The sequence below is a fragment of the Paenibacillus tianjinensis genome (assembly GCF_017086365.1).
In the GTDB taxonomy this organism is placed as follows: domain Bacteria; phylum Bacillota; class Bacilli; order Paenibacillales; family Paenibacillaceae; genus Paenibacillus_AQ; species Paenibacillus_AQ tianjinensis.
The window spans coordinates 4,545,802-4,660,189 of the sequence record NZ_CP070969.1 but is presented as its reverse complement, the minus strand read 5'-3'; the positions used below and the strand labels follow the sequence as shown (position 1 = coordinate 4,660,189).

113 protein-coding genes, 3 tRNA genes, 4 pseudogenes and 1 other annotated feature (2 of these 121 running past the window's edge) are annotated in these 114,388 nt (G+C 50.2%); of the genes and pseudogenes, 95 read left to right on the top strand and 25 right to left on the bottom strand.

Annotated elements, in window-relative coordinates:
* From murD to JRJ22_RS21725, 20 genes are all read left to right on the top strand, one after another.
* Positions 1-162 carry the end of a UDP-N-acetylmuramoyl-L-alanine--D-glutamate ligase gene (gene murD, locus JRJ22_RS21820; protein WP_206101474.1) on the top strand. 1,257 nt of this gene lie to the left of the window's left edge, so 162 of the gene's 1,419 nt are visible here — the last part of the coding sequence; the start codon falls outside the window, past its left edge; it ends in the stop codon at positions 160-162.
* Positions 163-211: 49 nt separating this feature from the next.
* Positions 212-1,309 carry a stage V sporulation protein E gene (gene spoVE, locus JRJ22_RS21815; protein WP_206101473.1) on the top strand — a complete coding sequence of 366 codons (1,098 nt, stop codon included), beginning with the start codon at positions 212-214 and terminating at the stop codon, positions 1,307-1,309.
* Positions 1,310-1,314: 5 nt separating this feature from the next.
* Complete coding sequence (murG, locus tag JRJ22_RS21810; RefSeq protein WP_206101472.1) at positions 1,315-2,430, top strand: undecaprenyldiphospho-muramoylpentapeptide beta-N-acetylglucosaminyltransferase; 1,116 nt, start codon at positions 1,315-1,317, stop codon at positions 2,428-2,430.
* A gap of 239 nt (positions 2,431-2,669) precedes the next feature.
* Positions 2,670-3,953, top strand: coding sequence for a UDP-N-acetylglucosamine 1-carboxyvinyltransferase (gene murA, locus JRJ22_RS21805; protein WP_232380921.1), 1,284 nt, complete (start codon positions 2,670-2,672; stop codon positions 3,951-3,953).
* 70 nt (positions 3,954-4,023) lie between these two features.
* Entirely contained in the window at positions 4,024-4,779 is a 756-nt protein-coding gene (locus tag JRJ22_RS21800; protein ID WP_206101470.1) for a cell division protein FtsQ/DivIB, read from the top strand.
* Between the two features lie 346 nt (positions 4,780-5,125).
* Complete coding sequence (ftsA, locus tag JRJ22_RS21795) at positions 5,126-6,391, top strand: cell division protein FtsA (RefSeq protein ID WP_206101469.1); 1,266 nt, start codon at positions 5,126-5,128, stop codon at positions 6,389-6,391.
* Between the two features lie 64 nt (positions 6,392-6,455).
* On the top strand, positions 6,456-7,565 hold the full coding sequence (ftsZ, locus tag JRJ22_RS21790) for a cell division protein FtsZ (RefSeq protein WP_206101468.1): 1,110 nt from the start codon (positions 6,456-6,458) through the stop codon (positions 7,563-7,565).
* Positions 7,566-7,691: 126 nt separating this feature from the next.
* Positions 7,692-8,552: an Rpn family recombination-promoting nuclease/putative transposase gene (locus JRJ22_RS21785; RefSeq protein WP_206101467.1), complete on the top strand. Its 861-nt coding sequence runs from the start codon at positions 7,692-7,694 to the stop codon at positions 8,550-8,552.
* A 187-nt stretch (positions 8,553-8,739) separates the two neighbouring features.
* The gene (spoIIGA, locus tag JRJ22_RS21780; RefSeq protein ID WP_206105252.1) at positions 8,740-9,687 is read left to right on the top strand and encodes a sigma-E processing peptidase SpoIIGA; all 948 of its coding nucleotides are present in this window, start codon (positions 8,740-8,742) and stop codon (positions 9,685-9,687) included.
* Between the two features lie 65 nt (positions 9,688-9,752).
* Complete coding sequence (gene sigE, locus JRJ22_RS21775) at positions 9,753-10,475, top strand: RNA polymerase sporulation sigma factor SigE (protein ID WP_054942164.1); 723 nt, start codon at positions 9,753-9,755, stop codon at positions 10,473-10,475.
* Between the two features lie 77 nt (positions 10,476-10,552).
* Positions 10,553-11,335 carry an RNA polymerase sporulation sigma factor SigG gene (gene sigG / locus JRJ22_RS21770; protein ID WP_039875939.1) on the top strand — a complete coding sequence of 261 codons (783 nt, stop codon included), beginning with the start codon at positions 10,553-10,555 and terminating at the stop codon, positions 11,333-11,335.
* Positions 11,336-11,529: 194 nt separating this feature from the next.
* The gene (locus tag JRJ22_RS21765; protein ID WP_206105251.1) at positions 11,530-11,841 is read left to right on the top strand and encodes a YlmC/YmxH family sporulation protein; all 312 of its coding nucleotides are present in this window, start codon (positions 11,530-11,532) and stop codon (positions 11,839-11,841) included.
* 277 nt (positions 11,842-12,118) lie between these two features.
* The gene (pgeF, locus tag JRJ22_RS21760; RefSeq protein WP_206101466.1) at positions 12,119-12,973 is read left to right on the top strand and encodes a peptidoglycan editing factor PgeF; all 855 of its coding nucleotides are present in this window, start codon (positions 12,119-12,121) and stop codon (positions 12,971-12,973) included.
* Between the two features lie 9 nt (positions 12,974-12,982).
* Positions 12,983-13,675: a YggS family pyridoxal phosphate-dependent enzyme gene (locus JRJ22_RS21755; RefSeq protein ID WP_206105250.1), complete on the top strand. Its 693-nt coding sequence runs from the start codon at positions 12,983-12,985 to the stop codon at positions 13,673-13,675.
* Entirely contained in the window at positions 13,675-14,118 is a 444-nt protein-coding gene (locus tag JRJ22_RS21750; RefSeq protein WP_206101465.1) for a cell division protein SepF, read from the top strand. The genes JRJ22_RS21755 and JRJ22_RS21750 overlap by 1 nt, the downstream gene beginning before the upstream one ends.
* 7 nt (positions 14,119-14,125) lie before the next feature.
* Positions 14,126-14,395 (top strand): YggT family protein, encoded by a 270-nt coding sequence (locus JRJ22_RS21745; protein ID WP_082451904.1) that lies wholly within the window; start codon positions 14,126-14,128, stop codon positions 14,393-14,395.
* Between the two features lie 4 nt (positions 14,396-14,399).
* Entirely contained in the window at positions 14,400-15,182 is a 783-nt protein-coding gene (locus tag JRJ22_RS21740) for a YlmH family RNA-binding protein (RefSeq protein ID WP_206101464.1), read from the top strand.
* 291 nt (positions 15,183-15,473) lie between these two features.
* Positions 15,474-15,959, top strand: a complete 486-nt coding sequence (locus JRJ22_RS21735) for a DivIVA domain-containing protein (RefSeq protein ID WP_054941738.1) — start codon at positions 15,474-15,476, stop codon at positions 15,957-15,959.
* A gap of 171 nt (positions 15,960-16,130) precedes the next feature.
* Positions 16,131-16,409, top strand: a binding site (T-box leader).
* Positions 16,410-17,206: 797 nt separating this feature from the next.
* Entirely contained in the window at positions 17,207-20,299 is a 3,093-nt protein-coding gene (ileS, locus tag JRJ22_RS21730) for an isoleucine--tRNA ligase (RefSeq protein ID WP_206101463.1), read from the top strand.
* A gap of 434 nt (positions 20,300-20,733) precedes the next feature.
* Positions 20,734-21,036: a DUF5665 domain-containing protein gene (locus JRJ22_RS21725; RefSeq protein WP_206105249.1), complete on the top strand. Its 303-nt coding sequence runs from the start codon at positions 20,734-20,736 to the stop codon at positions 21,034-21,036.
* Positions 21,037-21,082: 46 nt separating this feature from the next.
* Here JRJ22_RS21725 and JRJ22_RS21720 read toward each other — a convergent pair whose 3' ends face one another.
* Positions 21,083-21,814 carry a TraR/DksA C4-type zinc finger protein gene (locus JRJ22_RS21720; protein ID WP_206101462.1) on the bottom strand — a complete coding sequence of 244 codons (732 nt, stop codon included), beginning with the start codon at positions 21,812-21,814 and terminating at the stop codon, positions 21,083-21,085.
* Positions 21,815-22,049: 235 nt separating this feature from the next.
* Here JRJ22_RS21720 and lspA point away from each other — a divergent pair, with 235 nt between their 5' ends.
* The 3 genes from lspA to JRJ22_RS21705 all read left to right on the top strand — a co-directional run bounded on the left by lspA (position 22,050) and on the right by JRJ22_RS21705 (position 24,896).
* Positions 22,050-22,553 carry a signal peptidase II gene (gene lspA, locus JRJ22_RS21715; RefSeq protein ID WP_206105248.1) on the top strand — a complete coding sequence of 168 codons (504 nt, stop codon included), beginning with the start codon at positions 22,050-22,052 and terminating at the stop codon, positions 22,551-22,553.
* Positions 22,546-23,520, top strand: a complete 975-nt coding sequence (locus tag JRJ22_RS21710) for an RluA family pseudouridine synthase (RefSeq protein ID WP_206101461.1) — start codon at positions 22,546-22,548, stop codon at positions 23,518-23,520. The genes lspA and JRJ22_RS21710 overlap by 8 nt, the downstream gene beginning before the upstream one ends.
* Before the next feature lie 122 nt (positions 23,521-23,642).
* The gene (locus JRJ22_RS21705) at positions 23,643-24,896 is read left to right on the top strand and encodes an LL-diaminopimelate aminotransferase (protein WP_206101460.1); all 1,254 of its coding nucleotides are present in this window, start codon (positions 23,643-23,645) and stop codon (positions 24,894-24,896) included.
* 98 nt (positions 24,897-24,994) lie between these two features.
* Here the strand turns inward: JRJ22_RS21705 and JRJ22_RS21700 are convergent, their stop codons facing one another.
* Both JRJ22_RS21700 and JRJ22_RS21695 read right to left on the bottom strand, forming a co-directional pair.
* A complete protein-coding gene (locus tag JRJ22_RS21700) occupies positions 24,995-26,554 on the bottom strand; it encodes an IS1182 family transposase (RefSeq protein ID WP_206101459.1) in 1,560 nt (519 codons plus the stop codon).
* Between the two features lie 629 nt (positions 26,555-27,183).
* Positions 27,184-27,753: a GNAT family N-acetyltransferase gene (locus JRJ22_RS21695; protein WP_206101458.1), complete on the bottom strand. Its 570-nt coding sequence runs from the start codon at positions 27,751-27,753 to the stop codon at positions 27,184-27,186.
* 154 nt (positions 27,754-27,907) lie between these two features.
* Here JRJ22_RS21695 and JRJ22_RS21690 point away from each other — a divergent pair, with 154 nt between their 5' ends.
* The 21 genes and pseudogenes from JRJ22_RS21690 (at position 27,908) to JRJ22_RS21595 (ending at position 46,016) form a co-directional block, all read left to right on the top strand.
* Complete coding sequence (locus tag JRJ22_RS21690) at positions 27,908-28,546, top strand: GyrI-like domain-containing protein (RefSeq protein WP_206101457.1); 639 nt, start codon at positions 27,908-27,910, stop codon at positions 28,544-28,546.
* 623 nt (positions 28,547-29,169) lie between these two features.
* The gene (gene pyrR, locus JRJ22_RS21685) at positions 29,170-29,748 is read left to right on the top strand and encodes a bifunctional pyr operon transcriptional regulator/uracil phosphoribosyltransferase PyrR (protein ID WP_206101456.1); all 579 of its coding nucleotides are present in this window, start codon (positions 29,170-29,172) and stop codon (positions 29,746-29,748) included.
* A gap of 2 nt (positions 29,749-29,750) precedes the next feature.
* Positions 29,751-30,659 (top strand): aspartate carbamoyltransferase catalytic subunit, encoded by a 909-nt coding sequence (locus JRJ22_RS21680; protein ID WP_206101455.1) that lies wholly within the window; start codon positions 29,751-29,753, stop codon positions 30,657-30,659.
* Positions 30,660-30,776: 117 nt separating this feature from the next.
* A complete protein-coding gene (locus tag JRJ22_RS21675) occupies positions 30,777-32,057 on the top strand; it encodes a dihydroorotase (RefSeq protein ID WP_206101454.1) in 1,281 nt (426 codons plus the stop codon).
* Between the two features lie 131 nt (positions 32,058-32,188).
* Complete coding sequence (carA, locus tag JRJ22_RS21670) at positions 32,189-33,367, top strand: glutamine-hydrolyzing carbamoyl-phosphate synthase small subunit (RefSeq protein WP_206101453.1); 1,179 nt, start codon at positions 32,189-32,191, stop codon at positions 33,365-33,367.
* Between the two features lies 1 nt (position 33,368).
* Positions 33,369-36,590 carry a carbamoyl-phosphate synthase large subunit gene (carB, locus tag JRJ22_RS21665; protein WP_206101452.1) on the top strand — a complete coding sequence of 1,074 codons (3,222 nt, stop codon included), beginning with the start codon at positions 33,369-33,371 and terminating at the stop codon, positions 36,588-36,590.
* A 149-nt stretch (positions 36,591-36,739) separates the two neighbouring features.
* Positions 36,740-37,519, top strand: a complete 780-nt coding sequence (gene pyrF, locus JRJ22_RS21660) for an orotidine-5'-phosphate decarboxylase (protein WP_206101451.1) — start codon at positions 36,740-36,742, stop codon at positions 37,517-37,519.
* Complete coding sequence (gene pyrE, locus JRJ22_RS21655; protein ID WP_206101450.1) at positions 37,516-38,157, top strand: orotate phosphoribosyltransferase; 642 nt, start codon at positions 37,516-37,518, stop codon at positions 38,155-38,157. Before pyrF ends, pyrE begins: the two co-directional genes overlap by 4 nt.
* A gap of 125 nt (positions 38,158-38,282) precedes the next feature.
* On the top strand, positions 38,283-38,447 hold the full coding sequence (locus JRJ22_RS21650) for a hypothetical protein (RefSeq protein WP_019909365.1): 165 nt from the start codon (positions 38,283-38,285) through the stop codon (positions 38,445-38,447).
* Between the two features lie 81 nt (positions 38,448-38,528).
* Positions 38,529-38,605 (top strand) — tRNA-Met (locus JRJ22_RS21645).
* A 44-nt stretch (positions 38,606-38,649) separates the two neighbouring features.
* A tRNA-Ile gene (locus tag JRJ22_RS21640) sits at positions 38,650-38,723 on the top strand.
* A gap of 533 nt (positions 38,724-39,256) precedes the next feature.
* Positions 39,257-39,685, top strand: a complete 429-nt coding sequence (locus tag JRJ22_RS21635) for a hypothetical protein (RefSeq protein WP_206101449.1) — start codon at positions 39,257-39,259, stop codon at positions 39,683-39,685.
* A gap of 285 nt (positions 39,686-39,970) precedes the next feature.
* The gene (locus JRJ22_RS29490; protein ID WP_269751858.1) at positions 39,971-40,102 is read left to right on the top strand and encodes a hypothetical protein; all 132 of its coding nucleotides are present in this window, start codon (positions 39,971-39,973) and stop codon (positions 40,100-40,102) included.
* A 150-nt stretch (positions 40,103-40,252) separates the two neighbouring features.
* Positions 40,253-40,732, top strand: a complete 480-nt coding sequence (locus JRJ22_RS21630) for a hypothetical protein (RefSeq protein WP_206101448.1) — start codon at positions 40,253-40,255, stop codon at positions 40,730-40,732.
* A gap of 110 nt (positions 40,733-40,842) precedes the next feature.
* Positions 40,843-42,063: an IS256 family transposase gene (locus JRJ22_RS21625; protein ID WP_206100169.1), complete on the top strand. Its 1,221-nt coding sequence runs from the start codon at positions 40,843-40,845 to the stop codon at positions 42,061-42,063.
* Positions 42,064-42,191: 128 nt separating this feature from the next.
* Positions 42,192-42,468 (top strand): annotated as a pseudogene (locus tag JRJ22_RS29340) (transposase); the annotation flags it as partial.
* Between the two features lie 629 nt (positions 42,469-43,097).
* Complete coding sequence (locus JRJ22_RS21615; RefSeq protein ID WP_206101446.1) at positions 43,098-43,340, top strand: hypothetical protein; 243 nt, start codon at positions 43,098-43,100, stop codon at positions 43,338-43,340.
* 99 nt (positions 43,341-43,439) lie between these two features.
* On the top strand, positions 43,440-44,171 hold the full coding sequence (locus JRJ22_RS21610) for a restriction endonuclease (RefSeq protein WP_232380920.1): 732 nt from the start codon (positions 43,440-43,442) through the stop codon (positions 44,169-44,171).
* 13 nt (positions 44,172-44,184) lie between these two features.
* Entirely contained in the window at positions 44,185-44,658 is a 474-nt protein-coding gene (locus JRJ22_RS21605) for a GNAT family N-acetyltransferase (protein ID WP_206101445.1), read from the top strand.
* Positions 44,659-44,704: 46 nt separating this feature from the next.
* On the top strand, positions 44,705-45,769 hold the full coding sequence (locus JRJ22_RS21600) for a leucine-rich repeat domain-containing protein (RefSeq protein WP_206101444.1): 1,065 nt from the start codon (positions 44,705-44,707) through the stop codon (positions 45,767-45,769).
* A 40-nt stretch (positions 45,770-45,809) separates the two neighbouring features.
* Positions 45,810-46,016: a hypothetical protein gene (locus tag JRJ22_RS21595; protein WP_206105363.1), complete on the top strand. Its 207-nt coding sequence runs from the start codon at positions 45,810-45,812 to the stop codon at positions 46,014-46,016.
* Positions 46,017-46,101: 85 nt separating this feature from the next.
* On the opposite strand, the gene JRJ22_RS21590 is transcribed toward JRJ22_RS21595, so the two are convergent.
* Both JRJ22_RS21590 and JRJ22_RS21585 read right to left on the bottom strand, forming a co-directional pair.
* Positions 46,102-47,085, bottom strand: coding sequence for a hypothetical protein (locus JRJ22_RS21590; RefSeq protein ID WP_206101443.1), 984 nt, complete (start codon positions 47,083-47,085; stop codon positions 46,102-46,104).
* Positions 47,082-47,576 carry an RNA polymerase sigma factor gene (locus JRJ22_RS21585; protein ID WP_206101442.1) on the bottom strand — a complete coding sequence of 165 codons (495 nt, stop codon included), beginning with the start codon at positions 47,574-47,576 and terminating at the stop codon, positions 47,082-47,084. Before JRJ22_RS21585 ends, JRJ22_RS21590 begins: the two co-directional genes overlap by 4 nt.
* A 177-nt stretch (positions 47,577-47,753) precedes the next feature.
* On the opposite strand from JRJ22_RS21585, the gene JRJ22_RS21580 reads away from it, so the two are divergent.
* The 3 genes from JRJ22_RS21580 to JRJ22_RS21570 all read left to right on the top strand — a co-directional run bounded on the left by JRJ22_RS21580 (position 47,754) and on the right by JRJ22_RS21570 (position 50,857).
* On the top strand, positions 47,754-48,596 hold the full coding sequence (locus tag JRJ22_RS21580; RefSeq protein WP_206101441.1) for a pirin family protein: 843 nt from the start codon (positions 47,754-47,756) through the stop codon (positions 48,594-48,596).
* A gap of 181 nt (positions 48,597-48,777) precedes the next feature.
* Positions 48,778-49,581, top strand: a complete 804-nt coding sequence (locus tag JRJ22_RS21575) for a class I SAM-dependent methyltransferase (protein ID WP_206101440.1) — start codon at positions 48,778-48,780, stop codon at positions 49,579-49,581.
* A 508-nt stretch (positions 49,582-50,089) separates the two neighbouring features.
* Positions 50,090-50,857, top strand: coding sequence for a 2-phosphosulfolactate phosphatase (locus JRJ22_RS21570; protein ID WP_206101439.1), 768 nt, complete (start codon positions 50,090-50,092; stop codon positions 50,855-50,857).
* 158 nt (positions 50,858-51,015) lie between these two features.
* On the opposite strand, the gene JRJ22_RS21565 is transcribed toward JRJ22_RS21570, so the two are convergent.
* Together JRJ22_RS21565 and JRJ22_RS21560 are read right to left on the bottom strand one after the other, a co-directional pair.
* Positions 51,016-51,561 carry an ImmA/IrrE family metallo-endopeptidase gene (locus JRJ22_RS21565; protein ID WP_206101438.1) on the bottom strand — a complete coding sequence of 182 codons (546 nt, stop codon included), beginning with the start codon at positions 51,559-51,561 and terminating at the stop codon, positions 51,016-51,018.
* Positions 51,562-51,682: 121 nt separating this feature from the next.
* Positions 51,683-51,859, bottom strand: a complete 177-nt coding sequence (locus JRJ22_RS21560) for a YjfB family protein (protein WP_206101437.1) — start codon at positions 51,857-51,859, stop codon at positions 51,683-51,685.
* 242 nt (positions 51,860-52,101) lie between these two features.
* Here JRJ22_RS21560 and JRJ22_RS21555 point away from each other — a divergent pair, with 242 nt between their 5' ends.
* The 3 genes from JRJ22_RS21555 to JRJ22_RS21545 all read left to right on the top strand — a co-directional run bounded on the left by JRJ22_RS21555 (position 52,102) and on the right by JRJ22_RS21545 (position 52,887).
* The gene (locus JRJ22_RS21555; RefSeq protein ID WP_206105362.1) at positions 52,102-52,260 is read left to right on the top strand and encodes a YjcZ family sporulation protein; all 159 of its coding nucleotides are present in this window, start codon (positions 52,102-52,104) and stop codon (positions 52,258-52,260) included.
* A gap of 155 nt (positions 52,261-52,415) precedes the next feature.
* Positions 52,416-52,628, top strand: a complete 213-nt coding sequence (locus tag JRJ22_RS21550) for a hypothetical protein (protein ID WP_206101436.1) — start codon at positions 52,416-52,418, stop codon at positions 52,626-52,628.
* Positions 52,618-52,887, top strand: coding sequence for a LexA family transcriptional regulator (locus JRJ22_RS21545; RefSeq protein WP_206101435.1), 270 nt, complete (start codon positions 52,618-52,620; stop codon positions 52,885-52,887). Before JRJ22_RS21550 ends, JRJ22_RS21545 begins: the two co-directional genes overlap by 11 nt.
* A gap of 92 nt (positions 52,888-52,979) precedes the next feature.
* Here JRJ22_RS21545 and JRJ22_RS21540 read toward each other — a convergent pair whose 3' ends face one another.
* Positions 52,980-53,417, bottom strand: coding sequence for a NucA/NucB deoxyribonuclease domain-containing protein (locus JRJ22_RS21540; protein ID WP_206101434.1), 438 nt, complete (start codon positions 53,415-53,417; stop codon positions 52,980-52,982).
* Between the two features lie 173 nt (positions 53,418-53,590).
* Between JRJ22_RS21540 and JRJ22_RS21535 the strand changes: the two genes are divergently transcribed.
* Together JRJ22_RS21535 and JRJ22_RS21530 are read left to right on the top strand one after the other, a co-directional pair.
* On the top strand, positions 53,591-54,055 hold the full coding sequence (locus JRJ22_RS21535; RefSeq protein WP_206101433.1) for a cytidine deaminase: 465 nt from the start codon (positions 53,591-53,593) through the stop codon (positions 54,053-54,055).
* An 89-nt stretch (positions 54,056-54,144) separates the two neighbouring features.
* Complete coding sequence (locus JRJ22_RS21530; protein WP_206101432.1) at positions 54,145-55,611, top strand: glycosyl hydrolase; 1,467 nt, start codon at positions 54,145-54,147, stop codon at positions 55,609-55,611.
* Positions 55,612-55,624: 13 nt separating this feature from the next.
* Here JRJ22_RS21530 and JRJ22_RS21525 read toward each other — a convergent pair whose 3' ends face one another.
* Positions 55,625-56,119 (bottom strand): PH domain-containing protein, encoded by a 495-nt coding sequence (locus JRJ22_RS21525; protein ID WP_206101431.1) that lies wholly within the window; start codon positions 56,117-56,119, stop codon positions 55,625-55,627.
* A gap of 190 nt (positions 56,120-56,309) precedes the next feature.
* On the opposite strand from JRJ22_RS21525, the gene JRJ22_RS21520 reads away from it, so the two are divergent.
* On the top strand, positions 56,310-56,963 hold the full coding sequence (locus JRJ22_RS21520; protein ID WP_206101430.1) for a hypothetical protein: 654 nt from the start codon (positions 56,310-56,312) through the stop codon (positions 56,961-56,963).
* Between the two features lie 217 nt (positions 56,964-57,180).
* A complete protein-coding gene (locus tag JRJ22_RS21515) occupies positions 57,181-57,492 on the top strand; it encodes a YolD-like family protein (RefSeq protein ID WP_206101429.1) in 312 nt (103 codons plus the stop codon).
* A 4-nt stretch (positions 57,493-57,496) separates the two neighbouring features.
* Here the strand turns inward: JRJ22_RS21515 and JRJ22_RS21510 are convergent, their stop codons facing one another.
* Positions 57,497-57,658: a hypothetical protein gene (locus tag JRJ22_RS21510; RefSeq protein WP_206101428.1), complete on the bottom strand. Its 162-nt coding sequence runs from the start codon at positions 57,656-57,658 to the stop codon at positions 57,497-57,499.
* Positions 57,659-57,796: 138 nt separating this feature from the next.
* On the opposite strand from JRJ22_RS21510, the gene JRJ22_RS21505 reads away from it, so the two are divergent.
* The 4 genes from JRJ22_RS21505 to JRJ22_RS21490 all read left to right on the top strand — a co-directional run bounded on the left by JRJ22_RS21505 (position 57,797) and on the right by JRJ22_RS21490 (position 60,448).
* Positions 57,797-58,477, top strand: coding sequence for a M15 family metallopeptidase (locus JRJ22_RS21505; RefSeq protein WP_206101427.1), 681 nt, complete (start codon positions 57,797-57,799; stop codon positions 58,475-58,477).
* Between the two features lie 79 nt (positions 58,478-58,556).
* Positions 58,557-59,009, top strand: coding sequence for a WGxxGxxG family protein (locus JRJ22_RS29335; protein WP_232380919.1), 453 nt, complete (start codon positions 58,557-58,559; stop codon positions 59,007-59,009).
* 145 nt (positions 59,010-59,154) lie between these two features.
* Positions 59,155-59,240: transfer RNA gene (locus JRJ22_RS21495), tRNA-Leu, on the top strand.
* 311 nt (positions 59,241-59,551) lie between these two features.
* A complete protein-coding gene (locus JRJ22_RS21490) occupies positions 59,552-60,448 on the top strand; it encodes a glycerol kinase (RefSeq protein ID WP_206101426.1) in 897 nt (298 codons plus the stop codon).
* Positions 60,449-60,812: 364 nt separating this feature from the next.
* Here JRJ22_RS21490 and JRJ22_RS21485 read toward each other — a convergent pair whose 3' ends face one another.
* The gene (locus tag JRJ22_RS21485) at positions 60,813-61,250 is read right to left on the bottom strand and encodes a hypothetical protein (protein ID WP_206101425.1); all 438 of its coding nucleotides are present in this window, start codon (positions 61,248-61,250) and stop codon (positions 60,813-60,815) included.
* A 106-nt stretch (positions 61,251-61,356) separates the two neighbouring features.
* On the opposite strand from JRJ22_RS21485, the gene JRJ22_RS21480 reads away from it, so the two are divergent.
* From JRJ22_RS21480 to JRJ22_RS21430, 11 genes are all read left to right on the top strand, one after another.
* Positions 61,357-62,337: a CgeB family protein gene (locus tag JRJ22_RS21480; protein ID WP_206101424.1), complete on the top strand. Its 981-nt coding sequence runs from the start codon at positions 61,357-61,359 to the stop codon at positions 62,335-62,337.
* A 155-nt stretch (positions 62,338-62,492) separates the two neighbouring features.
* A complete protein-coding gene (locus JRJ22_RS21475) occupies positions 62,493-63,290 on the top strand; it encodes a glycosyltransferase family 2 protein (RefSeq protein WP_206101423.1) in 798 nt (265 codons plus the stop codon).
* A 16-nt stretch (positions 63,291-63,306) separates the two neighbouring features.
* A complete protein-coding gene (locus JRJ22_RS21470; protein WP_206101422.1) occupies positions 63,307-64,728 on the top strand; it encodes a CDP-glycerol glycerophosphotransferase family protein in 1,422 nt (473 codons plus the stop codon).
* Between the two features lie 21 nt (positions 64,729-64,749).
* Complete coding sequence (locus JRJ22_RS21465) at positions 64,750-65,754, top strand: SDR family NAD(P)-dependent oxidoreductase (RefSeq protein ID WP_206101421.1); 1,005 nt, start codon at positions 64,750-64,752, stop codon at positions 65,752-65,754.
* Positions 65,755-65,766: 12 nt separating this feature from the next.
* The gene (locus tag JRJ22_RS21460) at positions 65,767-66,732 is read left to right on the top strand and encodes an NAD-dependent epimerase/dehydratase family protein (protein ID WP_206101420.1); all 966 of its coding nucleotides are present in this window, start codon (positions 65,767-65,769) and stop codon (positions 66,730-66,732) included.
* Positions 66,729-67,925, top strand: a complete 1,197-nt coding sequence (gene pseC / locus JRJ22_RS21455; RefSeq protein ID WP_206101419.1) for a UDP-4-amino-4,6-dideoxy-N-acetyl-beta-L-altrosamine transaminase — start codon at positions 66,729-66,731, stop codon at positions 67,923-67,925. Before JRJ22_RS21460 ends, pseC begins: the two co-directional genes overlap by 4 nt.
* 15 nt (positions 67,926-67,940) lie before the next feature.
* Complete coding sequence (locus JRJ22_RS21450) at positions 67,941-68,693, top strand: cytidylyltransferase domain-containing protein (protein ID WP_206101418.1); 753 nt, start codon at positions 67,941-67,943, stop codon at positions 68,691-68,693.
* Between the two features lie 2 nt (positions 68,694-68,695).
* Positions 68,696-69,772, top strand: coding sequence for a UDP-2,4-diacetamido-2,4,6-trideoxy-beta-L-altropyranose hydrolase (pseG, locus tag JRJ22_RS21445; protein ID WP_206101417.1), 1,077 nt, complete (start codon positions 68,696-68,698; stop codon positions 69,770-69,772).
* A complete protein-coding gene (gene pseH, locus JRJ22_RS21440; RefSeq protein WP_206101416.1) occupies positions 69,759-70,310 on the top strand; it encodes a UDP-4-amino-4,6-dideoxy-N-acetyl-beta-L-altrosamine N-acetyltransferase in 552 nt (183 codons plus the stop codon). The genes pseG and pseH overlap by 14 nt, the downstream gene beginning before the upstream one ends.
* Before the next feature lie 66 nt (positions 70,311-70,376).
* Complete coding sequence (gene pseI / locus JRJ22_RS21435; protein ID WP_206101415.1) at positions 70,377-71,426, top strand: pseudaminic acid synthase; 1,050 nt, start codon at positions 70,377-70,379, stop codon at positions 71,424-71,426.
* Positions 71,427-71,513: 87 nt separating this feature from the next.
* Positions 71,514-71,792: a hypothetical protein gene (locus JRJ22_RS21430; RefSeq protein WP_206101414.1), complete on the top strand. Its 279-nt coding sequence runs from the start codon at positions 71,514-71,516 to the stop codon at positions 71,790-71,792.
* 76 nt (positions 71,793-71,868) lie between these two features.
* Here the strand turns inward: JRJ22_RS21430 and JRJ22_RS21425 are convergent, their stop codons facing one another.
* Both JRJ22_RS21425 and JRJ22_RS21420 read right to left on the bottom strand, forming a co-directional pair.
* Positions 71,869-74,277, bottom strand: coding sequence for an MMPL family transporter (locus JRJ22_RS21425; protein ID WP_206101413.1), 2,409 nt, complete (start codon positions 74,275-74,277; stop codon positions 71,869-71,871).
* Positions 74,278-74,305: 28 nt separating this feature from the next.
* Positions 74,306-74,923: a TetR/AcrR family transcriptional regulator gene (locus JRJ22_RS21420; protein WP_206101412.1), complete on the bottom strand. Its 618-nt coding sequence runs from the start codon at positions 74,921-74,923 to the stop codon at positions 74,306-74,308.
* Between the two features lie 336 nt (positions 74,924-75,259).
* On the opposite strand from JRJ22_RS21420, the gene JRJ22_RS21415 reads away from it, so the two are divergent.
* Genes JRJ22_RS21415 through JRJ22_RS21390 form a run of 6 tightly spaced genes read left to right on the top strand, consistent with a single transcriptional unit; the run spans position 75,260 to position 79,234 of the window.
* The gene (locus tag JRJ22_RS21415; protein ID WP_206101411.1) at positions 75,260-76,498 is read left to right on the top strand and encodes an FprA family A-type flavoprotein; all 1,239 of its coding nucleotides are present in this window, start codon (positions 75,260-75,262) and stop codon (positions 76,496-76,498) included.
* Between the two features lie 13 nt (positions 76,499-76,511).
* Complete coding sequence (locus tag JRJ22_RS21410) at positions 76,512-77,732, top strand: NAD(P)/FAD-dependent oxidoreductase (RefSeq protein WP_206101410.1); 1,221 nt, start codon at positions 76,512-76,514, stop codon at positions 77,730-77,732.
* Between the two features lie 27 nt (positions 77,733-77,759).
* Positions 77,760-77,939, top strand: coding sequence for a rubredoxin (gene rd, locus JRJ22_RS21405; RefSeq protein WP_206101409.1), 180 nt, complete (start codon positions 77,760-77,762; stop codon positions 77,937-77,939).
* A 48-nt stretch (positions 77,940-77,987) separates the two neighbouring features.
* Entirely contained in the window at positions 77,988-78,695 is a 708-nt protein-coding gene (locus JRJ22_RS21400; protein WP_206101408.1) for a Crp/Fnr family transcriptional regulator, read from the top strand.
* Between the two features lie 42 nt (positions 78,696-78,737).
* Positions 78,738-79,025 carry a hypothetical protein gene (locus tag JRJ22_RS21395; RefSeq protein WP_206101407.1) on the top strand — a complete coding sequence of 96 codons (288 nt, stop codon included), beginning with the start codon at positions 78,738-78,740 and terminating at the stop codon, positions 79,023-79,025.
* The gene (locus tag JRJ22_RS21390; protein ID WP_206101406.1) at positions 78,998-79,234 is read left to right on the top strand and encodes a DUF488 family protein, N3 subclade; all 237 of its coding nucleotides are present in this window, start codon (positions 78,998-79,000) and stop codon (positions 79,232-79,234) included. The genes JRJ22_RS21395 and JRJ22_RS21390 overlap by 28 nt, the downstream gene beginning before the upstream one ends.
* Positions 79,235-79,551: 317 nt before the next feature.
* Here JRJ22_RS21390 and JRJ22_RS21385 read toward each other — a convergent pair whose 3' ends face one another.
* Together JRJ22_RS21385 and hmpA are read right to left on the bottom strand one after the other, a co-directional pair.
* Positions 79,552-80,088, bottom strand: coding sequence for a flavin reductase family protein (locus tag JRJ22_RS21385; protein ID WP_206101405.1), 537 nt, complete (start codon positions 80,086-80,088; stop codon positions 79,552-79,554).
* A 98-nt stretch (positions 80,089-80,186) separates the two neighbouring features.
* The gene (hmpA, locus tag JRJ22_RS21380) at positions 80,187-81,368 is read right to left on the bottom strand and encodes an NO-inducible flavohemoprotein (RefSeq protein ID WP_206105245.1); all 1,182 of its coding nucleotides are present in this window, start codon (positions 81,366-81,368) and stop codon (positions 80,187-80,189) included.
* Between the two features lie 152 nt (positions 81,369-81,520).
* On the opposite strand from hmpA, the pseudogene JRJ22_RS21375 reads away from it, so the two are divergent.
* Positions 81,521-81,946 (top strand): annotated as a pseudogene (locus JRJ22_RS21375) (RrF2 family transcriptional regulator); the annotation flags it as partial.
* 16 nt (positions 81,947-81,962) lie between these two features.
* Here the strand turns inward: JRJ22_RS21375 and JRJ22_RS21370 are convergent.
* The gene (locus tag JRJ22_RS21370; RefSeq protein WP_206101403.1) at positions 81,963-82,382 is read right to left on the bottom strand and encodes a hypothetical protein; all 420 of its coding nucleotides are present in this window, start codon (positions 82,380-82,382) and stop codon (positions 81,963-81,965) included.
* Between the two features lie 289 nt (positions 82,383-82,671).
* Here JRJ22_RS21370 and JRJ22_RS21365 point away from each other — a divergent pair, with 289 nt between their 5' ends.
* The 10 genes from JRJ22_RS21365 to moaA all read left to right on the top strand — a co-directional run bounded on the left by JRJ22_RS21365 (position 82,672) and on the right by moaA (position 94,815).
* Positions 82,672-86,346, top strand: a complete 3,675-nt coding sequence (locus tag JRJ22_RS21365) for a nitrate reductase subunit alpha (protein ID WP_206101402.1) — start codon at positions 82,672-82,674, stop codon at positions 86,344-86,346.
* Complete coding sequence (gene narH / locus JRJ22_RS21360; protein ID WP_206101401.1) at positions 86,336-87,907, top strand: nitrate reductase subunit beta; 1,572 nt, start codon at positions 86,336-86,338, stop codon at positions 87,905-87,907. The genes JRJ22_RS21365 and narH overlap by 11 nt, the downstream gene beginning before the upstream one ends.
* Positions 87,900-88,466, top strand: a complete 567-nt coding sequence (gene narJ, locus JRJ22_RS21355; protein ID WP_206101400.1) for a nitrate reductase molybdenum cofactor assembly chaperone — start codon at positions 87,900-87,902, stop codon at positions 88,464-88,466. The genes narH and narJ overlap by 8 nt, the downstream gene beginning before the upstream one ends.
* Positions 88,463-89,149: a respiratory nitrate reductase subunit gamma gene (narI, locus tag JRJ22_RS21350; RefSeq protein ID WP_206101399.1), complete on the top strand. Its 687-nt coding sequence runs from the start codon at positions 88,463-88,465 to the stop codon at positions 89,147-89,149. The genes narJ and narI overlap by 4 nt, the downstream gene beginning before the upstream one ends.
* A 48-nt stretch (positions 89,150-89,197) precedes the next feature.
* Positions 89,198-89,656 carry a GAF domain-containing protein gene (locus tag JRJ22_RS21345; protein WP_206101398.1) on the top strand — a complete coding sequence of 153 codons (459 nt, stop codon included), beginning with the start codon at positions 89,198-89,200 and terminating at the stop codon, positions 89,654-89,656.
* 32 nt (positions 89,657-89,688) lie between these two features.
* Positions 89,689-90,720, top strand: a complete 1,032-nt coding sequence (locus JRJ22_RS21340) for a sensor histidine kinase (RefSeq protein ID WP_206105244.1) — start codon at positions 89,689-89,691, stop codon at positions 90,718-90,720.
* A 7-nt stretch (positions 90,721-90,727) separates the two neighbouring features.
* Positions 90,728-91,375: a response regulator transcription factor gene (locus tag JRJ22_RS21335; protein ID WP_206101397.1), complete on the top strand. Its 648-nt coding sequence runs from the start codon at positions 90,728-90,730 to the stop codon at positions 91,373-91,375.
* A 23-nt stretch (positions 91,376-91,398) separates the two neighbouring features.
* A complete protein-coding gene (locus JRJ22_RS21330; RefSeq protein ID WP_206101396.1) occupies positions 91,399-91,926 on the top strand; it encodes a hemerythrin domain-containing protein in 528 nt (175 codons plus the stop codon).
* A 341-nt stretch (positions 91,927-92,267) separates the two neighbouring features.
* Positions 92,268-93,758: a nitrate/nitrite transporter gene (locus JRJ22_RS21325; protein ID WP_206101395.1), complete on the top strand. Its 1,491-nt coding sequence runs from the start codon at positions 92,268-92,270 to the stop codon at positions 93,756-93,758.
* 40 nt (positions 93,759-93,798) lie between these two features.
* Complete coding sequence (moaA, locus tag JRJ22_RS21320; protein WP_206101394.1) at positions 93,799-94,815, top strand: GTP 3',8-cyclase MoaA; 1,017 nt, start codon at positions 93,799-93,801, stop codon at positions 94,813-94,815.
* A 16-nt stretch (positions 94,816-94,831) separates the two neighbouring features.
* Here moaA and JRJ22_RS21315 read toward each other — a convergent pair whose 3' ends face one another.
* Positions 94,832-95,071 carry a hypothetical protein gene (locus JRJ22_RS21315; RefSeq protein WP_206101393.1) on the bottom strand — a complete coding sequence of 80 codons (240 nt, stop codon included), beginning with the start codon at positions 95,069-95,071 and terminating at the stop codon, positions 94,832-94,834.
* 96 nt (positions 95,072-95,167) lie between these two features.
* Here JRJ22_RS21315 and JRJ22_RS21310 point away from each other — a divergent pair, with 96 nt between their 5' ends.
* Entirely contained in the window at positions 95,168-96,778 is a 1,611-nt protein-coding gene (locus tag JRJ22_RS21310; protein ID WP_206101392.1) for a thiamine pyrophosphate-binding protein, read from the top strand.
* An 82-nt stretch (positions 96,779-96,860) separates the two neighbouring features.
* Here JRJ22_RS21310 and JRJ22_RS21305 read toward each other — a convergent pair whose 3' ends face one another.
* The 3 genes from JRJ22_RS21305 to JRJ22_RS21295 all read right to left on the bottom strand — a co-directional run bounded on the left by JRJ22_RS21305 (position 96,861) and on the right by JRJ22_RS21295 (position 99,448).
* Entirely contained in the window at positions 96,861-97,610 is a 750-nt protein-coding gene (locus tag JRJ22_RS21305; protein ID WP_206101391.1) for an SMI1/KNR4 family protein, read from the bottom strand.
* A 16-nt stretch (positions 97,611-97,626) separates the two neighbouring features.
* Positions 97,627-98,343, bottom strand: coding sequence for a YwiC-like family protein (locus JRJ22_RS21300; protein ID WP_206101390.1), 717 nt, complete (start codon positions 98,341-98,343; stop codon positions 97,627-97,629).
* A gap of 250 nt (positions 98,344-98,593) precedes the next feature.
* Positions 98,594-99,448, bottom strand: coding sequence for a helix-turn-helix domain-containing protein (locus JRJ22_RS21295; RefSeq protein ID WP_206101389.1), 855 nt, complete (start codon positions 99,446-99,448; stop codon positions 98,594-98,596).
* A gap of 126 nt (positions 99,449-99,574) precedes the next feature.
* On the opposite strand from JRJ22_RS21295, the gene JRJ22_RS21290 reads away from it, so the two are divergent.
* The 3 genes from JRJ22_RS21290 to JRJ22_RS21280 are packed head-to-tail and all read left to right on the top strand — an operon-like array spanning position 99,575 to position 103,741.
* On the top strand, positions 99,575-100,720 hold the full coding sequence (locus JRJ22_RS21290; RefSeq protein ID WP_206101388.1) for a DUF2264 domain-containing protein: 1,146 nt from the start codon (positions 99,575-99,577) through the stop codon (positions 100,718-100,720).
* Between the two features lie 35 nt (positions 100,721-100,755).
* A complete protein-coding gene (locus JRJ22_RS21285) occupies positions 100,756-102,564 on the top strand; it encodes a heparinase II/III family protein (protein WP_206101387.1) in 1,809 nt (602 codons plus the stop codon).
* Between the two features lie 40 nt (positions 102,565-102,604).
* On the top strand, positions 102,605-103,741 hold the full coding sequence (locus JRJ22_RS21280) for a glycoside hydrolase family 88 protein (protein WP_408637849.1): 1,137 nt from the start codon (positions 102,605-102,607) through the stop codon (positions 103,739-103,741).
* Between the two features lie 182 nt (positions 103,742-103,923).
* Here the strand turns inward: JRJ22_RS21280 and JRJ22_RS21275 are convergent, their stop codons facing one another.
* Both JRJ22_RS21275 and bglX read right to left on the bottom strand, forming a co-directional pair.
* Complete coding sequence (locus JRJ22_RS21275; RefSeq protein ID WP_206101385.1) at positions 103,924-104,871, bottom strand: metallophosphoesterase family protein; 948 nt, start codon at positions 104,869-104,871, stop codon at positions 103,924-103,926.
* A 100-nt stretch (positions 104,872-104,971) separates the two neighbouring features.
* Positions 104,972-107,140 (bottom strand): beta-glucosidase BglX, encoded by a 2,169-nt coding sequence (bglX, locus tag JRJ22_RS21270; protein ID WP_206101384.1) that lies wholly within the window; start codon positions 107,138-107,140, stop codon positions 104,972-104,974.
* Positions 107,141-107,537: 397 nt separating this feature from the next.
* Between bglX and JRJ22_RS21265 the strand changes: the two genes are divergently transcribed.
* The 5 genes and pseudogenes from JRJ22_RS21265 to JRJ22_RS21245 all read left to right on the top strand — a co-directional run.
* The gene (locus JRJ22_RS21265; RefSeq protein ID WP_332461409.1) at positions 107,538-108,482 is read left to right on the top strand and encodes an ABC transporter permease; all 945 of its coding nucleotides are present in this window, start codon (positions 107,538-107,540) and stop codon (positions 108,480-108,482) included.
* Between the two features lie 15 nt (positions 108,483-108,497).
* On the top strand, positions 108,498-109,400 hold the full coding sequence (locus tag JRJ22_RS21260) for a carbohydrate ABC transporter permease (protein ID WP_232380917.1): 903 nt from the start codon (positions 108,498-108,500) through the stop codon (positions 109,398-109,400).
* A 76-nt stretch (positions 109,401-109,476) separates the two neighbouring features.
* Complete coding sequence (locus JRJ22_RS21255; RefSeq protein WP_206101383.1) at positions 109,477-111,051, top strand: DUF3502 domain-containing protein; 1,575 nt, start codon at positions 109,477-109,479, stop codon at positions 111,049-111,051.
* A 68-nt stretch (positions 111,052-111,119) separates the two neighbouring features.
* Complete coding sequence (locus JRJ22_RS21250) at positions 111,120-112,136, top strand: LacI family DNA-binding transcriptional regulator (RefSeq protein ID WP_232380916.1); 1,017 nt, start codon at positions 111,120-111,122, stop codon at positions 112,134-112,136.
* Between the two features lie 183 nt (positions 112,137-112,319).
* A pseudogene (locus JRJ22_RS21245) lies at positions 112,320-112,481 on the top strand (transposase); the annotation flags it as partial.
* A gap of 169 nt (positions 112,482-112,650) precedes the next feature.
* Here the strand turns inward: JRJ22_RS21245 and JRJ22_RS21240 are convergent.
* The 3 genes and pseudogenes from JRJ22_RS21240 to JRJ22_RS21230 all read right to left on the bottom strand — a co-directional run.
* Positions 112,651-113,168: pseudogene (locus tag JRJ22_RS21240) on the bottom strand (YfiT family bacillithiol transferase).
* Positions 113,169-114,047 carry a P-loop NTPase family protein gene (locus tag JRJ22_RS21235; RefSeq protein WP_206101381.1) on the bottom strand — a complete coding sequence of 293 codons (879 nt, stop codon included), beginning with the start codon at positions 114,045-114,047 and terminating at the stop codon, positions 113,169-113,171.
* Between the two features lies 1 nt (position 114,048).
* Positions 114,049-114,388 carry the end of a DUF817 domain-containing protein gene (locus JRJ22_RS21230; protein ID WP_408637848.1) on the bottom strand. It continues 440 nt past the right edge of the window, so 340 of the gene's 780 nt are visible here — the last part of the coding sequence; its start codon lies off the right edge, out of view; the stop codon is at positions 114,049-114,051.

Sequence of the window (114,388 nt, the reverse complement as noted above, 5' to 3'; positions counted from 1 at the left end):
GAGAGTGCCGCCGCCGTGCTTCAAGAAGCTGTGCGGGAGGCTTCCGCCATTGCGGAAGCGGGAGATGTTGTTCTCCTGTCTCCTGCCTGTGCCAGCTGGGATATGTTTACCTCCTACGAGGAACGCGGGCGTATTTTTAAAGAGGCGGTGCATAACCTTTAAGTAGGGGGGTGGATAAGCCCCTACTACGGATGCAAGAGGTGTGCTCCTGATGAACAAAACGCGTCATGCGCCTGACATCTGGCTGCTGATTCCCATTCTTGCTTTGCTGGTTATCGGCATGGTAATGGTATACAGCGCCGGATCGGTTCTGGGCTTCCGCAATTATGGCGATTCGTTTTATTTTGTCAAAAGACAGCTGTTATTCGCCGGACTAGGCTTAGGCGCGATGTTCTTTACCGCTAACACGGATTACATCGTACTGAAGAAATTCGCCAGACCTGCGCTGATTCTCTGTTTTATTCTGCTCGTTCTGGTATTGGTGCCGGGCATCGGAGTGGTGCGGGGCGGGGCGCGCAGCTGGCTGGGAATCAGCAGTTTCGGTATTCAGCCCTCTGAATTCATGAAGATGGGGATGATTCTGTTCCTTGCCAACTGGCTGGGGAAGGAGGAATATGATATCTCCACCTTCACGCGCGGCCTGCTGCCTCCGCTTGCTTTGATCGGTTCTGCGTTTGCACTGATCATGCTCCAGCCGGATCTCGGCACAGGTACTGTAATGTTCGGTGCGGCTCTGATGATGGTCTTTACGGCGGGGGCCCGGATGAAGCATCTGCTCTCGCTCGGGGCGCTTGGGGCCGCGGGATTTGCCGGCCTGGTCGCCGCCGCCCCTTACCGGCTGCAGCGGATCACGGCCTTCCTGGACCCCTGGTCCGATCCGCTCGGCGCCGGTTATCAGATTATCCAGTCCCTCTATGCGATTGGTCCCGGGGGTCTTGGCGGCCTTGGTCTGGGCATGAGCCGGCAGAAGTACAGCTATGTACCGGAGCCGCAGACTGATTTTATTTTTTCCATCCTGGCTGAGGAGCTGGGGTTCATCGGGGGGCTCGCAGTGCTGAGCCTGTTCCTGATTCTGATCTGGCGGGGGATGAAGGTTGCCATGAGCCTGCCTGACCGGTTTGGGAGCTACCTGGCCGTCGGAATTGTCAGCATGGTGGCCGTTCAGGTCATCATCAACATCGGTGTAGTGATCGGCCTGATGCCGGTTACGGGCATTACGCTTCCGCTGATCAGCTACGGCGGTTCATCACTTACCCTAATGCTTACAGCTCTCGGCATTTTACTGAATTTATCCCGTTATGCGAGGTGAAAGACATGCGTATCGTATTAAGCGGCGGAGGTACGGGGGGACATATTTATCCCGCCGTTGCCGTCGCCAGGCAGCTGGAAGCAGAAGAAAGCGGATCAGCCTTTCTCTATATCGGCGGTAAACGCGGTCTGGAGAGCAGGCTTGTTGCGCAGGAGAACCTTCCTTTTAAAGCCATCGACATTACCGGCTTCCGCCGGAAGCTCTCTATGGACAATGTGAAAACGGTGATGCGTTTTCTGAGGGGAGTCAAAGCCTCTAAAGAAATGCTTAGAGAGTTCAAACCGGATGTAGTCATCGGTACCGGAGGGTATGTATGCGGACCGGTAGTGTACGCAGCTTCCCGTCTGGGAATTCCTACACTTATTCATGAGCAGAATGCCATTCCCGGTCTTACCAACAAGTTTCTAAGCCGCTATGCCGATACAGTGGCAGTAAGCTTCGAAGGCACGGAATCAGCCTTTCCGAGCGGCAAAAACGTTATTTACACCGGTAACCCCCGGGCTACAACAGTGACAGCCGCCAGTCCGAAGCGCGGCTATGCCTCACTTGGCATCCCGGACGGGAGCACAGTAGTACTAGTGGTTGGAGGCAGCGGCGGAGCCAAGGCCATTAACCGGGCGATGATTGAAATGACCCCATTTGTGGGTAAGGGTAATGGTGTTCATTATGTGTATGTAACCGGCGAGTCTTATTTCGAGGAAACCCGCAAAACCTTGCGCCAAAAGCTTGGAGGAGAACCAAGCTGGCTGCATATTCTCCCATATGTGCACAATATGCCGGAGGTTCTGGCCTGCACCTCACTGATTGTGAACCGGGCGGGCGCCTCTTTTCTGGCTGAGATCACAGCACTGGGCATTCCCTCCGTCCTTATTCCGTCCCCGAATGTGACGAACAATCATCAGGAAGCGAATGCAAGGCAGCTGGAACGGGAAGGTGCGGCTGTCGTGCTGCTGGAGAAGGATTTAACGGGGCAGGCGCTGCATGAGGCTGTCCAGCAGATTATCGGGTCGCAGTCTCTGCGGAGCAGCATGGCAGAATCGTCCAGGCGTCTGGGCAAAAGAGATTCTGCCGCGCTGGTCGTCAGCGAATTGCGGCGGCTTGTAGCCACACGCAAAAAATAGGCATCTATTCTTGTCCGTACAGAGCTGTCAAGCCGGATAAGGCGCATACGGTTCTTGTTAGCCTCCTTCAGTCACACACCCGGGGTTATGAACATAGGATAATCCTATAAATCGTGACAATCACCCAGGGCACTACCGGTTTGTGAAATGAGAAAGCGGGAAAGGCTGTCCCGCACATTTCATGGTCCTCATATGGGAAGTGCCAGTGGTGGGTGAGCGGTAATCTCGGAGGTGATACATTGGACAAATTGGTGATTGAGGGTGGAAGTCCCCTGTCAGGCACCATACGTATCCATGGAGCAAAAAATGCGGCGCTGCCGATCCTGGCAGCGAGCCTGCTGGCCGAAGGAGTTCACTCACTGCACAATGTGCCGAAGCTGCTGGACATCGAGACGATGCTGAATATCCTGGAACGGCTGGGCTGCGTGACTGCGCATGAGGCGGAGACTGTGACGATGGATACGTCTTCCTTAAGCACTTCCCATGTTCCAGAGGATCTAATGCGTCAAATGCGATCTTCTATTTTTTTGATGGGGCCATTATTATCCAAATTTGGAGAAGTGACGATTTATCAGCCGGGAGGCTGTGCGATCGGGGAACGCAAGATAGACCTTCATCTGCAGGGCCTCAAGCTGCTTGGAGCGGAGATCGAGGAGAGTAATGGACGGATTACCTGCCGGGCTGCAAAGCTGACTGGAAGTGACATTCATCTTGACTATCCCAGTGTTGGAGCGACAGAAAATATTATGATGGCCGCTGCTATGGCAGCGGGAACGACCACGATATCGGGGGCGGCCAGAGAGCCAGAGATTCAGGATCTGCAGAATTTCCTGAATGCGATGGGCGCTCAGATTATCGGTGCAGGTACCGATACGATTACGGTCCAAGGTGTGAATAAGCTGTACCCCTGCACGTATGAGGTTATTCCGGACCGGATTGTAGCCGGCACGGTAATGATTGCCGCAGCAGCCACACGCGGCAGTGTTACGCTGACCCATACGAATGCCGGTCATTTAACTTCGCTCATCCATGTGCTGAGGCGGGCAGGTGTTCAAATCACAGTTTGCAATGATATAATTAATATCAGTTGCATTGGACGTCCACGTGCGGTAGAGAGAATAGTAACTTCACCGTATCCCTCTTTTCCAACAGATCTGCAATCACAGGTTATGGTGCTGCTGTCTTTAGCCGATGGTTTCAGTGTCATTAAAGAGACGGTATTCGAGGGACGCTTTAAGCATGTGGAGGAGATGGCCCGGATGGGTGCGGATATCTCCATTGATTTAAACCGGGCGTTTATCCGCGGTGTGCAGCGATTGTATGGAGCAACGGTGGAAGCAACCGATCTGCGGGCAGGAGCCGCCCTGGTGATCGCCGGACTCGCAGCTCAGGGAACTACAGTAGTCGAGCAGGCGCACCATATTGACCGGGGCTATGACGGTATCGAGAAGCTGTTTCAGAAGCTGGGTGCACGCATCAGCCGCAAAGCACCTGTACCGGGTCCTGTTGATTTGGCCAATTAAAGCTCCCTGTCTCCTTCAGCTTACTGTACTGTAAGGGAAGGAGACAGGGCCTTATTACGGAGATATGAGAATGCCTAAAACCCGTTTACCTCTTCTAAAAGAGGACAAGCCTGTAAAAAAAATGAGCCGTAAAATCACCGTTATACTGCTGCTGCTGTTCCTCGCGCTGCTGGCGGTTATCTTTTTCCGCTCGTCAGTCAGCCGTATTACGGAAATTAATATTCAAGGAAATAAATATTCTACCCGTGAGGAGCTCCTTGCCCAGAGCGGACTTGTGGTCGGCGGACAGTTTTTCGCGGCTTCGGCTCATTCTGTAGAAGAAGCGCTGAAAGAGCTTAAGACCGTCAGGGAAGCAACCGTGGAGAAGGATTTCCCCGGAGTCGTCAACATCACCGTCGCAGAGTTCCCGGCAGTAGCTTACGAGTTAGATCAGCAAGGTACTCTGGAAGCTATACTATCCAGCGGTGCTGCAGTCAAGGTGAATGAGACCGGGATTGCGGTGGAGAAGCCTATTTTGACTAACTGGCAGGCAGATGACCCGTTCAAGGCCAAGCTTTGCCAAGCATTAGCCGATATTCCGAATGAACTGACCAGTGACATTTCCGAGATTGTACCCTCACCTACCTTATCCTTCCCGGACCGGATTAAACTGTACACTCGTTCGCATTTTGAAGTTATTACGGCGATCTCCCTGCTGAAAGATAAAGTGGAATATCTGAATCAGGTGATAGAGACGGAACAGCCTGGGCTGATCAAGATGCTTGAAGCTGATACTTATGTTCCTTTCATTGCCGAAAATGAGGACAAAGAGGTCATACAAGAGTAAATAGTCCCTACTAATAATTCGGAAAAAATGCTACAATCTGTTTTACGGGCAATAAGCTGTATCCCTCTTTTTTCTGCGGTTTTTTTGAAAGTAAGGCCTAAATATGGATGTTATTCCTTTATTAACCTTATTTTACTTGTGATATCGCTTCGTATCCTGTTTTTTGGCAGATACCTTCTATACTCACAAGGTATAAACCATATTATCCCATTCAAAAAAATTGTAGAAAAAAGAGGGAAAGGAATAGGGATGTTGAATATGTACAAAGAAGCTTTCCGGAACCGGAAATCGTTTGTTTCGTCAGCATCATATTTTATTTTGATTATAACAGGAGGTGCCATAGGGCTTGAGCAACAATGACATCATTGTTAGTTTGGACATCGGTACATCCAAAGTTCGGGCAATTATTGGGGAAGTAACTAATGGAACCTTTAATATCATTGGCGTTGGATCTGCTGATTCGGAAGGAATACGCAAGGGTGCGATTGTAGATATCGATCAGACTGTGCAATCGATCAAGAGTGCCGTAGAACATGCGGAGCAAATGGTCGGTATTCAAATATCCGAGGTCTATGTCGGAATCTCCGGCAATCATATCGGGCTGCAATCCAGCCATGGCGTCGTGGCCGTTCAGAATGAGGACCGTGAAATCGGCGAAGATGATATCGAACGAGTAATCAAAGCAGCAGAGGTAATTGCTCTGCCGCCTGAGCGTGAAGTTATCGATGTTGTCGCCAAGCAATATATCGTCGACGGCCTTGAAGGAATCCAGGATCCCCGCGGAATGATCGGTGTTCGTCTGGAAGTAGAGGCGACGATTATTACAGGGGCTAAAACGCCAATACATAATCTGCTTCGCTGTGTAGAGAAATCAGGGCTGAAAGTTAAGGATCTTGTGCTGATGTCTCTGGGAGCCGGCGGATTGGCGCTTTCCAAAGATGAGAAATCTATGGGAGCCGTACTGGTAGACATCGGTGCCGGCTCTACGACGATAGCCGTATATGAAGAGGGTTCCCTTTGTGCAACCTCCACGATCCCGATCGGAGGAGAATTCGTAACCAATGATATCGCGTACGGACTCCGTACACTTACAGATCAAGCTGAAAAGGTAAAGCTGAAATACGGCTGCGCCTGGATAGACGATGCTGCCGCAGATGTTGTGTTTAAAGTGCTCCGCATCGGCAGCAATGTGGAAAAGGAATTCAATCAGGAAGATTTAGCAGCTATTATTGAACCGAGAGTCCAGGAAATCTTTCACTTGATTCGTCAGGAAGTGAAACGATTAGGTTACAATGAGCTTCCTGGGGGTTATATACTTACGGGTGGTACTGTATCTATGCCGGGTGTATTAAAAGCAGCCCAGACTGAGCTATCTGCTTCTGTGCGGATTGCTGTTCCTGATTATATCGGAGTCCGAGACCCCGGCTTTACCGGCGGCGTAGGCATTCTGCATAACGTCGTCCGCCGCTTCCGCAGTCGGGGGACGGGTGGCGGAAGCGCCAACAAGAAGACGGTCAACCGAAGCAAGCAGAGCGCTGCTCCAAACCAGGAGATCGATAAGAAGCCAGGCTTGGTAGAGCGTCTAAAAAATATGTTTAGCGAGTTCATATAAGTGTAAGTCCAGATATACTTGGACTGGCCATCCAAGCACTATTCGAGGGGGAGATGGAATCAATATGTTGGAATTTGATTTTGAAATGGAGAGCTTGGCGCAAATAAAGGTCATCGGCGTGGGCGGCGGCGGAAGCAATGCCGTTAACCGGATGATCGAAAATGGCGTTCAGGGTGTTGAATTCATCACGGTTAATACGGATGCCCAAGCGCTGCATATGGCCAAATCGGAGCATAAATTGCAAATCGGGGACAAGCTTACCCGGGGACTTGGCGCAGGTGCCAATCCTGAAGTAGGCAAGAAAGCGGCCGAGGAGTCCCGCGATCTGATTTCGAATACACTTAAGGGTGCCGACATGGTCTTTGTTACCGCAGGAATGGGCGGAGGTACCGGTACTGGCGCAGCACCTGTGATTGCCGAAATTGCTAGAGAATGCGGAGCACTCACTGTGGGTGTGGTTACCCGTCCGTTTACATTTGAAGGAAGAAAACGTTCGAACCAGGCTGAGCTGGGTATCGAGGCTTTAAAAGAAAAGGTGGATACCTTAATTGTTATTCCTAATGACCGCCTGCTTGAAATCGTCGATAAGAAAACACCGATGCTGGAGGCATTCCGCGAAGCGGACAATGTACTCCGCCAGGCTGTACAGGGTATTTCGGACCTTATCGCTGTTCCGGGACTTATCAACCTCGACTTTGCCGATGTAAAGACGATTATGACAGAACGCGGCTCTGCGCTTATGGGTATTGGTATTGCCACCGGTGAGAACCGTGCCTCTGAAGCAGCCCGCAAAGCCATCATGAGCCCGCTCCTCGAGACTTCTATTGAGGGTGCACGTGGCGTTATTATGAATATTACAGGCGGCTCCAACCTCTCCCTGTATGAGGTGAATGAGGCAGCTGAGATCGTTACCTCAGCTTCGGACCCTGAAGTGAATATGATCTTCGGTGCCATAATTGAAGAGAGCATGAAGGACGAAATCAAAGTTACGGTTATTGCTACCGGCTTTGAGCACAAGCCTTCACCGGTTGCACCAGCACGCCGTCCTGCGGCAAGCAGTGAGCCTGCAGCAGACAAGAGTGCTAATCTGCGTCCGTTCGGTAATCAGACTACCTCTGATCAGCTGGATATTCCGACCTTCCTGCGCAACCGCACACGCGGCAATAATGATTAATCATTAGCCACAACAGAATACCTTTACGGAAGCACCGTATCCACCTGGCCGAATGCTGGGACCGGATACGGTGTTTTTTTGCTTTTTCAGCTGATATAATACGGATATCGGGAGTGGATACGTAAGATGGAGCTGCTTGATCCCCGGGTAGATTTTGTGTTCAAAAGAATTTTTGCAAGCGAAAGCAACAAGGATGTGCTGCTGGCTTTTCTGAATCGTGTGCTGCTCGATGCCGGGGACCCTCCGCTGCAGGAAGTGGTGCTCCTCAATCCGTATACGGACAAAGACGATCCGCTGGATAAACAGTCAATCTTTGATATCTGGGCGAAGACGGTTGACGGGAAGCTGATCAATATCGAAATGCAGCTGTTTAACCGGTATGATATGGAGAAGCGTACCTTGTATTACTGGAGCAAGCGGTACTCAAGTCAGCTGCAGACAGGCGGTAAATATACAGAACTCAAGAAATGCATAACGATCAATATTTTGAATTATAGTGTTCTGCCTAATGAGCATACCCATAGTGTGTTCCATCTGCGGGAGGACAGCAGCGGCGCAGCGCTTACTGACGATATAGAAATTCATTTTCTGGAGCTGCCGAAGCTGAATACAACGGCCGTCCCTGGTGAAGAAGGGCTGGTCAACTGGCTGCTGTTTTTGAAAGGGAACGATAATTCGAATTGGGAGGTTTTGCGGATGAACGAACCGGCATTGAGAAAGGCGATGGAAACGCTGGAGTTTTTAAGTCAGGATTCCGAAGCCCGCCGTAAGTATGAAGACCGCCAGAAATTTCTGCACGATGAGGCTTCGCAAAGAGACGGCGCTCAAAGAGAAGGTTTTGCTAAGGGAATGAAAGAAGGAATCAAAGAAGGAATGAAAGAAGCCAAACTGGAGATGGCCCGAAAATTGCTGCTGATGGGGATGGAACTCCCAGCCATACAGACGGTGACGGGACTGACGGAAGAAGAATTGAAGTCTATTAAGTAAATATCTGCTCATTTGAAGCCAGCCTTTCAAGGTTGGCTTTTTTGCGTACGCCGTGCTATATCTCGACAAAAAAACCTCCAGAATGCCCCCCATGTTTAGACAGACTTTGAATGCGAGACTTTCTATACTAATCATATCGTCCAAAAAAGAGAGCCTGCTCCCGGCTCCGGATAGGCAGGTGAATGCACTGGTAGTTTATATTGACTTGATTTTCGCTGCCAATCTGCTGATCGACGGAGTGCTTTTATGGCTGACAGGCTGGCTGGTTAAAGTTAAAGTCCCCTGGTGGAGACTGGCTCTCTCTGCGCTGGTTGGCGCATTGTATGTGGTTATGATGTTCGTACCGGAGCTCTCTTTTCTCTATACCTTCCTGATTAAGTTCGGATTGTCGGTACTGATGCTATGGATCGCTTTCGGGTTCAAGAGTCTGCAAAGCTATCTGCGCGCATTAGGAGCTTTTTATGTGATTAATTTTGCAGCAGCCGGCGGTATTGTTGGTGTTCACTATTTGCTGCAAAGCTCCGGCGACATCTGGAACGGTATTCTGTTTACCTCTTCGGGAGGTCAAGCTTACCGGCTAAAAATCGGTTTCTGGTTCGTGCTCGCTGCACTTCCGCTGATTCTGCTGCTCTTCAAGCTGGTCCATTCTTCGCGGATCCGCAGAGAACAGCTGGATTCCTATATCGGTGAGGTGTCTGTGGAGATTGAGGGCGTAATCGTTGTCTGTCCGGGCCTGCTGGATACGGGAAACCGGCTGAATGATCCATTGACGCGGATTCCGGTGATGGTTATGGAGGCTTCACTGTGGGAAACCCATCTGCCGGCCGCCTGGAAAGGCAAGCTGACGCAGATGAGTGCGGACAAACTTCTGCTGGAAACGGACGGGCAGTCTTTTGCTTGGCAGGACCGGATGCGGCTTGTACCCTACCGGGGAATTAACCGCGGGGCGGCGTTTATGCTGGCGCTGAAGCCTGATCTGGTGAAGATAAAGCTTGGTGAGGAGATCTTCTGCAGTAAAAGAGTGCTCATCGGGCTGGATGGCGGGACACTGTCGGGAGACGGAGCGTACCGGGCGGTCATTCACCCTGACTTAGCCCAAAAAGAGCACACCGCTGACGCGGCTGTGCCTTGTTGATAATGGTCGAAGAGGAAGAGATAAGGAACATACGGGGGAACGGTGTACTTCTTGGAGGAGGAACAATAATGGTCAAATGGAAGCTTGCGCTGCAGCTGCAGTACTACCGCATGCTGTTTCTGCTGGGTCTGAAAAGCCAGGAAATTTATTATATCGGCGGAAGTGAGGCTTTGCCTCCTCCCCTGACCCGGGAAGAAGAGGAATATTTGCTGCAGCGGCTGTCCACCGGTGATGCTGCAGTCCGGGCGATGCTGATTGAGCGAAACCTGCGCCTGGTTGTCTACATTGCCCGCAAATTCGAGAATACAGGCATCAATATCGAAGATCTTGTCTCCATTGGTGCTATAGGGCTTATTAAAGCAGTAAATACGTTTGATCCGGAGAAGAAAATCAAGCTGGCGACATATGCCTCAAGGTGCATCGAGAATGAGATTCTGATGTATCTGCGGCGCAACAGCAAGACGCGCAGCGAGGTATCCTTTGATGAGCCGCTGAATATTGACTGGGACGGCAATGAGTTGCTGCTATCGGATGTGCTAGGTACGGAAAATGATACCATTTACCGTAATATTGAAGAACAGGTCGACCGCAAGCTGCTGCAAAAGGCGCTGGAAAAACTCAGTGAGCGGGAGCGGCTGATAATGGAGCTGCGGTTCGGGCTGCGCGGGGGCGAGGAGAAAACACAAAAAGACGTTGCTGATCTGCTGGGTATCTCTCAATCTTATATCTCGCGTCTGGAAAAGAGAATCATCAAACGGCTGCGCAAGGAGTTCAACAAGATGGTGTGAGCGGAAAAACCAAGGAATAAAATGCCGGGCCGGGGAGATAATGTACAGTAATGTTTCTCCTTGGGAGGTAAATCATCATGACCCGAAACAAAGTCGAGATTTGCGGTGTGGATACTTCCAAGCTGCCCGTTCTGACAAACGTGGAAATGCGGGAGCTGTTCACTTCGCTGCAGCAGCAGGGCGAGCGATCCGCCAGAGAGAAATTGGTTAACGGTAACCTTAGACTCGTTCTTAGTGTTATTCAAAGGTTCAATAATCGGGGAGAGTTCGTTGACGATCTGTTCCAGGTAGGCTGCATCGGTCTGATGAAAGCCATTGATAATTTTGATCTATCGCAAAATGTGAAGTTCTCCACCTATGCAGTGCCGATGATCATTGGTGAAATTCGCAGATACCTCAGGGATAATAATCCGATCCGGGTGTCGCGTTCGCTGCGGGATATCGCCTACAAAGCGCTTCAGGTGCGAGACAGCCTGACGAATCAGAATTCGCGGGAGCCGACGATTTTTGAAATTTCCCAGGCGCTGGGTGTACCAAAAGAGGATGTTGTTTTCGCACTGGATGCGATTCAGGACCCGGTCTCCTTGTTCGAGCCGATCTACCATGACGGCGGGGACCCGATTTACGTGATGGATCAGATCAGCGATGACAAAAACAAGGATGTCTCGTGGATTGAAGAAATTGCCCTGCGGGAAGCAATGCGTAAGCTGGGGCAGCGGGAAAAGCGGATTCTTTCCATGCGGTTCTTCGAAGGCAAGACCCAGATGGAAGTTGCGGATGAGATCGGTATTTCACAGGCCCAGGTTTCCAGGCTTGAGAAGTCGGCCATCCAGCAGATGCAGAAGCATGTGAAGTCTTAAAGCTGACGTTAAAAAGCAGGGGTATCCAGTTCAGGCTTGCCTAAGCAGCCGGAGGATACCCCTTTGTAATGCCAAATAGCCCAACTGCAATTAACTTGGCATGTTGCCAAGCCTTTAGATCATATACTCAGCTATAGGTCTGATTGTACAGGGGTGGCGAGGTGAACGAGGATTCTTTAGGCTCAGGCAAAAAAATGAAGATTTCCGATTTTCAGACTAAGGATGTCATTAATATCGTGGATGGAAAACGGCTGGGACAGATCAGCGATCTGGAGCTAGACCTGCGCCGTGGCGTGATCGATGCTATCATCGTTCCCGGTTTCACCCGCTTTATGGGACTTTTCGGAGGCGGCGCCGACCTGATAATTCCCTGGCGGAATATTGTTAAGATTGGCGCGGATGTCGTGCTCGTTAAGATTGAGGAATCCAGACTGCCGCAAGGACAGGAAGAACGGGAAACGGTGTATCTGGAACGGGGAGACCGCAATGAACGGCGCACTTATTAACAGGGTGCGTCTTTTTTGACTGTTTGTGGTAAAGACCCTGAGTAAGCTTCAGAGTCCTAACGTCACTTTGTGGGGGATTCTTGAAATATAAGAAAGCTAAGCTTCGCTTTAAGCTTTATCCTTATATTTCGCGCAGAAACGCAGGCGTCCTTTGGAAAGGACGCGCTTGAGTTATTTGTTAGGTTATGGGGTCCCCGCAAAGTACTTGAATAGGCTTCGTAGTCCTAACGTCACTTTGTGGGGGATTCTTGTGGTACACTTAGGCGGAGGTGAGAAGATGGAACCATTTGTGCAAAAACAGGGGATGCCTCTGCTGCTGGAGCTTGAGCCATGGCACGGGTACAGAGAGATTACCGCCGGCTTCACAGGAAGGCAAGGCGGTGCCGGCAAGGCGCCTTTTGATAGCTTCAACTGTGCTTTTCATGTCGGTGATAATCCGGAGGATGTGCTCAGCAACCGGGAAAAGCTCGCGGAGAGTCTGGGGTTTAGCATGGATGCCTGGACCTGCGGGGAGCAGACCCACGGAAAACATATAGCGGTAGTGACAGAGGCAGACCGCGGACGCGGCAGCCGGACAAGAGCTTCGGCTTTCCAATCGACGGATGGGCTGCTGACCAATGTGCCTGGAGTGCTGCTTACTTCTTTTTATGCGGATTGTGTACCGTTGTACTTTTATGATCCGGTGCAGCGGGTGGCAGGCTTGGCCCATGCCGGCTGGAAAGGGACAGTGGCGGAAATTGCCGGGGCCATGGTCAGTACAATGACGGAGGTTTACGGAAGTGAGCCGAAGCATATTTTAGCTGCCATAGGGCCTTCTATTGGAGAATGCTGCTACGAGGTCGATGATTATGTAATGAAACATGTTCTTCAGCTAGAAGAAACATTGGCTCATACCGCTTCCTCCGGCACAGAACAGGACTTATACAGCAAATCGCTATCTGATGACAGCAAAAGTATGCTCAACTTGAAAGAATTGAATCAACGCATTATGATTAAAGCAGGAATTTTGCCGACTCATATCGAATGTACAACGTGGTGTACAAGCTGTAACACCGATCTGTTCTTTTCTTACCGGAAGGAGCAGGGGATTACAGGGAGGATGACGAGCTGGATCGGAATAAAGGAGAGTTGAACGTTGGTTTTGACACTGCAGGAAAGAATCGCCGATGTAGAGGGACGTGTAGCACGTGCCTGCGCGGCAAGCGGCCGGGATGTAGGTGACGTCAAGGTTATCGCAGTGACGAAATATGTATCGCTGAAGACGTTGGCTGCTGTGTTGGAGGCAGGTTTAGAGGACATTGCCGAGAGCCGCTGGCAGGATGCCGAGCATAAGTGGAAAGAGCTGGGAGACAAGGGTACTTGGCATTTTATCGGCCATTTGCAGACCAATAAGGTTAAGGACGTTATCGGCAAATTTGAATATATACACTCTTTGGACCGGTTATCATTGGCACAGGAACTGCACAAAAAAGCCGATGCAGCGGGAATTACCGTGAAGGTCTTCCTCCAGGTGAACATTTCAGGAGAAGATACCAAGTTTGGCTTGCCGCCTGAAGCGGTGCCGGGATTTCTAAGGGAAATCGCTTCTCTGCACCGGGTAAAAGTAATCGGACTGATGACGATGGCGCCTCATGAAGGCGATCCGGAGCTTACACGTCCCGTATTCCGGGGACTCCGTGAGCTTCGAGATGAGCTTAATCTGCTAGCTTTGACACCTGAGCCTATACAAGAGCTGTCGATGGGAATGTCGAATGATTTTGAAGTGGCGATACAGGAAGGAGCCACCCAGGTGCGCCTGGGGACGGTATTAGTAGGTCACGAGGAGGGAGCTTGATGGGCGTGATGAACCGGTTTATGAGTTTTTTGGGCTTGCAGGAGGAAGAGGAAGTTGTGGAACGGGAGCAGATCTCCCGTGATGAGGATGAATACGAGCCCGCCCCTGTAGAAACCCGCAAAAATCAGCGGGCCAACGTCGTCAGTATCCATTCACAAAAAAATGTAAAGGTTGTACTGTATGAACCCCGTTCCTACGAGGAGGCTCAGGAAATCGCTGATCACCTTCGCTCGCACCGTACGGTCGTCATTAATCTGCAGCGTGTGCGCAATGATCAGGCGATGCGGATTATTGATTTCCTCAGTGGAACTGTTTATGCCCTGGGCGGAGGAATCTCCAAGATTGGGGGCAATATATTTATGTGCACACCGGATACTGTTGAAATTCAAGGCTCCATAACAGAAATTTTAGGTGACGATCAAGATTACAACAGAATGAGGTGAACAGGTTTTGAACGAAGTATCTTCTATTATCAACATCCTATTTCAGATTTACTATTACATGATTCTCATATACATTCTCATGTCCTGGTTGCCTAATCTTCGCGAGAACTTCATTGGTGAGCTGCTCGGCAAGCTTGTAGAGCCGTACCTGAGCCCGTTCCGGAGGATTATTCCCCCGCTTTTTGGCACGATAGACATTTCCCCAATCATTGCGATTATCGTGCTGCGCTTTGCTGTAGGCGGGCTTCATTCCATTGTGGCCCTGATATTCGGCTAAAAAGATGAAGAATGAAATTTACGGGCATTTTCATCCTGACGAACGGCAATTTGTGGACAAGGCCTGGGAATGGGTTACCCATGCAGGAGAATATCACGAGACGAAGCTGACCGAATTTCTTGATCCGCGCCAGGGATATATTCTGCAGAGTCTTGTAAACCGCCATCCCGATGTTGAAGTAAGATGGGAGGGCGGTACTGAAAGTGCTGAGCGGAAACGTGCACTGGTGGCTCCCGATTACCGGGATCTATCAGACGAAGATATGGAGCTTAAGGTGCTCGCAATTTCCTCCGGGGAGCAGAAATTCCTCTCTCTGGAGCATGGCGATTATATGGGCGCTATCCTTGGATTAGGGGTCAAAAGAGGGAAAATTGGCGATATTCATGTGCTTGAGGATGGTTGTCATGTGGTCGTAGCGGCAGATATCGCAGATTATCTGGCGATGAATCTGACGGGAGTGCACCGGATTAATGTCAGTACGGAGATTTTGCCGTTATCCGGTTTACGCAGCAGTGAGGTGAAGCTTGAGACGATGGAATTAACGGTGGCTTCCCTGCGGCTTGATGGTATTGCTTCAGATGTTACTCGGCTCAGTCGGAGCAAAATATTGATCCCGATCAAAGCCGGGCGCGTCCGGGTGAACTGGAAAGTAGAGGAGGATCCTTCCTGCGGACTCAAGGATGGGGATATGGTCTCCATTCAGGGTTTTGGCCGGTTCAAGGTTCTGGAGATTGGCAGCCTGACCAAAAAAGGCCGGTACCGGGTCCGGATCGGTAAATTTGTGTAAATCCCCAGCAGGAATCTGCAATTACTTGTCGAAATTCATTATCTCTAGGGAAGCAAACATTTTGAAAGCCGGGCGCCGATACTCTTAGAAGGGACGGTTCCTGAAGCAGCATTTCAAGATGAATTCCTACTTGCGCCTTATCATTTTTTCGAAGAACCGGTTGCCTCCTTCAGGTGGGACGATGCATCCGATTCTTTTTACAGTACAGTCTTTCTTCTATGTCTGCCGGGACACCCTATGATTCATAGTTCAGGGACATAAAAGGTCCGAAATTTCTAGGAGGTGCACAGCATGCCATTAACGCCGCTCGATATACATAACAAGGAGTTCTCCCGGAGAATCCGTGGTTATGATGAAGACGAGGTCAATGAATTTCTTGATCAGGTAATCAAGGATTATGAAAGCGTCATTCGTGAGAACAAAGAGCTGCATAACCAGCTTCTGACCATTCAAGAGCGTCTCGACCATTTTGTGAATATCGAGGAAAGTTTATCGAAGACTATCCTTGTCGCTCAGGAAGCGGCTGATGATGTGAAGAACAATTCCAAGAAAGAATCACAGCTGATCATTAAAGAAGCAGAAAAGAACGCAGACCGCATTATCAATGAAGCGCTGTCCAAATCGCGCAAGGTAGCGATTGAGACGGAAGAGCTGCGTAAGCAGGCCTCCATCTACCGTACCCGTTTCCGTACACTGGTGGAAGCGCAGCTGGAGCTTCTCTCCCAGGATGACTGGAACGCGCTCGAAAGCCGGGAGACCAGCGAGAACCTGCTCTGATTTTGTGCTTAAGCCGTGACAGGATTCGCTCAGGCCAAGGGAGATGGTATAGCGGCAAGCCGGAGTGGGCAAGCTGCTAACGGATGAATAAGCACGTCACCTGCGGTGCTGAGGGTGTTGACATTTTTTCTTAAAACGTCTATAACTAGAACATATCTGTGTCATGTTCATAAGTATTCGATGACGGGACAAAGTACGATAAGGTATTGTTCTCCAGAGAGTCGGCGGTTGCTGCGAGCCGATTGTTCACGCCTTGCCGGAAGATCTTCCCCTAGAAGCTAAGCTGAAGCGATGTATTCGTGCGTAGGTGCAGCCGTCTGCCGGACGTTATCCCGGACCCGTACAGTACAATTATGTGCGGAACTGAGATTGTGCTGAATACACTCCCCTTAAGGATGTGCGTGAAGCGCAGAATTAGGGTGGTATCGCGAGCGTCGTCTCGCCCCTTTGGGGGCGGGATGGCGCTCGTTTGCGTCTTTTCCCCTAAATCCCCCTTCCAAGGGGGACCCCAAGGGCTCGCCGCCCTCTGGACACCCGCAACAAGGGCTCCGGGCAGAGAGCGGCGATGGCGGACGGGAGGGATTACTTCGGCGGGGGAGCGGCCCTTCTTAGGCTCCCCTGGCGGGAACGCCTGCGGGGCCTTACTTAAGGCAAGAGCCAAAGGCGAAAGACTAACGGCAAAGGCAGGGCGACCCGACCAGCGCTGCCCTGCGGGATCGCGGGGCGGGTGCCCCAAGATCCATGGGCCAGCGGCGGCTGCGCCCCGCCGCCGTGGGCGCCCCGCCCAGCGCTGCCCTGCGGGATCGCGGGGCGGGTGCCCCAAGAGCCACGGACCAGCGGCGGCTGCGCCCCGCCGCCGTGGGCGACCCGCCCAGCGCTGCCCTGCGGGATCGCGGGGCGGGTGCCCCAAGAGCCACGGACCAGCGGCGGCTGCGCACCGCCGCCATGGGCGACCCGCCCAGCGCTGCCCTGACGGGATCGCGGGGCGGGTGCCCCAAGAGCCACGGGCCAGCGGCGGCGGGCTACGCGACTAGCGTGCTTGAGGTAGAGCGTGCCGCTTGCGGCGACAAGCGAGGACTACAACCAAAACCACCAATCACACCGTCTCTGTATCGGAACTAGCCAATATTCCGGGTGTCCAGAGGGCCGGGGCCCTCGGGGTCCCCCTTGGCTAAGGGGGATTTAGGGGGATCGAAAGGCTTTTGAAACTGGGTTTCATGATTACACCATTGAAAGGATTGACCCTCATGCAAAAGGTAGATGTCAAAGAAAAGGCGCGGGCCAGAGATGTCCGCATCTTAAAGAAATGGAGCGACGAAAATACGTTCCGCAGATCCATGGAGAACCGTGCAGGACGCCCGAACTATGTATTCTATGAAGGACCTCCGACAGCGAACGGCGTGCCGCATATCGGGCACGTGCTGGGCCGGGTTATCAAGGACTTTATCGGCCGCTACCAGACGATGAAGGGCTTCCGCGTTGTGCGCAAGGCCGGCTGGGATACCCATGGCCTGCCGGTTGAACTCGGCGTGCAGAAGAAGCTCGGCATCTCCGGCAAGCAGGATATCGAAGAGTACGGTGTAGAGAAATTCATCAAGGAATGTAAGGAAAGTGTATTCGGCTACGAGAAGCAGTGGCGCGAGTTCACGGAAGCGATCGGCTACTGGACCGATCTGGATAACCCTTATGTGACGCTGGACAATACCTACATCGAGAGTGTATGGAACATCCTGGCTACGGTGCATGAGAAAGGTCTGATGTACCGCGGGCACCGCGTCAGCCCCTACTGCCCTAGCTGTCAGACGACGCTGAGCTCCCATGAAGTGGCGCAGGGCTACAAGACTGTTAAGGATCTGAGTGCTACCGCGAAGTTCAAGCTCGAAGGCAGTGGAGATTATGTGCTTGCATGGACGACTACACCTTGGACGCTTCCGGCACATATGGCGCTGGCCATGAACCCGGAGATGGAATATGTGCGTGCCCAGCAGGAAGATGGTGTATATATCTTAGCTAAGAACCTGGTGGAGGAAGTGCTGAAAGGCGACTACACTATCCTTTCTACTCACACAGGTGCCGATTTTATCGGACAGAGCTACACGCCGCCGTTCAGCTATATCAAGGCGGAGAAGCACAATGTGATCGTTGGCGCGTCCTTTGTTACTGATTCCAGCGGTACCGGGATCGTACACATGGCTCCGGCGCATGGTGAAGATGACTACAAGAGCTGCCGTGAGAACGGCATCAGCTTCGTGAATGTAGTGGACACTTCCGGTAAATACACCAGTGTGGTTAGCGATTTTGCCGGACGGTTCGTCAAAGACGTTGATTTGGATATCATCAAGGTGCTGTCCGAAAAAGGGCTGCTTTACAACAAAGAGAAATATGAGCACAGCTATCCTTTCTGCTGGCGCTGCGATACACCGCTGCTCTATTATGCAACAGACAGCTGGTTCATCCAGACGACAGCGATCAAGGATCAGCTGATCGCTAACAATAACACTGTGGACTGGTACCCTGATCACGTGCGTGAAGGCCGCTTCGGCAAGTTCCTGGAAGAGCTGGTCGACTGGAATATCAGCCGTAACCGCTACTGGGGCACACCACTTAACGTCTGGGTCTGCCAGGACACCGGCAAGGAATTCGCACCGCACAGCATCGCTGAACTGCGTTCGATGGCGATCGGCGAAGTTGCCGAGGACATCGAGCTGCATAAGCCGTATGTGGATAACATTAAGCTGCGCAGCCCGTTCAGCGAAGGCGGAGTGATGGTGCGTACACCGGAAGTCATCGACGTCTGGTTTGATAGCGGCTCGATGCCGTTCGCCCAGAGTCACTACCCGTTCGAGAACAATGAGACCTTTGAAGACCAGTATCCGGCGGATATGATCTGCGAAGGGATCGACCAGACACGCGGCTGGTTCTACAGCCTGCTTGCGGTATCGACACTGTTCAAGGGCAAAGCGCCTTACAAAGCGGTTATCGCCCACGGCCACATCTTCGATGAGAATGGCCAAAAAATGTCCAAATCCAAAGGCAACGTAATCGACCCTTGGGAAATCATGAACGAATACGGCACTGACGCATTCCGTTGGGCGATCCTGTCTGACAGTGCGCCATGGAATAACAAACGCTTTTCACGCGGCCTGGTCGGCGAGACCAAATCTAAGGTAGTCGATACACTCGTAAATACCCATGCTTTCCTGACGCTGTACGCCGGTATTGACGGCTATGATCCTGTGGATCATCCGTTCAAGGTCTCGGAACATAAGCTGGACCGCTGGATTCTCTCCCGCCTGAACAGCCTGATTCTGCTGGTGGATAAGGGCCTTGCCGTCAATGACTTCGTCAATACGTCCAAAGCGATTGAGAACTTCGTAGATGAGCTGAGCAACTGGTACATCCGCCGTTCCCGTGACCGGTTCTGGGGCAGCGGACTCGGCGAAGAGAAGCTTGACGCTTACCGGACACTGACACATGTGCTGCTTACTACAGCTACGCTGATGGCTCCGTTTACACCGATGCTGTCTGAGGATATCTTCACGAACCTGGGCGGCGGAGAAAGTGTGCATCTGGCGGATTATCCGAAGGCGGATGAGAACCTGATCGACCTTGAGCTGGAACGCGATATGGAAAGTGCCAGAGGTATTGTGGAGCTGGCCCGTAACGTGCGCAACGAGACCGGTATCAAGAACCGTCAGCCATTGTCTGAACTGATTGTTTCCCTGGACCGCAATTTGGATATTGCAGATTATGAGGAGATCATCAAGGATGAGATCAATGTTAAGCATATTGTTCTGGAGAACAGCGACAGCGGCTTTGTGGACTTCACCCTGAAGCTGAACCTCAAGGTAGCAGGCAAGAAGTACGGCAAAAACGTCGGCTTCCTGCAGGGCTTCCTGAAAGGTATGGACAGCGAAGCTACCCGCAAAGCCGTGAGCGAGGGCATCGTTGCAATTGTCTCACCGGAAGGCGAAGAGCTGCAGATTACTGCCGAAGAGCTGCTGGTTGAGAAACAGGCTAAAGCCGGATTTGCTGCCGCCTCCGGATATGGTCTGACCGTGGCGCTGAATACCGAGATCACGCCGGAACTGGAGCAGGAGGGCTGGGTGCGCGAAATCATCCGTGCCGTGCAGGATACCCGCAAACGTCAGGATCTGGCGATTGAGAAACGGATTGCCCTCTCGCTGCAGCTGGATGACGAGCTGAAAGCAGCTGTTACTGCGTTTGAACATGTGCTGCGTGAGAATGTCCTGGTGACTACGGTTGATTTTGACGGTGATCACAGCTTTGAGACCGTGGATGCGGGCGGAAGGTCCATCGGGATCTTTATCGGAGCTTAAGCCGTACGCGGGCAACTGTGCATTACCTGTCCCTAAATGGCATATACTAACGGCATAAGAAGAAACGTCCAGGCAGCCCTGAGCGAGGGGCGTGTGCTTTCCCTTAGTGAACGGTACCCGTACCGCTTACAGGATGCCGTTACTGCGTGAAGATAGAGATTGATTGCAGAACATCTTTATCTAAGGCGTACAATAACGAGTCCGTGTTCCTGGAGAGATCCTCTCTATCAGGGCCGGACTTTTTATTTGCGGCAAAGGGCAGGCAGGACGGGTTGCTGAGAATACCGTGGAAGGGGCTATCAAGGGTGGCGGGTAGGGAGCAGGAGCACAATAATTCTATCTATAACGGGAGAATCTCCATTAAGACATCGCGGGCAACCCTCAATTCGGAACAGGATAGGGAGAGGCAGCCGGATACGAAAGAGGAGCCGCAAATTACGCAGGAAGAAAAGCTGAATGCCGTCTACCGGCTGACTACCGGACTGGCCCAGCAGATGGAGAAGTCGCGGATCGCAGACTATACGGAGCTGCTGCACTCCCCTTTTCGCTTAATCTGGCTCAATGTTATGGCGGGGACGGCCCGCGGGGTGGGGATCGCGCTGGGCTTTACTTTTTTTGCCGCGACCATTATTTATGTCCTGCAGGTGCTTGGCGCGCTCAATCTGCCGATCATCGGGGATTATATTGCTGACATAGTCCGGATCGTCCAGCATCAGCTGGAGCTGAAGACCTTTTAACGGGGCAGTCTTTTGAGTTTTTGTGAGAAAAAGGAGCAGCCCATGGCTACTCCCTGTCTGCTTTTCTGTTCGGATCCAGGAGATAGCTGCCTTCCTCCGAATCCATATAGTGACGGTAGCTGTTTCCTTTGATTATGGTGAGATGATTGCCGGCAATGTCCGTGGCGACAAAATTTTCCCATGGCTCTACAAAGCCTTCAGTCTCATCGGCCTCGATCTCCATGTCATTATACGAGCGGATCTCATTATCTTCGGCCATGGCCGGGGAGTTCGAGCTGCCATAGCTTTCAACAATCTGCCAGGCGTCTTCGCCGTCGAAGCCGTTTTGCTCCTCTCGTTCATCGAGGCTGGTCCGTCCAAAGGGAGGCGACAGGAATTCTTCTTCCGCCGGCCGTGTAAACGGGGAAAACTGGCGGGGATTATGCTCTTTGCAATACCGGGTTGCAGGGACAACGGACAAGCGTTCATATGGAATGTCCTGTCCACAGACGGCGCAGCTGCCGTAGCTGCCCTCATCCATCGCTTTCAGGGCATCATCGATTTCCTCGAGCTCATGTTCATCCCGCTCTACAAGGGAAATGTCCATGGAGCGGTGATACAGCTCTGTTGCGGCATCGCCGGGATGATTGTCGTTAGTGGAGAGCTCTCCGGTGTTATCGCGCAGTGATTCCTGCAGTCCATAATGCCCGTTGTTTTGCAGACGGTGGCTGATTTCCTGCTGCTGCTGAAGCAGTACGGTATGCAACTCTCCAAGCTGCTGTGGTGTCAGTCGGCTCATAGGGCCCTATGCTCCTTTCAGGTGCAGATGGTTACCGGCAGCTTACACCGGTTCTTCCTTTGATAGCTTGACCTGAGGAACGGTATTTTACCGCTGGAAAATAGTTCTGAGCAAGCGGCCGTTTGCTAAAGGCCTGCAATGGACGGTTTCTTGAGGCCTGTGCTACAATATACAAGTCTTTATTCAGTATTCGTACCGCATCCGCGGGAAAAATAAGAACGGAGTGACAACTTCTGTGGTGTACTTTCTGATTGCGCTTATTGTATTTTTGATTGACCAGGGTACCAAATATATCATTGCTACCCGGCTGGAGATCGCTGAGCAGATTCCGGTTATTAAGGATTTCTTTATTATTACCTCTCACCGCAATCGTGGAGCCGCTTTCGGAATTCTTGAAGGACAGCAATGGTTCTTCATTTTGATTACGGTTATCGTTGTTGTCGGTATCGTCTGGTACCTGAACAAAGCCCGGAAGACCCGCAAACTGCTGCCTACTGCGCTGGCACTTGTGCTTGGCGGAGCGGTCGGCAACTTTTTGGACCGTTTACTGAACGGCGAAGTTGTAGACTTCCTGATGTTCAATTTCGGCAGCTATACGTTCCCGATTTTCAATGTGGCCGACTCCTGCATCGTCATTGGGGTAGCGCTGATTATTCTCGATACGCTGCGTGACATGAAGGGCGGAGAAGATATTACCGAAGTCAAGGAATCCAAGGAAGTCAGAGAAGGGAATGAATGATTTGAATAAGGACGTCAAAGAGATGGCGGCTGGGGCCGCCTCCGAAGAAGATAAGGACGTCACCGAATGGACGGTTATTGCAGAAAATGCCAAGGAACGGATCGATAAATATATCACCGAGTCCTGGGAAGAAGATATTTCCCGTTCTCAGGTACAACTGTGGATCAGCAATGGACATGTTACGGTAAACGGTGCTCCTGTAAAAGCGAATTATAAGCTGACTGAAGGCGATGTTGTGGCGGTTACCGTTCCAGAGCCGGAAGTGACCGATCTGGTGGCGGAGGATATTCCGCTTGATGTGGTATACGAGGACAGCGATGTCATTGTGGTCAACAAGCCGCGCGGCATGGTTGTCCATCCGGCAGCAGGGCACCCTTCGGGTACCCTGGTCAATGCGCTGATGCATCACTGCAAGGATCTGTCCGGCATTAACGGCGAGATCCGTCCGGGTATTGTGCACCGCATCGACAAGGACACTTCAGGTCTGATTATGGCAGCCAAAAATGATGCCAGTCATGCCTCGCTTGCCGCCCAGCTCAAAGAGCACAGCGTTACACGCCGTTATATCGCTGTAGTGCACGGCAACCTGTCGCATGACAAGGGAACTGTGGATGCGCCGATCGGCCGCGATCCCCATGACCGTAAGTTGTATACGGTAACCGAGAAGAACAGCAAGCGGTCAGTGACGCATTTTACCGTGCTGGAGCGCTTTGGGGACTGTACCCTGCTGGAGCTGCAGCTGGAGACGGGGCGTACGCACCAGATCCGCGTGCATATGAAGTTTATCGGTCATCCGCTGGTCGGGGATCCGGTATACGGGCGCAGTAAAGGGATCACCATGGCTGGACAGGCTCTGCATGCCGCTGTACTGGGCTTCGTACATCCTTCGACAGGACAGTATATGGAATATAGCAGACCGATTCCTGCAGATATGGAAGAAGTGCTGTTTACACTGCGCAGCAGATAAGTACAAATGAAGTGATGATAAATCCATGGTTTTGAAGGCGGCTTTCCTTCATATTTAGGATATAAGATGTAAAGATAATCAATCATGGGATACAAAAAATGCCAGGAGATGAGAACAAGATTATGAGTATTGAACAATACCAGAACACCTTTATTCAGACTAATTTTGCAGACCGCATCGGCGGCGCGAACTACGGCAAAGATACTAACATTTATAAATTTGAGAAAATCAAACGCGCTAAAGCTTCGGCAAAGCAGGATTTTCCTAACATTGAACTGATTGACATGGGCGTAGGCGAACCGGACGAAATGGCTGATGAAGGCATTGTCGCCAAGCTTGCCCTCGAAGCGGCCAAAGAAGAGAACCGCGGTTATTCCGATAACGGAATTCCAGAATTCAAAGCAGCAGCTGCCGCTTACCTGAAGGAAGTATTTCAGGTTGACGGCATTGATCCAGTGACCGAAGTGGTGCATTCCATCGGTTCGAAGCCGGCTTTGGCGATGCTGCCATCCTGCTTCATCAATCCGGGCGACATCACAATCATGACCATTCCGGGATATCCGGTGCTGGGCACACACACCAAATACTTAGGCGGACAAGTCCACACCGTGGAACTCAAGAAGGAAAACAACTTCCTGCCTGACCTGAACTCCATTCCGGAAGACATCGCCCGCAAAGCGAAGCTGCTCTATCTGAACTATCCGAACAACCCTACCGGCGCAAGCGCAACCCCTGAATTTTTCAGCGCTGTTGTAGACTGGGCCAAAAAATATAATGTCGTAGTCATCCATGACGCTCCTTACGCAGCCCTGACTTATGATGGCGTGAAGCCGCTGAGCTTCCTATCTGTTCCAGGTGCGAAGGATGTCGGCGTAGAGCTGCACTCCCTCTCCAAGTCCTATAACATGACTGGCTGGAGAATCGGGTTCGTAGCCGGCAATCCGCTGGTTGTGAAGGCATTCAGCGACGTGAAGGACAATAATGACTCCGGTCAGTTTATTGCGATTCAAAAAGCTGCCGCTTATGGTCTGGCGAATCCGCAGATCACCGAAGCCATTGCTGCCAAGTATTCCCGCCGCCACAACATGCTGGTGGACGCGCTGAACAGCCTGGGCTTCAAAGCCGAGAAACCGAAGGGCTCGTTCTTCCTGTATGTAGCTGCACCTAAAGGTGTTAAAGGCGGACGCCGCTTTGAATCCGGTGAAGATTTCTCGCAGTTCCTGATCCGCGAGAAGCTGATCTCCACCGTGCCTTGGGACGATGCCGGCCCGTTCGTACGCTTCTCCGTTACTTTTGTAGCTAAAGGTGAGGAAGAAGAGAAACGGGTAATCTCCGAAATTCAAAGACGTCTGAGCGATGTTGAATTCGAATTTTAATACGAAGAGGCTGTCCCATAAGTAGATTTTTTCGAGTAGAGACAGACCCTTTTCATTATTCAAAACCGAAAAACGTCAACAATGTAGCGATTCTCCTGTTATTGGAGGATCGCTGCTCTGCGTTTTTGGTCGTTTGCAGCTTGCTTCAGTAGATTGTGGGCAAGGGAAAGCCATCCGACTTCAAGCGTCACTTTTTCCATGCCGCGAAGCAGAAACCGCCGGAAACCCCGGTTGTTCTTTAGTTGTCCAAATACACTTTCTGGTTCTGTCATTCGACGTACGGCCAAAGTGAAGCCTTCCTCGCTTTGCAAAATTGCCCGAGCTTGTTTCTGGTACCGCAGTCGTTCCAGACTGACAACCACTTCCCGATTTCCTTCGGCTTTCGTACATCTTTCCTTCAGTGGACAGCCCACGCAGCTCTGGCTACGGTAATGACGTTTTCGGATTTCATATCCACTCTCTAACGTTTCCTTGCTTTCTTTGCGAAAATGCAGCGTTTGTCCGGCGGGGCATGTCCATGTATCCACGGCTTCGTCGTACGTCCAGTTCTCAATCTTTCCGATATTCTCTTTCCACGCTTTGCTCTTTTCTTTGTGGTAGCTGCCGTATTTGACCACGGCCTTCACGTGTTCGTTTTCCAAATAGGCATAATTTTCTTCACTGCCGTAGCCGGCATCCGCGATCACCGCCCTCGGAAGTCTCCCTAGGATCTGCCGCACCTTTTCTAAGTGCGGCTGTAAACAACGCGTATCCGTCGGTCTTTGGTGTAGACTGTACGCCAAAATAAACTGGTTTTCGGTGCCGATCTGTACATTGTAGCCGGGTTTGAGTTGACCGTTTCGCATGTGATCTTCCTTCATCCGCATGAAGGTGGCATCCGGGTCCGTCTTACTAAAGCTGTTTCGGTCCCCGAGCAGGTTTTGGTATTGCTCATATTTCAGCAGTCTCGGAAACAGATCCTTACGGAGCCTCCGAACCGCTTTTTTCAATGGCTTGTTCTTGGGCTTCTTCAGCAGTTGCGACTCTAACGACTGGGTCATTTGTTCAAGTTTCTCACTGTCGATCTCGGCGGACTCGCCAAGTTCGCTCAGATCCTGGCCGCGGTGTTCCTGTTCTTCTTGTTTCTCTGCAGCCTCAATGTCGGCAAACAATGCATGTACCTTTTCTTGCAGCTTGGCTTTATGCTTACTAACGGCTTTACCCCACACGAAGGTATAGCGATTCGCATTTGCCTCTATTTTTGTGCCATCTACAAAATAATGCTCGAAGGAGATGTATTTCTCGTCCGCCAGAAACTGAAGCACGGCGGTAAATACCATTTCTAGGACGTCCTTCATCCGCTGAGAACGAAAGCGGTTGAGCGTGCGGAAATCCGGGCGTTGTCGTCCCGCTAGCCACATGAAGGGAATGTTTTCTCGGACCGCTTTGGCGATTTGCCGGGAGGAATAAATGCGCTGCGTATACGCATAGATAATGACTTTGGTGAGCATTTTAGGGTGGTAGCTGTCACGGCCGCCACCGGGATAGGCAGTGTCAAAGATGGTGTCGTCTAGCCGATTGACGGCTGCGTTAACGACACGAACGAGGTGGTTTTCGGGAATATCTTCTTCCAGATCCATTGGCAAGCAAAGTTGGTCCATGGTATATTGAATGTACAAAAGAAACCTCTCCTTTGAAATGGTTGTGTGGTAACTCCATTTTACCAAAGGATGGTTTCTTTTTTGTGCGATTTTTAAAGATTGTAGATCCATTTCCCGCTTAAACAGCGGAGAGGACGGAACGATTGTGGAAAAGCGGCAGCGGTCGCCTTGGTCTCCGGATTTTCACCGCTAAGGGGAATGAAAAAAATCTGGAGAGCACAGCGATTGGAACAACGGTCCGTTCGCGGAGCGTCCACCCAAGTGCTCACGTTGATCCTACTTAAAAAAACAGGGGCTATCCCAAGCAGCCATTTCATGGCTTTTGGGACAGCCCCTTTTTTTCGGCTGGATGTATTGGAGATCTGCTGCAGACAGCGAGCTTTCCCTGCGGAAAGCTTTCAGGCGGACGCTGTAGCTCTTCTTCCAATTCCCCACTTCAACTTCTATTAATATAGCGGGAAAAACTCCAACTAAACCCTTCAGTTTCGCCGAGAATGAAGCTTTAGATGGAAAAATTCCCGCTAATTCCCTGATAAATGCTGCTTTGTGCCCACATGTAAGGTATTAGCGGGAGGAAATCCCACTAGCTTCTTTCTGCCTTCCTCCTGGAGAAATTTAGATGGAGAAAATCCCAATAATGTACCGTTTTATTTTGCGGGCGGCCGGTAGGCTTTTTTATGGAAAGCATTAATATACCGGAACAGGGACTCCCCCTGATCCTCAACCTGCACGCTCTGCTCCAGCGGCTTCAGCATCGCCTGATACGGCTCCGGCACCCAGATATACTGATGCACATAAGGGGTTAGGATGAACCCGTTTTTCTCCCAGAAGTGAATACGCTGTACATGAGTCTCCGAACTCCCCGATTCTGCCTCAATAATGACGCCCTGTACCTTATTAGTTTTTTTCGCCCAGTCTATGATCAGATCCAGAAACACCGTTCCAGCCCCCTGGCCGCGCAGCTCCCGGCTGACCGCCAGATAATCTATAATTAGACGTTTCCCTTCCGCGCCATCAATCATTCCCGTTACTGCCATTGCGGCTGCTTGTCCATCTATAAGGCCTGCATGGATATATGCAATTCCCCGGTCCAGCATACTGCGCAGGATGCCTTCCGGTTTCGCCCCGCTGGGAAAAGCCTCCCGGTATACCGGTTCGATCGATCGCCATAGCTTATCATCCCAATGTGCAGTTGTTATCAGCTCCATGTTCATCATCAGTCGCCTCCAATTTCATCATACCAGACCGGGATGGGAAGAGTAAAAAAGGAAGTGAAGACTGAATTTCCCGCCCTCCTTGGAATATGACATACTGATGTCTATTTAGGGCTGATAGAATTAGCAATAGGAATACATTCAAGGGAGTGTAAATATGGACAAAATGGATTATAAGAAAACCGATAAAGAGCTGTATCAGCCAAAGACTGAACCCGGTATCATTGATGTTCCTGCGATGACCTTTATTCAGGTAAACGGGCGTGGCAACCCGAATGATCCGGAGGGCGAATATCAAAAGGCAGTGGAGACGCTATATGCCCTATCTTATACGATTAAAATGTCACCCAAAAACGGGCCAGCACCGCACGGCTACTTTGAGTATGTAGTGCCCCCGCTGGAGGGGCTGTGGTGGCAGGAGGGGCTTCGGGGAGTGGACCTCACGAGTAAGGATACCTTCAGCTGGACAGCTATGATCCGCCAGCCTGATTTCGTGAATGAACAGGTATTTGCCGCCGCGGTTGAAGCAGTGAAACGGAAAAAGCCGCAGGTTGATGTCTCCAAGGCTGGACTTGTAACATTCACAGAGGGACTGTGCGTGCAGTGTATGCATATCGGCAGCTTTGATAACGAGCCCGCAACGGTTGCCAAAATGAACAGCTACATCGCAGAGCATGATCTGCTGTGCGATCTGTCAGATGCCAGACGGCATCATGAAATATACCTCTCTGATCCCCGCAAAACAGAAAGTGCCAAGCTGAAGACGATTCTGCGGCATCCTGTGCGGCAGGCTTGATTCAAAGTAGGCGTGCTTTTTGCCGCTGATATCGTTTGCTTTTGATTTTGCTTTTTGCTTTTGTTTTTTGATTTTGCTTTTGTGCCGGTAACGCTGGGAGCCCAGCCCAGCCGTTATGCCCCTGCTGCCCTTCTCCTTCGAACTGGGAAAGGTTTCGGTTAGGTGGAAGCGCGAAGGGGATTTTGGAACTGTAGGAGCGGTAGCGTCCGCCTTTGTCTCCAGATTTAATCCGATATGCGGATCAATTCAAATAAATCTGGAGACAACAGCGGCCGAAAGTCCAAAATCCCCGCAGCAGCGCCCATCACCTAACTACCTAACATCTTCCCACCATCCCCGCCATTCCAAAGAAACTTTTCCCAGTTTGACACCCGCCTCAACATCTGTCATAATTCTGTTAAATGAATATGCGCCTTTAATTCAGTCCCGTGAGGCTGGCAAGGTAACGTGAATCGAGGTTCGCGACTTAGGAAGGAATCCGTATGAGTACGGAGGGCCTTTTTATGCGCGCGGACACGCCATCTTTAGTAATCTGCGGATTTCACTCCTTGCCTGCTTCGGGCAAGGAGTTTTTTGATTTCCGGGAGCTTGAACGGGCGTACAAGCGAGAGGATGGCTAGATAATGTCTACCGAGAAAAATGTAATTATGGATGAGACGGCAATTCGCCGGGCGCTGTCACGCATTGCACATGAAATTTTGGAGAAAAACAAAGGGATTGAGAATTGCCTGCTGATCGGCATCCGAACTCGCGGGGTGTACCTGGCACAGCGGATCGCGGAACGGATTAAGGAGATTGAGGGTGTCGATATCCTATGGGGAGAGCTAGACATCACACATTACCGCGATGACCGCGAAGGCGGCGATAACCGGGAAGCTATGGACCGGGCGGTTGTGGAGAGCAATGTGACGCTTCCAGCCGGAAGCGGCGGTATCCGCGACAAAAAAGTGATTTTGTTCGACGATGTGCTCTACACTGGCCGTACGATCCGCGCTGCAATGGATGCGCTGATGGATTGCGGACGGCCGCGGATGATTCAGCTGGCTGTGCTGGCTGACCGCGGACACCGCGAGCTGCCGATCAGGCCGGACTACATCGGCAAAAATGTACCTACCTCCAGACATGAGCAAATTGAAGTGGCGCTGAAGGAGTATGACGGCAGAGACGAGGTTTACATTATTTCGAACCGGGAGGAACGATAACAATGATGACAGCAATCAAGGTGAAGGAACGCAGTCTGCTGGGGATTAAGGAGCTGGACCGGACAGAGATTTTACAGCTTTTGAACAGAACAGCTTACTGGGACAATCAGAGCGTGAAGCTGAACCCGGTGCTGAAGTCGCACTTTGTAGCCAATATGTTTTTTGAGAATAGCACGCGTACCCGCTTTTCCTTTGAAATGGCCGAGAAACGCCTGGGGGTCCAGGTGCTGAACTTCACGGCGGCGGCTTCCAGTGTAGAAAAAGGTGAATCGATCTATGATACAGTCCGTACGCTGGAATCGATGGGGATCGATGCCGGAGTTGTGCGTTTGAAGCCTGCAGGTGTCCTGCAGCAGCTGTCGGAGAAGGTATCCATACCGCTGGTTAATGCAGGGGACGGGAACAACGAGCATCCGACGCAGGCGCTGCTGGACATGTATACTATGACCAAAAACTTTGGCGAGCTGAAGGGCCTGAAAGTATCCATTATAGGAGACATTATGCATAGCCGCGTAGCGCGCTCGAACCTCTGGGGACTGACAAAGATGGGGGCGAAGGTGCAGTTCTGCGCACCGGACAGTATGAAAGCTCCGGAACTGGCACAGTACGCACCTTATGTAACAATGGAAGAGGCGCTGAAGGCTGATGTGGTTATGATGCTGCGCGTGCAGCTGGAACGCCATGCCACGGGTATACTGCAGTCAGCCGAAGAGTACCGTAAACAGTACGGACTTACAGAAGAGCGGGCGGCAAAACTGGACAAGAATACCATCATCATGCATCCGGCGCCGGTTAACCGCAATGTGGAAATTGATGATGCAGTAGTGGAGAGCAGCCAGTCGCGGATCTTCCCGCAGATGGCAAACGGGGTTCCGGTCAGAATGGCCGTGATGGAACGGGCGCTTCTGTAACCGGAGGGAACTCAAAAAACCTGACATAAATGTATTAATAAATATACACAAAGATGAATTTTTATTATATAATAACGAGAGAGCTTGCAGCTTCGGCTTGCGGGCAAAAGGAGAATCATGACAGTGATCATTAGAAACGCCAGCGTATTGAACAAAGAAGGCGAACTGGAAATCAAGCATATCGTAGTTCAGGACGGAATGATTACAGCGATCGAAAGTGATCTGCCGGCTTCTGATGCATCTGCAGAGATTGTAGAAGCTGAAGGCAAGCTGCTGGTACCGGGCCTGATCGATATGCACGTGCATCTGCGCGAGCCTGGCTTTGAGCATAAAGAAACGATTGCAACCGGTGCGTTATCGGCGGCCAAGGGCGGATTTACCACCATCGCCTGCATGCCGAACACCCGCCCGGTGACAGACACTCCGGAGATCGTGGAGCTTGTCAAAGAGAAAGCGCGCGAAGCCGGACTCGTTAAAGTGCTGCCTTATGCGGCGATCACCAAAAATGAGCTTGGCCGCGAGCTGACAGACTTTGCCGCCTTGAAGGAAGCCGGAGCGATTGGCTTTACCGATGACGGTGTAGGTGTACAGACCGCCCAGATGATGAAGGATGCCATGAAGCTGGCTGCAAGCCTGGATATGCCGGTCATCGCCCACTGTGAGGATGATTCACTGGTGGAAGGATGTGCGGTGAACGAAGGCACCTTCGCAACAAAGCACGGACTGAAGGGAATTCCCAATGAGTCGGAAGCTATTCATGTCGGACGCGACATTCTGCTCGCTGAAGCGACAGGTGTACACTACCATGTCTGTCACGTCAGCACAGAGCAGTCGGTACGGCTGATCCGCCAGGCTAAGCAAATCGGCATTAAAGTAACCGCTGAGGTGTGTCCGCACCATCTGCTGCTCTCCGAAGAGGATATCCCGGGAATGGACGCCAACTGGAAAATGAACCCGCCGCTGCGCTCCCGCCGCGATGTAGAAGCCTGCATCGAGGGGCTGCTGGACGGCACAATCGACATTATCGTAACCGACCATGCGCCGCACAGTGAAGAAGAGAAGGCTAAGGGTATGCAGCTTGCACCGTTTGGCATCGTCGGCTTCGAGACCGCCTTCCCGCTGCTGTATACCGCTTTTGTCGCGACAGGCAAATGGGACCTGTCCTTGCTGGTACAGCGGATGACCGCTGATCCGGCCCGCGTATTCCGGTTGAATACAGGCAGCCTTGCGGTAGGAGCACCTGCCGATTTAACACTGATTGATCTGAACGAAGAGCAAGTGGTGGACCCGGCTGCTTTTGCCAGCAAAGGACGCAATACTCCTTTCACCGGCTGGAAGCTGAAGGGCTGGCCGGTTAAGACCTGGGTTGAAGGTAAAGAGGTATGGACTAAAGCGTAATTAACGAACTGGTGGGACGAAAATGCCGGCTGTATGGAGCAGGTGACCTACGGCGGCATTTTGGCGCGTACACTCCGCTGGTGATGCAAGGCATAGAATCAGACTACAGAAACAAGAAGGAGTGGAAGGGAATGCAGGCGAGATTGCTGCTACAGGACGGAACGCTTTTTACAGGCACCGCATTTGGCGCTGAAGGTGAAATGACAGGCGAGGTTGTATTTAACACAGGGATTACAGGATATCAGGAGGTGCTGTCGGATCCTTCGTATTGTGGACAGATCGTTACCATGACCTATCCGCTGATCGGAAACTACGGCATTACCCGCGATGATTTCGAATCTGTGCGTCCGTTTGTACACGGCTTTGTTGTGCGCCGCCATGAGGAAGTGCCAAGCAACTGGCGTGCTGAATACAGTGTAGACGACCTGCTGAAGGAATATGGCATTCCCGGCATCAGCGAGATCGACACCCGGATGCTGACCCGCATTATCCGCCACTACGGCACCATGAAAGCCATCCTGACCACATCGAACAAACGTGTGGAAGAACTGATGGAAATGATGGGAGATACAACGATTGAAGAGCTGCGCAACCAGGTTGCCCGTACTTCTACAACTAAGACCTACAGCAGCCCGGGAACCAAGGAACGGATCGTGTTGGTTGACTACGGTGCGAAAACCGGTATCCTGCGCGAGCTGAACAGCCGCGGCTGTGATGTGGTTGTGGTGCCGCATGATGTAACTGCGGACGAAATCCGCCGTCTGAATCCTGACGGAATCCAGCTGTCGAACGGCCCTGGGGACCCGAAGGATGTGCCTTATGCCGTGAACACCATTTCCGAGCTGCTTGGCGAATACCCGATCTTCGGCATCTGCCTGGGCCACCAATTGTTCGCACTGGCTTGCGGCGCAGACACCGAGAAGCTGAAATTCGGCCACCGCGGCGGTAACCACCCGGTTAAGGAGCTTGAAAGCGGACGCTGCTTCATCACCTCGCAGAACCACGGCTACACGGTTAATGAAGAATCTGTGCAGAGCACCGAGCTTGAAGTGACGCACATCAATAATAATGATAAGACCATTGAGGGTCTGAAGCATACCCGCTACCCTGCCTTTTCGGTGCAATACCATCCGGAAGCAGCGCCGGGACCCCATGACAGCAGCTATTTGTTCGACCGTTTCCTGCAAATGATTGCTGACCACAAAGCAAAGACACCTGCCGGCTCACGTCAGGCCCAGCTTGCGGCAAATGCCAGAATCACGGCACCGAAACCTACTACTAAGCTTGAAGCCGTGAAAGGAGCTCTATAACATGCCAAAGAACGATAAGCTTAAAAAAATCCTCGTCATCGGCTCCGGCCCGATTGTGATCGGGCAAGCCGCTGAGTTTGACTATGCGGGAACACAGGCCTGCCAGGCGCTGAAAGAAGAAGGCGTTGAGGTGGTGCTGATCAACAGCAACCCGGCCACCATCATGACTGATACTAACATGGCTGATAAAGTATACATTGAGCCAATCACCCTTGATTTCGTAACAGGCATCATCCGCCAGGAGCGTCCCGACGGATTGCTGCCGACTCTGGGTGGCCAGACCGGCCTGAATATGGCTGTTGAGCTGGCGCGTGCCGGCGTACTGGAAGCGGAGAACGTGAAGCTGCTCGGTACTCAGCTGCATTCGATTGAGAAAGCGGAAGACCGTGATTTGTTCCGCGAACTGATGCGTGAGCTGGACCAGCCGGTTCCGGAAAGTATTATTATTACAACGGTTGAAGAAGCGATGAGCTTTGCAGAAGAAATCGGCTTCCCGCTGATCGTACGTCCGGCTTATACCCTGGGCGGGACAGGCGGCGGAATTTGCGACAACGCGGAAGAACTGCGCGAGACGGTCAAAGCGGGGATCCGTTACAGCCCGATCGGCCAATGTCTGGTGGAGAAGAGTATCGCCGGCATGAAGGAAGTAGAATATGAAGTTATGCGTGATGCGAATGACAACTGTATCGTGGTCTGCAACATGGAGAACTTTGATCCAGTTGGTGTGCATACAGGAGACAGTATCGTTGTGGCACCGAGCCAGACGCTCTCCGACCGTGAATACCAGATGCTGCGCAGTGCTTCACTGAAGATCATCCGTGCGCTGAATATCGAAGGCGGCTGCAACGTGCAGTTCGCGCTTGATCCGCAAAGCTATCAATATTATGTAATCGAGGTTAACCCGCGTGTCAGCCGCTCTTCGGCGCTTGCATCCAAAGCAACCGGTTATCCAATCGCCAAGATGGCGGCCAAAATCGCCCTCGGCTATACGCTCGACGAAATCGTCAATCCGGTTACTGGCCAGACTTATGCCTGCTTCGAGCCGACACTGGACTATATTGTAAGCAAAATCCCGCGCTGGCCGTTCGACAAGTTCACCTCGGCGAACCGCAAGCTGGGTACACAGATGAAAGCGACCGGCGAAGTAATGGCCATCGGCCGTACCTTTGAAGAGTCGATCCACAAGGCCGTCCGTTCCCTGGAAATCGGAGTTCACCGCTTCCGTCTGCCGGGTGCTGAGCTGCTGGAAGACAGCGTTCTGCGTACCCGTCTGGCCAAAGCGGATGATGAGCGCCTGTTCCTGATTGCCGAAGCTTACCGCCGCGGTTATCAGCTGCAGGAGATCCAGGACATCACCAAGGTTGACTGGTGGTTCCTGTCCAAGATCGAAGGGCTGGTGCAATTCGAGGATGTGCTGCGCAGCGAAGAAACGCTGAGCGCTGAAACGCTGTATCAGGCGAAACGCAAAGGCTTCACTGACCGTGCTATCGCCGAGATCCGCGCGGAAGGCCGTCCTGGCGGCGCACAGACGAAGGAAGCGGATGTCCGTGCCCTGCGCCTGGCCCAAGGCCTGACACCTGTCTTCAAGATGGTAGATACCTGCGCCGCTGAGTTCGAAGCTTCGACGCCTTACTACTACTCGACATATGAAACCGAAAACGAAGTTACTCATTCCGATAAGCAAAAGGTTGTAGTGCTCGGCTCCGGCCCGATCCGTATCGGCCAGGGTATCGAGTTCGACTACTCCACTGTACACGCAGTGTGGGCGATCCAGAATGCCGGCTATGAGGCCGTTATTATCAACAACAACCCGGAGACGGTGTCTACGGATTTCAATACTTCGGACCGGTTGTATTTTGAGCCGCTGTTCTTTGAAGATGTAATGAACGTCATTGCCCAGGAAAATCCGATCGGAGTTATCGTGCAGTTCGGCGGTCAGACGGCTATCAACCTTGCTGCGCCGCTTGCGGCAGCCGGTGTAAACATCCTTGGAACCAGCCTGTCGAGCATCGACGAAGCCGAGGACCGCAAGCGGTTCGAAGCACTGCTGGCCCGTCTGGATATCGCACAGCCGAAAGGCAAAACAGTAACCGATGCAAGCCAGGCTGTAGAAACAGCACAGTCCCTCGGCTATCCGGTGCTGGTGCGTCCTTCCTACGTGCTGGGCGGACGTGCGATGGAAATCGTATATAACGATACTGAGCTGATGAACTACATGGTTGAAGCGGTTAAGATCAATCCGGAGCATCCGGTCCTGATCGACCGTTACATGCTCGGCAAAGAGGTTGAGGTTGACGCAATCTGCGACGGCGAAACCGTAGTCATCCCGGGCATCATGGAGCATGTGGAGCGCGCAGGCGTCCACTCCGGTGACTCCATCGCCGTATATCCTCCGCAGTACCTGGATGAAGGCCTGAAGCAGAAGATCACCGATATCACGATCAAAATCGCCAAAGAGCTGAAAACGATCGGTCTGGTGAACATCCAGTTTGTTATCTACCAGAACGAAGTGTATGTCATCGAAGTAAATCCGCGCTCCTCGCGTACGGTTCCGTTCCTGAGCAAGGTAACTGGCATTCCAATGGCGAATCTGGCAACCAAAATCATCCTCGGCGGTAAGCTGAAGGAAGAGGGTTATACAGAAGGCCTCTGGCCGGAGAGCGACTACGTATCGGTTAAAGTGCCGGTGTTCTCTTTTGCCAAGCTGCGCAGAGTAGAGCCGACCCTGGGACCTGAGATGAAATCCACCGGTGAGGTTATGGGCCGCGACAAGCTGTATGCCAAGGCGCTGTACAAAGGTCTGATTGGTGCAGGTATGAAAATTCCGGCAACCGGCGCGATCATCGTTACGGTAGCGGATAAAGATAAAGCTGAAGCGGTTGAGCTGATGAAGGGCTTCCATGCTATGGGCTACAAAATCATTGCTACCGGCGGCACAGCGCAGGCGCTGGAGCAGTCCGGCCTGAACGTGATGAACGTCAACAAGCTGGATGAAGGCGAGCCTACGATCCTCGACCTGATCCGCAGCGGTCAAGCGAACTTCGTCTTCAATACGCTGACCAAAGGCAAGACACCGGAGCGTGACGGCTTCCGTATCCGCCGTGAAGCGGTAGAGAACGGGGTCGTATGTATGACATCGCTTGATACAGTAACGGCGCTGCTGAGAATGCTGCAGACGATCAACTTCTCGTCACAGTCGATGCCTGCCTTTGTTGGACAATAATATAAAACTTAGAGGGCTGCCTGCTGGCGGTTCTACAGAGGACGGTTTGCGTTATCGCAGACCGTTCAACTGTGCCCGGGAGTTGGACAAGAAAGCGTTAATGACGGCGGGAGCCGTAAATGATAAATAGAGGAGATGGATAACAACGTATGGAGCAGACCCCAGAACAGGCCCAACATGAGAGTATCGGTCATATCACCAAACGGGATGAAATGGCCGGAAGGCTGATGATTCCCCTTGACTATCCTGATGCAGCCGAGGCCAGGGTACTGATCGATAAGCTGGAAGGCATCCCGTGCTACCTGAAAGTTGGCATGCAGCTGTTCTATGCAGCTGGACCGGACTTTATCCGGGAGCTGAAGGACCACGGGTATTCCGTGTTCCTTGATGTCAAAATGCATGATATCCCGAACACCGTCCGGGGTGGAGCGGAGAGCATCACAAGGCTCGGCGTGGATATGTTCAATGTCCATGCTTCCGGCGGCAAGGCGATGATGACAGCAGCTCTTGAGGGGGCAGCGAAGGCAGTCAGCCTGCATCCTTCACTGCATATTCCGCTGATTATCGCGGTGACACAGCTTACGAGTACCAGCCAGGAAGTCATGAATGGAGAAATTGGCATTGCCGGGAACGTAGAGGATACCGTGGTGCGCTACGCCCGGCTGGCGGCAGAAGCCGGCCTGCACGGCGTCGTTGCTTCCCCGCAGGAGTCTGCAGCAATCGCTGCCGCCTGCGGTCCGGAGTTCGTTACTGTGACTCCGGGTATCCGTCCGGCAGGCGCCTCTCTAGACGATCAATCCCGGGTTATGACGCCGGGACAAGCTATCCGGCAAGGCAGCCACTTCCTTGTAGTGGGCCGCCCGATTACCGCAGCAGCCGATCCGCGCGCAGCTGCACTATCAATCATTGAGGAGATGACTCAAGCATGAGTACATTATCGAATACAAGCGAACAGGTCGCTGCTTATCTATTGGAGATTGGAGCGGTTGCACTGCGCCCGCAGGAACCGTTCACCTGGACTTCCGGCATCAAATCACCGATCTATTGCGACAACCGTCTGACCCTGTCTTTCCCGGAAGTGCGTAACTATATCGCAAATGGCTTCGCAGAGCTGATTAAATCCAGCTATCCCGAAGCTCAGGTGATCGCGGGTACAGCGACTGCGGGTATTCCGCATGCGGCCTGGGTGGCCGACAAGCTGAACCTGCCGATGGCCTACATCCGTGACAAGGCCAAAGGTCACGGCAAGCAGAACCAGATCGAAGGCATCATCTCTCCCGGCCAGAAGGTGATAGTGATCGAGGACCTGATCTCCACCGGCGGCAGCTCGATCAAAGCCGCGCAGGCAGTAGAAGAAGCAGGCGGAGAAGTGCTGGCAGTCCTGGCAATCTTCAGCTACGAGCTGGACCGTGCCACTGAAGGCTTCGCTTCTGCCGGTGTACCGCTGCAAAGCCTGTCCAACTACACCACTTTGATTGATGTAGCCCTGAGCCAAGGCAAGATCGCTGAGAGCGATGTAGCGCTGCTGCAATCGTGGCGTAAAGATCCGGCATCGTTCGGAGTGTAAGTGTTCTACATGCGGGACTCCCGGATTTTCAGTTATGAAATCCGGAAGTCCCGCATATTTTTTTATCATAGTGGGGTATCCTATAATTGCAGCGTTGAACAACAACCTCAAGGGAGACATCCATCATGAACTGGATATACTTTGCAAAGCTGTTCAGGACGAGATTTCAAGCAGGCTGCCTGGCAAAAAGACTGGAGCAGGACGGCTGGATTTACGGCTATCATGACCCGCGTTTTGTAGAGATTTACCGTTCACGGAAAGGCCGTTACGGGGTGCGATTCTTACCCTGACGAATTAACAATTTCATCCTTGACTTTAGGGCCTCATTTAATGTATATTAACTATTGTCGCTGTTTGAATATGATTACTGACGCGGGGTGGAGCAGCCCGGTAGCTCGTCGGGCTCATAACCCGAAGGCCGCAGGTTCAAATCCTGCCCCCGCAACCAATTTATTTTCCTACAGCCATTGTACATTCGGATACTTTAGATCCGGGCCCTTAGCTCAGTTGGTTAGAGCGGTCGGCTCATAACCGATTGGTCACAGGTTCGAGTCCTGTAGGGCCCACTTCACTAAACCCCTTGCCTAGCAAGGGGTTTTTGCTATGTTTGAGGTCGTCTCTGTTTTTGAGAAGGGGTAGATTCAGACCGGAAAAAGCGACTTGCTAACGGATTTGCTAACGGGAACTATTTATCCACAGGATCAAGTTGTTTTTCAGCATATCTAGTTAATTCAGCTTCAATTTTGTCAACGGCCTCTTCCTGCATTGTAGGCAGCAAGTGAGAATAACGTTCGTTAAATATTGTAGGAGTCATGCCGAGACGTTCAGCAGCAACTTTTGGGCCGCCTGTGACCTGATGCTTCCGGTGTTGTTATAGATATTGGGAAACGAGATGGGAACGATCCAAACTAGGTCACTCTGTTTGCTCAGAAGGGTGAAGATGGCTCAACTGACGAGTTGATCATAATGTATGAAGACACTCTACAGATAGTTCAGTTCACCCATTCTTACAATCGTGTGTATCTTCAACAGATTGAAATATGTTAATCTGGAAGCATACTTATCAAATACAAAATAATACATTATGGGTGGTTATGGAATGATGAATTTTAAGAACATGAGCGTGAAAGACAAGATTCATTTTGCAGTTAGCCCTTCCACTTACTTGATAAGTAAGGGTGTAGAAAAAGCAATCGAAAAGGTTCAAGATTTATCACAAAATGGAACACTTCAACAGCTAAGAGAAGAGGCTGCACGTCAGGAGCTCATTGCGCAAATGCGTGCGTCGCAGGCAAAGGTAGCGCAAGAATTAGCCATTGCACAAAGAATTAACACTGCTGAGACTGTTGAGATAGAAGAGTTCTATGAAGCAAGTGGGAAGGGGGGACTTAATGTTCAGGCGTCCGAAGCCGCTGTAACTGGTGGATTAACAGGAGAAGGACGTAAAGTTACAAGAAGAATCTACCGGTTCAATGGTTGGCATGAAGGGGCTGTTCAAGTTTTGGAGAATCAATATGAGGAAGATTGAGCAAGACGACAAAATGACTGTTAATAGTCACCGATCAATTCCTTGCGGTGAAGATAAACTTAGTATAATCAGCCGCCTAATCATTGGGCGGTTTTTCTTTTGACCAAATTAATAGGAGGACAAGCTAACTTCCTCCTAATTATCCAGGGTATCCCCCGGTTGAGACAGCATCGCGCCACGCGTGGCATTCACAGTCATCTGCTGTCTCGTTTCCAAATATACACGGAAGTAGAGGGGCAAAATGGGAACAAATGATGAATATTTATTGCTGGTGAGCTAGAAGTTATGGCCGGTATCTTGGAAAGCAAGGCGCAGTACCGGAAGATTGTTAAGGCCGGCATAGCCAAGTGGGTTAAGGTGGATGATCTGAATAAGCTGATTGAGATAGATATTGAACTGCAGAAGGATGAATTGTAATTGAACAAATAAGGAACAGAGTTAATTAAGATTGCAAAACTCTCTAAGAAAACTGAAGTTTTATTACGATAATAAGAGAAATATTAATAACATTAGAAAGAAAAAGGAGTGACCGATATACTTCGTAGAACATTCCAGGAAAAAAAGTACATGAAAGTGATAGCTGAATTTGAATTAGAACAAGCAAAAGACATTGAAACATCAATTAATAGGCTTCGGGAAATCAAGAGATATTTTTTTCAAAAAAGCACCTATGAGTTAAAATTAATTAAGGCTGAAGTAAATTCAATAGTTGATGATTACAAGCAGGTTTCTATTTTCTCTAGTATGATTACATCAATGCTTGCTATTTTTACAATTATCATAAGCATTATGAGAGAGATTCCTACAAAATTATTTCCTGATGATAAGTTATTGAATAAAAGTATGGGTTCAGCCACGGTAATCTATGCAGGATTAGTTTTACTAGCGTTGTTGTTTTTAATAAAGGGATTTGTTTTGAGAGCAAAAAAAATTAACTTTTTAAATCAAGTGTTAGAACTGGTAATAACGGAACGTGAAATGCTTGATAAGGAACATAGTGAAGCTTATATTGAGTTTTTAAAGTACCTCAAAGAAAGAGATGTTTAACCTAAACGTAATCTTAAAGGGATGAGCTGAAATAGCTGAGTCTGTAAAATATATTGTGTAAACTCTCAAACCCATTAAAATGGAAGTAAGAGAAAGGTTGGGGAGAACACATGGGACTTTGGACAAAACAACAGTTACGGGAATTTATTAAGGAAAACAACTTGGTAAGCGCACAGGATGCGCAGAATGCTCTAAAAGAGCTATTTGCGGAGACGATTCAGGAGATGCTGGAAGCCGAAATGGACACTCATTTAGGCTACGGAAAGCATGAAGTGAAGGCGAAGCTCACGCCAAACAGCCGTAACGGAAAGAGCCGTAAAACGGTTGTCAGTGAGTACGGGGAACAGGAAATCGCTATCCCTCGTGACCGTCTGGGTGAGTTTGAGCCACTTGTCGTCAAGAAGCATCAGTCGAACGTAACCGGCATCGAAGAGCAAATCATCGCTCTGTACGCCAAAGGGATTAGTACCCGAGAAATTCAGGATCACCTGGGGCAGATGTATGGCATTGAGGTGTCGCCTACGCTCATTTCCAATGTCACAAATAAGATTGTTCCTCTCATTAAAGAATGGCAGAATCGGCCTCTGCAAGGCGTTTACGCTGTTGTCTATCTGGATGCGATCCACTTCAAAGTCAAGCAAGACGGGGCCATTATCAACAAGGCTGCCTACATGGTCATTGGCATTGATCTGGACGGAAACAAAGACGTGCTGGGCATGTGGATTGGTGAGAACGAGTCCTCCAAGTTCTGGCTCAGCGTGCTGAATGAACTCAAGAATCGTGGAGTGGGGGACATTCTCATTATCTGCGTGGATAACCTGTCCGGGTTCTCTCAAGCGATTGCGGCCTGCTATCCCCAAACTGAAATCCAGAAGTGTATTATTCACCAAATCCGCAGCTCTACACGGTACGTGTCTTACAAGGATATTAAGAAGGTGACCGCCGACTTAAAGCCTATATACAAGGCAGCTACCGAGGAAGGTGCCTTGCTTGAACTCGACCGTTTTGAGGAAGTCTGGGGGGCGAAATATCCCCTCATTATCCGTTCGTGGCGGACGAATTGGGACGAACTTGCTACTTTTTTCAAGTACCCGCCTGAGATACGTAAACTGATTTACACCACCAATATGATTGAGAGTTACCACCGTCAGCTTCGTAAAGTAACCAAAGGAAAGAGCATCTTTCCTACCGATGAAGCTCTGCTAAAAATGCTCTATCTGGCCACCGTCGATGTCACTCGAAAATGGACTGGACGTGTCCAAAACTGGGGCCAAATGCTGCTCCAGCTTTCGGTATTTTTCCCAGACCGGGTCGGTCAACACTTGCGTTAGATTCGCGACTTCCCCCTCGGGGGAATCTGTGCTTAAAAGAGTTTACACAAAATTATTGACAGACCCAAATAGCTCATCAGGCTGTCGAGAAAGTCTCGACAGCCTTCTTTATGTGATCTTGGTTTCAGGATAACGGACGACCTGCTATTGATCCTGTCGTGCTGTTCAAGATTGACTTTCCTGGGGTACTTCTACGGCATTTCTTCTGAACGCCAGTTAGAACGTGAGGTCCAAACGAATTTAGCTTACCGATGGTTTCTTGGCTCGGGCTAACCCGGCAAGGTTCCAGACCACTGCACGATTAGCTGGAATCGGCGAACCCGTTTTAAAGATACGAATCTTTTTCAGGATATCTTCGATAAAATTTTTCTCCAGGCGATTTCGCACCGGATGGTGGATCGTCGGCAAGGTGAGGTACCAAGTATGTTTACTAACTGTAGATAACGCCAAAACACAGGGAAAATAAGCAAAAAAACTCTAGGATGAGAGTTCTGCGGTAAAAGTACTATGTATCTTCAAACAAATCGTCCATGAATATATGAATTTCCTATTCCGAGACGGAGAATCTCCAGTATCAATTTTCACAGTACTATCCTTGAAAATAGTGTGGCACCAACTTTTACCTTTGTAGGTAATTCTGATTTTAGTACATCTTCCGATTTGCCATCGTATTCAATGAGGATATACTTACCTTCGAAGCGATCAATGATTCCTTTCCACATTTACCTACCTCTCTTATTTGTAGTAAGGTAATTTTACTTTCATTACTAATTGCTGTGATGGTGCCTTTTTGATAAGTCTACAACATAGAAGCATTTGCATTTTTAATCTGGTCAGAATGACGGAATCCGGATGACTAAAATTATTTTTACCTATGCTAATTACCTCATACTGCGGTTTGAGGGTTTCATAAAAGCTTTGCTGGTTGAACTGCTGTAACCGTGATGACCGACATTTGGGGTTGTTGGGAAGGAATTCCTCCCGTGTAAGGAGAATGTAGACTATACAAATCTTAAAGGGAATAGAGGCAGAACATGCTTAAAAAAGTTTGGAATGGAAATCCGCGCTGGTTCACATTAATCTGGTCATTTATTATGCTGACTTACATTCTGTTAATGGTCTTCCGCCGGAATGACGAAATAATGACGGGGTTGTTATTTGTTTTGTTTGTAGCTGTTGGGGTTCGGGATTGGAATAAACTAAGAAGACTTGCGGTATTTTCTTTTATCTTAGCTGGCGTATTTCTAATCATAGATTTGAAAACGATGTTAGGGTAGCGGTTTTCCCATATTGCAGCTGCAGGCCGTCTTAAATCAGACGGCTTTTTGTTATCAAAATACCATATCAATATGTAATTCGACATGGAGGGAATAAAGGTGGCACGAAGAAAGAGCAAGGCCAAACAAGAGGAAGAATTTTTTGAAGCACTAGCCGGGCTGACAGCGCTATCTATGGCTGGACTAGGATTTCTCATTACAAAATCTCTGTACGGCATGGTTGTAGGAGTCGTTTTAGGACTGGTAATAGTTAGTTTAATCATGAGATCTATTTGGAACAAGCGGGCTGAGCGCCTGAAGAGATCAGGAATCGCTGACATCGACAAAATGGAAGGTATTCAATTCGAGAAATACTTAGGACACCTCTTTCGGGCGCAGGGATATAAGATTGAAGTTACAAAGGCCGCCGGTGATTATGGGGCTGACCTGATTATCCAGAAAGATGGAAAAAAGATTGTTGTTCAAGCCAAGCGGTATAGTAAGAACGTTGGTATCAAAGCTGTTCAAGAAGCGAAAGCATCAATCGCGCATTACGGAGCTTCCGAAGCATGGGTTGTGTCAAACAGTGACTACACGGCTGCTGCGTATGATCTGGCCAAATCGAACCGGGTCAAGCTGATCAACCGTGAAGCTCTGATTGAGATGATACTGACTATGAACCCTGCAGCAGTTCCTACACCGCAGGTAGTCATTGCAGAAGTTCCTGTGGATGAATTCACTTGTCCTAAATGCGGTAGCAGGCTTGTTCTGCGTAGTGGCCCGAAGGGCCAGTTTTACGGCTGCAGCAGCTATCCGAAGTGCCGCCACATTAAGTCGATCAAAGCAGTGTAGAGGAGGATACCTAATGGAGTTAAGAAAGTTTACGGAAGAGGATATTAATCAGATCGTCTCTATATTCTACGAAACCGTGCATTCCGTGAACAAACGGGATTACACCGGAGAGCAACTTCATGCCTGGGCACCCAAAGATGAAGAGCCGCTCAAGCTGAAGACTTGGAAAGAATCGCTGAGTCACAATTTTACCTACGTTGCGGAAATCAAAGGTGAAATCGTTGGGTTCTCTGATATGACTCAAGAGGGGCATGTAGAAAGACTTTTTGTTCATAAGGATTTTCTGCGGCAGGGGGTTGCTTCTGCTTTGGTGAATACACTTGAAGCTGAAGCAAGGCGGTTAGGGCTTAATGAAATGGATACAGAGGCGAGTATAACTGCCAGGCCATTTTTTGAACGTTTAGGATACCGGGTTATCCAGCAGCAGGTGGTTGAACGTAAAGGTGTGGAGTTAGTGAATTTTAAGATGGTGAAAACACTACGCTAATGTCAGCGGCCGCATTTACTCCGAACGGAAATGGAGACTGGACACGATGAGAATGTATACCGACCCTAGAGGCGAAGCATATGAGCAGGTAATTGATCTGGCGATATCGAATTCGGAATGTTTTGTGCTGGGGGAGAAGATTCCAGCCGATATGGCGGTACGGGATCGGTACACAAGTGCTTTGGAGGCGCTGGAGCCTTATCTGTTGAAGAACGTCATCATCCCGGACAATAATATGGATGAATTTAAGCGAATCAGGAAGACCTATAACAGTCATGCTTTTTATTGCGCAGGAACCTACTATTTATATCGCTGCTGTGAAGAAAGTGGGAAGCTGTTGAAGCAAATGGCAAACCGGTTGTCGGACTGGATGTACCCTAATCTGCCGGAGGACTTGTGTTTCTTGAGAAAAGGCGGCGGAGATTACCTGTACTCGGTGGTACATGAACATATGTATGGGATGGATGTTACTGAGGAAGAAGCAGGTGAGCTGATGGAACAGGTTACGGGACTCTTTTTGGAATTAAAAGCACACCGTGATCTGGATCATCTGCTGGACGATGCCATAAAGCATAAAACAGACTGGCTGTATATAAGCGGACATAGGCTGACGGAGCTGCCTGAACGAATCCGGGAGCTTACAGAGCTGCGGGAGCTGGAGATTTTTGAACAGGATCTGTATCGTCTGCCCGAAGGGCTGTTCGAATTAACCAAGCTGGAATGTCTGAAAATTTTATCTGCTGATCTGGAGGGCATTCCGGCAGCTATAGGCAGGCTGAAGAATCTGAGAGAGCTGTCTATCCGGTGTGCGAGCTCGGACCGGCCGGCTCTCGGGTATCAGGCCAAGCCCAGGGAGGAGATCAGCCTAAACCGCATCCCGCCGGAGATTGGAGAACTGGAACAACTGGAGCAGCTGACGATTCAATACACCTCGATCCGTGAACTGCCGCCTGAACTGGAGCAGCTGAAGAACCTGCAATTCCTGGATATCGGTATGTGTCTGATCGAACGGAAGCCCGAATTTCTGGGTGGTATGAAGCAGCTGAAATACGTTAATGTGTCACGCAAATCGTTGCTCGAAATGGCATTAGACAATCCGCCCGAAGCATAAAGGTTAATAATAACCCTTCGAAGGGGAGTGATCTAAGCCTGTGCTTCGTCATCAGGAATTCAAAGTGTATATTATAACCACTGGCGATATTATGCGGTTCTTTGTAATAGAGATCATAATCGGGACAGTGACATATGCTCTGGCTAATAAGATATTTCATAATTTTATACTGGCAAGTGCAGGCGGCTGGGTGGGCACGGAAACGATCAAACGGGTGAATGCCGCTGTGAAAATGCTGGTGAAGTAAAAATACAGCCCCGCCTCGACAAGGCAGGACTGTATTTTTTTGACTTGCCATTCCCGGAGGGGCATGAGGTGGTCCGGTTTCTTTGTTACTGTTCCATGCTGTTCCACAGCGTCTGGAACGCACCGGATTCGACTTCGAAAAATACCGGCGCATCGCCGTAACGAACAAGTCCTTGACCGAAGAGTACAAGCTGAACCTGGGTTTTATCTTGGAGCTCCAGATAGATGACCTTGCGGTCTTCGCTGTCGTAGATGCCCTGCGCGATCAGCGGTTCTGCTGCGAGCGGTTTGGCTGCCAGGAGGGCTGACAGGAAGCCGTCAAGCGCTTCACTTCCGCTGAGCGGCGAGTACTGCTGCAGTCCGTTATTCCAGCTGTCGAAGCTCTCCCACTGGGCCGAAGCGATCCGGCCTTCAAGATTCAGCATGCCGATCAGATCGTCTCCGCTGTTTACAGTGATGCCGTTCGTATGCTCGTACAGTTCAGCGAATACCTGACCGTCGATTTCCGAATAGGACATAATCAGGAAGCCGGAATCGTATCCCTTCACGGTATAGATATCTGTCTCACCGATATTGGAGGACAGCTCGGTGTATTCTTCTTTACCGCTCCATTCGTCGATGCCGCCTGTCGTCCGTCCCAGACGGTCACCGCGCAGCGCGGCTGCATCAGCGGCTTCGATACTTGTAGCAGACTGTGTATAAATATTCCCCTTATACACAACCAGGGCGATCATGCTTGCCTTAACACCCGAGCTTGAATCCGGCAGCTTCAGCTTGGGAATGACGACACTGCCGGCCGAAGCGGCTCCGCCTGTGCCTGATGTCCCCGGATCTACCTGTGCCACTTGTGCAGGTGACGCAGGCCCGTTTATCTGGTTCCATATAGTAGGTGAAGCCAGACCGATTCCGGCGGCGAGTACGATACTTGCTGCGATATATATTGTCTTACGCGGACGTTTTGTCTCCTGATGCTGCTCCATTTTGGCGAGCAGTCCTTTTTTCGTTTCTTCGCTTGGGTTCATTGAATCCACCGCTTTCTTATAGGTTGATCGAAACTGATCCTCGTTCACTCCGGTTCCGCTCCTTCCAGCTCCAGTTTTAACAGCTGCCGTCCCCGTTTAAGCCTCATCTTCACGGCGGACTCACTGATCTTCAGTATCTTACTGATCTCCTGGACGGGATAATCCTCGTAATAATACAAATGGATAACAGTCTTATATTTTACGGGCAGGGCCAGCACCAGCTGTAGCATTGCCAAATCCTCAGGACTGTCCGCTATAAGCGGCTCGGCACCCTCCAGCTTAATCTCGCGCTTACGCCAGCCTCTGCCCAGCGATGTTTTGCAAGTGTTGGTGAGTACACGGATCAGCCATGCCTTTTGATGTTCGGCATCCTTGAACTCCGGCGCTTTCTCCATAAGCTTGATGAAGGTGTCCTGAGTGGCTTCCTCGGCATCCTGGCGGTTGCCCAGATGAACCAGGGCAATCCGGAACAGCATTTTTGAGTAGTTTTCATAACTCTTTATCACATCATTCCCCGGCCGGGACATGAATCGCTGCATGATGCTCTGCCCTCCTTTACCTATAACACCATTAAGAACGGGATTTGGTCACATTTTGTTTCCGGGAAATTGACAAACGAAAGGAGAAATGTTAAATTAACTATATAAAATATAGTAAATATAAAAATAATAGTTAAGAATAGAGCTGAACCACAACTCGTTAAGGAGGAGAGCATTATGGAACAATCTGCAGTTAAAAGAGATATAAGTGAAGTCAGAAAGGTTGTTCTAAACCAGGTGAGTGCAATCCATTCGGCAGGGCCGGTACTTGAACCGGGAAATTGGGCGAAGCATGATCCTTTTCTGCTGATGATGGAGGATAAGTTTCAGAAGGGATCCTTTGACATCCACCCGCACCGCGGAATGGAGACGGTAACGTATGTGATCTCTGGACAGATTGAACATTACGACACCCACAGCGGGGAAGGCGGGGTGCTCGGGCCGGGGGACGTGCAGTGGATGACGGCAGGCAGCGGAGTTGAGCATAATGAAGTGCCCTCTGAAGGGATGACTGCGCATTCCCTGCAGCTTTGGGTGAATCTGCCGAAGGTGCACAAGATGACTACGCCGCGTTATCAGAATTTGAAAAGCGGGGATATGCCTGTACGGCAGGAAGCTGGCGCAGCCATAAAAGTTTTCTCCGGATCTTCCAAGGGAGTGGCTGGTCCAACCCGCAACTATGTTCCGGTAACGATGGTGGAGATGACTATTGAGCCGGGTTATACAGTCACGCAGGATTTGCCGGGCAGCTACAACGGGTTCATCTATGTTCTTGAAGGCGACGGAACCTTTGGAAACAACAAAGCAGCGGCTTCTGAAGGCCATGTCTTATGGCTTGGTGAAGGCGGCAGCGGAGAAAGTGAAGTGGAAATTACGGCGGGAGAGAAGCTGCGAGTGCTGTTATATGCAGGTGAACCTGTCCGCGAACCGGTAGTCGCCAGAGGACCGTTCGTTATGAATACGGAAAGAGAGATTACGGTGGCGTTCAGTGAGTACCGGCAGGGGACTTTTTTGAAATAAGATCTGTGAAGTGAAAATAGTATGGAAACAGGCAAGGTCATCCTTACGGGGCTGGCCTTTTTTTTATGCTATAAATAAGACGATGTGATATTAAGCAGATTTGGGATTGTGGATGAAGACTCTAAAATGTAGTAAACTTAGAAGCCTGGAAATTATTCCATATTTTATCAAGGGGGACTATATGCAGGAACAACTGGCACGTGCGAATAAGGTGGCTTGGGAATCGAAGGCATATCAGGCTTGGGTAGAGCATCACGGATCTCCGGAAGAGCAGGCTAGTAAATTAAAAATGGACCCGCAGCACCCTTTGCGTTATTGGTTAAAGTACCTTGGTAATCCATCAGGAAAGAAAGTAATCAATCTGCTGGGTTCCCATGGCATGAAGGCGATCGCGTTAGCCCTGTTGGGCGCTGAGGTTACCGTGGTCGATATTTCAGAGGAAAACTGTAAGTATGCCGGTGAGGTTGCGGCTGCTGCGGGGATTCCTTTGAACTATATCTGCTCAGATGTATTGCATATCCCGGATGAAGAGACGCTGGGCCAATTTGATATTGTATTGATGGAGTTTGGAATTTTGCATTATTTTACAGATCTAAATGATATTTTTGCTTTGGTCAACAGAAGATTAGGCGCAAATGGCCGGCTGATGTTAACGGACTTTCATCCGTTTGCCAGGACATGGAGGACAACGGTAAATCTCCAGCATCCGACAGGGAATTATTTTGACGACACGGTCCGGGAAGGTGAAATAGCTTTTGCCAAGCTGCTTCCTGAAAAAGAGCGTTCTGGACTGGGTAAGGTTTTGACGCGGGGATGGACGGTTGGCGATATTATAACGGCAGTGGCCGCTAACGGGTTATATATCCGTACCTTTGAAGAAATACCTAATGCCCAGGACCCGAGCTTTCCGGAATTTTATACGCTGATTGCGGATAAATGTGAGGTTCCGCTGAAGAGCTTACGGATCGGTCCGGATGAAGGCTAATGATTTCCTATTCACCCAGTCAGGCAGCGGCTAATTTACATAGTCTATGGTGTACTCAATTATGAAGGAGGAATTTAGAATGGGTTGTTACGGTGAAAATGTAAGTCCGGTTGGTGGAGCTAACTGCGGAGCATATGCTAGCCCCTTCACTTCTAGTGCTGCAATTCTGGTATTGTTCATTCTGCTCGTAATTATTACTAAATCTTTCTGGGTATAGAGCCTGGGAGTGCAACTTAAGCAAACATTTAGCACTGCTTCAGATTCGTTTAAGCTTCGGGATATATATTAATTACATGACCCCCAGTTAATAGGCCTTGACCCTGCCGGACGTTCGGTAGGGTCACTTTTTTTGCCGTTATAGAACGTGAACTTGAGGTATTGCAAGATCCGTCTGTTTCAAAAATAATTAAAGAAAGCCGGCGATTGACGGTTTGGGAGTAGCCATCTATGGGTAACTCCCTCTTTGAAGGATTGAGAAGAATTCTTAGAACCGGAAGGAGGGAATCCTGTGTATTTTGATCAGTCATCTTATGAAATTAAGCTGGACTGGGGACGGAGAGGGGCCAGGGCAGCAGCAGAGCGCGGGGACATTGTGATTATTGTTGACGTGCTTAGCTTCTCGTCTACGGTAGTAACGGCGGTTCAGCATAAAGCCAATATTTATCCGTATCCTCCGCCGATTAATGAAACCGCTAAAGCTTATGCCAAGGAGCTTGGTGCCGAAATGGTCTGGGGGAGATCAGAAGCTATAAGAGTGGGGGGCCACTCCTTATCGCCGTTGTCCTTCAGCTCAGCCGACTATGCCCGTGACTTTGTATTATGTTCCTTGAACGGAGCAGCCTGTACATGGATTGCAGCACAAGTGCCGGCTCTGCTTGTCGGATGCCTTTTAAATGCTTCTGCTGTTGCAGATACCGCGAACCGGCTGAAGCTTGAAATGGACGTGAATATTACGGTAATCCCCTGCGGCGAGAAGTGGTCGGATGTTATGGAGGGGGAGGATGAACTGCGCCCGGGCATCGAGGATTACCTGGGTGCAGGTCTGATTCTCTCCCGGTTAGCCGGAACGAAATCTCCGGAAGCTGAGGTGTGCATTGGCGCTGTGAAGTCCTCCGGTCACCGGATCAGGGATTTGATCTGGGAATCTGCCAGCGGCCGTGAACTGCGGGAACGCGGATATGAAGATGATGTCACGTACTCCTGCCAAGCAGATATCAGCTATGCGGTACCAATGCTGCAAGAAAATAGGTTTGTAAATGCCGGCGATCCCGTTTAAGCAGGACAGATTTTAGCTCATATTCAGCGGGATTTCATAATGGCTTAAGCTGGAGGCTGTATAGTAAGGACATACCCCCTAGTAATAGATATAGACCTTGCCGGACGCCGGCGGGATCATTTTTTTTGGGGAAATACTTACGGATTGGAAATAAACAGTTACCGGATATGCCGGTGATGGATGAGATTTCTGTCTTCGTTTTTTTCCAGCACAGCCATCAATTGCCCCTGGAATACCCGCCTCTGAATCTGGTCAATCCGCTGCATGGCCAGTTCCTCCGGAACCTGAAACGTTGTGGCAATGTAGTGAATGGCATCCTCGCGTAGCTCCGGCAACGGTCTGGCAGAGATCATGGAGTAGGGCATAGCCGCATAAAGAATAAACCGCTCCGATTCGTCCTGCTGAGCCTGTGTAAAGTGTCCGGGCATCAGACTGCGGCTTCCGGCATGACGGAGCAGATGGCAAAGCTCATGGAGAAATTCCAGGCGCTGCAGCTCGGGGGGGAGCCGGTTGTCTAAAAACATGGTGTACATCCCGGCAGAGGCCTCAATGCTCTTGCTGCGTACATCCAGATAATGAACCCAGATATTCAGCCGTTCGGCGATGTAATTAACCGATATGTCCGACGGCTGCCGCACTTGCAAACGCTGATATAAATCCTCGGTCCAATTCTCCAGGGCGGTCATTTGGTAATAAGACTGCATGTAATCACCTCAATATAAGATCGTATGTTCGTATTTAGGAGTAAAAGAAAAGCCCGAAGGGGCTAGTAGTTGCCGGATTCATACCGGAACTGATGTTCTTATGTATCTAAGCATAATGCAATTAAACCTGAATATCAAGTGTTTTTCCAAGGTCCGGATGAGGGCTCTGCTGGAGCATTTGGGCCATATTCTGCCCTTGAAGCTCAGCGGTATTCTTGGCAATACTCATGACCTGCAGCCCGACAGCCTGCTGTAAGGACGCCTGCCTCATTGCAATGGATAGAGCGGCAATGTCCATTTCGTACCTCCTGAATGGGTTATAACCCGTTTTTTTGAGAATGCTGACCTATTAAAATCCCAGGTTTACCAGCCTTCCTGTAATGTATATCGTCTGGATAGAGCGGTTTATTTAGGCGAAGCGGATATTGTTTGCCGGTTGGCCCAGACTGCCGATCTGCCTGCAACATATTCTGTGCTGTGTAAGAGATGAACTTGAGCATCTCGTTTCATGTATTTCATATCTCAGAGGAGGAATGAATTATGGGTGCAGAGTATGGTTGCGGTTGCGGAAATAACGTTGGCGGGGTGAACCAGGGACCTCCGGCGGTTATGCCGGTTGTAAGCCCATGGACCTCAACGAGTGCCATTCTGGTGCTGTTCATTTTGCTGGTAATTATCACCAAAGCCTGTATATTCTAAAGGACTTTATGGTAAGTGCAGCCCCGTCAGGCAGAGTGCCTAAGCGGGGCTTTCACTTGGTATTATGTGTTATCACGATCATGTTGCATAAAGAACATTTGTTCGCATATAATACATATAATTATTTCGGAAAAGTGTGATAAGGGGGAATTGAAGTGAAGGTAAAAGATCTGGAAAAGCTGATCGGACAAGTAATTGAAATCATCTACGAGGACAAATCGGGCAAAATCACCCAGCGCAGCGTGGAGGTGCACGGGATTAAAGGGGACCTGCTGCGGGCCACTTGCTTAACCACAGGCGGTCCCAGGGTATTCAGAACCGGCAGTATTCTGGCCTGGCGGCGGGCCAAGGCGCGTCATGCTGGATGATACTGCCCGCAAGCTGCTGCGGATTATGTGTCACTTCAGAAGCCACTTCGGGCGGATGCCGCAGCTTAAGGAGCTTGCTAGGCTTAGCGGGCGGAGGGAGGCTCAAGTGATGTCCGGCCTTCGTGAGCTGGCACTGCAGGGGTTTATCCAATGGCAGCCGCCCCAGCCCGTAGAGGCAGCGGTAATTCTCATTGCCTGGGAAAGTCCGGAACCAGGGGCAAAAGTGACCGGCAGCGGCAGCGGTCACTGGACCGATTGAAGCACCTGCAGAGAGTGGATAGCCTTGAATCTGCAAAAGCCCCCTGCCGATACAGACGGCAGGGGGCTAATCCATACCTATGCGGTTCTCGTTTACTTGAACATGAACTCTACCCGGGTTCCGTCGGCATAACCTTCCAGCTGATTACCAACCCAGCTTCCGGCCCCGCGGTTGTCACTGGGTGTTATGTATTCAATGTCGGCACCGCTGCCGCCTTCGGCACACATCGCCATCGGCCATTCATCGCGGTCGTAGCCCTTCTTGGTCGGCACACCGGACAAGGATTCCTTGCGGTTCTCTTCGGCATCTTCCCGGCTGATAGTGCAGACGGCTGATTCACCGCTCTCAATCGCTTCCTGGATATGCTCGGCGGTTTCGGGATAACGGTCTGCCGGGAACTCCAGCTGTACAATTTCAGAGTCATCTGTAGAAGGTGGCGTGACGGGCGGGTTATTTTCCTCAAACCAGTAAGCCACCAGGACCAGCAGTAGAATGATGATCAGAGTGGAGATGAATTTCTGTTTTTTCACATGCTCCTCCTAAGGTGTGGGGGTCATAAAGTCTCTGCCTATTAAGTATTATATCTTAAAACAAACGGCTTTTAGTATACTAAATTAGGACAAGGTTACCATTCACGAAGTGAGTTTTGGCGGAACCCTGCGATGAGGCACAAGGATTGCACAACGTTTAGGAGGACAAGCACATGGAAGTTGAGATTTCGATTGAGGACCAGACCCTGATAGCTTCTGCTAAAGAGATTATCAGAAAACGATACGCATGGGAGCGGCATCATGTCAGTGCGGCGTTGCGCACGAAGACGGGGGAGATTTTTACAGCTGTTCATCTGGAGGCAAATCTGCCGCGGGTTAGCGTATGTGCCGAGGCAATGGTTATCGGTAAAGCGATTTCCGAGGGGTACCAGGAGTTCGACACCATTGTTGCCGTAAGGCACCCGGATCCGGACAGTGAGGATAGAGAGATCAAGGTTGTATCGCCATGCGGGATGTGCCGGGAGCTGATCGCGGATTACGCCAAGGATTACAAGGTGATTGTACCTGCGGAAGGGACCCTGGCCAAAGTGGATATTCTTGAGCTTTTGCCGCTGCGGTATGCGAGGTATGTGACAGTAAGTGACAGCAATAGCCGTAATGGTAATTATACATATTGAAAACATGAATATTTTGCCGAATGCTCAACATTCGCCGCGTCCTTGTCACGGTTGTCCCCATACAATGGTACAAAAGGTTGGTGGGAAGAATGGAACAACGCATCCTCCGGGATCTGCTCGACTCGGCGTCACGGCTGGTCAACGATGTCCGCTGGCAGGCGTCCTTCCGCAGCTTGGTGATGGAGCCTGCCGATACGGCTCTTGCGCTCCCGGCGAAGAGCTTGCTGAAGAAGCTGTATTCGCTGCAGGGCAAAGGCATCATCAGCGGACAGCATGATTATCTGGAGAGTCCGGATGAGTACAGCAATAAGCTGAAGAATACAGGAGGATTCTATCCCGGACTTCACGGCTATGAGCTGGGGGCCATCAGCAACCAGACAGAGGCGGTTATTGCCGGCCAGCGGCAGGCGGTGGTGGACAGTGCCGTTCGCTGGCATAAGGCCGGGGGAATCGTGACGATGAGCTATCATGCGAATCTGCCGGGGACGGCTCCGGCCTGGTCCAATGTCTCCATGAGCCTCAGCGAGGCTGACTTTGCAAGATATATAACACCGGGTACTGTTCAATATAAAGCGCTGCTGGCAGATCTCGACAAAACGGCGCTGTCCTTACAACAACTGAGCAATGCAGGTGTTCCTGTCCTGTGGAGACCGTATCACGAGATGAACGGGGGATGGTTCTGGTGGGGGCAGAAAAGCCGCTTCTCCGAGCTGTGGAACCTTATGTTCGAACGGTACACGGAGGTTCACGGGCTGCACAATTTGCTGTGGGTATGGAGTCCGAATGCCAAGAATCAGTGGTCGGGCGAGCCTGCGGACTACTATCCCGGTGCCGGCAGGGTAGACGTACTAGCCCTTGATATTTATGATGGAGATTTCAAGGCAAGCCACCATGACGGATTGTGGGACCTGGGACGCGGCAAGCTGATCGCTATAGGGGAAAACGGAGAGCTGCCTTCTCCGGCAGTCCTTGCAAGATCCCAGAGCAAATGGTCCTACCAGATGACCTGGGGCAAGCTGCTGTATGAGAAGAATACAGACACTGTGATTAAGGCTTATATGAAGAACAGTTTTGTAATCACCCGGGATGAATATAAGGTTAAGCCTGCGGGAACGGAAATAACAACTGCAGCGGGAGTTAAAGGGGAGTATTTCAACAATAATACACTAAGCGGAGCTCCGGTACTGGTTCGTACAGATCCGGCGGTCAACTTCGTCTGGAGACAGTCCAGTCCTGATCCGGCGGTAGCCTCCGACAACTTCTCTGTGCGCTGGAGCGGCTGGCTGAAAGCGGACTTCAGCGAGAGCTATACGATTTATTCTTCTTCGGATGACGGCATCCGGGTGTGGATTGACGGTGGATTGGTGATTGACAGCTGGATTAAGCAGAGCGGGCAGGAGCGAAAAGGCAGCGCGAATCTGACCGTCGGCAGACTGCATGAGCTGAGGGTAGAGTACTTCGAAAACCAGGGCGATGCCAAAGCAGTACTGATGTGGGAAAGCCCCAGCCAGCCCAAAGTCATTATTCCAGCCGGGGCCTATGTTCTTGCCGACTGAACGGCAACGGCAATCAAATCTGTTCGCGGTAGCTGATATTGTTGGCGGTTTTTTCGTCACGAACCGCTTTGCGCAGCACATCCTTAACCGTGAGCACCTTGCGGATTTTGCGGAAAAGCAGCTGCGGGGACGAAGCGTCATCGGAGAATACAGTCAGAGTCCCGATGCCGAGCAGGCGGTCCGGAAGGGTCTGATCCACCGAGAAGTCATTGACCCGCAGCAGCTCAATTTCTTCCAGATCTTTGCCGATGAGTCCCGTCTTCACGATAATCCGCTGGCTGGTAATCGTATATCTGGTCGTGTTGAGGCCAATCAGGCCCTTAAGCCGGTCATAGAGGCCGGCAGGCTTGCCCTGCCAGAGCTCGGTTTCCGGGCTTCCCCCGGAGGCGGAGCCGCCCGCAGGACGGCGCGGGGCCGCTGAAGCAGCGGTGTCCGTTCCCGCTCCGCATTCTCCGCAGAATTTGGCGCCTTGCTTATATTCAGCGCCACAGCTGGTGCAATAAGGCATAGATATCTTCCTTTCTTACTTCAGAATGAGATTATATTTATTATAGCAGGGATTTCCATTCTCAATGGAGGTCTCTTTGCTATGAATTCGCTTTATTTATAGGGGGTGGGGATTTCGAGTCTTTTTTACATAAAATTTCATTTGCACTTTACAAAACCCGCCATTATTCTGTTAAGTGGAGGGATTAGAAATGAGAAAAACCTTACTGACAGTTTTGCTTATAATGGTCGTTGTCCTCAGCGCTTGTAGCAAAGATAGTTCTGCACCTGCTTCAGAGGAAGAAGTGCAGGAAACTGTACAGAACTTTTACAATGAAATGTCGAAATTCGATGAGATGGGTAAATCTTCTCTGGAGAGCTTCAATACAACACTGACTTCTTATTCGACAGGAAAAGCCACCGACAAAGAACTGGAGAAAGCGGTCGATGAATTCCAGGACACAGCATCGGATATTGCCGATCAGGTCAAGGATGTGAAGATTTCCAAGAATCTGCCGAAGAATGTTCAGACCTTGCTTAGGGATGCTGCAATTGCGTTCCAAAGCGCCTATTCCATTAAAGAACAGGCTTCGCAAGGCGCAGTTTCCCCGGAGGTTACTGCGGATGAGTTCAACGCTTTGAATCAGCAGGCGGACGTGGCGATGCTGTACGGCATCTCCAAGCTGAATGAAGCGAGAGTAGCTGTAGGGCTGCTTGAGGAGGACAGCGCTGCTGAGGCTGAGCTGGGAACGGCTGCCGGAACTGCGGTGGAGACAGACGGGGCGGCAGATACTGCCCAGAAGAGCGGGGCAAATGCCGGTACCTCTACGGTTACAGGCTCAGAGTCAGGCAATACGGCGAATTAGAGATTTTTTTGTTGAAAAGATAGTCCCCATTAAGGCGCTGCACACCATCATGTGCGCGCCTTTTGCATGTAATCTGAAGCCTGGCAGCACTACAGTTATTTACCTGCTGGCAGCTTTTTCTGCTTGATAAATAGGCAGCTCTGCGGATATAATACAAACATACGTTCGCATTATGTGGGACGCAACTGACCTTATCCAACCGGAAGGAGAACGGAAAATGAGCAAAAAGCTGGAGGATCGTGGTCTGCTTGAGCGTAAGAGCCGGATTAGCAAGGAGGAGCTGGAGACACTGCGCCGCGGCAAGCTGCTGCTGGATGCGCAGAAGCTGGAGGAAATCGAGTGTACACTGGCGCTGTCGCTGCGGACTCATGTCCGAGTAACAGTGATTCTATATGATCCCTCCGGGAACAAGCTGCTGAACGGATTTGTTACCTCCATTCATACCCACTCGCGGGAAATTAAGCTGCAGTGGGCAGAGGAATGGAAATGGATTAACGTAGACGACATCGTAGAGGTATACATAGTCTAGAGGCTTATTTTGCGGCGGAGGCTTCCGTTTTCTCATAAGCAATTAGCGTAACGGCGTTGTTGCCGGTGATTTGGGCAATAGCCGCTTCAGCTTGCCGGATAATCTCTACCGCATTCTCCTGGTCGCTTAGTGCAGCTACCTTGTAGCTGTCGCTGTGAATGTCCATAGACTCATCCCACCTTTCGCGGGTAGTGTGGCCTTTTTTGCGGATAATCATTCAATTGGACATCTATGCGTTGACCCCGGGGAAACCGTACAAGCAAACCGGGAAGAGGGGGCATTTACTATACCAGGGGGTGAGTACATGCTGACTTTAGATCAGGTGAAGAGTAAATCAGCAGGCTGGCTGGGCAAGCTTCATCCCGTGCTGCTGGCTGGTGCGAGTGCGCTAATCCAAAGGTGCTACGCCAAAGGAATTCCGATCGTCATTACCCAAGGGATGCGGACTATTGCTGAGCAGAATGCGCTTTATGCGCAAGGCCGGACAACGAAAGGAAACATTGTAACTAATGCCAGAGGAGGCAGCAGCTACCACAATTATGGTCTGGCGATTGATTTTGCCTTGCTTCTGCCGGACGGGAAAAGCATTTCCTGGGATACCTCCCGTGACGGGAATAACGATAGGATTGCGGACTGGCAGCAGGTGGCGCAGGAGGCGAAGAAGCTCGGCTTCGCATGGGGCGGGGACTGGACTTCTTTTAAAGACTATTCTCATCTGGAGATGACCTTCGGGCTTACCACTGAGCAGCTCCGGGCCGGTAAACAGCCGACGGTGCAGCAGGTGAAGGATGCCTTAGCCCTGATTAATGGAACCGGCAGCGAGACGGATCCGGCCATCAGTGTCACATTGAATGGAGTCAAGATTACCAGCGGTTTTCTCGAGAACGGAACAACCTTCGCGCCTGTACGGGCAGTGGCCGAGGCGCTTGGAGCCAAAGTATCTTATGATCCGGTGAACAGGACAGTAAACCTCGTCAGGGAATAAGGATTGCTTGCATAGATGTTGCACGATGTGGGGAAATTATCAGCGAGATACCACACTATCCTCAAAGGGGGCATACATTTTGAAGAAGCTGATCACAAGCCTGGCATGCGGTACCGTGTTATCCCTTAGCCTGCTGGGATCCGGTTATGCAGCCAATGCAGCTGGTACTGGCGGAGGAATGGGCACAACGGTTCCCGATACCGGAACAACCGGCACAAGAACACAAGGAGTACGTGAGATGAACGGTACTGGTACCCATCTGATGAATCAGGGCAATACCATGATGAATCAGACCACAGGAACCATGCGTAAAGGCGAGAACATGGTGAGGGACGCGGTCACTCCGGGCGATAACAATAGGGTCTCTCCGCTGAACAACACAACGCAGACCGGCAGATACCGGGCCACCAGTACAACCACCAATGCCAACAACAATGATGACAACGACTCGAACTGGGGCTGGCTCGGCTTAGTCGGCCTCCTGGGGCTGGCCGGCATGCGCAGCAGAAGCACTGATCGTGACCGCCGCTAGCTCATCCTAAGCCTTACAGAGCAAAGCCCGTCCGGCTAATCCGGAACGGGCTTTTGCTATAAATAAAAAAACATCGGAATTTAGATTGCGTGTTTGAAGGATACGTGATATTATATTTCTTGTCGCGTTACAACGCACATATTATGCCGGGGTGGCGGAACAGGCAGACGCACAGGACTTAAAATCCTGCGGTACGTGAGTACCGTACGGGTTCGACCCCCGTCCTCGGCAGTACAGTGAAAACCTTGAGAAATCAAGGTTTTTTTGTTGTGTGAATTTTAAAGCTTCCGTTAAAAGCTAAAGGTTCTGTGTGTCGAGAATTTACTTCCTAACACACAGAACCAAGACGATAATACTCCTTTTCAGTGCTTGTCTAATCACAAGTTCTAGAGAGGAGTTTTTATTATGGCTATTGTTACGAGTGTTAATCAATACAAGATAACTGATAAGTAAAAGTTATATAAAGAATTAGTCGGTTGGTGTAAAATTGTGGCATAAACTAAGGGGCAATTATTTAATTAAGATAGGAGACTAGTTGAAAAATGTCAGATAAGGTGAAGTTTTTATCCACAACTGCATTGTCAAAAGAAATGGGATATACATCTAAGGAGTTATTTGCCCTTATGATGAATTCAGGATTGATAAATAGAGAAAACGATACTTGGGTCCTGACGGAACAAGGGAAAGCAAGGGGAGGTATTATCAAGAATCATCCCCAGCACGGCTCATTTATAGCTTGGGATGAGAAGATTAAGGATGAATTGAAGCTGACAAATTCGAATGAAGAAAAACTTTTAAGTGCAGTAGCTTTAAGTCAACACTTTGGAGTTTCTAAGCTTCGCATGAATCCGATTTTGTCGGAACTTGGTTTATTACAAAAAGGAGTAAAGGGATGGTTAATAACTAAGCTTGGCGAGAGTATAGGCGGAAAACAGTTTGAATATGACCGGAATGGCGTACCTTATGTATGCTGGGAAGCAAGTATATTAACAAACAAGCGGCTACTTGAAACGATAAAGGAGTTACGTGGTGAAAGTGTAGAGACAGCAATTGAGAATAGAAAGATCGAGACAGTTGCTGTAGGCTTTAGAGAAAAGTATGAAGCAACTCATAGGTCGGCAGATGGGCACTATGTAAGATCAAGAGCAGAGATGCTTATTGATAATTGGTTGTATATGTCTGAGATTGTACATGCATATGAAAGAAAGCTACCCATTGAGGAAGATGTTTATTGTGATTTTTATCTACCTGTTGGCAAAGTATACATAGAGTTTTGGGGTTTGGAAAATGATGCTAGATATAATGAGAGGAAAAAAATCAAGCTGGAGATATACAAAAAGTATGGATTTAACTTAATTGAGATTGATGATAAAGATATATTGAATTTAGATGACATCTTTCCCAAGAAACTACTGAAGTTTGGCATTCAGGCGTATTAAGTGATGCTCATAGATGTGCAGGTAGAATGTGCTGGGATTTATTTTTTGATAATTATAGCAGTTGTTGTAGTAGCTGGATTTATTGTATCTAGAGTTCAAATGGTAAGTGCTAGGGTTAATATGCTTTCAATAAATACAACACAATCTATTTTAAACAGTATTGTTGACTTAACTGTTTAAATAATCAAATGTTTTCAACATATTCTGCCACGCACATGAATAGTATATTTTAGGTCTCATATTCTTTGTCTCTTTGTATTCGAAAAAAAACTCCTACTTTAGAAGTCTGGTTTGTCCTAAAACAAACAAGACTTCTATAAAGGAGTTTTTACTTTGAGGATTAGAACGGTTAAGCTTAATAAGTTTATGCAGGCGCGTAAACTCTTCCTGAGATATTGACTGGGCCCGTTATGGTGATATCTCCCTGGAGATCCTCCGGGTTTGAGGCAAACACCTGAACTACATGAAAGCCTACAGATACATTCGTAAGAATGGTATGGAACGCTGTGGTCATTTCAAGGATTTCATCTTCATCGTAGGAAATGGACTCTTGCTCAGCGCTGCCCACAACGACTCCATCCATAAAGACTTGAAGTAAGAGCTTGGGCTGCTCTGGTGGTGTGATAAAAACGTTCGTCGCCTGCCAGCCTACTGTAGTGGTGAGTTCTACAAAGTTAGTTGCAACCGGAATATTAATCCCGAATTGTAGTATTAGCGTTGGTGTGACATGAATGGGAACATTAACGGTATTGTCTAAGTTTGTCTGGACACTTCTGGCGAATTCAACCAAGGTATGAGCCATAGTACACCTCCACATATTTATAAACTATCATATGAATGATTTTATGGTCTGCTTGTGGCAATGTCCTATTAACTGGAAATTCTCCGGTTTACGAGGGAGGGAGAGCATGAGAATTCTTTTTATAACCTCAGGTTTTCGGGCCGTTTATTCCTTCTTCGAACGAAGTATAGTAGAAGCATTTCAGAATGCAGGTCACTATTGTGAATCTTTTGGATTGAGAAATGATCTGCAAGCCTTACAGCAAATGGAGCAATCTTTACAGCCGGATCTAATATTAGCAATGACCGGTCTAAAAATCCCCAAACCGATACTAGAATTCTTAAGACAAACAAACGTGAAATCAGCTGTCTGGATGACGGAGGATCCTTATTATATGGATTGGACCCTTCCGCTCACCGCTTATTTTGACTATATCTTTACCATCGATCAGGCTGCAGCAGAACAATATACAAGACTTGGACATCCCTGTGTGTATCATCTTCCGCTGGGGACAGATCCGGGAATATTTCACTGCACACCAGTCTCTGAGGAGTTTACAAGTGATATTGGTTTAGTAGGAGTACCCTACAGTAACCGGATTGAGCTGATTGAGCTGTTGTTAAAGAATACAGACTATACGATTCAGATCGTTGGGCGGGGATGGGGAAAGCATCATCTGGAATGGAACAGAACAAAAGCTGGGCATGTTCATTTGGTGAATGCCTGGGTAAAGCCTGAAACAGCAATGAAATATTATAATGGTTCAACCATCGTTCTTAATATTCACCGCCCCTCTGATGAGAAATACAATAAGAACCGTATGGGGATTATGGCCAAAAGTATCAACAACCGTACCTTTGATGCTGCAAGCTGTGAAGCATTTCAACTTATCGATTCCAGAGAAGGGCTGGTCAATCATTTTGCGGAAGGGAAGGAAATGGTTTCTTTCGAGGATAAGAATGATTTACTGGAGAAGATTCATTATTATATTGCACACGGCGAAGAACGAAAGCACATTGCCAGACAAGCAAGGAAACGCGTGCTTTCCTCCCACACCTTTCAGCATCGAATCGACCGTTTGGTGAAGACGGTTCAATCTGAACAATAAATTCGGGTACCTACAAAACGCTTAGCAGGATAACTGTTAAGCGTTTTATTGTTGTGCTGGTTACCAGTTATTAGTAAATATAGTTCTCTAACCTATTACCTTTTAATGATCGAAACATAGTATAGCAAGTAAGCAGCACCAAGGGAGGTCTTATATTGGCAAAGGTATCCATAATCATGACTAGTTACAATAAGCCTGGATATATCGCGAAATCCATTCAATCGATTCTAAATCAGACTTATACCGACTTTGAGCTCTTCCTGATGGATGATAACTCGAATTCAGAAACTCTTACCGTCATTGAGCCATTTCTAAAGGATAAGAGAATCAAATTCTATCAGAGCAATATTCAAACTATGGACCAAAGGGTGGAGAAGGTCAGGTATGCTGCTCTAATCAATGAAGCCTTGCTACACGCTTCGGGGGAGTATATTTCCTATGCAACAGATGATAACTGTTATAGAAATACTAGACTGGAACAAATGGTAGATTATTTAGAGCGGAGCCCGAGTGTCATGATTGTCTATTCCGCGTCCTTAGTCAATTATTTGAATGAGAAGAATGAGGTCAGCAAACAACAATTAAGACCGGCAAAGCGAGTGGTCCCGGTAGCCCCTTGCCAGATCGATCATTGCTCGGTCATGCATCGAAGCTCCATTCTTCCGGTCATCCAAGAAAAGTTCGGATCTCATTGGGATGAGAATCCGGAATTTTACCGCATTGGTGATGCCCGGTTTTTTTGGCGGCTCAATCATTTCTGGGATTTCTATCCGATAGAGGAGGTTTTGGATGATAACTATATAACAGAGCTATCCATCCATCATCAGCTGCAGCAGCAGGAAAAGAGTCAGTTTATACAAATGCTGCCGCCTCAGAGAACATGCAAAGAGCTTAGAGAAGATCTGAGAGCCATGAAAAAGAAAGCAAGTGAACTGCCCAAAATCACCACCTAAGGAGGGATCAAACGGAGTGTCAACCTATCTAGCCCATTACTGGTCTCTTTATAGTGAATTCATCAACGTGTTTAAGGATTTAAAATACAAAAACATACCGGTTGCGCTTATGACGAATTTCTATCAGCAAATTAATGATGAACTTCGTAGCGATATGGAGCAGACGGGGTTTGAGATGAAACTGAACGATTCCCGGATTAAGCAACCAGAGGAGATTCAACCTTTTTTTGAGAAGCTGGCAGCTCCGTTTAAGCAGCCGCTCCAGGCGAATGCAGATGGAAAGACATTAATTAATTTAGACTACACAAGAATTCCGGAGAAACGATTAAGCGAGTATTTCAGCAGGGACCGCACCCTCATTCTGTCACGTTCCAGAGCGCCTGAATATTTCGGGATTCCCAATGTATGGATTGGAGGCTTTAAGAGCGACACAAGTCTAGCATCTGAGGAGTTAATCCGAAGGGCAGCGTCCATTTTTGCAGAATACGAAGGACATCCGGCTTTTGGGAATGCCTTTTTTACCGACACGTTCATGAAGCGGATTCCCGGTATTGTAGATGCCATAGAAACGGTTAGTAATCTCTATGATCAGATTCCCGTAACCACTGTATTGATAGGCACATCAGAAGATGTAGGGAGCCGGTCTCTTGCGGTCGTTGGAGCGATGAGGGGGATTCCCAGTATTTGTTTTCAGCACGGGATATTGATGGGGGAGGAAGCCTTTATCCCTGTTTTCTCCAGTCATGTGGGGGTCTATGGCGAATATGAGAAAAGATGGTTCATGGCAAGAGGTCTGGAGGAAAACCGCATCGCTGTGACCGGCCACCCCCGGTATGATGAAATTTTCACTTCTGAACGGCTGTCCAATGATTCATTTTATGAGGAATATGAGCTTGATCCCAATAAAACTACGTTACTGCTGGCTACGGGGCCAAAATTAGATGCAGAAAAGATAGCTGCGCTAATCACGGAGCTGGTTGCGGGCGGGAAATTCCAATTAATCATTAAACCTCATCCCTGGGAGCTTTCCAAAAAACTGATTTCACTCTATACGAATTTGGAAAGCAAAACGAACTCTGTACATGTGATCAAAGATAGAAAAACTGATATACGTGATCTAATTGTGAATTCCGATGGCGTCATATCTTCACTATCCACTTTGGCTCTGGAAGGCTTGTTAATGAATAAGCCGGTTTTTGTCTATCATTTCATTCAGGCGAACCGTGAATACAATTATTATAATACCCTGGATCATTATATCCAGAACGATCCGGCAGATTTAATACAAACGATCTCATTATATTTTTCCAGCGAAACAGAGAGATTCAATTACGAAGACGTGAAGAGTAAGTTTTTACAACAATCCTATACAATAGAACATTCCGGCAATGCGCTTACAGCTTTGATCAGCAATTTGACCCGTGTAAATCCTGAATAAATAAATAGGGGGAGGAGAGGTATGTTCTTCAAGAATAAAAAAGTTCTGGTTATTGGCGGAACCGGCACCATAGGAAAAAATATTGTGAAGCATATCTTGCAAGAGGATCCTGAAGTGATCCGGATATTTAGCAGAGATGAATATAAACAATTCGAGCTGCAAAATGAAGTGAACCGAAATTCAAAGCTAAGCTACTGGATTGGCGATATCCGTGATTATGACCGTGTGTTAAGTGCGATGGAGGATATGGATTACGTGTTCCATACAGCAGCAATGAAGCATGTTTCTTTTTGTGAATACAACCCTTTTGAGGCTGTACTTACGAATATTATCGGCACGTATAACGTGATTAAAGCAGCGAAACAGCAAAACATAAAAAAAGTAGTGTTTACCAGTACAGATAAAGCCATTTCCCCGACAAACAATTATGGAGCCACAAAATTATCCGCTGAGAAGCTGATTTCCTCTGCAGAATTTTCAAAGGTCAGGGGAAAAACGGTGTTCTGTACGGTGCGCTTTGGGAATGTACTCGGCTCCAGAGGTTCGGTCATACCGTTATTCGTTAAGCAAGTCAGAGAAGGCAAGGCTATCACCGTAACAGATCTATCCATTACAAGATTTATGATGACACTGGAGCAGGCGACGAAACTTACCATCCAATCCCTGCAATTATCGAAAGGCGGAGAAACCTTTATTCTGAAAATGCCTGTGATTAAGCTTAAGGACCTGGCAGAGATTGTTGCAGAAGAAACGCCGAAGAAATACGGGCTTGACCCGGCACCGGTGGATATCGTTGAAATCGGCTTAAAGCCCGGTGAAAAAAGATATGAAGAACTGATGACCTATGACGAATCATTAAGTGCTTATGAATTACCGGATGTATATATTGTTCCTTCTCCGTTTGCCCCTGGTAAAACCTATAAGAAGGCAAGCCGACCGAAACCCGGTACCTATAGTTCTGAAGGTGAGATCCCTCTGACTAAGGAAGAAGTGCGGAAGTTAACCATTGAACAAAATCTAATCTAGCGGAGGTTTATTATGAACATACTCGTAACCGGTGGGACTGGCTTTATTGGCCGATGGGTCGTAGGACGTTTGTTAAAGGATGGACAGAAGGTCTGGGTAATCGATAATTTAGCAAATTCATCCCTTGATAACTTGAAAGAGTATAGTGGCAATGAACATCTGCAAATGGTCAAAATTATGGACCTGAAAGACCGAGAATCATTAATAGAGCTTTTCCGGGATACCACATTTGATCTGTGTTACCACCTCGCAGCCAGCATTAATGTTCAAGACAGTATCGATGATCCCGAAACTACGTTTAACAACGACACTATTGCTACCTTTTATTTACTGGAAGAATGCAGAAAGCAGCATGTGAAAATAGTCTTTATTAGTACATGCATGGTTTACGCCAGAGCAAGCGACGAACGCGGAATTCACGAGCAATCTCCTATCAAACCCGCTTCCCCTTATGCCGGAGCAAAAATTGCTGCTGAAAATATGGTGTTATCCTATTTCTTCGCCTACGGTTTACCCGTTGTGGTCGTGAGACCGTTTAATACGTATGGGCCTTATCAGAAAACCGGCGGTGAGGGCGGAGTGGTGGCCATCTTCATTCATAGTAAATTAAAAGGCGAACCCCTAAATATCTATGGAGACGGCACCCAATCACGGGATCTGTTATTTGTAGAGGATTGTGCTGATTTTGTGGTTGAAGCGGGTTACAGCGATCAGTTGAATGGAGAAATTGTAAATGCAGGTACAGGGAAAGATATTTCCATCAATCTATTAGCAGAGCTTATTTCAGCGGGACAAGCGCCTATTCATCATATTCCTCATATTCATCCGCAAAGTGAGATCCAAAAGCTGCTGTGTAATTATCAAAAAGCTGAAAAGATCCTGTCCTGGACTCCAAAGGTAACGATTGAAGAGGGGATACAGCGGACGGAAAACTGGATACAATCAACCTTTCATCGAAAGGACGTGTCCAAATCATGAGCGGCAGCACATTAGCAATCCATGGCGGAACTCCCGTACGCAGTCACTATTTGCCTTATGGAAGACAATTCATCGATGAAGCAGATATTGCGTCGGTTGTTCAGGTGTTACAAAGTGATTTCATAACGACCGGTCCGGCCATTGAGCAATTTGAAGCTGAAATCGCAAGGATCACAGGAGCGAAGTATGCGGTGGCCTTCACAAGCGGAACAGCAGCCTTACATGGCGCATGCTTTGCTGCCGGGATTGGCGAGGGGGATGAGGTTATTACAACTCCCATGACCTTTGCCGCTTCAGCGAACTGTGTATTATATCAAGGAGCAACACCGGTATTCGCCGACATCGATCCGCAAACGTATAACCTGGATCCCAAACGGATCAGGGAAAAGCTAACCAAACACACAAAAGCAATTATTCCAGTTCACTTTACAGGCCAGCCGGCTGAGCTTGATGAGATCCATACCATTGCCAGGGAAAATAACCTAGTCGTGATTGAAGATGCGGCACATGCGCTTGGTGCACAGTATAAGAATAAAAGCATTGGCTCCATTGGCGATATGACGATGTTCAGCTTTCACCCTGTAAAGCATATAACAACGGGAGAAGGCGGAATGATCACAACGAACAACCCGCTGTATTATGAGAAGCTGCTGCAATTCCGGTCGCACGGCATCACCCGTAACCCTGATCATATGATTCAGAATCATGGCCCCTGGTACTATGAAATGCAATTCCTGGGGTATAACTACCGGTTGACGGATATCCAGGCCGCACTTGGCATAAGCCAGCTCAAGAAATTAGAGCAGTTTGTTGATTTACGGAAGAAATATGCGGCTATGTATAATGAGGCATTCCGGCACACCAAAACGATTCAAATTCCATACCAAAGTAATAGTGGGGTCTCGAGCTGGCATCTGTATATCATCGCTCTGAACCTGGAGCAGCTAAAAGGCAGCAGGAAAAATATCTTTGAAGCACTGCTTAAGGAGAACATTGGTGTTAATGTCCATTACATCCCGGTACACCTCTTACCTTATTATCAAGAGCTCGGCTACAAACAAGGGCTTTGCCCGAACGCGGAACAACTGTATAACAGAATTATTACGCTGCCGCTGTTTCAGGGGATGTCAGAACAGGATGTTCATGACGTTATCCGTGCTGTTAATAAAGTCTTAAATCATTACTCCAAATGAGTTGAAGGAGATCCTATGAGAATAGTAGCCATCATACAGGCAAGGATGGGTTCGACCCGATTGCCGGGGAAAATTATGAAAGAGGTCGTAAATAAACCGCTACTGGAATATCAGATAGAGCAAGTAAGACGATCCAGGACCATAGATCAAATTGTCATTGCTACAACAACTAAGGATGCAGAACAGCCCATCATCGATTTGTGTAAACGAATGTCTGTGGATTACTACCGGGGGCCGGAGGAAGATGTCCTGTCGAGATATTATCAGGCTGCTTGTTGTTATGGAGCTGACACGGTTGTCCGCCTTACTTCAGACTGTCCGTTAGTGGACCCGGCTGTAATAGACGAGGTAATCACTGCATTTCTGTCCCATTCAGCAGGATATGATTATGTATCGAACACTATGGAGAGAACCTATCCGCGTGGATATGATGTTGAAGTTTTCTCCATGAAGGTGCTGGAACAAGCGTTTAAGGAAGCAGGTTCTGCTGCAGAGCGGGAACATGTAACCTCATATTTGTACGGACATCCTGAAGTTTTTAGAGTAGGACAAGTGAAGCAGACACCAGATTTAAGCGCATATCGCCTCACAGTGGATACGGAAGAGGACTTTGAATTAATTGCGAGGCTGATAACAGCTCTATGCGGGAAGAGAAGGGATGGGTTCACGCTGGATGAGGTGATCACCCTTTTGCAAGAGAATCCGGATTGGGTATGGATCAACGCTCATATCGAACAAAAGAAAGCAGACGGTAATAGGAGAGCATAACAATGAATATAATCTTTCGGGTCGATTCTTCCTATGAAATGGGTACAGGCCATGTCATGCGGTGTTTAACACTGGCCCATGAACTTAAGAACAGGAAAGCAAGGGTGTCGTTCATTTGCCGGGACTTACCCGGGAATCTCGCAAGCTATATTAAGGAGCAAGGCTATCCTGTATTGTTGCTGCCTTTCCGCAGTGAACGGGCTGATACTTCCTGGCTGCGGGTGGACTTCAAGACAGATGCAATGGAAACCTTGCAAATGCTTATTGCCTCTTCGCCTGTAGATTGCCTGATTATTGACCATTACGGAATCGATCAACGCTGGGAGAAATTAATAGAAGCGAATGTTGCGAAGATGGTTGTGATTGATGATTTAGCCGACCGGCCGCATCAATGCAGCCTTTTGCTGGATCAGAATCGTTCATCTGCCGGGGACCGTTATCATGGTTTAGTCCCGGAGGGCTGCGTGAAATTAGTAGGGACCAGTTATGCAATACTCCGCCCTGAATTTCGGTCGGTGAAGCAGCAGTTAGCTGAGCGGGATGAAAGTATTAACAGAATCCTTGTGTTTTTTGGGGGGACTGACCCTACCCATGAAACATTAAAAACCTTACAAGTATTAAATAAACGCCAATATTCTAATTTACTCCTCGATGTCGTAGTAGGTGAAATGAATACAGACAAGGATGTCATTGAACATATGTGTAACCCTATGCCGAACGCATTCTTTCATTGCCAGATTGATTATATGGCCGAATTAATGCGGAAGGCCGACTTTGCCATCGGAGCAGGCGGAAGCTCCACCTGGGAGCGGTGTTATTTGGGCTTACCCTCTCTTTCCATTGTGACGGCAGATAACCAAAGGGAAATAACAAAACTGGTGCACGATCAGGGGGCTACTTGTTGCTTAGGTGACAGTGCTGAAGTCACGGCGAAAGAGATTATGAATGGAATAAACACGATGCTTACCAGCCCGTCACTGGTGAAAGAGATGTCTGAACAAGCTCTTCGGCTTATGGGAGAGGATAAATTCAATGAGGTCATAGACAGGATTATGGGGGGGGACCATGACATCCATTAACGATTACAGCTTGAGGAATTTAGGCCGGAATGAAATAGAGCTTGTATGGGAATGGCGTAATGCTGACCATATCCGCCCTTTTATGAATCATGATGATTTGATTCCGTTAGAGGAGCATTACCGCTGGTTAGAGGCAGTGGAAAAGGATGCGGGGAGGCTAGTTAAACTGTGTTTTTATCAGGAAAAACCAGTTGGTTTCGTTAACTTTTCACACATTGATCCCAAGAACAACACCTGTGAATGGGGATTCTATATTGGAGATCAGACCTGTCCCCGCGCGTCCGGGAAGGTCATGGGGATTTTGGCTTTGGATTACATTTTTAAAGAAAGAAAGATGAGAAAGGTATGTGCACAAATCCTGGACTTTAATGGGAAGAGCCTATCCTATCACCACAAATTAGGGTTTACCGAAGAAGGCAGGCTGCTAAAGCAACTTCTGAAAAATAATCAATATATTGATGTGGTGTTAATGGGCCTGTTCAAGGAACAGTGGGAGAAGCACAGTGAATTTCTGAAAGAGCATATGCTTTCGAAGTAGTTTTGTTGCGTGAACACTCCAATGAAGCTGATGCTACACAAAACTTTTAGGAGGTTACGAGTGCCAATGAAGGAAATAATAATCGGTAACAAACTTATAGGCAACGGCCACCCTCCGTTTATCATAGCGGAAATGTCAGGGAATCATAATCAGTCGCTTGACCGGGCGCTGGATATTGTTAAGGCGGCGGCAAAAGCAGGGGCACATGCGTTCAAAATTCAAACGTACACTCCTGAAACGATGACACTGAATATCCAGGACGGAGATTTCAGGATTGAATCGGGTGGACTCTGGAAGGGGAAGTCTCTATTTGAGCTCTACAAAGAGGCATATACCCCCTGGGAATGGCATCAGCCGATTTTTGAATACTGTAAGAAGCTAGGGATGATTCCGTTTAGTACACCCTTTGATGAAACCTCGCTTGAATTTTTAGAAACTCTGGATGTGGCTTGCTACAAAATTGCCTCCTTCGAAAATAATGATATCCCTTTATTAAGAAAGGTCGCATCCAAAGGAAAGCCGATGATTATTTCAACAGGGATGGCTTCGCTTGGTGAAATTGAGAATGTAGTAAAAACAATTACGGATGCAGGCTGCGATGATTATATTTTATTAAAGTGCACGAGCAGTTATCCGGCTTCACCTGAAAAGTCAAATCTGAATACCATTCCCTATTTAAGAGATGTATTTCATTGTCAGGTTGGGCTATCTGACCATACCTTGGGAATTGGGGCCGCTGTGGCAAGCGTAGCGCTTGGTAGCACAGTCATTGAAAAGCATTTTACCCTTAACCGTGAGGAAGGCGGCGTGGATGCTGCTTTTTCCTTGGAGCCTGAAGAATTTGCGGCACTCGTGAAAGAGACGGATACCGCCTGGAAGTCACTCGGCGAGGTTGCAATCGGCCCAACCAAGGAGGAGGAACATTCACTCCAATTCAGACGGTCCATTTATGTTTCTAAGGATATAAAGGCTGGCGAAGTGTTGACGGGGGAAAATATAAGTGTGATTCGTCCGGGATTTGGGCTGGATCCGAAATACTATGATCTGCTTATCGGCAAGCAAATGAAAAGAGAGCTGAAAATGGGGACGCCATTAAGCTGGGACCTGTTAATGTGACAGGATTTCATAGAGATTTTGTTTCGTAGGATGGACATTAACCAGAGTGTATAATGAAAACAAGCATTTCGAAGAAAGGCGGTGAAAATGATAAAGTATCTTGTTCTCGGCTTGATCTTTGCGTTCAGTTTTCTGCTGATTACAACCGGAATCCAGGTTGGATTAGGGATGTTAATGACCAAGGAATATGTACCTGATATGACAAATGCATATGAAATTACGGGAACAGAACCTGTGCAATCAAGAGTTGATTTTGGTGTTCAACCGTCCATGTTCTCTATACGAAATATGATAGTGTGGCTAGTGTCTCTTGGAATCTCATCAGGAATTGTTTTTGCAGTGCATAAATATAGTTTCAATAAATGAAAAGAGCAGAGCCTGCGGACAATGTCTGCAGGCTCTGCTCTTTATAGATCGGGACGGCATTATGCCGTCCTTGTTGTTATTTCTTGTCTCCGCTCTCGGCATGGAGCTTGGCGATCAGCTTGTCGCCCTCGACATCGAGGTTCGGCAGCAGACGGTCCAGCCCTTTCGGCAGCCACCAGGCTTTGTCACCGAACACAGCCATGACGGCCGGCACGAGCGTCATGCGGATGATGAAGGCATCGATCAGGATCCCGAAGGCCAGCGCGAAGCCGATCTGCTTGATCATCGCATCAGGGGCGAAGATAAAGCCGGCGAATACGGAGACCATGATTATGCCTGCGGCAAGCACAACACGGCTGGCAAGATCGTAGCCGTGCACCACGCTCTCGTTGCCGTGGCGCCCGTGGACGTAAGCCTCACGCATGGAGCTGACCAGGAACACCTGGTAATCCATTGCCAGACCGTACAAAATACCGGTGACCAGAATCGGCATGAAGCTGAGCAGCGGTCCGCCGGTATCGAATCCGAACAGGGAGTGCAGCCAGCCCCACTGGTAGACGGCGGTGGTCACACCGAAGGTAGCTAGAATGCTGAGAATAAAACCGACTGTCGCTTTGACCGGTACGATGACCGAACGGAATACGAGCAGCAGAATAATCAGCGACAGGATGACGATGATGCCGATATACACAGGGAATGCATCAGACAGCTTGGAGGACATGTCGATATTAATAGCGGTAAAGCCGGTCACTCCAAGGGTAATATTGTTCTCTGATGCGAGGCTGTAGGCGGGATCGCGCAGCTCCTGCACCAGATCTCTTGTTTCTGTATCGGTTGGGCCTGTTTTTGGAATCAGGCTGATAATGGCAATATCACCTGTTGCGTTGACGCCCATCGGGGACACCAGCGTGACATTATCATGCATCTGCAGCTCCTGAACCAGCTTACCCATTGTCTGCATAGAGATTTTGTCGGACGGGTTGTTTGGCTGGGCGACCAGCAGCAGCGGTCCGTTAAATCCTTCGCCAAAGCCTTTGGAGATGATGTCATAGCTTTGGCGTGCCGGGGTATCCAGGTTAGCCGAGGCGCCGGACGGAATGCCGAGCTCCATTTTCGTGACCGGAATTGCGGCTGTGCCAAGTACCAGAACTACCAGAACGATGATGATCCAGCGGTATTTCACTGTGAAGTTCGCCCAGCGGTGTGAGAATCCGTGATTGGATTTGTGTCCGGAGGCGGACTTCTTCGTGCGGGCCTTGGCAGAGCAGATCCGCTCACCGACCAGACCCAGCAGTGCAGGCAGCAGGGTTAACGACAGCAGGACGGTGATCAGCACGGTGACAGCGGCAACTAGCGCCATGGTCGACAAGAAGCCGATGCCGATGACCAGCATGCCGCACAGGGCGATAATGACGGTCAACCCGGCGAAAAATACGGCGCTGCCAGCGGTACCGACTGCCCGGCTAGCCGCTTCGCGTGCGCTTAAATTCTCATCCAGAATCAGCCTGCGCTGCCGGTTTACGATAAACAGCGAGTAGTCGATGCCGACTGCCAGACCGATCATAACGGCGAGAATCGGCGTAATGTCATTCATCTGGATTACGCTCGAGAGGGCAAAGGCACCTCCGACGCTGATTGCAACGCCGAGGAGCGCAGTGATCAGCGGCAGGCCGGCAGCAACAACCGAGCCTAGCGTAATGAACAGCACCACGGCTGCGACGACTACGCCGACTGCCTCCGTCGATCCGATCGAAGGCGTGCTCTTTAGGGAATCACTAGGAATAGCAGTGATGCCTGAGCCTGCCTGCTCGACTTCGGTCACGGCTTTGATGACGTTATCCGGTACATCCGAAGGCAGGGACGTTTGCTGAACGGTGAACTGGAACTGGAACAGGGCGATGCTGCCGTCTGCGGACAGCATGACGCCGGGAACCGGAACACCGTCAGCCAGCAGCGGGCCATAAGGAGCTGCAGCAGCTTGGCCGGCCGCGGCCGAAGGATCAGCAGCGGCAGCCTGCCCGGCCGCGGCCGAAGGATCAGCGCCGGCAGCTTGGCCGGCCGCAGCCGAAGGATCAGCAGCAGCCGTCTGCCCGGCCGCAGCCGAAGGATCAGCGCCGGCAGCTTGGCCCGCAGCAGCGGCGGCCTCGGCGGCAAGCTTAGCAGGATTGATAATATAATCCATGCTGTAGACTTCATTGATAGCCTTCTGGAGCAGGGCTACCCGTTCTGGTGTGTCCAGACGTTCTCCGTCCGGTGTAGTGAAGGCGACGCTCGCCTGGCCGCCGGCGGCAGCAGGGAGTTCATCGGCCAGCATATCCAGCACTTTTTGCGATTCAGTGCCTTCAATCTTCATTTCGGAGCTGGACTGGATGCCATTAACGCCGAGCAGGGCGCCTACAACGCCGAGAACGATGATCCAGGCCGTGAGGAAATACCATGGTTTGGAATACGCCGATTTTCCCAATCGGTACAGAAATGTGGACATGTGATGGTTTCTCCTTTTTATCTCTGGTTTAGAAGCCTTTTCGTAAATAACCAAACATCGAATTCAAATAATGATCGAACGATATAGCACTGGAGCGTTCATCCTGTGCTTCTCCCGGCAGCAGTACATTGAGCCGTCCGTCCATAATCGGAATGAACGCCCCATAGACGGCACCGGCAAGCAGGTGGGTATATCCGTCGGTGTAACGCCCGCGGGTGAACTGTTCCAGTACCTCCTGTGCGGCAATCTGTAAGCGGTGGAATACGCTGAGGAGATAAGGCTCAAGTGTGGGATATTGATTCGCCAGCGATACAAACTGCCGCAGTTTATGCAGAAATGCAGAAGTGAACTGCAGCTTAAGGAGACAGTATAAGGCATCCAACGGCGTTGCATCGGGAGGCAAGCCTGCCAACAGCATGTTCTGATCCTCTTTCGAAGCACTGCTCATAAAGTACGCCGCTACCGCTTCCTCTTTGCAAGAGAAGTAATTGGCAAAGGTCCGCCGGGAAACGCCTGCCTGCTGGACAATATCGTCAACGATGAAGCCGTCCATCCCCCGCACAAGGGCCAGTTCAAAGGCAGCCTCGGCCAAAGCAAAGGTGGTAGCTTCCTTTTTTTTGTCGCGCAGTGTGAGCTTGGGATTCAAGTTTCAAATACCCTCCTTTCCCTGATTGAATAAAGATAACACTCTATTACTATCCTCCATTAAATCATAATTTTGCCCAAAGTGCAAAATTGCATAATGTGCAAAAAATGCCCCTCGTTTGCTGAAGGGGTATTTGTCTTGCTGCTATATATAACAAACTCTATTAACACTGCTTAACGTGACCAGACGCATAACGCTTTTTCAGCCATAGTGTATATTCAGGTTATGGACATCTGTTTTGAAACTTTCAAAATTTGATTCAAATCCTCCTTTTGAATTGGCGGCCATTATAGAATGAGGTTGCTGATAAACATTATCAATCAGGAGGGCTAACAGATGAACAACACTGAAATTAAGATTGCAAAAGATACGTATTGGGTAGGCAAAATCGACAACCGGGAGGTTCCCTTCCACCGTCTTGTACTGAGTAAAGGAACCACCTATAATTCATACCTGCTGAAAACCGGCAAGCCGACTGTCATCGATACCGTGGATATGGAATTTGGCCGGGAATATGCGGACCGGATGGAAGAGCTGATCGATCCTTTGGACATTTCATTCATTGTGATTAACCATACCGAACCCGATCATTCCGGCGGACTTGCAGCATTGGCTTCCCGGGCGGCTAACGCCACAATTGTCTGCACAGAGATTGCTGTGCCGGAGCTTCAGGAAATGTACAAGCTTCATGCCCGCAACTTCCTGGTGGTGAAGGATGGAGATACGCTGGACATTGGCGGCAAAACGCTCCTGTTCAAAGAAACGCCGTACCTTCATACCGCAGAGACAATGATTACTTACTGTGTGGAAGACAAAATCCTGTTCCCCTGCGATATATTCAGCACACATGTTGCTGTCGGGAAGCTGTTCAGCGATGAAGCCGGGTTCGACATTACAGAAGACTTCAAGGGTTACTACAATGCCATTATCCATCCCCACAGAAGATATGTAAGAACGCTGATTGAAGCCGTTAAGGATCTGGAAATCGAAATGATCGCCCCTTCGCACGGATTTATTATCCGGGAAGATGTACGCAAATATATTGATTTGTACGCCGAGCTGAGCCGTGAGACGACACAGGGGAAAAAAGCAGCTATCGTGTACACCACACTCAAAAACAATACCAAAAAAATGGCCGGCATTCTGCAGAATACCCTGCAGGCAAACGGGATTGAAACAGCAGTCTGGGATGCGGATAAAAGCGGCATGACAGAGATTCTGGACAGTATCGCCGCAGCGGATGCCGTCTTTATCGGCAGCTCGACTCGTTATGCAGACATGATCGGTAACCTGGAACCTCTGCTGAAAGAGCTGCAGCAGATGAATCTGGAAGGGAAGCTTGCAGCAGCATTTGGCTCTTACGGCTGGAGCGGTGAAGCCATTGAGGTGATTCAGGACTATTTGAACGGAACCAATATGACGGTACAAAGTACTTCCGACGTGATCAAGTCAACCGGTATGACCCATGTGGAATTCCCGATCCGGGTCCGGTTCTCACCCAAAGATGCCGAGAAGACGCAGCAAATCAAAAATGCCGCTGATTTTGTCTCCGATCTGCTGCTGAGCTCATTCTAAGGGGGGAACGGATATGTCTAAACATTACGTCATTGTCGGAAGCGGAGTCGCGGCAGTTCATGCCGCCAAGGCGATCCGTGATAAGGATGCGGAATCAGAAATCACTATCTTTGGCGAGGAGGCCCATCTGCCTTATAACCGGATTAAGCTGACCAAAGGCTTATTCAGTGACCTGCACAGCGAGAAGGTGCTGATCAAGAAGGAGAAGTGGTACCGGGACAACCGGATATCTCTTCAGACCTCGAGCCGTGTGATGTCTATTCATCCGGAGCGGCAGCAGGTGGAGACTGCAGACGGTAAGCTGACCTCATATCATAAGCTGCTGCTCTGCATGGGCGCGAGAAACCGGGCGCTGACGGTGGATGGTGCCGGGCTGAAGAATGTTCACACGATCCGTGAATTAGGGGATGCCGACGCGCTAAAAGCAAGTCTCACAAGCGGACAGCGAATCGTTGTGATCGGCGGAGGGGTTCAGGGGCTGGAGACGGCTTGGGCACTGCATGAAGCCGGTTATCAAGTGATCATTGTAGAAGCAGCCCCGCGGCTGATGGCCAGACAGCTGGATGAAGCTTCCTCAGAGCAGCTGCGTTTGACCCTGGAGCAGGCCGGAGTGGAGGTCAAACTTCATCGCGGAGTTACTTCGATTAACGGAACGGACGTTGTCTCCAGCGTGACCCTTGATGACATGGCGGCAATACCCTGCGAGCATGTGGTGTACTCCATAGGCATCGTTCCTAATACTGCTCTTCTAAAAGAAACAGGGATCCGCACACGCTCCGGCGTGGTTGTGAACACCCGTTTGGAGACAAGTGCTCCGAATATCTACGCAGCCGGAGATCTTGCCGAACTGGACGGTCAGGTCGAAGGATTATGGGGCGGTGCCATGGAGCAGGGTAAGATTGCCGGAGGCAACATGGCTGCCGTTGAGCCTGCTGCTTACCGCAAGTCGACACCGGTCACTCTGTTTAACGCTTTTGGCATTTCACTGTTCTCCATCGGCAATACCGATGAGAGTCAATGCGACCAGACGGTTTCAGCCGTGGTTAACGGCGTGTACACCAGAATATTTGTGAAGGACAGCGTGTTAACCGGGGCCATCTCCTGGGAAGGTGCTGCAGCTTCATTAACCTATAAATCCGCAATTGAGCAGAATATAAGCCTCAGAGGCATAGACTTGGCGAATCGCACTCCCGGGGAAATCATGTCTGAAGTAGAGGCCAGATTACAGAATTAATTGAACAAATTGAAGGAGATGACTACTATGAAAAAATACATTTGTTTACCTTGCGGTTATATTTACGATCCGGCGATTGGAGATCCGGATGAGGATGTTGAACCGGGCACTGCCTTTGAAGATCTGCCGGAGGATTGGGTCTGTCCGGTCTGCGGCGAAGATACGACCCATTTTGCACCTGTACCGGACAAAGGGGCAGCTTCATAAGAAGCTGCGCCTGATTCAAGATCAGTAGAGATACCAGGAGGGATACAAATGTTGGAACATTCCTGCCAGAACGCTGCGGAGCCCTGTACCCGTAAAGTGCCTATCTTCGCATCGCTCAGCGATGGGGAGCTCTCGCGGATCAGCGCCATGATCAGACACCGGAAAGTAGGCAAAGGCCAGGCGTTGGTGCTTGAAGAGCAGCCAACAGACACCTTGTATATCATTCAGCAGGGACAGGTAAAGCTGTCAAAAATGACGCCTCAGGGAAAAGAACAAATTCTGCATGTGCTGACAAGCGGAGAATTTTTTGGCGAATTAAATATATTTAACAGCGAAGAGCTGAGCAATTTCAGTGCCTATGCGCTGACCGATACAAGCATTTGCATGCTGACCAAAAATGATATGGAGCAGCTAATCTCGGAGAACCCGGATATTACGATCAAGCTGCTGAAGACCGTCTCCAAAAGGCTGGCCCATACCGAGAATCTTGCCCAGAGCCTTGCAACCAAAGACCCGGAAATCCGCATCGCCTATATGATTCTGGAGCTGAGTGATAAGTACGGCAAGCCGCGCAGCAGCGGCATTCATATTAAGCTGCCTCTCTCCCGTGAGGAACTGGCCAGTTATGTGGGCGTTACGCGGGAAACGATCAGCCGTAAATTTGCCATCTTCGAGGATTTGGGCCTCATTGAGCTGGTAGGAAATAAGCAGATGATTGTGAAGAACCGGCCATCCTTGGAGAAGTACATTGATTAGGCTAGCGGCTGGACCAACGGGATTTTTCCCTTTGATCTTGCGATGACGGGCTGGATAGGTGAAATCAACAGGATTTTTCCTTTTGATTCTGCGATGGCACGCCGGATAGGTGAAATCAACGGGATTTTTCCCTTTGATTTTGCGATGACGTACCGGATAGGTGAAATCAACGGGATTTTTCCCTTTGATTCTGCGATGACGTGCCGGATAAGTGAAATCAACGGGATTTTTCCCTTTGATTTTGCGATGACGTGCCGGATTGTCGAGAATAACGGGACTTTTCCCTTTGATTCAGCAATGTCGTGCCGGATAGGCAACAGGAGGCCGTAATCGGCGAGTGGATGAAGGAAATTGCCCCCAGCCCGGAGCTGCGCCAATGGTTCGGCCACATTCAGGAACCGTTCGGGGAATTCAGTGACCGCTATATCGGGGAACTGGAGGAGGAGCCGGAGCGCGAAAGACTTGCTGCGAAGATCAATGAGCAGGCGCTGGAACAACAAGTTAAGTTGGAGTATGCCGCGTGCTACCGTACTATATAAATGGCTTCTTTCCCGTTAAAAAGAACACAGGCCGCCCCTGGATCACCTTAGATCCGGGAAGCGGCCCGTGTATTTTTTTAACTATATATTTTGAACTTGAAAATTGTATATTAAGGGAAAAGTGGCGGAAGGGAATTTTGGAACTGTAGGAGCGAAAGCGTCCGCCTTTGTCTTCGGATTTCTACCGCTAACAGCGGTTCAAATCAAGAAATCGGAAGACAACAGCGGCCGGAAGTCCAAACATTCTCTGGAGTCATGGCCAATCCCAATATAGAAAAATCACTAGTTCAAGCTATATATCTCTAAAATTGTTCAATCTACTGCATATATCTGAATCCCTTCTGATGTCCATCCCCGATATAGAACACATTGTCGAATTCCGAGGATTGCAGCCCGCCATCATCGTTCAGATAGTCCTTGGCGACCAATCTGCCTTTGATATGGGCCAGGATATTGGTTATGCCCTTGAACTGCTCGCGTTCGATAATATCAGACAGTGTACATTCAATGGAGATTGGACACTCCCGGATCACGGGAGCGTTAACGGATTGTGACTTTACATGCGTCAGATTTACGTTATCAAATTTGCCCAGGTCATAACCGGTAGTTGAACCGCAATAGCTGATGGCATCCATCATCGAACGGTCAGGCACATTGATTACAAAATCACGGACCTCTTTAATCTGATTGATCGCATAGCCCTTACTGCTGAAGCCAAGGACCACCATATCCTTCAACGTGTATGAGGAAGAGATGGTAGTCACGTTGGGGAGTCCGTTAACATCGTAAAAGCTCACCAGAATAACCGGAAACCCGTAATACATTTTCTCATAATTGACAGCTACCTTTTCCATAGTGCATCCTCCTGTAAACCTTACTTGCCATAGAATGGCATCTTCACAGAAAGCATAACGCAAGCGGGAAAGGAGGCTGGGTGACCAGACTCACAGAATTAGTGATTGTCCAGCTGCAGGGCCGGGCCGAAAAACTCATAATGAATTTGTTCTTCCTTCATTCCGAGTGCATGCAGCTCACGGATCATGGCTTCCATAAAGGGCACCGGACCGCAAACATAGGCATCACCGGTAATGTCGACATAATTTTTGAGGGTTTCTCCTGTAATGACACCGTCCGGGCCGCTGGAGAAGAAGGTTTTGGTCTTGACGTTGCTCATGGCTGCTGCATGCTTCTCCACATCCTGAGTGAAAGCGGCGAGCGCTTCATTCCGTGCAGAGTGCAGGAAGACCGTCGGCCGGTCCGGCGTTACATTGGCAACGGTCTCGAACATACTTATCATCGGTGTAATGCCTACGCCGCCGGAGATGAACGCAACGGGTGTAGTTTTGGTGGCATCCAGCAAGAATTCACCGGCAGGCGCACTGACCTCAAGGGTGTCTCCTTCATTGACCTGATTGTGAAGATATACGGATACAACGCCATTCGGATCATTCGCTTCTTCACGTTTTACGGAGATACGGAATTCATCGGGTTTTGGAGCCTGGGAAAGGCTGTATTGGCGGATCATCGTGTATTTTTCACCAGGAATCAGGACTCGTACAGAGATATACTGGCCCGGTTTATAGTCCGGTACATTAGACCCGTCCGCAGGTTTCAGATAGAAGGAGGTAATGTTTCCGCTCTCCTGTACTTTACGTGCAACGGTGAAAGGTTTGAAGAAGTTCCAGCCGTTCTCCTGCTCGCGTGCTTCTTTATACATGCTGTCTTCGACACCGATAAAGGCATCCGCGATGACACCGTAGGCTTCTTCCCAGGCAGTAAGAATCTCATCCGTAGCCGCATCACCCAGCACTTCCTTAATCGCCTTCAGCAAAAATTCACCTACGATCGGGTAATGCTCCGGCTTGATGCCGAGACTGACATGCTTGTGTGCAATCTGAACTACCGCCGGCAGAATATTCTCAAGGTTATCGATGTGGACGGCCGCTGCGTATACCGCATTGGCGAGTGCCGCCTGCTGGCGGCCTTGTGCCTGGTTGGCATGGTTAAATACATTCAATAATTCAGGGTGGGCTTCGAACAAATTCCGGTAAAAGACAGAGGTAATTGTTGTTCCATGTTCTGCCAGGACTGGCGCTGTAGATTTGACAATGTCACGCGTTTGTTGTGATAAAATAATGTTCATCCCCTCTCAATTATTACAAAATTAATATATACCCATTTTAAATTAAAAGATATATTTAAAATACCACTTTAACAAATTGGACAATAGTTATGATAGTATTTGTAATAAATATCACTTACTATACCCAGGGATCGGAGATAAAAATGAGGCTGACGTTGTACACTGATTTTTCATTACGGATTCTCATCTATCTTGGAGCGAAAAAGCGGGATGAGCTGTCAACGATACAGGATATTTCAAATGCTTATCAGATATCCAAAAATCATTTAATGAAGGTCTCGCACGAATTAGGAAAGGCGGGATACATAGAAACGGTAAGAGGAAGGAGGGGAGGCATACGTCTGGCTCTTGAACCCGGGGATATAAACATCGGGGAGGTCGTCCGGCGGATGGAAGACGACTTTTATCTTGTCGAATGCTTCAATCCTGCAGGCGGCAGCTGCCCGATCTCCCCGGTATGTGGTCTCAAAGGTGTGCTGGGCAGAGCCCTTCAAGCCTATCTCCAGGTGCTGGATGAATACACACTGCAGGATTTGCTGGTCAACAAAGATGACCTGCGTGCCATTTTGCAGCAGCAGAACGAGGTCACGCTTCCTCAAACAGAAGACGTTCTTCCTCCCGGCTATGAATGGCGTTCAACACCAGCAGCGCATGGAACTGGTGAAGAACCTCAGGTGTGAGGCCTTCTTCTGAGAGCCGTGCCTTCACATCTTTTACGATGATCCGCAATAATTCATGATCACGGGTAAGCCGCAGAACCGTATCCTGCAGGTTAGGATTGTTCTCGGCCATTTCCTGATAGAATCCGTCCTCTTCCGCGTCGGCATGGCTGAGAATCCGCGTCTCCCAGTACTCTATCAAATGATCGGCGGCCTGCCGCGCCACTTCAAATTCCCTCGCTTCCAGCAGCTCCTCCACTTCTTCGGTCTTGGCTACAGCACCGGACAGCCCGCCCTGATGAATGGCATGATGGGCGTGCAGCTGGCGTAGTGATGGTCCTGGCATGGGGCTTCATCCTCTCGTTTTTTTGTCAGTATAACACACAGATTTGTAGTGAAATTCCCGGTAAGGAGTTCCCCGGCCAACAAAGAGGGAAGTCCCTAATAGAGCTGCCGCCTTGGAATTTGCTTCACCCGAACAGAGCTTTTCTCCCCGTGAGGAAAGCTTTTTTGCTTTTTATTCAGATCAAGGGAATTCCCGAGGCACAATAGGTGTTTCCCTAATGGGAAGCGCAGTCTGGTAGATCCATAATGGTATTACTTGAATGTTTTCTGCAAAGGAGTGTTCGTAATCGATGAAGAAAAAATACGGCCTTAACTTTTTTAAACCGGTCGAAAGCTATTCCGGGAACTGGTCCATTCTTGAGGAGAAAAACAGAGATTGGGAGAATATGTACCGCCAGCGCTGGTCTCACGATAAAGTCGTCCGCACCACACACGGAGTCAACTGTACAGGTTCATGCAGCTGGAAGGTGTTCGTGAAGAACGGAATCATTACCTGGGAGAACCAGCAGATCGATTATCCTTCCTGCGGGCCGGATATGCCGGAATTCGAACCGCGCGGCTGTCCCCGCGGAGCTACATTTTCATGGTACGAATACAGCCCTTTGCGGGTGAAATATCCCTACATCAGAGGAAAGCTGTGGCGCCTGTGGCAGACGGCCCTGCAGGAGCATGACAATTACGTCGATGCCTGGGCCAGTATTGTGGAGAATCCCGAGAAGGCTACCCTCTACAAGCAGGCACGCGGCAAAGGCGGCCATATCCGTGTGGCCTGGGACGACGCGCTGCGCCTCATCTCGGCACAGCTGATCTATACGATCAGAAAATACGGCCCTGACCGTATCGCCGGCTTCACGCCGATTCCGGCCATGTCGATGGTCAGCTACGCATCGGGTGCACGGTTCATCTCGCTGCTGGGCGGACAAATGCTGAGCTTCTATGACTGGTATGCGGATCTTCCGCCGGCTTCTCCGCAAATCTGGGGCGAGCAGACGGATGTTCCGGAATCCTCGGACTGGTACAATGCCGGCTACCTGATGATGTGGGGCTCGAATGTACCGCTTACCCGGACACCGGATGCACACTTTATGACAGAAGTACGTTATAAGGGAACCAAAGTCGTGTCGGTGGCGCCGGATCTCGCGGAGAACGTCAAATTCGCCGATAACTGGCTGGCACCAAATCCCGGTACGGATGCTGCGCTGGCCCAGGCCATGACGCATGTCATCCTGAATGAGTTCTACCAGGAACGGCAGGAGCCAATGTTCCTGAATTATGCGAAGCAATATACCGACATGCCTTTCCTCATTCTGCTTGATCCCCATGAGGATGCACTCAAGGGCGGACGTTTTCTCCGGGCGAGTGATATTGGAGAGGAGTCGCCGCACTCCGACTGGAAGCCGGTAATCTTCGATGAGGCCACCGGCCAGGTGATCGTTCCGAACGGAACCATGGGGCAGCGCTGGGAAGAAGGCAAGAAGTGGAACCTGATCCTTGAAAATGAAGACGGAAGCAAAGTAGAACCGGCCTTGACAATCGAAGGCCATGGGGAAGAGTGGACGGAAATCGTGTTTCCGTACTTCGACAATGCCGGCAACGGCACGTTCCGGCGGATGATTCCAGTCCGGAAAATGCGGCTGGCTGACGGGACAGAGCGTTATGTTGCTACGGTTTATGACCTGATGATGAGCCAGTATGGTGTCGCACGTACAGCAAGCCCTCTTAACGCCAAGGGTTATGAGGATGAGTCTTCTCATTACACCCCGGCATGGCAGGAGAAGATTACGACGGTGAAAGCGAGTGTCGTGGTGCAAATTGCCCGCGAATTTGCCCAGAATTCGATTGATACTGGCGGACGTTCGATGATCATCATGGGCGCAGGCATCAATCACTGGTTCAACAGCGATACCATCTATCGTTCGATTCTGAATCTGGTGGTATTGACCGCCTCCCAAGGGGTCAACGGCGGCGGCTGGGCGCATTATGTAGGCCAGGAAAAATGCCGTCCGATCGAAGGCTGGTCGACGGTTGCCTTTGCCAAGGACTGGCAGGGTCCGGCGCGCCAGCAGAATGCGACCTCGTTCTTCTACTTTGCCACTGAGCAGTGGCGCTATGAGGAGAGCGGAACAGATTCGCTGAAATCCCCGACGGGCGGAGAGGTCGCTTACCAGCATCCGGCTGACTATAATGTGCTGGCTGCACGGCTCGGCTGGCTGCCGTCCTTCCCGCAATTCAACAAGAACAGCCTTCTGTTCGCTGAAGAGGCTGCACAGCAGGGCAAGAAGACAAATGCCGAGATCATCAGCCACACGCTGGAAGAGATTAAATCACGGAAAACCCGCTTTGCCGTGGAGGACCCCGGTGCTCCGGAGAACTTCCCGCGTTCCCTGTTCATCTGGCGCTCGAACCTGATTTCAAGCTCCGCCAAAGGTCAGGAATACTTCATGAAGCATCTGCTTGGAGCTTCCGACGGGCTGCTGGCTGAGCCGAATGAAGAACAGAAGCCGGAGGAGATCATCTGGCGGGAGGATGTCGAAGGCAAGCTTGATCTCATGGTTGCGCTGGATTTCCGGATGACCACAACACCGCTCTATGCAGATATCGTGCTGCCGGCCGCAACCTGGTATGAGAAAACAGACCTGTCGTCAACCGACATGCATCCGTTCGTGCATCCGTTCAATCCGGCAGTCAATCCGCTGTGGGAATCCCGTTCGGACTGGGATATTTACCGCCAGCTGGCAGAGGTGTTCTCCGAAATGGCGAAATCCCATCTGCCCGGCGTCTATAAAGATCTTGTCGCCACACCGCTCGGCCACGACTCCATCAGTGAGATTTCCCAGCCGATGGGTCTGGTCAAAGACTGGGCCAAAGGCGAAGTGGACGCGATCCCCGGTAAAACCATGCCGAATCTCAGCATTGTAGAACGTGATTATACCAAAATCCATGATAAGTACATCTCACTCGGGCCAAACCTTATAACCGGTAAAGCAGGCGCACACGGAATCAGCTTCTCTGTCGCTGAAGAATATGAGGAGCTGAAACGGCTCAGCGGAGTTTATTTCGACGAAACGATCAAAAACGGCCTGCCGAAGCTGCAAACCGCCCGCCAGGCCGCAGATACAATTCTTCACCTGTCTTCGGCTACCAATGGCCGTGTATCCCAGAAGGCTTACGCTTCGGCGGAGATGGATTCCGGCGTAGAGCTCCGGGATATCTCGGCTGACCGGGCCGCCGAGAAGATTACGTTCCAGAGCATCACCGCGCAGCCGCGCGAAGTGATCCCGACACCGGTATTCAGCGGTTCGAACAAACAGGGGCGGCGTTATTCACCATTCACCACCAATATCGAACGGCTCGTACCGTTCCGTACCCTGACGGGAAGACAGCATTTCTATATAGACCATGAAATCTTCCAACAGTTTGGCGAATCCCTGCCAGTCTACAAGCCTACCCTGCCGCCGATGGTCTTCGGACCGCGTGACAAGGAAGTAAAGGGCGGACAGGATGCACTGGTCCTGAGATATTTGACACCGCATGGCAAGTGGAATATCCACTCGACCTACCAGGATAACCAGCATATGCTGACGTTGTTCCGGGGCGGGCCAACCGTATGGATCAACAATGAGGATGCCGGGGCCCATCACATAGAAGATAATGACTGGCTCGAAGTCTATAACCGGAACGGTGTTGTAACTGCACGTGCCGTTGTCAGCCACCGGATGCCGAGAGGCACTATGTTTATGTACCACGCTCAGGACAAGCACATTCAAGTGCCGGGTTCCGAAATTACGGATACCCGCGGCGGAAGCCACAATGCGCCTACCCGAATTCATCTGAAGCCTACCCAGATGGTCGGCGGATATGCACAGCTCAGCTACGGTTTCAACTACTATGGTCCAATCGGCAACCAGCGGGATGTCTATGTAGCCGTACGCAAAATGAAGGAGGTAAATTGGCTTGAAAATTAAAGCGCAAGTTGCAATGGTGATGAATCTGGATAAATGCATCGGCTGCCACACCTGCAGCGTGACCTGCAAGACGACCTGGACGAACCGCAAAGGTGCGGAATATATGTGGTTCAATAACGTAGAGACGAAGCCCGGGATCGGCTATCCGAAGCGTTGGGAAGACCAGGAGCTCTATAAGGGCGGCTGGCAGCTGCGCAAGGGTAAGCTTGAACTGAAGTCAGGCAACAAGCTGTCCAAGATTGCGCTCGGCAAAATCTTCTACAACCCTGACATGCCTGAGATGAAAGACTACTATGAGCCGTGGACATACAACTACGAGCATCTGACCAATGCAGGCGAGCAGAAGCATTCTCCCGTCGCGCGTGCCCATTCTGCGGTGACAGGCGAAAAAATGGATCTCGAATGGGGGCCGAACTGGGAGGATGATCTGGCGGGAGCGCATGTAACCGGACCGCTGGATCCGAATATCCAGAAGATCGAGGAAGAGATCAAATTCAACTTCGAGAAATCCTTCATGATCTATCTGCCGCGCTTATGTGAACACTGCCTGAATCCGAGCTGCGTCGCTTCCTGTCCTTCAGGAGCCATGTACAAACGGGATGAAGACGGGATTGTCCTGGTTGACCAGGAAGCCTGCCGCGGCTGGAGATATTGCATGACAGGCTGCCCTTACAAAAAAGTGTACTTCAACTGGCAGACCAACAAAGCGGAGAAATGCACCTTCTGTTTCCCGCGCGTCGAAGCAGGGCTGCCTACAGTATGCTCCGAGACCTGCACGGGCCGGATCCGCTACCTCGGTGTTCTGCTGTATGACGCAGACAAGGTTCTGGATGCTGCCTCAACACCGGATGAGAAGGACCTGTACAAAGCGCAATGCGATCTGTTTATGAATCCCCATGATCCGGAAGTCATTGCCCAGGCCAGAAAAGACGGCATTTCCGAGGATTGGCTGGAAGCCGCCCAGAACTCTCCGGTCTATAAGCTCGCCATCGAGCACAAGCTGGCCTTCCCGCTTCACCCGGAATACCGGACGCTGCCGATGGTATGGTATGTGCCGCCGCTTAGCCCGATCATGAATTATTTTGAAGGCAAGGATTCGCTGAAGAATCCCGATATGATCTTCCCGGCCATCGAAGAGATGCGTACACCGATCCAGTATCTGGCGAACATGCTGACTGCAGGCGATACGCAGACCGTTAAGGAAGCCCTGCAGCGGATGGCGATGATGCGATCCTATATGCGGGCTAAGTCTGTAGGCCAGGAATTTGACCTTAGCCGTCTTGAGCGTGTCGGAATGACCGCACATCAGACTGAGCAAATGTACCGGCTGCTCGCTATTGCCAAGTATGAGGACCGGTTCGTCATCCCGACCTCGCATAAGGAACAGCATATGAATCCTTACCGGGCCCAGGGCTCAGCCGGCTTCGGTAACACCATGGGAGATATGGGTTCCGGATCCGGCTGTGACGGCTGCGGGCCGGCCAGCCCTGCCGAGAGCACCATGAAGACCGGCAAGGAGATGTACGAAGAGAATTTCTACGGGGGGATTTGGCGTGATTGATCTGGTGAAACTGCATGATTACAAGCAATCCTTCGGATATTTCGCCCTGCAGCTCATGTACCCGGAAAAGCTGGACTTTCATCCGGCTTTTCTGGAAGAGGCGTTTGACAGCGGTCACCCGGGTTACACCCATGTGCATACCTATTGGACGCTAATGCAACAATTCAGTCTGGATGAGATCCAGGAGAGCTACGCAGCCACCTTTGATTTCCAGAAGGACTGCGCTTTGTATATGACCTATTTTAAATTTGAGGATGCCAAAGAACGGGGGCAGATGCTCGCCAAACTGAAGCTTCTGTACGAAATGTCCGGGCTTCTGATGCCTGAAGGCGAATTGCCCGATTTTCTTCCGCTCATGTGTGAATTTCTATATGCCGCAGAATGGCAGGAAGACCCGGGAGCGCCGGAGAATTTCCGGATGCTGATGGCGATTCTTGAGGATGGAACCTACCATCTGCTCAAGGCGCTTGAACGGATGAACAGCCCTTATTTCCATCTGGTGAAGGGACTTCGCGAAACATTCAAAGCTTGTGCTGAACAGGAGGCCCTCCATCCATGAATATGTCCGGTCAGTTTTTATGGGTCATTTTCCCCTATGTTTGTTTGGTGATTTTTATTGGAGGCCATATCTTCCGTTACCGGAAAGACCAGTTCAACTGGACGGCCAAATCCAGTGAATTTGTGGAAAAGAAACAGCTGAAATACGGCAGCATCCTGTTCCATCTGGGCATTATGCCGGTTATTCTGGGCCATATCGGCGGCCTGGCGGTTCCAAAATCGTGGCTGGAGGCCATCGGCGTCAGTGATCATCTCTACCACATCGGTGCGGTATACATCGGGGGGATTTTCGGTGCCGCCACACTGCTCGGGATGCTGATTCTGACTTCGCGGCGCTTTACGATTAAGAATGTCCGCCGGCTCAGCAGCGCCTCGGATCTGATCGTCAACTCTCTCCTGCTGTTTATCGTGTTTATGGGGATGTACTCCACGATCGTAACGAATGCCGTACAGCCTGAATTTGACTACCGTGATACGATTTCCGTATGGTTCCGCGGTCTGTTCATGTTCCGTCCGGACCCGTCGCTGATGGCGAATGTCCCCTTTTCCTTTAAGCTTCACATCCTGTCCGGATTTGCGATCTTTGCCTTTTGGCCGTTTACCCGGCTGGTCCACGTGTGGAGTGTTCCGTTGAATTATGTAGGCAGAAGTTATATTCTATACAGAAGAAATAGATCGAATTAAAGGAGAGCAGTGCGAACTTCTTTCCCTGTTCAATTAGGAGAGAATGCGATGACCAATAAGGTGGATTACCAACTGGAGCTTGACCGGATCCGTATGGATTTAGGTTATGATTTCATGTCACTGGCACTGGCTGAACCCGCAGAATATGACTACGTTATCCGATGGAAATACGCCTCCGGGAACACGAATGAACGTTACAAGCGGATCGTTCTTCAATCCGGAAGAGGGATTGCGGGCATCGTGTTCAAGACCGGAAAACCGTTTCTACTCCCTTCTGTGCAGAAAGATGTGAAGCCTGATTCGTTATTTAATTATCCCATTACCAAGATGGAGAATCTGAACAGCATTGGTGCTGTACCCATGTGGAATGATGCCCGCGTCGCTGGTGTGCTTCTTGGCGGATTCAGGGGAGAGCGTGAGGTAACCGGTGAAATGCTGCTGGCCCTGGAAGCGACAGCGCGTAAGGGTATTGGAGACTTGAACGGGAAGGAATTGTTGCTGAGTTGATCACACCCGGAAAGGATCTGCCGAGCCTGCTCATGACGAAGCTGTTCGAGAACAGCACGGAAGCGATGTTCTTTTTTGACCGGGAAGGGAAAGCGCTGGCGATGAATCCCGCTGCTGAGAATATTATAGACAAGGATATTCTGAAGCAGCTGTATCAGGGAAATCCGAAGGCGCTTTGCGGCACCTGCCGGGGATACACCAGTGAGACGGAGCTTCGCACTTGTCTGGATTGTTATTTGAATACCCCGGACTCCGAGGAGTTCACTTCCTATCAAGTCTATCTGGAGACGAAGGATAAGGGGATCGTTCCTTATGCCGCGACCTTTCATACGATAGACTACGAGAATGATATTAGAGTGTTTATGCTTAGGGATTTAACCAGACAGTTCAAGACCCAAGAGAAGTTCTATCAGAACAAAATGATGAAGCATATCATTGAGGCGCAGGAGAATGAACGCAAGCGGATTTCCCGTGAGCTCCATGACAGTGTAGCCCAAGAGCTGATGAGCGCCGTGATTGATCTGCGGGTACTGAAATATATGACAGCCGATGAGCAGCTGCTGAAGAAAGTGAAGCAGACTGAAGTTTCCATGACAAGGCTTCTGCAGGATATCCGCAACCTCTCGGTGGAGCTCAGGCCGGCTGCACTGGATGACTTCGGACTGGAGGCTGCATTCCGTTCACACTTCAAGCGGATGGAGCAAAGCTATGGGCTTGTCATTGAATATGAGTCCCGGCTAGCGGACAGACGGTATGAGAGTGAGATCGAAACCGTTGTGTACCGTGTGTGCCAGGAGGCTGTCTTGAACGCTCTGAAGTATGCCCAGGTAGATACAGTCAAAGTATCCCTTACCGAAAAGGACGGTGTGCTGCGCCTTCTGATTGAGGATGAGGGGATTGGCTTCAATCAGGGTGACGAGCCCAGTGGTACCGGACTTGGCCTCTTTGGCATGCAGGAACGGGCGGAGCTGGTGGGCGGCACCTTCAATGTAGATTCAGGGATAGGCAGGGGAACGAGAATTCTTTTGCAGGTTCCAGTAGGATTTGCCCGAGGAAAGGAATGAGCTTCTGATGAAGATTGTCATCGCAGACGACCATGCGATCGTACGCAGCGGGTTCTCCATGATTCTCAATTTTCAGGATGACATTGAAGTGATCGGAGCGGCGGCAGACGGCAGGGAAGCTTATGCACTGGTCGCCAAATTCCGTCCGAATATTCTTATTATGGATCTAAGCATGCCCCCGGGAGAAAGCGGGCTGGTTGCGACTGGCAAGATTAAAGAGGATTACCCCGATACCAAAATCCTGATCCTGACGATGCATGATGATGATGAATACCTCTTTCATGTATTGAAGAACGGAGCCTCCGGTTATGTGCTCAAAAGTGCGCCGGACGAGGAACTTCTGCTGGCCATCCGGACCATCTATGAAGGGGGTACCTATATCCATCCCAAGATGGCCACCTCTCTTGTCCGTGAGTTCATCAAGCAGGAGAAAACCGCCGGGACAGAAGACCTGTTTGAGCTGTTGTCTAAGCGGGAGCTGGAGATTTTGCCGCTTATTGCCAAAGGTTACGGAAATAAAGAAATAGCAGAAAGGCTATTCATTTCTGTGAAAACGGTAGAAGCCCACAAAGCGAAAATTATGGAGAAATTGAATCTTAAAAGCCGGCCTGAGCTGGTCGAATATGCTTTGAAGAAAAAAATGCTGGATTTCTAACCGGCGAATGGAGGTACCGCTGCATGCCGGAATATACAGAGTTGCAGTTCACAACGCCCGCCATGCGCATTCTTGAGAATGAGCACCGCTATTTATCTTTTTTAATGGAAGAATGGCATGCCATCGTACTTTGGTTTGAACAGGAACATATCCGTCTGGATGAGGTCAGGATACGGCTTCAAGAGCTGCGGCAGGCGATCCTGGAGTTTACCGGTCCGCTGAAGAAGCATACTATGAAGGAAGAGACGCATTTTTTCCCGCTGCTGGGCACTTATATCGGGTTTGAACAAGGACCGCTGGTTGGAATTCAGGAGGAACACCGCGAAATTGACGGGTATATCGGGCATTTCCTGCATCACACAGAAGGCGGGCCAGACCTGCTGTCTCTGGAAGATATCCGTGCTGCTGTCAGAGATGCAGGGGAGGCTTTTGAGGTACTGACGGTACACTTTGTAAAAGAAGAAACGGTCATTTTTCCGATGGCCGAACATCAGCTGAGTGCGAAGGACAAAGAGCGGTTATGCCAGAAGCTGAACACGCTTATTACATGAAATGAACGGGCTGCTCCTAAAAGGAGCGGCTTGTTTTAGCATTGAAGTTTCCGGGGTCCCCGCAAAGTACCTGATTAAGCTCCGAAGCTAAGCCCCACTTTGTGGGGTTATTTTAAAATATAAAAATTTATCACCTTCATGTTATAAATTATCCTTCTATTTCTCGCAGAAACGGATACCGCCCCAAAAAGGGCGGCTATGCCGTTTCTTCTTATTTTCAGGGTTTCCCCTGTCAGGGAAAGGGGACTCCCCTATATCTGAGCCGGGGATGGGCAGATACAATGAATACAGGAAGTATTTGTACAGACGATCAGAGAATACATGGCGAAAAGGTGGGGCGAATGATAAAAAAATTGCAGTTGCCGCTACAAACATTAAACTTGATTACCGGATTCATGGTGTGGGTGATCATCTCTTCCCTGATGCCCTTTATTTCGGAGGATATCAGCATCCCGCAGGGAAAATTGGCGATGGTTACGGCCATTCCGGTTGTACTCGGTTCTATACTAAGAATTCCTCTTGGGTATTATGCCAACATTCTGGGTGCCCGCATTATCTTTATGTCCAGCTTTATTCTGCTTTTATTTCCGGTCTATTTTATCAGTGAAGCTTCTTCGGTAACCCATTTAATGATCGGCGGAGTGTTCCTTGGCATCGGCGGAGCCGTATTTTCTGTAGGCGTGACCTCCCTGCCCAAGTATTTCCCCAAAGAGAAGCATGGTCTGGTCAACGGGATCTATGGAATCGGGAATATCGGAACGGCGGTCACTACCTTCTCGGCTCCGATGGTGGCTGCGCAGATTGGCTGGGCGTCTGCGATTAAGCTATATCTGATTCTGTTACTGGTGTTTATCGCATTGAATTTCTTCTTCGGCGACCGTCATGAGCCCAAGCTCAAAACACCGATTATCGAACAGATCAAGGGTGTATCCAGGAATGAAAAGCTCTGGCTGTTCTCGCTTTTCTATTTCATAACATTCGGCTCCTTCGTTGCCTTTACCATTTATCTGCCGAACTTTCTGGTCTCGAATTTCGGTCTGGAAAAGGTGGATGCAGGCATGCGAACCGCCGGCTTCATTGCTGTGGCAACGTTCTTCCGGCCCATAGGCGGCTGGCTCGGTGATAAATTTCAGCCGCTGTTCCTGCTGATCGGCACCTTCAGTATCTATACGGTAGCAGCAATCATCCTGGCCTTTATGCCGGATATGGGCCTGTATACCGCGGGATGCCTTGCGATTGCCGTAAGTGCGGGAATCGGTAACGGGGTTATTTTCAAATTAGTCCCCCTGTACTTCAATAAGCAGGCGGGGATTGCCAACGGGATCGTGTCGATGATGGGCGGTCTGGGCGGATTTTTCCCTCCGATTATGCTGTCGGTGATTTATTCGGCGACCGGGCAATATTCGATAGGATTCATGCTGCTCTCACAGGTGGCGCTGGCCAGTCTGGTGCTGGTAGTGTGGCTCTATTTTCAGGACCGGCTTGCGCTTACCGCTGAAGTGTTCAACTCCACCGGGCAGGGTATTCTTGTAACGGATATCTCGGGCCTGATTAAGTCAGTGAATCCGGCATTTACGAAGCTCACAGGCTACACCGAAGAGGAAGTGCTCGGCAGACAGCCCAGCATTCTGAAGTCAGGCCGCCAATCCAAGGATTTCTACCTCGGCATGTGGAGGGAGATCAGGGAAAAGGGCATGTGGCAGGGAGAAATCTGGAACAAGCGCAAGAACGGCGAAGAGTATTTGCAGTGGCTGAATATCAGCGCTGTGAAGGATGAGACCGGCGAAGATGTCCGGTATGTGGGTACCTTCAGCGATATTACGCAGAAATAACCGGATGAACCGGTAAGCTTACCGGAAAGGAGACAGACAGATGAGTACTCATCCGCTACAAGACCAGCTGCTGCGGCCAATTCACGATTTGCGGATTTCAGTAACTGACCGGTGTAATTTCCGCTGTTCTTATTGCATGCCAAAGGAAGTGTTCGGTGATGATTTCGCCTTCCTTCCGGCAAGTCAGCAGCTTACTTTCGAAGAAATCCAGCGCCTGACGGGGCTGTTTGTCTCCCTTGGCGTAAGCAAAATCCGCCTGACCGGAGGAGAGCCGCTGATGCGGCAGAACCTTCCCGCACTTGTAGCGGGAATTCGTTCGATCTGCGGAGTGGAGGATATCGGACTGACAACGAATGGGGTATTGCTTGAAAGGTACGCTGTGCCGCTGTATGAGGCAGGACTCCGCAGGCTTAATGTCAGTCTGGACGCGCTGGAGCCTGAACTGTTCGGCAGAATGAACGGACGGGGATATAAGCCTGATACGATTTTGCAGCATATTGATCATGCCGTTCAAGCCGGTTTTGAGGTGAAAGTGAACATGGTAGTGCAGAGGGGTGTGAACGAATCGGAGATTGTGCCGATGGCCTCTTACTTCAAAGAAAAGAACATCACGCTGCGCTTCATTGAATTTATGGACGCCGGCAACGACAACGGCTGGAGCTATGATAAAGTCGTCACCAAGCGGGAAATACTGGAGCGCCTCCACAGCAGCTTTGAGCTGGAAGCGCAGGACCATAATTACTTCGGTGAGGTGGCCAAAAGGTACCGGTACAAGGGAAGCAGCACGGAGGTTGGCTTTATTACGTCCGTATCTGAATCGTTCTGCTCCTCCTGTACGCGGGCCCGGCTGTCTTCTGACGGCAAACTGTTTACCTGTCTGTTCGCTTCCGGCGGCTCAGATCTCAAGGCGATGATCCGCAGCGGGGCGAGTGACCAAAGCTTGCTCGCAGCCATCCAAAACGTATGGGAGCAGCGGAGTGACCGTTATTCCGATGAGCGGACGGAACAGACCGTGAAGAACAGAACCAAGATCGGCATGTCCTATATTGGAGGTTAGGCGGCGGAACGCTGCTTCAGCTGTTGATCGAGCCGGATTGCCGATCATTTTTGGCCGATTCAAAATTGCCCGAGCCTACCAGGCGGCGGATTTCATCTTCTGTCAGCTCTGCGCCGATCGATCCGGTTGGAATATTGGTCGAACCTTCGGTGGCTTCCGTGCGCTCCACCCGGGCGAAGCCTGCACCCGTCCGGCGGCCGATTTGCTCACGTTCCTCCCGGCTTAGCTTTGACGATTGATTGGATTCGTTGGCCATTACTTTCACTCTCCTCTTAAGGTAGTAATCATAAAGTAATACCCATATTTTGTAACCTGAAAACACTTTTTATACGACTGGAGACGAACTGTACCTATGAACGGAGCACAGCTGCTGATAGAGATGCTGATCGGGAAGAATATTGAAATCCTATTCGGATACCCCGGCGGTGCCGTATTGCCTTTGTATGATGCCTTGTATGATTGTGACAGGATCCAGCATGTGCTGGTCAGGCATGAGCAGGCTGCGGTTCATGCTGCAGACGGATACGCAAGAGCAACCGGACGGCCGGGTGTGGCACTGGTCACCAGCGGTCCCGGAGCAACCAACGCTGTCACAGGAATCGCTACAGCATTTATGGATTCTGTTCCGCTAATCGTTCTTACTGGACAGGTATCCACCGACCTTATTGGCCTGGACAGCTTTCAGGAAGTAGATATTTACGGGATGACCATGCCGGTTACCAAGCACAATTATATTGTCAGGGACATAGCCGATCTGCCGAAGAATGTGATGAATGCGGAGTTCACAGCGGAGAACCAGACTGCTATGCAGAGTTCGCCGCCATTCATCCGGGGATACCAGCCCGATCATGCCATTGATCCGGCGGATATTCAGGTGGCGGCAGAGCGGCTGAGCTTGGCGCAGCGGCCGCTTATTCTGATTGGCGGAGGCTGTATGACAGATGGTACACCAGCGCTATTAAAAGAGTTCTCCGGGCGCTTTAACCTTCCCGTTGCCAGTACACTCATGGGGCTGGGGGCGCTCCCGTCCGGACATCATCTTCATCTAGGCATGGTGGGAATGCATGGAACAGTGGCTGCCAACCGTGCGCTGCAGAATGCTGATGTTGTGCTCTGTCTCGGCGTCCGTTTCAGTGACCGTGTGACCGGCAACCGCAAAGCATTCTCTCCGGGATCTTATAAAATCCAGGTGGATCTGGATACATCGGAACTGAACAAGAACATCCCCATAGACTTAGCGATCACAGGCTCATGCGCTGAACTGCTCGCAGGACTCCTGGAAAACGTACATACAGCAGCGGATCACTCCGCTTGGGAACAGCAGATCGGAACCTGGACCCGCCGCTCTGCAAAATCAAGACGGGAACTGGAGGTTAAGCTGACCCCCCAGGAAGTTATCCGGTGCCTTCAAAAGGCTACAGCAGGCGATGCCATTATAGCTACGGATGTCGGCCAGCATCAGATTTGGACCGCAACGCATTATGAATTCTCGGAAGCCCGGTCCTTTCTGACCTCCGGGGGGCTTGGCACCATGGGATACGGTTTGCCTGCTGCGATCGGCGCTGCCGTTGCTTTTCCTGACCGCCATATCATTTGTATCACGGGTGACGGCAGCTTCCAGATGAATATGCAGGAGATCATGACGGCTGTGGATCATGGGCTCAATGTTAAGGTCGCAATATTTAAGAACGGGTATCTGGGTATGGTAAGACAGTGGCAGCAGCTGTTCCTGGGCCGGCGGTATTCCTCGGTACGGATCAGCTCGCCGGATTTTGTCGCCTTGGCCAAGTCCTTTGGCGCTCACGGGTTCCGGGCCCATACGCTTGCTGAAGCAGAGCAGATCATCGGGCTCGCGCTGCACACGGACGGCCTTGTCGTAATGGAGTTTGATATTACCGAGGAGAAAAATGTATATCCTATCGTCCCCCCGGGGGCCAGCAATCAGGATATGATCGTAGAATAGAATTAACGCAAGAATAAGGAAGCTCCCCTAACCGGGTTACCGGTAGAAGAGCTTCCTTGTTTCATTGCAGGCGATTAACGATTTATTGACGGTTATAATAAGAAAACTTGTTTTCAATTAACGGCTTGATCCCGGAGCAGAGCTTTTTTACCGAGTTAATCCCGTGAGCGTAATAGTAGACCGTACAGATCTCTGCTGGTTCAGGCTTGATGAGCAATAAATCCCCGTCTGCTTCTTTCCAAAATTCACCCAGAACGATATAGGGCTTCTCTTGAATATTTATTCTTCGCAGTGCTTCCAATTCTAAATGTATGCCTTCAATGGAAATATTCTCAGTGATTTCAAAATGCATTTTTACATCGCCCGGCAGTTGACAACCGAGGGATGCTTCCACTTGTTCAATTTTATATACAGCTGCTCCGCCATCAATAACATCCGAACTGCTGTAAACATTTTTAAGTGAAGCCGCAAACTTCGGATAGTTCCGGAAGAGTTCCGGCATCTTTTTCCGGAGCTGTTCAAGCTGAGTTTTATCCTGCTCCTTTTGAGCTAGGCAGAAGGCGGCAAGTTCGGTTTCATAGTGTTGCTGGTACAGATCTGAACTTCTAAATGGAATGTTTCTGTCCGAAAGATATTCGATGGCTCCCTTTTGGCTGGTAAGGACGGGTACCCATCGAAAACCATGCTTGATAGGCTTAAGTTTGAGAAAAATGCCCCGGGATAAGTGCTGCTCCAATTGAGCCTCGTTGTCCTCCCACCAGGCCTGCCATTCTTCCGGAGACAGCTCGCACTCAACTAATTGGATGAGAGTCTTTTCAAAGGGTTCTGCCATTTCGTAACCTCCAAAATCAATTGAAGTACAACACAAGCACAGACACATATAACATGAGGGAAAAGCCGATTTCGATCATTCCGGTATGCTTGGCTGAGATCCCAGTCTTGGGTACAACGGCTGCCCGTATCAGCAGAATTAGCAATGGGACAACCAATGACGGGAAGAGGAATAGCCCGGCTGCTGCAAACAGCAGATGATAACCCACAGATCCGTAATAGAAGGTGATATTGTTGCGTTCACGAATGACGGTTTTGACATAGAAGGCGGTTCCGACGAAATACAGTACGGCCAGCAGGAAAAGCTCTGTTGCTGTCCGCCAGCTTTCACCCTGACCGACGTAGAAGACCGGATAAATGATCAGGCAAAATGCCACTATGGCTGAGATGTCATTGAGTAAGGCGCGTTCATTTTTGCTTTTGGCATAATAGAGATTCACAGCGAACAAAGGCAGGAGCGGCAGAACAAACCATAACAGTACCGGTTCAGTGATTACCAGGTAGATGACTAATGGCACCAGCAGAGTTCCATATACCTTCAAAGGCTTTTCATAACGCTTGAATTTTCCGCTCTTGACCCCCTGCAGCAAAGGAAAGCTGAACAAATAAATCAGAAGCCAGCAGGCAAACAGCGGAATATGTATCCATTGCCTCCCAGAAGCTGCTACACCGAACAGAAAGGGAAGGATGAGCATGGCCCAGGCGCCGTGCTGGTTAGGGATATATTTCCTCATTGAATCATTAACCTCCTACCAGGAAAATTATAGGGCAGAACAGGAACTTATCTCCCTAACTATACGGCATTTTCCGGAAGGGCCTGGGTGATTTGAAGCACAATGCAGGAGGCGCCAGAGCTCAGGAGCGGCTTCTCTCTGAAGGCTGCGCTCAGGCAGAGAACCTGCCTCCAGGAGGATTGTGGCCGGCTGTATTGAACCTGGCAGATTGTGATGTGAGCAGCCTGCCGGGTTTTTCTGTCAGGGGCGGTTATATTCCGTCTTGCTTCTCCGTTTGCTTACCGTATTTACCGGGCGGGACGCCGGTGATGTTCTTGAAGGTGCGGATGAAATTGGCATAATCATTGAAGCCGGTCTGGTAGCATGTATCGGATACGGAGGTTCCGGCAGTTAAGAGCTGTTTGGCTAAAGCGATCTTTTTGAGCAGGACGTATCGGTAGATCGTTCCGCCTGTCTGCTGCTTGAACATATGGCTGAGATAATATTTATCGATACCCAGTTCCGCGGCAATCTGCTCCAGGGACAGATTCAGCTGCAGATGGTTATCGATATAGCTCATGGCGGACTGGATGTGTGATGATATTAGGCTCGGAATGGCAGAACGGTTATGGCTGTACAGCTCACCCACGAGTACCAGAAGCTGAATCAGATAAGTCAGTGCCAGCACCTCGCTGCCGTATTTCGGATGTTCCAGCAGGTCGATCAGACGCAAGGACAGGTCCATATATTCTGTAAGCTTCGGTTCATCCATATGTGCTAGATTATGCTCTCCGGGCTGGCGGTTCTGGAAGCAGGCCAGCAGATTCGTGCTTGCCGTACAGAAGGGATACACGAGCGGCGCTTTAAAATGAATCGTTAACCGTTCATAGGGCCCGGTAGACAAATTGATGATCTTATGAATCTCGTGATTGTTGAACAGAAGTACATCACCCCGTTGCAGAGGATAGCTATATTGATCCACAAATCCGTTCACTTTGCCACCCAGGAACAGGAAGATTTCGTAATGGTCATGAATATGGAAATCCCTAGTGGGAGAGATCGGAGAGTTGCCGATCCCCGCCAGAATATCGCCGTCGAACACCTGATTATACTCAGCATGTTTCATACGAGAGGCCACCCTTCAGATTAATCGCAAGAAACGCAATAAATCATCATTAATCGCAAAGACATTGCATTAATACAACAGTAAACTATAGTAGAAGATTGCGCAATTGAAGGAGCGAAATGATAAATGAATGATACGGAACAGCGTAAATACTGGCTGGATACGATGCTGCGGATTGGACATCCGGTACTGGAGGCACTTAGCCGGAGGGAACTAAAAAAACAGCTTCCTACAGCATTTCACAGTGACCGGAGCAGCTTTGCCCAGCTCGAAGCCTTCGCCAGACTGGCCTGTGGAATGGCCCCTTGGCTGGAGCTGGAAGGGCTGGAGGGGGAAGAGGAGCAGCTTAGAGCCCGTTATGCCGGGCTGATGCTGGAAGCCATCGATGCGGGTACTGATCCGGATTCACCGGATTACATGGATTTCCGGACCGAAGGACAGCCGCTGGTCGATGCGGCCTTTCTGGCCCATGCGCTGGTGCGCGCAACGAAGCAGCTGGCCGGGCGGCTTAGTGAGCGGGTCAGAGGCAATGTAATCGCCGCTATGAAGCAGACGCGGCGTACCGCGCCGAGCGGCAGCAACTGGCTGCTGTTCAGCGCCATGGTCGAAGCCGCACTGTACATCCTCGGTGATCCCGAATATGACCGGATGCGCGTGGGGTATGCCCTCCATATGTTCATGGACTGGTATAAGGGGGATGGCGTATACGGGGACGGCAAGGAGTTTCACTGGGATTATTACAACAGCTTTGTCATTCAGCCGATGCTGGTCGATGTGGTAGCACTCTTTGAACACGAATCGGGGCAATACGCTGAATGGGAGCCGGTGATCGTGGAGCGGGCACGGAGATACGCAACCGTGCTGGAGCGTATGATCGCACCGGATGGAACGTATCCGTTCAACGGCCGCTCCATTGTCTACCGTTTTGGAGCATTTCAGCTGCTCTCGCAGGCGGCACTTCAGCATTTCCTTGAGGAAGCGCTTCCGCCCCAGCAGGTGCGCTGTGCCCTGACCGCAGTGATCGCCCGGATTATGGAGTTTCCCGGCAATTTCGATGCGGACGGATGGCTGCGCCCGGGGGTATACGGCTACCAGCCGGAGCTTGCGGAGAGCTATATCAATACAGGCAGCCTCTACTTATGTGCGTCCGTATTTCTGCCGCTTGGCCTGCTTCCTTCCGATCCCTTCTGGGCGGGGGAAAACATGAAATGGACCTCGCAAAGAATTGCCGCCGGTGAGAATGTGATGCGTGATAGTGCTTTGGGCAAGTGAAAGCGATAATCCCCACGTGACAGGAGGAAGAATGCATGAATAAGCAGGAGCTTTTCGAAACAGTGAAGGAGCTGAAGCCGGTATCCTTAAGCCTGTATTTTCCGGAGGGAGATGCGGAGGCTTGGTGGAAACAGGCAGCAGCGTCAGCACATTTAGCGCAGGAGATTGCAGAAATCCGTGCGGAGGGGCAGAAGCTGGACAGGCAGGCGGTACCGGAGCTGACATCAGGGCTGTTTGCTATGTTCGCATGGACGGGTTCGAGACTTCCGTATGAGAAGGTCTACTTCGAACGGAGAAGACGGCTCAACACCTATGTGTTTCTGGCACTGCTGGAGCCGGAGAATCCGCGTCATTTGGAGCAGCTGGAGGATATCATCCGGGCGGTATGCGGGGAGTACACCTGGTGCCTGCCTGCGCATCTCCCCCGGGAGCATCAGGCGGAAGATATCGACCGCTATATAGATCTGTTTTCTTCCGAGACCGGCTTTACGCTGAGCGAGATATCGCTGCTGCTGGGGGAAAGGCTCCCCGCGGCGCTCCGCTTACGGATACAGCAAGAAGTGGAGCTCAGACTGTTCCGGCCTTTCCTTACTCAGGGGCCTTATGAATGGGAGACTGCCCGGCATAACTGGGCGGCTGTCTGTGCAGGCTCGATCGGGGCAGCTGCGCTGCTGTCGATGCACGATCCCGGGCTCCTGACGGAAATTTTGTTCAGGACAGAGAGCAGCATGCGCTATTATCTGGAAGGCTTCGGAGAAGACGGGGCATGCCTTGAGGGGCTTGGCTACTGGAATTACGGCTTTGGCTATTTCACTTATTACAGTGACCTGCTCCGCTCCCGCAGCGGGGGGAAGCTGGATAGGTTCCACAACGAGAAGGTGCGCAAGGCCGCCCGGTTTCAGCAGCAATGCTTCATCGATGGTGCCCTTGTCGCTAATTTCTCGGATTCTCTGCCGCAGATGTCGGTGCATATGGGCTTGTCCCATTATCTGGCGGAAGTTTATCCGGGGGAGGTCGAGCGTCCGCCGTCAGTACTCCGTGCGCCGTACACCGAAGATCACTGCAGCCGGTTTGCTCCGGCGCTCCGTAATCTGCTCTGGACTAGGCCAGGCAGCGGGAAGAGCGCCTGGAATGCCTCGAGCTGCTATCTTCCCGATGCTGCATGGCTGATTTCGCGGTATGTCTCGGAAGCGGGCACATTCGGATTCGCGGCCAAGGGCGGCCACAATGCGGAGCCGCATAACCATAATGACTTGGGACAGTTCATCTTGACCGGGCGGGGCGAGGTCTTCACAGCTGATCTCGGCAGCGGGGAATATACGGCGGATTACTTCGGCGCCGGCCGCTATCAGTATGATTGCAACGGATCGCAGGGCCATTCGGTACCGGTTATTGACGGGCGGAATCAATCTCAAGGACAGCAATTCAGCTCCGTGGTGCTCCATGCATCCACGGGGGACACGGATGAACTGTCGCTGGACGTGACGCGGGCCTATGAGGTTGAAGCCCTGCTGTCACTTACCCGGTCCTTCGTCTGGCACAAAGAGAAGCTGCCCCGTCTGGAGCTGCTGGATGAATACCGGTATGAAGGTGTTCCGGGAAGCTGGACCGAGCGGTTTGTCACATGGCGCAAGCCGCTGCTTCTCCGGTCCGGTGTCGTGCTGTTGCCAGGGGCGGGCGGCGGAGTCGAAGTATCTTACGATCCCGTGGCAGTAGAACCGGAAATCGCAGCGCATAGATACCGGGATCATTTTGGGCGGGAGCAGGTCTGGCACAGCCTGGACTTTCATGCGGTCCGGCCCGGCAGCGGGGGCAGATTTGCCTTTACTTTTCAGTTTCTATAAAGGAAGCGTGTAAATTCAAAATAAAGGCGGGAGCTCGAAGATGGAAATGACGGCAAAGCAAACATGGATCGATGAAGCCTGGAGCAAGGCGCTGGAGAAGACCAGAAGCAACAGCCGGAGAATCGGCGCCGGATTTCCTCATGCCAGCCAGGGAGGCCAATATGTGCTTGAAGGTCCGAACTGGTGGACAGCCGGCTTCTGGCCGGGCATGCTCTGGCAGTTGTACGCGGAGAGCGGGGACGAGAGTCTGAAGGCAATTGCCGAAGAGTGTGAGCAGCGGCTCGATGAGGTGCTTGACGGCTATGTCAAGCTGGATCATGATTTGGGCTTCATGTGGCTGCTGACCAGTGTAGCGAACTTCAAGCTAACGGGTAATGAAGCCTCGCGGATCAGGGCACTTAAGGCCGCGAATTATCTGGCAGCCCGCTTCAATCTGAAGGGCCGCTATATCCGCGCCTGGAATCCGTGGCGGGAAGGCGAGGATAACAGCGGGATCGCGATTATCGACTGCTGTATGAATACGAGCCTGCTCTTTTGGGCTTCCCGGGTGACCGGGGATCCCCGCTACCGCCATATCGCCGAGGCGCATATGGATACGGTGCTGGAGCATTTCATCCGGCCCGACGGTTCGGTTTATCATATCGTCAGCTTCAACCCGGAGACGGGTGAAGTTACGGAGAAGCTCGGCGGGCAAGGCTATGCGCCGGAGTCGGCCTGGTCGCGCGGCACCGCCTGGGCCATCTACGGATTGGCGCTGGCCTATCACCATTCCGGCAAGCAGGACTACCTGCATGCAGCACAGCAGGTGGCGAATTTCTTCCTGACCCGCCTGCCGGAGGATCATGTTCCGCATTGGGACTTCCGCACATCCGGGGCAACCGGTGATCTCCGTGATACCTCGGCCGGAGCCTGCGCAGCGAGCGGGCTGCTGCTGCTGGCCGGTCAGGTGAATGCTTCAGACTCTAATGTATACCGGAATGGGGCGATGAAGATCCTGGAGTCCCTCTACCGGAATTACGGTACATGGGGGAATGCGAACGAGGAAGGACTGCTGCTGCACGGCACGAGTAACTATCCTGAGAACCGGAATATTGATGTTCCGCTGATTTACGGAGATTTTTTCTACGTGGAAGCCTTAGCCCGGGTCAAGGAAGCCGGACCATTCTACTGGGAATAGGGAGGATACAGGATGAACAGCAAGCAAACAACAGCACTGGAGACAGGGGAATTATCATTAACATGGACCAGGAATGCCCTCACATATAGCCGGGATAAACAGCGAATAATTGCCCGGGCAATTGTATACAAGAAACCCAAAAGGCTGCCGGGAAATTACCCGGCAGCCTGAATGCTCATCAATTATTCAGGCTCATGAACAGGCTGCTCCATAATAACAGAACCGTCCTCCAACCGAAGCCAGGTGTCAAAGTCCTGGCTGCCGAGCGTCATCCGGATAACCCGGGCGCCGCGCATGAAGCCTTCTCTGCCATAAGTGTTGTAGCCGGTAGCCCTTCCGTAGCAGAGGCGGATGCCATGCAGGCTGCCGGTATAGTCGTTGACGTGGTCATGTCCGCAAAAGGTCCCCCGCACATCCTCCATTTCCAGCAAGGCCGCAAATAATCCGGAATTGATCACCGGCGAGCAGACACGCTCGAATTTTTGTCCGCGGCAAATTTGAGTGTCCCACATTTCCTGGTACTCAGGGAGCGGGATGTGAAAGAAGGCCAGTGCCGGCAGCTTTGCCGCGCCTGCCTGCGGGTTCAGCCGCGCGGATTCTCCAGTCAGCCAGCTGATCTGATCCCGCTGAACCCAGTTATAGCCCGGAACATGCTCCACTTCGGAATAGCTGCCGGTGTCCAGGAAATATAGCAGTGCGGCGGCCCGGCCGTCCGGACCTGCGATTTCAAGACTGTAATTGCCGGTTCCGGCAATCTCTTCGGGACCGGGTTCCGCTAGGGTGTGGGGATGTTCGAGGGCAATCTGCATCAGCTCCCGCCGGGTGATCCCCTTCTCGGTATCGTGGTTGCCGAATACAAAGGCCCAGGGAAATCCGGCGTTCTCCACCACGGCTACAGCCTCCCGGAAGGCTTGTTCAGGCTGGGTACATTCCTGGTCTCCCGGAGACACGGGTCCGGTATAAATGAGATCTCCCGTGAATACAACCAGATCCGGATGCTCCGCTTCGAGCACGCGTTCCATCAGCTCCCGGGTACGCTGGTCCTCGGCTCTTCCGTCCATCCAGTGAAGATCGGTAAATTGCACAATGGTAAAGGTTCCGTCTTGCCGGAACGATAAATTGCCGCTCATCCTTACATTCTCCTCTCAGGTTCACTGAAAAACGCCAACCGCCTATTTCACCATACGGGTGTAAGGGTGTGGCGCTTTCAGTTATACAGCGATAGTGAGATCAGCCGATCCAGATCCGTTCAGTGCTGCAGTCTCCGGAATTCCGGCCAATCATAATGTCAAATTCCCCGGGCTCGAAGATCAGCTGGTCGTCCTTGCCGTAGAACATCAGCATGTCCCTGGTGATCTCGAAGGAGACCGCCTGTTTCTCATGTGGGGCAAGCAGCAGCTGGCGGAAGCCCTTCAGCTCTTTGACCGGACGCACCACACTTGCGCTGACATCACGGATATAGAGCTGGACGGTTTCTTTACCGGCGATGTTTGAAGTATTCTCTACCTCGACGGAGGCAATCAGGTGATCTTCGTCATCCACCCGTTTAACTGTAAAGCTGCTGTAAGCAAAACTTGAATAGCTTAGCCCATAGCCGAAGCAGAACAGCGGGTCATTGGGACAGTCCAGATAGCGGGTAACATAACGGACCTGGGGATACTCGGGATCATAGGGGCGCCCGGTCTGATAGGCGTTATAATACACCGGAATCTGACCCACCGTATAGGGAAAGCTCATCGACAGGCGTCCGGACGGGTTATAATCCCCGAACAGTACATCCGCGAGGGCATTCCCGGATTCTATCCCGAGGAACCAGGCCTGCACCAGGGCGTCACTGGCTTCAAGAACAGGCTTCAGCTCCAGCGGACGTCCGCTGAATACAATAGTGACCACCGGTTTGCCGGTATCCTTCAGCCGCCAGATCAGCTTCTCCTGATTGGGGGACAGCCGGAGGCAGGACTTGCTGCCGCCTTCTCCGGTATCGTGCTGGTTCTCGCCTACAGCAACCAGAATGACATCGCAATCTTTCAGCCGGCTATACGCTTCCTCTGTTTCATCTGCCACATCAAAGATTCCCTCCAGCATACTGCCCAGCTCACCGGTCATACCCGTAAGAATATCTCCGGCAGCGTTTTTTTGCGCAAGGCCTGAATATAACGATACAGCGGAATCCTGTCCGGTCCCGGACCAGCCGCCCAGCACATTGACAGAGGCCGCAAAGGGGCCGGCCAGGCCGATCTTCATCCCCCGTTTAAGCGGCAGCACCTCATCGTCATTTTTCAGCAGTACAACACAGCCAGCCGCCAGTTCCCGGGCAGCCTGACGGTGCTCCCCGCTGGGTTCAGCCGCTTCATCCGCTTGCGGATCGGCATCCTTGAACGGATTGTCGAACAGGCCCAGCGCATCCTTAAGCTCCAGCACCCGGATGACCGCCTCATCGATCAGGGCGGCGTCCAGCCGGCCTTGCTCCACAAGCTCCGCACCATGGGCAAGATAGTGGGTGGACATCATCTCTATATCAAGTCCGGCAGCGAGACTTAGCTCTGCTGCTTCCCCGCCATCGTGCGCCGCGCCATGGGGGATCAGCTCATTAACGGAATTGAAGTCAGCGATTGTCACACCGCCGAAGCCCCATTCCTCCCGCAGGATACCGCGGAGCAGCTGCTTATTCCCGCTTGCCGGGATGCGGTCTACGGTATTGAAGGCAGCCATTACCATCGCAACCCCGGCATCAACGGCTGCTTTATAAGCAGGCAGATAGAAGTCGCGCAATACGCCGGAGGACAGATCGACCGTATTGTATTCGCGCCCGCCCTCGGGTGCACCATAGGCGGCGAAATGCTTCACACAGGCGGCGATGCGGCCTTTATCCCTAAGGTCATTGCCCTGGTAGCCGCGGACCATACTTGCCGTAACCAGGGCGTTCAGGTAAGGGTCCTCGCCGGAGGTTTCCATTACACGCCCCCAGCGCGGATCGCGCACAAGATCGGTCATCGGGGAGAACGTAACATGAATCCCGGCAGCAGCGCTTTCCTTGGCCGCAATAGCGGCAAACCGTTCACAGGCTGCCAGATCAAAGCTTGCGCCCATCGCCAGCGGGATTGGCAGGATGGTCCGGTAGCCGTGGATCACATCCGCCATGAAGAGCAGGGGGATCCGCTGGCGGCTGTTCTGCAGATGCCGGGTCTGCAGCTCTATTACATTCCTGGCACCAATGCCGTTTAATACGCTGCCGATGCTATGAATTATATGCGGCTCTATGTTCAGCTCCTTGAACGGACCCGTTAAATCCACAGTATCGTCCAGACCCCAATAGTGAGGACCCAGCTGGGTGAGCTGGGCCAGTTTTTCGTCCAGCGTCATATCATTTACAAGATCTTGGATAAAGGGTTTCGTCATGGTTAACTCCTTCTTCCACAGCGCACGGAAAGTTATTGGGTTAAGTAGATGTGCAGTTCTCCGTCCTTTAATGCAAGCAAGATATCCCTGGTAATACCCGTAGCACCAGGACGGTATATAGGGGTGATCTTTTCACAAAAAAAGGGATAGAAACGTTTCCATGTTAGATACACCTCGATATTAGTATCCAAAGCAAAAAATGTCAATCCTCTATGGAATTATCGCTGTTTCAGAAAATTCACCCCTAAAACTAGGGCATTAGTACTTAAAAATTAAAAAATAATTTCAATTGACAGCGCATACATTTCAGGAGTATGCTCTTCGCAAGGGGAGTTCCAAAGAAATGATGGAAACGTTTCTATACCGTTCAATACGTTCATTACCGTTCAAATTGGAGGTGGGCTCATTGGCAAGACTTATGCATACGGGTGGGAATATTGTCAGGGAAATCATAAAAAACAAAGTCCTGTTTCTCATGCTGCTGCCTGTAATCCTGTATTTCGTCATTTTCCACTATGCGGTAATGCCCGGCGCTTATGTCGCATTTGTGGACTACAATCTCAACAAAGGTATTTTCGGAAGCCATTTCATCGGCCTGAAGAATTTCGAATTCCTTGTGCAGAACGGTGATCTATGGAATATTACGAAAAATACGCTGCTCTACAATCTCGTCTTTCTGGCGCTGGGCAATATCATTCAAATCGTATTTGCGATTATGCTGTCTGAAATCTCGGGCAAATGGTTTAAGAAGGTCTCCCAGTCCGTTATTCTCCTGCCGAACTTCATTTCCATGGTTATTGTCGGCGTGTTTGCCTACAATATCTTCAACTTCAACTCCGGTTTTATCAATACCCTGCTGGTCAACACCGGGCTCGACCGGTACGAATTCTATTCTGATCCGGGCATCTGGAAGTATATTATCGTCGCCTTCAAGATTTGGGCCAGTACCGGCTACGGCATGATTGTCTATCTCGCCACCATCACTGGAATCAATCATGATCTGTATGAGGCGGCCTATATGGATGGAGCTACAACCTGGCAGCGGATCCGCTATATGACCCTGCCGATTCTGAAGCCAACCTTTATTCTGCTGCTGCTGTTCGGGATGGGCGGTATTCTCAAAGGCTCCTTCGACCTGTTCTATAATCTGATCGGCACCAACTCCGTACTGTATCCGCAGACGGATATCATTGATACGTACGTCTTCCGTTCACTGGTGGGACAGTTCAACTTCTCCATGGGAGCGGCGGTAGGCTTCTATCAATCCTTATTCGGTCTGATTCTGGTATTGGTGGTTAACTTTATCGTTCGCAAGGTCGAACCGGACAGCGCACTATTTTAGATCGAAACAGGGGTGATGATGATGGAAAAGAATACGATCAAACAGGACTCCGGCAGTACCTTCATTAAAGTGATCAGCTATCTCTGCGTCGCAATATTCGCGCTGTTCTGCCTGTTTCCTTTTGCGCTGATGATTTCTTCCTCGTTCATGAACGAGCAGGAGATTGTCCGTGAAGGCTACAAGCTGCTGCCCAAGGAAATTTCATTCAAAGCCTACGACTTGCTGCTGAATAACTCCACCCAGCTGGTGAATGCTTACCAGGTCACGATATTTATCACCGTAGTGGGTACTGTGCTTGGACTGTTTATGATGTCGATGGCCGGGTTCGTGCTCAACCGCAAGGATTTCAAATACCGGAATTTCTTTTCATTCCTGATTTACTTCACAACGCTCTTCAGCGGCGGCCTGATTCCCACCTATATTCTGATGGTCAAACACCTCCATCTGAAGGACAGCCTGTTCGCGATGATTCTGCCGGGAGTGGTGGGCGCCTGGTCCATTTTCCTGATGCGTAATTTCATGAAGGCGATTCCGGACTCCCTGTACGAATCTGCGACGATTGACGGTGCCGGTGACTTCCGCATCTATTGGCGGATTTTTATTCCCTTGGCGGTTCCGTCACTGGCTACGATCGGGCTGTTCTCGGCGCTCGGCTTCTGGAATGAGTGGTATAACGGGATGCTGTACATCGACACTCCGGCCAAGTATCCGCTTCAATACTTTTTACAGCGGATGGTCAGCCAGACGAATCTTGGAGCGCTGATCAATTCGGGAGCGGTCATCAATACCGCCGATCTTCCGACCCAATCGATCAAGATGGCTACGGCGGTGCTGGCTACCGGACCGATCATTCTGCTATACCCGTTTGTGCAGCGTTATTTCGTAACCGGCCTGACCATCGGGGCTGTAAAGGGTTAATGGACGTCTGCCTTCAGGGGGCGTTTATTATAAATGAAGACATTCGTAAATAGAAGAGAAAAGGGAGGCTTACCGAATGAAAGGTAAAAAGATTGCGTCTTCTTTAATTGCTGTCCTCATGCTTAGCGGAGTTTTGTCAGCCTGTTCCTCTAACAACAATGAGCCGGCTAATGATGCGGCAGCCACGAAAGCACCGGAAACTTCTGCTAACACAGGCGGAGTGGATACTTCCAAAGAAGCCAAGCTGACGTATTACCTGTGGGGCAGTGAAGGAGTTCAAAACAAGGCCATCCTCGGCGAGATTAATAAAAAGCTCAAGGCGGATCTCAACGCTACCATTGAAGTGAAGTATATTGACTGGCCGGATATTGCCACCAAATACCCGCTCTTATTCGCTTCCGGCGAAAGCTTTGATATGTCGCACGCTTCTCCGGGAGCACCGGTCTCCTATTTTACATTGGCTAGTGAAGGCGCACTGGTAGATATCACGGAGATGCTGGACAAGGTTGCGCCGAAGCTGAAGGCGGAAATTCCGGACAGCGCCTGGCAGAACACGAAATACAAAGGCAAAATATATGGTGTTCCGAGCTTGTACAGTGAATACACCCCTTACGGTTATGCCTACCGTTCAGACCTGCTGAAGAAATACGGCATGGACAAAATCACTTCGATTGCGGATATGGAAAAATATATGGATAACGTGGTCGCGAATGAATCCTACCCGCCGATTAACGGCAAGGCGGAAGATGCGGAGAACATGTTCAGAATGCTGGTCGATACTACGGGAATGTGGCTGAATGCACCGGGGATTTCTCTGAATGAGCTGAATCTCGTTACGAAGAGTCCCGAGGATTATAAAACCGTCTTCCATCCGGCTTTCACCCAGGAGTTCGAAGACTGGGCGGTGAAGATGCGTGAATGGGCGGATAAAGGCTACTGGAGCAAGGACGTGCTGTCTGCTACTCTGGGCGGCAAGGATAATTTCAGAGCCGCCAATTCTGCAGGTTATCTGACCCATGCCCAGGACTGGATCGGCCAATATGGTGCAGATATGAAGGCACAGCCGGAGTCGGATCCCTATTTCTTCACCTTCGCAGAAGCGAATAAGAAAATCAAACGTAAGATGGGTGTAGACAACTCGACGGTAATCAGCACCAATTCGGCTAATCCGGAACGTGCGCTGATGGTCATTGAGAAGTTCATGACGGATGAGAGCTACTACAACCTCATTCAATACGGTATTGAAGGCAAGCAGTATGTGATCGAAAACGGTATTAAGAAGTTCCCAGCAGGCTACAATGAAAAAACAGACGGCGGCGGCTTCGCAGCCTGGTCGCTCCGCAATGATAAGTTCGTGATTCCAAGCGATACCGAAAATCCGGTCCGTAACTCCCTGTTCGCAGAATGGGATAAAGTTGCAATCGATGATCCTTACAATGGCTTCAGCTTCGATCCATCCAATGTGACTACGGAAATTGCTTCGATCTCGAACGTAAATTCACAGCTGGGCATCCAGCTGATGCTGGGCAAAACCAGCAAAGATCCTAAGGAAGCCGTTGCAGAATACCGCGATCAGCTGAAAAAAGCAGGAATTGACAAGGTCATTGCCGAAGTAGAGAAGCAACTGGCTGAATTTGTTCCTGTCAACTAAGGAATGTTAAAAGGTGTAAAGGAGCTATGATCCGATATAGCTCCTTTATCCATAAATGGAGGAGTAAAGTGGACGTAAATATCAAGGATATCGCGCGGATTTCCGGTGTGGGCATCTCAACGGTTTCCAGGGTAATCAATAACAAGGGACTCGTTAGCAAAGCCACGCGGGAAAAAGTGCTGAGTGTAGTCAAGGAATACAATTACATTCCCAATTCCAACGCGCGGAATTTGAAAACAACACAGTCTAAGAATATAGCACTGATGGTCAAAGGGATCACCAATCCGTTCTTTTCCAATATGATCAAGGAAATTGAACGGCAGGTTAATCTGCGCGGATATCCGTTTCTGATCCAGCAGGTGGAGGATGGAACGGATGAGATCAATGCGGCCATCCAGCTGGTGAAGGAGAAGAATCTGTGCGGGATTATCTTCATGGGCGGAACCTACAATCATTCCGAGGAGAAGTTCAAGCAGCTGACGGTTCCGTTTGTGCTGACGACTATCACCTCTACGCAGGAAGTGGACCCGGCCATCTTTTCCAGTGTGATTATCAATGAGTTGAAGGAAGCCTATAAAGCCACCAATTATCTGATCTCCCTCGGGCATACAAGGATCGGATTCCTGGCGAAGTCTCCTTTATTGGATGAGACGACAGGCAACCGGCGGTTTCTGGGCTACAAGCAAGCGCTCGAAGAGCATGGCCTGCCTTACGATGCCGGGCTAGTCGAGGACTGCGAATATAGTCCGAGCTCGGGCTTCAATGCCGCGCGGAGACTGCTGAATAAGAACAAGGGACTTACAGCAATGTTCGCCGCTTCGGATACGATTGCGATCGGTGCAGCCAAAGCGGTGCTTACCGCCGGTCTGTCGATCCCGGATGATATCTCGATCATCGGCTTTGACGGGATCGAAATGGCTGAATATTATCATCCTTCGCTCGATACCATCAGCCAGCCGGGTACCGAAATGGCTCTATCCAGTGTGGGTGTCCTGTTCGACCTCATTTCCGGACGGTCAAGCCATCAGCATATTGTTTATGATGCGGTGTTGCTCAAACGAGGCTCCTGCAAGATGATTAACTGAAAAGGGGCTGTTCCAAAAGCCGTGAAATGGCTGCTTGGGACGCCCCATTGGTTTGAGTCGGATGTACGTTTTCACTTGGATGGACGCTCCGCGAACGGACCGTTGTTCCAATCGCTGTTGTGTCCAGATTTTATTTATTCTCCTTAGCGGTGAAAATCCGGACACAAAGGCGACCGCTACCGCTTTTCCGCGGATCACCGAAGCCAAAGCTGTGAAGGCTGTCCACTGAAGGAACGCTGTAGGAAGACAGCAGGAAATCGGGAAGTGGTTGTCAGTCTGGAGCGGTACCAGAAGCAGGCACGGGACATCCTGCAAAGCGAAGAAGGCTACGCCCTTGCCGTACGCTTTCGCTTGCCCATAATGTACTAAAACAAGCCGCGGTGCACCAAAAACGCAAGGCATCTATTCTCCAATAACGGGAGAATAGATGCCTTACTGTCTTTTTACTGCACTCGAAGCAGTATGGGCTGTTTCTTTTGTAGAATGTTTACTTATGGGACAGCCCCCTTTATTTTTACCAGCCCTTACGGTTACGCAAAGAAGTAATATGTGCAAGATGATGCTTACCATGCCAAGCATAGATTCCTATATTTTTACCTATTGAAACTTCACCTGATTCTGGATGAATAAGGGTCTTTTCCATATCAGTAGGAGTTAGATCACGTAACAGGTTAGTCCAGCGTTTGTGCAATGTTTCGAGGAGTAAAAGTGAAGTATCAACGGGCAACTTAGAATCTGATAATTCAGCCCATTTCTTTTCATCATAGGGTTTAATGATAGGACTTTCTTCTGTAAGTGCAATTTAAAGCGAATGTAAGCATTCATATGGCTATCTGCAAGATGATGTATTACTTGCCGTACCGTCCATCCTCCGGAACGATAATCTGTATCTAGTTGCGCATTATCTAAGTCTTTTACAGCATCCCGTAATAATCCTGGTAAATCTTCAATCTCGTTTATCCAAACACTTGTAACCTTGTTAGTAATTTCATCATCAAATTGAAAAGTGCCAATTGGGTATTTCTGATCCATCTACTTGATCCCCCTAACAATCCCTTGTTTTTGTCCTCTGAAATGATCTGCCAGAATCCTTGCTAATGCCTGCTTATAACCGCTCAGATCATATGCGGAGTTATCGACTCTGTGTTTGGCTATGGGCAGGTCGCTGAATATTTCTGTTTCCAGCTCCTTTCGGGCCTTCAGCACCTGCAAAGCTCCTTCTAACCCGTGATACCCCTGCTGCGCTCCATATCCCTGGTTTGTATAATAATCTATAAATCCCTCTGACCATTCTATGGGTCTTTCGTGAACTGCCTTTCTGAATGAACGATCGAGATCATTCTGCTCTACGTATATCAACAACGGCTTAAGCGGCTTGGCTATTGCGGCCAGCTCTTCGACATAGCTTATAACGGCTTCTTTTGCTGCGCCATATTTAATCATCCCTACAGTTACCGGGTTTTGTATGAAACAGCAATCAAAGATATAGGTGTCCGGGCTGTGTATAGCATCCGCTGCAAATCTTCTCCAACGCTCTGTAATCAGAATCCTGTTCTGCTCCAGCGGCAATTCATAAATATCATGTCTGGAGACGTCAGCCAGCAGAACATCCGGGAAATCCGTTCCTAATTCCTGTTTTATTTTCCGGTATTCCAGAAAGTGCCGGTCACCTTGTGTAATCAACCGCTCACTCAATAACTCTTTATACTTGCTATGGTCATTCCATAATTCAGCGAGATCAGCTGCCGTAAAGCAGGCGACCCCCTCATAGTCAGCAGGATGGTCTGCATTTCCCTCTAAGAACAGCCGGGCGCTAAGGTTCATTTCCGTGAGCAGCTCATGGATCAGGTTCGCGGTTGTTGTTTTCCCGGAGCCCGGTAATCCTTCAATCAATATTAACTTCGGTTTCATATTATGACTTCCCCATCCCCGCTTTAACATGTTTTAACTGGGCTACAATAATGACGCTAATAATGACAAGCAGGAACCACGAGCTGATCTTGCCGTAGCTGACGAGGTGCCAGGCCTGCTGCTGGTCAGGATATTTCCAGGCATTAAAAAAGGTAGCAATATTCTCGGCCAGCCAGATAAAAAATCCGACGATGATAAAAGCCAGTGATAACGGCATCCGGTAGGTTACGGAGCGTACCCGGTAAATGATCCAGGTTCTCCAAAAGACAACGAACACAAGGGCGGTCAGCAGCCAGCGGAAATCTGGAAGAAAATGATGGGTGAAGAAGTTCAGATAGATG

What these genes read in the sequence shown, in the direction of transcription:
- pseC (WP_206101419.1), top strand. Translation starts at nt 66,729, where the DNA reads ATGAGCGGCAGCACATTAGCAATCCATGGCGGAACTCCCGTACGCAGT.
- pgeF (WP_206101466.1), top strand. Translation starts at nt 12,119, where the DNA reads ATGGAACCATTTGTGCAAAAACAGGGGATGCCTCTGCTGCTGGAGCTT.
- JRJ22_RS21290 (WP_206101388.1), top strand. Translation starts at nt 99,575, where the DNA reads ATGAATGATACGGAACAGCGTAAATACTGGCTGGATACGATGCTGCGG.
- JRJ22_RS21605 (WP_206101445.1), top strand. Translation starts at nt 44,185, where the DNA reads ATGGAGTTAAGAAAGTTTACGGAAGAGGATATTAATCAGATCGTCTCT.
- JRJ22_RS21710 (WP_206101461.1), top strand. Translation starts at nt 22,546, where the DNA reads ATGAATGATTTGAATAAGGACGTCAAAGAGATGGCGGCTGGGGCCGCC.
- JRJ22_RS21525 (WP_206101431.1), bottom strand. Translation starts at nt 56,119, where the DNA reads ATGCCTTATTGCACCAGCTGTGGCGCTGAATATAAGCAAGGCGCCAAA.
- ftsZ (WP_206101468.1), top strand. Translation starts at nt 6,456, where the DNA reads ATGTTGGAATTTGATTTTGAAATGGAGAGCTTGGCGCAAATAAAGGTC.
- JRJ22_RS21515 (WP_206101429.1), top strand. Translation starts at nt 57,181, where the DNA reads ATGAGCAAAAAGCTGGAGGATCGTGGTCTGCTTGAGCGTAAGAGCCGG.
- JRJ22_RS21530 (WP_206101432.1), top strand. Translation starts at nt 54,145, where the DNA reads ATGGAACAACGCATCCTCCGGGATCTGCTCGACTCGGCGTCACGGCTG.
- JRJ22_RS21395 (WP_206101407.1), top strand. Translation starts at nt 78,738, where the DNA reads ATGACGGGCTGGATAGGTGAAATCAACAGGATTTTTCCTTTTGATTCT.
- carA (WP_206101453.1), top strand. Translation starts at nt 32,189, where the DNA reads ATGCAGGCGAGATTGCTGCTACAGGACGGAACGCTTTTTACAGGCACC.
- JRJ22_RS21765 (WP_206105251.1), top strand. Translation starts at nt 11,530, where the DNA reads ATGAAGATTTCCGATTTTCAGACTAAGGATGTCATTAATATCGTGGAT.
- JRJ22_RS21450 (WP_206101418.1), top strand. Translation starts at nt 67,941, where the DNA reads ATGAGAATAGTAGCCATCATACAGGCAAGGATGGGTTCGACCCGATTG.
- moaA (WP_206101394.1), top strand. Translation starts at nt 93,799, where the DNA reads ATGAGTACTCATCCGCTACAAGACCAGCTGCTGCGGCCAATTCACGAT.
- pyrF (WP_206101451.1), top strand. Translation starts at nt 36,740, where the DNA reads ATGGAGCAGACCCCAGAACAGGCCCAACATGAGAGTATCGGTCATATC.
- JRJ22_RS21565 (WP_206101438.1), bottom strand. Translation starts at nt 51,561, where the DNA reads ATGCAGTCTTATTACCAAATGACCGCCCTGGAGAATTGGACCGAGGAT.
- JRJ22_RS21800 (WP_206101470.1), top strand. Translation starts at nt 4,024, where the DNA reads ATGCCTAAAACCCGTTTACCTCTTCTAAAAGAGGACAAGCCTGTAAAA.
- JRJ22_RS21400 (WP_206101408.1), top strand. Translation starts at nt 77,988, where the DNA reads ATGTTGGAACATTCCTGCCAGAACGCTGCGGAGCCCTGTACCCGTAAA.
- JRJ22_RS21325 (WP_206101395.1), top strand. Translation starts at nt 92,268, where the DNA reads ATGATAAAAAAATTGCAGTTGCCGCTACAAACATTAAACTTGATTACC.
- pseG (WP_206101417.1), top strand. Translation starts at nt 68,696, where the DNA reads ATGAATATAATCTTTCGGGTCGATTCTTCCTATGAAATGGGTACAGGC.
- JRJ22_RS21410 (WP_206101410.1), top strand. Translation starts at nt 76,512, where the DNA reads ATGTCTAAACATTACGTCATTGTCGGAAGCGGAGTCGCGGCAGTTCAT.
- JRJ22_RS21310 (WP_206101392.1), top strand. Translation starts at nt 95,168, where the DNA reads ATGAACGGAGCACAGCTGCTGATAGAGATGCTGATCGGGAAGAATATT.
- JRJ22_RS21340 (WP_206105244.1), top strand. Translation starts at nt 89,689, where the DNA reads ATGACGAAGCTGTTCGAGAACAGCACGGAAGCGATGTTCTTTTTTGAC.
- JRJ22_RS21305 (WP_206101391.1), bottom strand. Translation starts at nt 97,610, where the DNA reads ATGGCAGAACCCTTTGAAAAGACTCTCATCCAATTAGTTGAGTGCGAG.
- JRJ22_RS21285 (WP_206101387.1), top strand. Translation starts at nt 100,756, where the DNA reads ATGAATAAGCAGGAGCTTTTCGAAACAGTGAAGGAGCTGAAGCCGGTA.
- JRJ22_RS21485 (WP_206101425.1), bottom strand. Translation starts at nt 61,250, where the DNA reads ATGGCTCATACCTTGGTTGAATTCGCCAGAAGTGTCCAGACAAACTTA.
- JRJ22_RS21600 (WP_206101444.1), top strand. Translation starts at nt 44,705, where the DNA reads ATGAGAATGTATACCGACCCTAGAGGCGAAGCATATGAGCAGGTAATT.
- JRJ22_RS29490 (WP_269751858.1), top strand. Translation starts at nt 39,971, where the DNA reads ATGGCCGGTATCTTGGAAAGCAAGGCGCAGTACCGGAAGATTGTTAAG.
- carB (WP_206101452.1), top strand. Translation starts at nt 33,369, where the DNA reads ATGCCAAAGAACGATAAGCTTAAAAAAATCCTCGTCATCGGCTCCGGC.
- JRJ22_RS21630 (WP_206101448.1), top strand. Translation starts at nt 40,253, where the DNA reads ATGAAAGTGATAGCTGAATTTGAATTAGAACAAGCAAAAGACATTGAA.
- JRJ22_RS21415 (WP_206101411.1), top strand. Translation starts at nt 75,260, where the DNA reads ATGAACAACACTGAAATTAAGATTGCAAAAGATACGTATTGGGTAGGC.
- JRJ22_RS21695 (WP_206101458.1), bottom strand. Translation starts at nt 27,753, where the DNA reads ATGATGAACATGGAGCTGATAACAACTGCACATTGGGATGATAAGCTA.
- JRJ22_RS21295 (WP_206101389.1), bottom strand. Translation starts at nt 99,448, where the DNA reads ATGAAACATGCTGAGTATAATCAGGTGTTCGACGGCGATATTCTGGCG.
- JRJ22_RS21580 (WP_206101441.1), top strand. Translation starts at nt 47,754, where the DNA reads ATGGAACAATCTGCAGTTAAAAGAGATATAAGTGAAGTCAGAAAGGTT.
- JRJ22_RS21460 (WP_206101420.1), top strand. Translation starts at nt 65,767, where the DNA reads ATGAACATACTCGTAACCGGTGGGACTGGCTTTATTGGCCGATGGGTC.
- JRJ22_RS21365 (WP_206101402.1), top strand. Translation starts at nt 82,672, where the DNA reads ATGAAGAAAAAATACGGCCTTAACTTTTTTAAACCGGTCGAAAGCTAT.
- JRJ22_RS21370 (WP_206101403.1), bottom strand. Translation starts at nt 82,382, where the DNA reads ATGCCAGGACCATCACTACGCCAGCTGCACGCCCATCATGCCATTCAT.
- pyrR (WP_206101456.1), top strand. Translation starts at nt 29,170, where the DNA reads ATGTCTACCGAGAAAAATGTAATTATGGATGAGACGGCAATTCGCCGG.
- JRJ22_RS21545 (WP_206101435.1), top strand. Translation starts at nt 52,618, where the DNA reads ATGCTGGATGATACTGCCCGCAAGCTGCTGCGGATTATGTGTCACTTC.
- JRJ22_RS21345 (WP_206101398.1), top strand. Translation starts at nt 89,198, where the DNA reads ATGACCAATAAGGTGGATTACCAACTGGAGCTTGACCGGATCCGTATG.
- JRJ22_RS21425 (WP_206101413.1), bottom strand. Translation starts at nt 74,277, where the DNA reads ATGTCCACATTTCTGTACCGATTGGGAAAATCGGCGTATTCCAAACCA.
- JRJ22_RS21675 (WP_206101454.1), top strand. Translation starts at nt 30,777, where the DNA reads ATGACAGTGATCATTAGAAACGCCAGCGTATTGAACAAAGAAGGCGAA.
- JRJ22_RS21280 (WP_408637849.1), top strand. Translation starts at nt 102,605, where the DNA reads ATGGAAATGACGGCAAAGCAAACATGGATCGATGAAGCCTGGAGCAAG.
- JRJ22_RS21385 (WP_206101405.1), bottom strand. Translation starts at nt 80,088, where the DNA reads ATGGAAAAGGTAGCTGTCAATTATGAGAAAATGTATTACGGGTTTCCG.
- JRJ22_RS21260 (WP_232380917.1), top strand. Translation starts at nt 108,498, where the DNA reads ATGATGATGGAAAAGAATACGATCAAACAGGACTCCGGCAGTACCTTC.
- JRJ22_RS21315 (WP_206101393.1), bottom strand. Translation starts at nt 95,071, where the DNA reads ATGGCCAACGAATCCAATCAATCGTCAAAGCTAAGCCGGGAGGAACGT.
- pyrE (WP_206101450.1), top strand. Translation starts at nt 37,516, where the DNA reads ATGAGTACATTATCGAATACAAGCGAACAGGTCGCTGCTTATCTATTG.
- JRJ22_RS21535 (WP_206101433.1), top strand. Translation starts at nt 53,591, where the DNA reads ATGGAAGTTGAGATTTCGATTGAGGACCAGACCCTGATAGCTTCTGCT.
- JRJ22_RS21465 (WP_206101421.1), top strand. Translation starts at nt 64,750, where the DNA reads ATGTTCTTCAAGAATAAAAAAGTTCTGGTTATTGGCGGAACCGGCACC.
- narI (WP_206101399.1), top strand. Translation starts at nt 88,463, where the DNA reads ATGAATATGTCCGGTCAGTTTTTATGGGTCATTTTCCCCTATGTTTGT.
- JRJ22_RS21705 (WP_206101460.1), top strand. Translation starts at nt 23,643, where the DNA reads ATGAGTATTGAACAATACCAGAACACCTTTATTCAGACTAATTTTGCA.
- sigG (WP_039875939.1), top strand. Translation starts at nt 10,553, where the DNA reads ATGACCCGAAACAAAGTCGAGATTTGCGGTGTGGATACTTCCAAGCTG.
- JRJ22_RS21555 (WP_206105362.1), top strand. Translation starts at nt 52,102, where the DNA reads ATGGGTGCAGAGTATGGTTGCGGTTGCGGAAATAACGTTGGCGGGGTG.
- JRJ22_RS21750 (WP_206101465.1), top strand. Translation starts at nt 13,675, where the DNA reads ATGGGCGTGATGAACCGGTTTATGAGTTTTTTGGGCTTGCAGGAGGAA.
- JRJ22_RS21275 (WP_206101385.1), bottom strand. Translation starts at nt 104,871, where the DNA reads ATGAGCGGCAATTTATCGTTCCGGCAAGACGGAACCTTTACCATTGTG.
- JRJ22_RS21650 (WP_019909365.1), top strand. Translation starts at nt 38,283, where the DNA reads ATGAACTGGATATACTTTGCAAAGCTGTTCAGGACGAGATTTCAAGCA.
- spoVE (WP_206101473.1), top strand. Translation starts at nt 212, where the DNA reads ATGAACAAAACGCGTCATGCGCCTGACATCTGGCTGCTGATTCCCATT.
- JRJ22_RS21680 (WP_206101455.1), top strand. Translation starts at nt 29,751, where the DNA reads ATGATGACAGCAATCAAGGTGAAGGAACGCAGTCTGCTGGGGATTAAG.
- JRJ22_RS21585 (WP_206101442.1), bottom strand. Translation starts at nt 47,576, where the DNA reads ATGCAGCGATTCATGTCCCGGCCGGGGAATGATGTGATAAAGAGTTAT.
- JRJ22_RS21615 (WP_206101446.1), top strand. Translation starts at nt 43,098, where the DNA reads ATGCTTAAAAAAGTTTGGAATGGAAATCCGCGCTGGTTCACATTAATC.
- JRJ22_RS21720 (WP_206101462.1), bottom strand. Translation starts at nt 21,814, where the DNA reads ATGAGCCGACTGACACCACAGCAGCTTGGAGAGTTGCATACCGTACTG.
- JRJ22_RS21635 (WP_206101449.1), top strand. Translation starts at nt 39,257, where the DNA reads ATGATGAATTTTAAGAACATGAGCGTGAAAGACAAGATTCATTTTGCA.
- JRJ22_RS21505 (WP_206101427.1), top strand. Translation starts at nt 57,797, where the DNA reads ATGCTGACTTTAGATCAGGTGAAGAGTAAATCAGCAGGCTGGCTGGGC.
- JRJ22_RS21740 (WP_206101464.1), top strand. Translation starts at nt 14,400, where the DNA reads ATGAAGAATGAAATTTACGGGCATTTTCATCCTGACGAACGGCAATTT.
- JRJ22_RS21690 (WP_206101457.1), top strand. Translation starts at nt 27,908, where the DNA reads ATGGACAAAATGGATTATAAGAAAACCGATAAAGAGCTGTATCAGCCA.
- JRJ22_RS21490 (WP_206101426.1), top strand. Translation starts at nt 59,552, where the DNA reads ATGTCAGATAAGGTGAAGTTTTTATCCACAACTGCATTGTCAAAAGAA.
- JRJ22_RS21300 (WP_206101390.1), bottom strand. Translation starts at nt 98,343, where the DNA reads ATGAGGAAATATATCCCTAACCAGCACGGCGCCTGGGCCATGCTCATC.
- bglX (WP_206101384.1), bottom strand. Translation starts at nt 107,140, where the DNA reads ATGACGAAACCCTTTATCCAAGATCTTGTAAATGATATGACGCTGGAC.
- JRJ22_RS21480 (WP_206101424.1), top strand. Translation starts at nt 61,357, where the DNA reads ATGAGAATTCTTTTTATAACCTCAGGTTTTCGGGCCGTTTATTCCTTC.
- ileS (WP_206101463.1), top strand. Translation starts at nt 17,207, where the DNA reads ATGCAAAAGGTAGATGTCAAAGAAAAGGCGCGGGCCAGAGATGTCCGC.
- JRJ22_RS21560 (WP_206101437.1), bottom strand. Translation starts at nt 51,859, where the DNA reads ATGGACATTGCCGCTCTATCCATTGCAATGAGGCAGGCGTCCTTACAG.
- JRJ22_RS21510 (WP_206101428.1), bottom strand. Translation starts at nt 57,658, where the DNA reads ATGGACATTCACAGCGACAGCTACAAGGTAGCTGCACTAAGCGACCAG.
- JRJ22_RS21235 (WP_206101381.1), bottom strand. Translation starts at nt 114,047, where the DNA reads ATGAAACCGAAGTTAATATTGATTGAAGGATTACCGGGCTCCGGGAAA.
- JRJ22_RS21625 (WP_206100169.1), top strand. Translation starts at nt 40,843, where the DNA reads ATGGGACTTTGGACAAAACAACAGTTACGGGAATTTATTAAGGAAAAC.
- JRJ22_RS21735 (WP_054941738.1), top strand. Translation starts at nt 15,474, where the DNA reads ATGCCATTAACGCCGCTCGATATACATAACAAGGAGTTCTCCCGGAGA.
- rd (WP_206101409.1), top strand. Translation starts at nt 77,760, where the DNA reads ATGAAAAAATACATTTGTTTACCTTGCGGTTATATTTACGATCCGGCG.
- JRJ22_RS21575 (WP_206101440.1), top strand. Translation starts at nt 48,778, where the DNA reads ATGCAGGAACAACTGGCACGTGCGAATAAGGTGGCTTGGGAATCGAAG.
- murG (WP_206101472.1), top strand. Translation starts at nt 1,315, where the DNA reads ATGCGTATCGTATTAAGCGGCGGAGGTACGGGGGGACATATTTATCCC.
- pseI (WP_206101415.1), top strand. Translation starts at nt 70,377, where the DNA reads ATGAAGGAAATAATAATCGGTAACAAACTTATAGGCAACGGCCACCCT.
- JRJ22_RS21255 (WP_206101383.1), top strand. Translation starts at nt 109,477, where the DNA reads ATGAAAGGTAAAAAGATTGCGTCTTCTTTAATTGCTGTCCTCATGCTT.
- JRJ22_RS21335 (WP_206101397.1), top strand. Translation starts at nt 90,728, where the DNA reads ATGAAGATTGTCATCGCAGACGACCATGCGATCGTACGCAGCGGGTTC.
- pseH (WP_206101416.1), top strand. Translation starts at nt 69,759, where the DNA reads ATGACATCCATTAACGATTACAGCTTGAGGAATTTAGGCCGGAATGAA.
- JRJ22_RS21785 (WP_206101467.1), top strand. Translation starts at nt 7,692, where the DNA reads ATGGAGCTGCTTGATCCCCGGGTAGATTTTGTGTTCAAAAGAATTTTT.
- JRJ22_RS21430 (WP_206101414.1), top strand. Translation starts at nt 71,514, where the DNA reads ATGATAAAGTATCTTGTTCTCGGCTTGATCTTTGCGTTCAGTTTTCTG.
- JRJ22_RS21330 (WP_206101396.1), top strand. Translation starts at nt 91,399, where the DNA reads ATGCCGGAATATACAGAGTTGCAGTTCACAACGCCCGCCATGCGCATT.
- JRJ22_RS21520 (WP_206101430.1), top strand. Translation starts at nt 56,310, where the DNA reads ATGAGAAAAACCTTACTGACAGTTTTGCTTATAATGGTCGTTGTCCTC.